The organism is Deinococcus hopiensis KR-140 (assembly GCF_900176165.1).
In the GTDB taxonomy this organism is placed as follows: domain Bacteria; phylum Deinococcota; class Deinococci; order Deinococcales; family Deinococcaceae; genus Deinococcus; species Deinococcus hopiensis.
In genome coordinates, this window is sequence record NZ_FWWU01000009.1 from 2,826,179 (window position 1) to 2,937,748 (window position 111,570).

Sequence of the window (111,570 nt, forward strand, 5' to 3'; positions counted from 1 at the left end):
GGGCCGCGCCGGCGAGAAGCAGAGAGCTGAGCAGAGCGAATTTCTTCATTGTGCCTCCTGGGCAGGTGATACGCCGCATCAGACAACCTGAGTTGCATAGCGGGCGCATCGTGTGTGGATAGACAACCGGCATCATAGCGTAGGCAAAGCGGCGGATGTGAGAATTCCCGGAGAGCGAAAAGGAGTCTGCGCCGCACTTTTCAATACGTTTCATACTGTTTATGAGGCTGTCCAGCGTGTTGAGTGGCATACTGCCCCCCGTGAAGAAGCGCATCCTGCTGCTGGCGGGCGGTCAGTCCGGAGAACACGAAGTGAGCCTGCGAAGTGCCCGCAGCGTCCTGGCGGCACTGCCCCGCGACCAGTTCGACGTGACGCCCGTGGTGATCAGCAAACAGGGACGCTGGCTGCCCCCCAGCGACACCCAGCGTGCTCTGGATACTGGCGAGGCCCAGGGCGGAGGCGACCTGGTGCTGCACCGCGCGGCGAGTGCCGAGGGCTACGACGCCGTATTTCCGCTGCTGCACGGCCCGATGGGTGAGGACGGCACCATCCAGGGCCTGCTCACGCTGGCTGGGATTCCCTTCGTGGGCTCGGGAGTGCTGGGCTCGGCAGTCAGCATGGACAAGGTGATGACCAAGCAGGTGCTGGCCTCGGCGGGCGTGCCGCAGGTGGCGTGGCGGCTGGCCCTGCGGCGTGAGTGGCAGCAGCGCCCTGGAGAGGTCCTGACGCGCGCCGCCGAGCTGGGCTTTCCCCTGTTCGTCAAACCCGCCAACCTGGGCTCGAGCGTGGGCATCAGCAAGGTCCGGCGCGCCGAGGAGTTGCAATCGGCCCTAGACCTCGCCTTTCGGCTGGACCGCCGCGTGATTCTGGAAGCCATGACGCCGCACAAACCGCGCGAGGTGGAAATCGGCATCCTGGGCAACGACGCCCCCATCGCCAGCCCGGTGGGCGAGTTGCGCTTCGACGCCGAGTTCTACGACTACGAGACGAAGTACACCGAAGGCCGCGCCGACATGCACATTCCCGCACCGCTGCCGCGGGAGATCGCCGAGAGCGTGAAGACGCTGGCCCTCACCGCTTTCCGGGCGCTGGACTGTGCGGGGCTGGCCCGTATCGATTTCTTCTACGTCGAAGAGACTGGCGACCTCTTCCTGAACGAGGTAAACACCATGCCCGGCTTTACGACCACCAGCATGTACCCCAAGCTGTTCGAGGCAGCCGGCCTGAGCTACAGCGAACTGGTCACGCGCCTGGTGGGACTGGCCCTGGAAGAGCGGTAAGGGCAGCGCTCGCCCGTCGGCGGGACCATGGGGGAAGTGTGCTGCCCCCTACATCTTCATCCTGCATTAACGAGTACATACTCACTTATGGCCCGCCCCCGCACCATCAGCGACACGCAGATTCTGGCGGCGGCCCGCGAGGTGTTTTTGGAGCAGGGCTTCTCGGCGACCACGGCGGAGATCGCCCGGCGCGCGGGCATCTCGGAAGGCACGCTGTTCAAGCGCTTTCCCACCAAGGAGGACCTGTTTGCCGAAGCCATCGGCCTGAGCGACTTTACCTCCTGGCGCGAGGAACTCTCGGGCCTGGCAGGTCAGGGGGACGTGCGGCGCAACCTGGAACGTGCGGCCCTGCACTTTCTGGACCACGCGGCGCGGGTGGTGCCCCACCTGATGTTGGTGTTCTCACGCGGGCACGACCCCTCCCACAATCCCCTGCTGGAGACGCTCAATCACCCCGTTCAGCAAGACACCCGGGCTGTGGCCGACTACCTGCGCGCCGAGTCGGGGCGCGGACGGCTACGCCCACTCGACGCCGACGTGACGGCCCTGCTGCTGATGGGTGCCCTGACCCAGTACGTGCATCTGGAAATGCTGCCCTGTTCCGCGCGGGAGCATATCGACCCAGGACGCTTCGTGCGCGGCCTGCTGGATGTGGTGTGGCCTGGCCTGGAGCCCTGAGTGCCCGCGGCCTTCCCCTCCTTTAGGCGGATGCGCGAAGGGGAGGCGCACCCCACACTGTGGGTGAGATGGGTCGAAAAGTGCCTTTTTCACCAAAGCGTTCTCAAGAAGTCCTCCCGCCACCGCCACAACAGAAACCAGACATGGCGAGAAGAATAAGTGAGTGACGGCTCTCTAATCTTTTTTCCACCCCTGGTGCCCACCGAGGTCTTTATGCGTTCTCCTCCCCTTGTTCTTCTGCTCTCGCTGGCCCTGGCTGGTGGAAGCGCGCTGGCGCAGACGGAGCTGTCCAGCCCTGCTCCGCTTCCCGCTGCCGCATCGCCGGGCCCCAGCTCAGCGCTATCGCTCGGTCAGGTGCTGACGCAGCTGCGCGGCTCTCCAGGGTGGCGCAGTGCGGAGTTGCGCTACCGCAGTGCCGAGCTCGCCCTCGCCGCGGCCCAGGCCCGCGCCGGATTCAACCTCTCCGTTGGGGCCGAGGCGAACGCCGTCAAGCTTCCCGCCGCTTCCGGCGAGACCCAGTTGAGCGCCACCCTCACCGCCCAGGCTTCCATCGCCGTTCTTCCCTGGTCCCCTCCCCTTGAAGCCGTGCGTCAGGCCCAGCGGTCCCTCCTGCGCGCCGCCGCCGAACGCCGCGCCGCCCAGGCCACGCTCACCCTGAATACCGTGCAGGCCTACTGGGCCGCGCGGAATGCCCAGGAGGCCCGCCTCCTCGCAGATGCCCAGGCCACCCTCGCCGGACGGCAGCTGCAGGTGGCGCAGGCCCAGCGGCAGGCCGGCGTGTTGCCCCTCTCCGGCCTGCTCGCCCGCGAGCAGGCGCTGTCCGATGCCCAGGCCCGGCAACGCGAGGCCGGGGGAGACGCAGACCTCGCCGCCCGGCAGCTCGTCAACCTGCTGGGCCAACCCGTTTTCCTGCCCACCGATCCCGCCGCCTACGGTGCGCTGCCCACCGAGCCCCAGCTCCCCACGGCGGTGGACGCCGTGATCGCCCGCGCGCTGTCCGGACGGGCCGAGGTCACGGGAGCCCAGAACGACCTGCTGGACGCCCAGGCGGGGTTGCAAGCTGCCCGGCTGGACGCCGGGTTGCCCGAGCTGAACGCCAGCGTGCAGTACGGACAACTGGGTGCGGGGCAAAGTCCCGCGGGCTGGACGGTGGGGGCGAGCCTCAATGCCAAGACCGGCGTGCTGGCCGGACAGGCGCGGGTGCCCGTCCGGACCCCGGGAGAGCAGCCCACCGGGGTGACCCTGGCCCTGACGGCGAGCGTGCCGCTGGTGGGGGGAGACAAGCGCGTCTCCGTCCGCAGCGCGGAGGTGGCGGTGCAGGGCACTGAACTGGCCCTGGCCACGGCGCGGCAGAGCGTGGAACTGGAGGTGCGGCAACGGCAGGCGGACCTGCTGACCGCCCTGGACACGCTCGCGTCGCGCCGCGGAGCCCTGCGGCAGGCCCAGGAAGCGCAGGGGACCGCTCGCGCCCGTCTGGCGGCTGGACTGGTCACGGCGCTGGACGTGGAGGACGCAAACCTGCAGCTTCGCCAGGCCGCGTTGGGAGAAGAAAACGCCCGCGTCCAGGCCTTCCTCGCGTCGCTGCGGCTGGCGCAGAGCAGCGCCGAACTCGACCTCACGCTGCTGACTGCCGCTCCGGCAACTCCATCCACCCAAACCGCACCCACTCCGGAGGCCCGCCCATGAAACACCTGCCCCTCACCCTTGCCCTGACACTCCTCTCGCCCCTGGCCGCCGCTCAGACCCTCAGCCTGTCGCTGCCCGACGCCGTGACCCGCGCCCTGGGCAGTGGGCCCGACGTCACCACCGCCCGCGCCAACCTGCAAAAGGCACAGGCCGCCCTGCGCTCGGCCCGCGCAGACCCCACCAGCATCATCACGTCGCTGACCCAGGCCGAGCAGGCGGCGGCGGCAGGCGAGGCGACCCTCGCGGGCACCAAGCTGAGCGTGGCGCAAAGCGTGGTGTCGCAGTACCTGGCGGCCTTTGAGGCTTCGGGGAAAATCAACCTGAATACGGCCCAGGTCAGCCTCGACGAGCGCAACCTGCAGATCGCGCGGGCCCGTCTGGCCGCCCGCGTCGCCACGGCGCTGGACGTAAGCCGCGCGCAGGCCAGCCTGAACCAGAACCGTCAGGAACTCGCCGACGCCCGCGCGCAGCTGCCGGTGCTCGAAGCGCAACTCGCCCGAACGCTGGGCGTGAATACGGGGACCGACTTGCGCCTGAGCGCGCCGCCCACCCCGCCCAAACTGAGCGTCACCCTCGCCGCCCTGCAAACCGGGCTGGAAAAGCGCCTGCCCACGCTGGTGCAGGCCGCCCAGGGCGCGGACCTCGCGGCGCTGCAGGTGAGGCTTGCCGACAACGACTACACGCCGGTCCGGACCCTGCAAGACGCCCGGGTGGCGCTGGACAACGCGGGGCGCGACCTCCAGACGGCCCAGCGCGGGGCGCTGACCCAGGTGCGCGACGCCTACCGCACGGTGCAAGACGCGCAGGAGCGGGTGGACCTGGCCCGCCAGAGCCTCGCCAACGCGCAGACCACCCTGACCCAGACGCAGGCCAAGCTGAAGGCGGGGACCGCCGCTGCCGTAGAGGTGCAGCAGGCGCAGGTTCAGGCCCAGCAGGCGGCCTTTGCCCTGACCCAGGCGCAGGACAACCTGTGGCGCTCGCTGGCGGTCCTGGGCGCGGCCTCGGGCACCGACGTGACCGGACTGGTGAGGTGAGTCCATTGACCCGTTTCCCACAGCGGGCCGCGCTGCCCCTCACCCTGCTGCCCGCGACCCTGCTGTTCCTGACGGGCTGCGCGCCGGGTGGAGGCAAGGCGCAGACCACCAAAACCACCGTCAAGACCACTGGGAATGATCTGGACGCGCCACCCCCCAAGACCACCGCCCTCGCCGTGCGGACCCTGACCACCCGCACAGGCAGCCTGAACGTGGTGCGCACCGCCACCGCCACCCTGCAGGCCGAGCGCGACAGCAACGTGGCGGCGCAGACGGGCGGAACCGTCACGGCGGTGCTGACCCAGGAAGGCAAGCGCGCGGGAGCCGGGCAGGTCGTCGTGCGGCTGGACGACACCTCGGCCCGGCAGGCCCTGGAAAACGCCCGGTTGCAGGTGCAGCAGGCGCAGATCAGCCTGCAGCAGACGCAGACGAACACGGCGCAGGGCACCGCCTCGCTGCAGGCCGGCGTCCAGGCCGCCGAGGCGGGACTTGCCAAAGCGCGCCAGGACGCGGCCAGCGCCGAGCAGCTCTACGGCCTCGGGGGCATCAGTCAGGCGGACCTCAACGCCTCGCGCAGCGCCCTGGCACAGGCGCAGAGCACGCTGGCCCAGGCGCAGAACACCCTCACGCAAAACGGGCGCGGCGGCCAGAGCAGCAGCGTGGCCCTGCTGCAGGCCCAGCTGAGCACCGCCCAGGCGGGAGTGCGGCAGGCTGAGGAAAATCTGAACCGAACCCAGGTGCGCGCTCCCTTCGCGGGATTGGTTGCGAGCCTGCCGGTGGAGGTGGGCGAGTTCGTGAATCAGGGTGGCACCGTCTTCCGGCTGGTGGACGAACGGCGGCTGCGCGCCCGCTTTACCGTGCCGCCCGCCGAGGCGCGGGTGCTGCGGCCCGGGACCAAACTCAACCTGAGTTACGGCGGCGCGAACTACGTGGCGACGGTCGAGGGCGCGAGCGGCGTGGCGGGGGCGGACCGCCTCGTTCCCGTGGAGGCGCGGGTGGAGGGCGGGGGCCAGCTGCCGGTGGGAGGCACGGCCCAGATTCGCTACCGCGCCGCGCTGGGCCGGGGCGTCCTCGTGCCGACGAGCGCGATCAGCGTAGAGGGGGGTGAGAACGCCGTGTATCTGGCCGAGGACGGCGTTGCCCGGCGCGTAACCGTGCGCGTGGTGGCCGAGTCCGGGGGACAGGTCGCCGTGCAGGGACTGGAAGAGGGCGTGCGGGTGATCTCGCCCGTGCCGCCCAGCCTGCAGGACGGCGCGGGCATTCGGGCAGGCGCCCAGCTGGGCGAGGGCTCCGGGCAGGCCGCGCCGTGAGCACCCACGAGCCTCCCGAACTGAATCTGCCGCGCGGAACGTTGCCCGACGGCACGCCCGAACCCGCCGTTCATCCGGGCGTGCGCTTCAGCGTACGCAACTACGTCTTCTCGCTGGGCATCTTCCTCGTCGCCGTGCTGCTGGGGCTGATCGCCACCACGCGGCTGGGTGTGGAGCTGCTGCCCAACTTCGAGGTGCCCGTGCTGGCCGTCAGCACCTCGTGGAGCGGCGCGACGCCCGATCAGGTGGACCGCGAGGTCAGCCGCCGCATCGAGGACGCGATCAGTTCCATCAGCGGCGTGGTGGACATCAACACCACCTCGGTGAGCAACCAGTCGGCGGTGGTCATCACCTTTGCCGACGGGATCAACGTCGACTCGGCGGCCAACAGCGTGTCGCAGGCGGTGGCGTCCATTCGCGGCACCCTGCCGAGTGACAGCGACGCACCCGTCGTGCAGAAGTTCGACCCCAACGCCACCCCCATCCTGACGCTCGCACTGCTGGGCGGCCCGGCGCGGACGGCGGACGTGGTGGGCTACGCCGAAGACACCCTGGTGCCCCGGCTGCAGCGCGTAAAGGGCGTGGCCGACGTGACGGTCTCGGGGGGACCCAAACGGCAGATTCAGGTCCTGCTTGACCCGGCGCGGCTGCAGACCTACAACCTCACGCCCGCGCGGGTGACGGCGGCCCTGCAGGCCTCTGCCCTCGACCTGCCCGCCGGGGACCTGACGCAGAGCGGCAACACCGTCGGCTTTTCCACCCGCAACACGCCGACCTCGCTGGGTGATGTGGAGCGCACCCTGGTGGACGCCTCCTCCGGCCTGCGGGTGAGCGACGTGGCGAGCGTGCGCGACGCCTCGGCGAGCGCGACGAGCTACGCCCGCGTCAACGGCCAACCCGCCGTGCTGCTCGACGTGCGCAAGGGCAGCGGCACGAACAGCGTGGCCGTTTCCGACGCGGTCCGGGGAGCGATGGAAGCCCAGCCCCTTCCGGCGGGCTACCGCCTGACGCTGGCGAGCGACACCACCCAGGAAACGCGCAGCACCGTGCGCGACACCTTCAAGGAGTTCCTGATCGCCATCGGGGCCGTCGGCGTGATTGTGCTGCTGTTTCTGGGACGGCTGAACACCGTGTTCGCGGTGGTGCTCGCCATCCCGATCTCGATCAGCGCCGCGCCACTGCTGTACAACCTGATGGGCTACTCGTTCAACATCATTTCGCTGCTTGCGATTATCGTTGCCATCGGCATCGTGGTGGACGACTCCATCGTGGTGGCGGAGAACGTGCAGCGCTACCGCGACCTGGGCTACAGCCGCCTGCGGAGCGTGCTGCTGGGCGGCTCGGAGGTCTTTTCCGCCGTCACCGCCGCCTCGTTTTCGCTGCTGGCGGTCCTCATTCCCCTCTCGCTGATGCCCGGCATCCTGGGACAGTTTTTCAGCCAGTTCGGCCTGGGCCTGGCCGCGGCCATCGTGATGAGCTGGCTGGAGAGCCTGCTGTTTCTGACGGTGCGCATGGCGTACACAGCAGACCCCGAGCCGCTGACCTGGGCGGGCGTGCCCGGCGTCCTGGCACAGCTGCCCCGCTTTTTCCGGGAGGCCCTGGTCGGCGTGCGCCGCCTGCCAGGCCTGCTGCTGCTCGCGCTGTCGGGGGCCGGGGCGTGGGCAGCGCTGAGCCAGGTCACCCTCCTGCCCCGGCCTGCCGTTGCCGCGCTGTCCATCCTGCTCGCGCCCGCACTGCTGACGCTGGCGCGCTACGTTCTGACCGTCTTGCTGGCCCTGCTCGAAGCCGTGACCGGGACCCTGCACGGGATTACCAACAGGGCCGTGATGGCCGTGGCGCGGGCGTATGCCCGCAGCGTGGGCGCGGCCCTGCGCCGTCCCTGGGTGGTCATGCTGATCGCCGGGCTCTTTCTGCTCTCGGCCCCGCTGGCTCTGCGCGGCGTGGGCTTCGCCTTTACCCCCAAGAGTGACAGCGGCATCCTGACGGTGGACCTGGAATTGCCCACCGGCGCGGACCTCGCCACCACCAACGCCCTGACGGCCCGGCTGGAAAACGACCTGCTTCAGCGCCCCGAGGTCAAGCTGATCCAGACGAGCGTGGGCGCGGGCGGCGAGTTGGGCGGCACCAACGCCAATACCTCTTCCCTGACCCTGACGCTGGTGCCCAAGACGGCGCGCCCACCCATCGACACCCTGAGCGCCCGCTACGCCCGCGACCTCTCCAGACTGACGGCCAGCACGCCGGGGGCCGAAGTCCGCGTCTCCAGCGAACAGACCGGCCCGGGGGGCAGCGCCGACATCAGCCTCGCGCTGACGGCCCCCAACCAGACGCTGCTGACCGAGCGCAACCGCGCGGTGGTGCGCCTGCTCGGGCAAGACCCGAACATCACCCTGCTAAAGAGCAGCCTCAGCGCCACCCGGCAGGAGCGCACCTTCGTGCCCGACGCGGGCCGACTGGCGGGCAGCGGCCTGAGCGCCAGCGACGTGGCCCAGGCGCTGCGGACCTACAACGGCGGCACCACGGCGGGCACCCTGCGCGACGCGGACAGGAGCGTGGACATCGTGGTGCGGCTCGACCCCGCGCAGATCAGCAGTGAGCAGAGCCTGCTGTCTCAGACGGTGTACTCGCAGGCCTTGGGGAGCAACGTCACCCTCTCGGACCTGGGGGCCTTTCAGCTGCGGCAGGCCCCGGCCACCCTGCGCCGACTGAACAAGGCGTATACCGCCACCCTCGACATCAACCTGAAAAAGGGCGGCCCCAACCCCTTCAGCTACCAGGAGACGATCATCACGAAGGTTCGGGACGCGGGGTTGCTGACGGGCAACGTGACCCTGGGCAATGCGAGTTCCTTCGGCAGCGCGGGCCTGACGGGCGACCTGGTGTTTTACGGTCCGATCCTGCTGGGCATGGCGATCTTACTGACCTACCTGGTGCTGGGCTCACAGTTCAACTCGTTCCGCTATCCCGTCTACCTGCTGCTGCCGGTGCCGCTCGCCATCGTGGGGGCGCTGTGGACGCTGCACCTGTTTCGGGTGGACCTCGACGTGATCACGGTGCTGGGCATGGTGATCTTGCTGGGGCTATCGACCAAGAACTCGATCCTGTACCTGGAATTCGTGACCGAGCGCATGGGGTCGCTGCCCCTGCGCGAAGCCCTCATTGAGGCCGCCGAACTGCGTTTTCGCCCCATCCTGATGACCACCCTGACGGTGCTGGTGATCAGCATTCCGCTCGTGCTTGGGCAGGGGGACGGGGCCGAGTTCCGCCGGGGCCTCGGCATCGTGATTCTGGGCGGCGTGATCACCTCCACCCTGCTGACCTTCTTCGTGGTCCCCAGCGTCTTTTACCAGTTCGAGCGCCGCCGTCAGACGCCGCCCGCGCCCCGACCCATCCCGGAGCTGGCACCCGCCACCGACTGAACCTTCGCCCACCCGCTGCGCCTGCGCGCTTAAAACATACGTGGAGGCGCAGCTTTTCGTTGGCTATTGGTGCAGCTTTGGCTAAGGCCGCGTCAGGCAAGCAGAACTAAAATGGCCACCACAGCATCGGGGAGCCGGGCCGCCGTTTGAGGCGTGGACCGGCCCCCAGCGGACGGAGGAGCGAACACGATGGACTGGAAAAACCTGCCCAGCAGCGGTGGCGGCGTTCAGGACAACCGGGGGGGCGGCGGCCTACCGGGAGGCGGCCTTGCCGTTGGCGGCGGCATTGGCGGCCTGATTATCGCGCTGATCGCCATGTTCTTTGGAATCGACCCCAGCTCCATCACGGGTGGAGGCCCGTCGCAACCGACGCAGACCGGCGGACAAACCCAGACCGGGCAGACGCAAACCGGACCGGGTCAGACCGGAGGAACACAGGCGGGCGCAGGCGACGAGACCTACGATTTCGTCGACCGCATTCTGGGGAGCACCAACCAGGTCTGGAGCGGCATCTTTCAGAAGGCGGGGCGCACCTACACGCCGCCCGTGCTGGAGCTGTTCTCCCAGTCCACCCGCAGCGGCTGCGGCAGTGCCACGAGCGCGACCGGCCCCTTCTACTGCCCGGCGGACCAGAAGGTGTACCTCGACACCTCCTTTTTCAGTCAAATGGACCGGCAGCTCGGCGGCGGGGGCGACTTCGCGTACGCCTACGTGATCGCGCACGAGGTCGGGCACCACGTCCAGAACGAGCTTGGCATCGCCGACAAGATCACCCGCGCCCAGCAGCAGGCGAACACCGAGGCCGAGGCCAACCGCTACAGCGTGGCAATGGAGTTGCAGGCCGACTGCTTCGCGGGCGTGTGGGGCAACCACGTGCAGAGCCTCGCCAAAATCACCCAGGCCGACGTGCAGGAAGCCGTCAGCACCGCCGAGGCCATCGGGGACGACACCCTGCAACGCCAGTCGCGCGGCCGGGTGGTGCCCGATTCGTTTACCCACGGCAGCAGCCAGCAGCGCGTCTCGTGGTTCATGCGCGGCTACAAGGGCGGCGATCCCAACACCTGCGACACCTTCAGCCAGCTTTGAGTCCGCCATACTGAGGGGCAATGTCCCCCTCGCCCACGCGCCCCCCACGCTCCACCGAATGGACCGTCGGGGGCGTTCCCGTGGTTCTCAAACGCAGTGCCCGGCGGCACACGCTGGCCCTGCAGGTGCGGACAGGTACGGTGACGGTCTTCGCTCCAGCGTCGCTGCCCCTGCGCCAGATTGAGGCTTTCGTCGAGAGCAAGCGGGCCTGGGCCGAGGGCCACCTCTCCGAGGGGGTAGAGCGCTCGCAGCACGCACGTCCCCTGACGGACGGCTCTCCCCTCCCCTTCATGGGCGAGACACTGACGCTGCGGTTGGTTCCCGGCCTCACCGCTCCAGAGCGGCAGGGAGGTGACGTCCGGGTGGCGCCGGGAACGTCCCGGGAACTCCGCGCCCAGGTGGAGACCTGGTACGGGGAAGCGGGCCTACCCGCGCTGCGGGCCCTGGTCGAGGCCTACGCGCAGGCGCTCGGCGCAGGGGACCGGCTGCGCCAGGTTCGGCTCAGCCGTGCCCGGAGCCGCTGGGGCAGTTGCACGGCGCGGGGTGACATCCGGGTGCACTGGGCCCTGTGCCGCGCACCCCGCGAGGTGGCCGCCTACGTCGCGCTGCACGAGGCGGCCCATCTCCTCGAACTCAACCATTCGCCCCGTTACTGGACGCACGTCGAGCGCCTGATGCCAGATCACCGGCAGTGGCGGACCTGGCTGCGCACCAACGGGTGGACCCTGGCAGAAACCCCACCATCCTAAAAACGAAAGACCACCTTGTTGGGGGTCTTTCGTCTGCCGTTGCCGCTGTCTATGCTGAACGTGGCTTTTTTCTCATATCGCCGGCATGAGGTGGGAAGGGGAAGCCCCGGGGACCTGGGTTCTGCGTGAAATTGGGCTCGGGCATTCCCGGTAGGTCAGGGTTGACGGGGGGATCCACCAGTGGTCCGGCGTCGTTTCGTCCCGGCATCGGGTCCAGTTATGGCGCACTCCCTGGGGCAGAGGTAGTGTTGCTACTCAACATGGGAAAAGAGAGAAATTGGTTACATATAGAATTTGGGCAAGTCCCAATTTTACACCACAAGAAAAAAAGAATTAAGAATTCTTATTATACAGCTCATGACTGTTTATAAAACTGGCCAGATTGCAACGACGAGGAGCCACAAGGCAGCTCGAATGATATCAAATGGGAAGACTGCAAGCCCACCATCAACGCTCGCCTCTCCATCTTCTTAAACGCCAAGGAGGAATCAACTTGCCCATGACCGCCGAAAGAAGTGCCAACACTCTTATACATGGATTTAGAAGTTCGGGATTTACCCTTCTCGAGCTCTTAATTGTAATTGCTGTAATTGCAATTCTTGCTTCAGTGGGTTTCTTTAGCTATGCAAATTTTAAAAACCCGGCCCGAGATGCTTCTCAAGTGGTTTACGGCATACTCTCAGGCACACGTAGTGAGTCTACATCGAATACCGTGTCACAAAGATTGCTACTGGGCAGCAGTGGGAACTTATTAATACAGCAGGCGAAGAATTGCTCCACGGCTTCACCTTCATCCTGGACGAATATAAAAACAATTTCTTATGGCGAATTAACTGGAGGAACAGTACCTAGTACATTTGTAATAAGTACTCCCACTACAGCGCCCGATGCTTCTTTGCCCGCTAACTACAAACTTGTCGTTTGCTTCAACTCCAGAGGCCTTGCATATATCCCATCAGATGCAACCGTAGGCTCCGTTAGAGTGTCAGATGGCAAGCATTCTTACGTCGTTGAAGTTGCCCTGGGTGGCGCAGTGAGGGTATATGGAATATAATTTGAACAAGTCTTCGGGTTTTACTCTTATTGAAGTTCTAGTGGCGATGTCGGTCCTTAGTGTTGTAATGGCAGTCTTAGTATCAAATCTTCTTGCCAACGCTTCTCTCAACAGAAATGTCGAACTTAAAAATGATGCCGTAAGATTATCAGAAAAATATATGGAGGATTATAGAAGGCAGGGAGGGTATGGAGCACTAAGGACAAGCAGTAGCAGTTCCGTTGTTGTTAATAACTACACGCTCACAGTAAACTCCACATTCTGTCCCTCGGATATGCCATCAGATCTGCAGTGCGACTCCAATTCCGTCTACATTAGACTTGAGGTTAAGTATGGAAGCAAACTCCTACAGAAGACAGAAACCTTCTTTACTTCCCTGTAGAACCTCCAACCTCCCTTTCGCAGAAAAGGGGTTTACTCTTCTCGAGATTCTTGTAGCTACATCAATAGGCGCTATGGTCCTTGGTTTGGCTTTCACATACTATATAAATATTTCAAAACTTTCTTCAAATGATTCCTCAAGAGTGGCTGCAAGTCAAAATGCCCAAGGGGCAATAGATATGCTGTCTAACGATCTAAGACAAGCTGGGGAAAACTTAGACTTTGGTCTTGGAATATCTGGAGTTGAAATAGATAATGCATTGCAACAAATAATAGTCAGAAGCAACATATCTATTGCCAGTCGAACTCTCATTCCGAGATTACCGCTATGCAGCGTAAGCGGCAACACTATACAGGTCAATGGTCCCCCACCCACATCTACAGTATCTACGGCCGCCTGCACCTACAGCGATGGCGATTCCAACAATGACGATGACAACGTTCAGCGGTGGCGAAGCTATTTTGATTCGAAGAGTAATCAGCCTCAGGCTGCCATACTCTACAGACCAGCATCTTCTACCCTACCTTCAGCCGTAGCAAAGGCTGTGGTCTTATCTGTAAACCCTAGACTGACAACCACAACTTCCGCAGGAAGCTTTTATAGAACGTCCATAACCTTAAACTCAATTGTCTCATCAGATTTCTCCGCAGCCAACAATAGTCAAATTATTCTTGTTGATGAGCGAAGATACAAAAAATTGGGTGATACGCTTATACTTGCACTGGGTGGACAAACGGACTCTCAGGCACAGGTTGTTGCATTTAACGTACAGACGCTCAATGCCTCGGCTGATTTATTAAATCCCACCGCCAACGTTACGTCCATCGGTCTCAACGGTCCATGGTCAAGAATAAAGAATATCAACATCACATTGGGCTCTAAATCTCCAAACTCTACTATTCTAGGGTCAGCCCAAAAATCATACACAGCAAGCATTTATCCGCGTAACGTTGCCTCTAGTCCCACCAACCTTACTACGCCCTGAGGAGATCTTGTGAGTCACAAAGACAAAGGCTATATATTGGTCACCGTCGTTACTTTGATAGCCCTTCTACTCGTATCACTTGCCATCTATACAACGTTCTCAATTTCTAATTCTAGGACTTCTACCAACAGCAACAATGCCAGTGCTGGATTTTATGCATCGGAGGGCGGTCTTAATGCAAGAGCCGCGAAAACAAGAAGGATTTTTGAGAATCAACAGACACCTTCAGGTACATCCCCAAGCCTCGACAGTCCCTGTGTAGGATCGACAAATCAGGGGGCTGGAGACTTCAGTTGTCAGACTTCCGTCATTAATGGTCGTCAAGTAAAGACATTTATCTCAGTAGGAACTTCAAGTCCGGGACGTATTCCACCAGGAGACAATTTTGAGAATTTGACAGCTATCGAAACGCCCTACACAGTGTACAGTCAGTCCTATAACTCCAAGGGGAACCCAGAGGCAATTACCAACCTCATCTTCAGAAGCAGGCTTGTTCCCCTATTTCAATTTGCCGTCTTTTTTGATAAAGATCTTGAATTTTCAAACACTGCTCCTTTAAATCTATATGGACCGGTACACACCAATGGCAACCTATTCCTGGATTCTAATCTGGCACTACATGGACAAACTTCCTCTGGAGGCGCCATTTATGACGGCTGGAAGAGCCTTGATTATTGTAAGTCAGGAACAACTATCGATGATGCTGGAGGCAATGCTAATAATATTAGCTGTGGGGGTGCTAGGTCAGTCCTACTCAATGCCGTCACATCCGGTAGTAGCCAGCTGTATGGAGGCAGACTAAAAGCCACGACGCCTGTTCAGGTACCTACAATTGGACAACTGCAGCCAAATGGAGATGCACTCTATTGGCAGAAGGCAGACGCAAGAGTGGTTCTTAAGAAAAGTGGCACCACCTGGTACCCTATTTTTGTGGCCGCAAACGGCTCCGCACTCCTCAATCCCGTTCTGGCAGGCGGCGTTTGCAACACTGCAGTCTCTTTCTCAACAGGTTTCCGGGACAATCGAGAAGGCTCCAACTGGGACTCTCCAGCATATTCTCCCAGTTCTTCTTATGGCAGTTCAGTTGTACCTACTCCCAGTGCACGCTCTAACAAGGTTCTTCTGGATTTAGATATTCCGAATTTATTTGCCTGCATACAGCTACAAAAAACAGTACTGGGAATCGATGATGGCTTGGCGAATAACAGCGACAACGGTCTTGTAATCTACGCTACTGTTGACGACAGCCCAGGAGCAGGCATTCTGACAAATGCGATTAATGGTGCCCTGACCCCCGCCACTTCAACTTCCATTTCACAATCCAATCCTCCTGTACCAAATAACTATGGCATTCGATTGAAAAATGGAGGTACTCTCAGATCTTCTAATCCTCTAGATCCGATTCCAATGGGCATTACATTTGTCACGGATCAGGCAGCGTTTGTCCAAGGTAATTACAACACACCGACAACAAGAACTGCTGGATGGCGTCCCTCTGCTATTCTCGCAGACTCTATGAACATCCTTTCGAGCAGCTGGTCACAGCCAGGTACGTGCCGACTTGGAAGCTCGCTGTATATGAGTCAAGCAAATGTTACCGGCAAACAAAACTTTGATGACCCAGAGGCATCAAACTCTAGTACAATTTCATCATTTACTTTTACTTCTGGTCAAACCTGGAATGCTTACAGTAGCGCAGGTACTACAGGCTCAGCTCAGCAGCTGCAGGGGTCAATTTCTGCAGGCCAACTGTCTACCACTCCAGATCTTAAATCTCAATACCCGCTATTTTGCCGCCTTGTCACCTCAGCAACTACTATTCAGACAGCAATGTTGGCTGGAACAGCCTCAACAGGTGATGAAAAAGCAGTGTATAACGATGCCAACATGACTATTAGCGGGGGAGTACATAACATGATGCGGTTCCATGAAGAGTGGGGTTCAAACGGAGACAATCCCTCTGGCTCACAACAGTTCGTTTACAGAGGTTCGTTGGTAAGCCTAGCGAAACCACAGCACTCTTCGGGAACTTTCTATCTAAACAAGTACAGATTCTATAACCCGCCCAGCCGCAACTGGAGCTTCGAGACCAACTTCCAAAATGCTGGCGACCTCCCGCCTCTCACTCCAAGATTTGTCACCATCAAGCAGGAAAACTTCACTCGCTCTTTTGAGCAGCAATAGATAACAAACAGCGGTAGGATTTATACAACCATTCCAATATTTTATTATAAACATTATTAATACTAGGCAACTTCATTTAAAGTATTATGTCCGCATGCTCGTCTCCCCCCACTTTCAGGCCCTCCTCTCGCGTGAGCGCACGCTCCTCGCGGACCTTCAGGCCTTTCTGGAGGTCCAGGGCGCCCCGCCCGAGGCGGCCGAGCACGCCCGCCAGGCAATCAAGGGGCTGGACGAGAGTTTCCTGCTGGTGGTGGTGGGCGAGTTCAATGCAGGCAAGAGCAGCTTTGTCAATGCCCTGCTGGGCGCGGCCGTACTGGCCGAGGGCGTCACGCCAACCACGGACCGCATCTATGTCCTGGTGCACGGCGAGAAGCCGGGCGAGATGGAACCCACGCGCGATCCCTTCGTCAGTCGCCTGACCTATCCCCTGCCCAGCCTGGAAGGGGTGGCGCTGGTGGACACGCCCGGCACCAACGCGATCATCCGGCAGCACCAGACGCTGACCGAGGGCTTCTTGCCCCGGGCAGACCTGGTGCTGTTTCTGACAAGCGCGGACCGTCCCTTTACCGAGACCGAACGGCAATTCCTGACATTGGCCGCGCGTTGGGGACGCAGCGTGGTGATGGTGGTCAACAAAGCAGACCTGCTGGAGACGGCCGAACAGCAGGAGCAGATACGGGCGTTTGTGGAAACAGGCGCGCGCGGGGTACTGGGCCTGACGCCGCCCGTGTTTCTGATCAGCGCGCGGCGGGAGCAGCGGGGCGGCGACGCGGGTTTCGGGGCCTTGCGAGACGCCCTCCGGGCGCGGCTCTCGGAAAATGAACGGGTCCGCCTGAAACTGCGAAGTCCCCTCGGAACAGCCAGAGAACTGCTGGCAGCGGAGGAGTCCCGGGCGCAGGCTGCACGCGCGGTCCTGACTCAGGACCTGCAGGTGCTGCGCGATCTGGAAGGTCAGGGCGAGCGGCACAGGGAGGCGATGCTGGGTGAACTGGACGGCCAGCTCAACCGGGTGGGCCGGCTATTGGGCGAGTTCGAGTTGCGGGCGGACCGCTTTATCGACAGCAAACTGCGCTTCGGCAATCTGCGCAGCCTGGTCAACGGCCGCGAACTCGAGGACAGCTTCCGGCGCGAGGCCGTGTCGGACCTCCCCGAAGCCGTCGACCGGCAGTTCGGCTCGATGATCGACCGTTTCGTAGAGGCCAACCTTCACTTCTGGGAGGACGTGCAGGCGTTCCTGATCCGCCGCCAGCCTTCCGGAGAAGTGGCCCGCACCCGATTTTCCTACGACCGGGGCACCCTGCTGGAGGGCATCGCCGGCAGCGCCCGCGACCACCTGGAACGGACGACCGAGCAGGAACTCGCCCGGCAGCTGTCGCGCGACGCTGAGGACGCGGTGAAGGGCGGTGTCGGCGGCCTGGCGGGTGGGATCGGGCTGGGCGCCCTGCTGGGCCTGGCGGTGGGGGCCACGGCCCTGGACTTTACCGGCGGCATCCTGGCGGGCCTCACGCTGGGGAGCCTGGGCCTGTTCGTGCTGCCCAACAAGCGGCTGCAGGCGCAGCGGCAACTGCGGCAGCAGGTGGCAGTGTTGCGTGAAGCGTTGGAACGCATCATCCGCCGCGAGTATGAACGCGAGCAGGAACGCGCCGACAGCCGCCTGCAAGACGCCATCCGCCCCTATACCCACTTTACCCAGGGCGAGGAAGTGCGCCTTGCCGAGGCCGAGCGGCGCACCACCGACCTGCGGGGGTCTCTGGAGGCGCTGGAGGCGGAGGTGCGGGCACTGGCGTAGGAACGCCGGCGGCATTCCGCACTTCTCCCTACTTATCCCTCCCGCGCCTCGCGCAGCAGCTCGGACAGGCGGCTGAGGCAGCGGCTGTATTTCTTGGCATACGCGCCGTGGCGGTAGGTCTCGCTGAAGAGGCTGCCCAGCGGCGCGCCGGTAAAAGCGGCCCGCAGGCCAAAATCATACAGCTTGTCTACGAAATGCACGAAGCGCAGGGCGATGTTCTGGTCCGGCATGGGGGCGAGGTCCGTGACGGCCAGCGCCTCTACGCCCGCGAGCATCCGGGCAAAGCGGCTGGGATGAACGTCGAGCAGATGCCGGTTGAGGTTGCGGTGAGGCAGCACAGCGAGCGTGGCTTCGGGCTGCCGGGCCAGCCAGGCGCGGAACTCGTCTGGGGTGAGGGGCTGGGCCGGCGTGGTGCCGCGCTGGCGGTAGTCGGGGCCGTCCACCCGGCGCGTCTCAAAGCGGCTGGCGATGCCCTGAATCTGGCGCTGAAAGTCCGAGGCGTTGAAGCGGCCCTGCCCCAGCGCGCCGGGTTCGGTATTGCTGGTGGCCACCACGCCCGTGCCGCCCGGCATCAATTGACCCAGGAACGTGTTTGCCATGTGGGTATTGCCGGGGTCATCCAGCTCGAACTCGTCGATCAGGAGCAGGTCATGGGTGCGGAAGGTCTCCACGGCCCGGTTCATGCCCAGCGCGCCGATCAGGTGCATCAGGTCCTGAAAGCCCATCAGGGCCCGCTTGCCCTGGGCAGCGTGGTAGGTGCTGGCGAGCAGGTGCGTCTTACCCACGCCGAACCCACCGTCGAGGTACAGCCCCCGGCCCTCTGGACGCGCGCTGCGCCGAAACAGGCGAAAGCCGCCGGGCCGCACCTGCGCGCCCTGCAAGAAGGCCTGGAGGCTGGCCCGCGCCTCCTCCTGGCTGGGAAAGTCGGGATTGGGGCGGTAGTTCTCGAAGCGCACGTTCCGGAAGCGGGCGCTCGGCTTCAGGTCCGCCGTGAGTTCTTCGGGCGTGACCTGGGGATTGCGAGCGGTGAGATCGATCATGGAGGGGAAGCCGTCAGCCGGAAGCGGTCAGCCGGCAGGCGGAGGAACGCCCCGGCCTTCACCGGTGGACGTCCAGCTCGACCTTGAAGTTACCCCGTCGCGTCTCGTTGACCACCCGCTTAAAGTCGATGCGGCCCAGGCCGTCGGCGCTGAGGGAGTCGCCCTCACGGATCTCGGAGCTGGCACGGGCGGCCTGACCGTTGAGGCGCACCTTGCCGCCGTCGATGCCCTGCTGAAAGTACGCCCGGCTTACACCGAAGCCCTTGGCTCCCACCACGTCCACGCGCATGGAGGGCACAACGACCTCGCGGGTCTTGGAGCCCCGGCCCGCGCTTTCCCCAACTTCCTCGACCTCCACCTCGCGCCCGCCGAGTTCGGTCAGCGCTTCAAGGGTGCCCACGGCCTTGCCGGTGGCTGCGATCAGGAAAGCCCCGCTGCGCTCCTCACGCACGTCGCCGAGCTGGTCTTCGGGCAGGTTCAGGCGGCGCAGCTGCACCGCGAAGTCCTGCACGTCCCAGGGAGGACCGCCCGCGCCCGGGGTTACCCGCAGCACCGTCACGCCGCTGTCTACCTCGGGGATATGCGCCGGGTGGAGGGTCAGCACCACCCGGCGGGCATCGGGAAAGCCGCCCGCGATGACGTGACGGATGTCGTCGCCCGCCAGCAATCGGCGGTCCAGATCGTCGCCCGCAAGAAAGGCGCTCCGCACCACGCGGCCGCCGCGTGCCTGCGCCACCATGGTTTTCAGCGTCTGCGTCATGCGGGCAGGATAGCGTTCCAGAACCGGAGGGGCCTCCACAACCGGCCAGACCGTCCGCGCCTCTCCCCCTGGGTGAACGGACCCTCTACACTGGGCCCCATGCATGTCGCTGACCCGTTCGGGGTGCCCGGAGCACCGCTGCAGACGCTGCACGCCGTTCTGACGTACCTCGAAGGCCAGCCGGACAGCCGGGCGGCGGGCGCGGCCGAGGGGCACGGACGGATCATCCTGATCACCGACCGGCAGGAGGAACGCCCCGACCGGCGCTACGCCGCCCTGCTGACCCTGGGAGGCGAGGCGCTGATTACAGCCCCCGCCTTTGGCCCAGCCTTCGGGGAGGCGGGCGGACTGGCCCTCAAGGAACTGGTGGACTGGGCGCAGGGCCGGGGCTGGGGGGTGCGCGAAACGGTACTGAATGCCTCCGACTTCACCCGCGTGCTGGCCGAACCCAGCGAGGGCGAGGTGCGCCACCTCATCGCGGCGAGCAATCCCAGCGATCCGGCGATCTACACCACCCTGCCCAAACCGGGCAAACGCGACGACTGGGCCGAATAGGACCGGGGTGAGCCGGGAAAGCGGTTTGACGGTCAGCCGATCTGACCCTTAAGCGTGCCCTTGCGGAGGGCACGGCGTTACACTGCCCCCATGTTGTTGTACGGACGAAACCCGGTGCTGGAAGCCCTCCGAGACGGGCGCGTGACGGAGGTGCTCGTCGCGCGCGGAGTCGAAGAGGCGTTCGTGCGCGACCTCAAGGCCTTTGACATTCAGGTGAGATTTGCGCCGCGCATTGAGCTCGATCAGCTCGCGGGCACCACCCAGCACCAGGGTGTGCTCGCGGAAGTCGAGGACCTCGCCTGGGCCACGGTGGACGACATCCTGGACCGCGCCGAGGCCAGGGGCGAAGACCTGCTCGTCATGCTGCTCGACGGCATCACCGACCCGCGCAACTTCGGGGCGATCATCCGCTCGGCGGAGGTGCTGGGCGCGCACGGAGTGATTGTGGAGGAGCGCCGCAGCGCGCCGCTCTCGCCCGTGGTGGCGAAGACGGCGGCGGGCGCGACGAGCCACCTGCCCGTCGCACAGACGAAAAACCTGCCCCGCCTCATCGACCAGCTCAAGGCTGAGGGCGTGTGGGTCTACGGCGCGGCGGGGGAGGCAGCGCAGGACGTGGCCCGCACGGACCTCAGCGGCAAACTGGCCCTGGTCATCGGCGCGGAGGGCGAGGGCATGCGCCGCCTGGTGCGCGAGAAGTGCGACGGCCTCATCCAGATCCCCACCCGGGGGCAGGTACAGAGCCTGAACGCCTCGGTGGCAGCAGGCATCCTGCTGTATGAGGCCGCCCGCGCCCGGAGAAAACCATGACGCTGCAAATCGAGACGGTGAGCAGCGAACACCTCACGCTGGAGATCGTGCCTGAGGTGGGCGCGAGCATCCTGAACCTGCGTTCACGCTCTGGACGGCCGGTGCTGCGGCGCGTTGATCTGAAAAACGTGAAGGCGAGCAGCCAGTGCGCCAGCTTCACGCTGCTGCCCTTTTCCAACCGTATCGCGGGGGCACGTTTCCCCTTTCGGGGGGAGCAGGTGCAGCTGCGCCCGACGACGCCGGATGGCCTGACCCAGCACGGCGACGTGCGCAACCGGTCCTGGCGGGTCACGCACGTGTCGGAAAAGCACCTGCTCTGCGACTTTGACAGCCGTGACTTTGGCGACGTGAACTGGCCCTGGGCCTTCACGGGCCGGGTGGAGTACATCCTGCACGGGCCGCATCTGGATACCAGCGTCACGCTGACCAACGTCGATACCCGCGAGATGCCAGCTGGGCTGGGCCTGCACCCCTACTTTACCCGCGAGCAAGACGGGCAGGACGCCCGCCTCTCCTTCCACGCGCCCCTCACCTATGACACCGACGCGCGGCACCTGCCCACAGGTGGGGCACGTCCCCTTCAGCCGGAAGAGGATTACGAACGGGCCACCGGGGTGGGTGGACGGAACATCGACCAGACCTACGCCGCGTGGGACGGGGTGGCGCGGCTGGACTGGGGAGAAAGGGCGCTCGTGCTGACCGCCGACGCGGTCTACTCGCACCTCGTCGTTTTTACGGCTCCCGACGGCAGCCTGGCCCTGGAACCCGTGACCCACGCCACCGACGCCTTTAACCTCACGGCGCGCGGCATCGGCGGCACCGATATGCGCACCCTCGCGCCCGGCCAGAGCCTGGCGGGCACGGCCCGCATCACCTTGGAAGGGGAATGGTAGCGAGGAGCGTTACGCCGCCAGCAGCGCGAGCAGGGTCCCAAAATGGTCCCGCAGTTCGAAACCCGGGCGGTCCCGTTCTCGCAGCCAGTGGAGCGCCAGCACCAGATCGTCCGTCTCGTGGACGGTCTCGGGACCCTGCGGACCGGTCCAGACCAGGCGGTAGGCGCGGGACGGCGTGGGTGGGGTCCAGCGCTCCGCGCCGTCTTCGCGAACGAAAGCGCGTGACATGCCCCCAGCTTGCCCGCCTGCGGTGAGGCCCGGCTGGGGAGAGACCCAGGTCACCTTGAGAAGGGGCGGGGGCACATCGGGGAGACGTCCGGGTAAACGTCAGGGCTCGTCCAGGTTCGGCACGCTGCGCCGCCCCACCAGCTGAATCTGGGCTTCCCGTTCCTCACCGTTGCGCACGTATCCGAGTCGTACCGTATCGCCCACCTTCGCCTGACGAATAGCCCCGATGACCTCGTTCGCGTCGCGCGTCCGGCGGCCGTCCACCCGCACGATCACATCGCCGAGCGCCGCCAACCTCCCCTCGCGGTCCAGTGTGGCGCCGCGTAGTCCGGCCCGTTCCGCTGGGCTGCCCCGAGCCACGCGGCGCACCACAGCGCCCGGGGGATCGGTCATGCCGCTGTGCACCACGTCGAAAATGAGACCTACCACCGGCACATCCCGCTGTGCCCCGGTCCGCAGCGCTGCGATCAGCGCGTTGCCCTCCGTCACGGGCACGGCGTAACTCGCACGGGTCTGACCGCTGTCGTCCACCCGGATATAACTCACCACGCCGATGGCCTGCCCGTTCCCGTCGATGATCGGCCCACCGCTGTCGCCGGGCGCGAGGGGGGCCGTCATTTCCAGCGTGCCCTGCGGAAAGTCGGCCCGGCCCGCCTCGGCGCTCAGCCGCAGGACCTGGCCCCGGCGTGGTTGCAGAAAGTCCCCCCCACTGTTGCCGATGGCCAGCACCGTTTCCCCAGCACGTGGAGGCCGGGTGGCGAGGTTGAGCGCTGGAAAGGGGCCACGGCCCTCCACCTGCAGCAGGGCCACGTCCGCCCCCGCATCGTAGGCCGTCACCCGCGCCCCCATCGCCCTTCCCGAGAGGGTCTGCACCCGAAACAGCTTGCCCGTTGCCACGACGTGGTAGGCCGTCAGCACCTGCCCCTGCGCCGAGATGAAAAAGCCGGTGCCCAGTCCACCCTCCTGCGTCCGGGGGTTCAGACTCTGGACCTGCACCACGGCGGGGCGCGAGCGGACGAACACCTTCTGGGCCCCCTCGGGCAGCGCTCCGGGCAGGGTGCGGGTGGTGGCCGGCGGGGCCAGGCCCTCCGCCCCGCGCCCCCCCGGCAAACGGTCCGGCAGCAGGTACGCTGCCAAGGCGAGCAGCAGCAGCACGGGAAGCCAGGGCAGGAGACGCACGGCCCAGAGTGTAGAGCGGTCCGGGCAGACACAGCGTGCCCGAAGGTACGGAGACGTTACCCTCTTGCCCATGTCCTTTCCCCCGCCCCAGTTGTGGCTCCTCAAATCCGAGCCTGACGTGTTCGGCTACCCGGACCTCGCCCGGCTGGGGCGCGAGCGCTGGAACGGGGTCCGCAACTACCAGGCCCGCAATTTCTTGCGGGAGATGCGGGTGGGGGACCTCGGGCTCTTCTACCACTCGAACGCCAAACCGGCGGGCGTGGCGGGCGTGTTGCGGGTGGTGCGGGAGGCGTACCCGGACGACCTGCAGTTCGATCCGGCGAGCGAGTACCACGACCTGCGCAGCGCAGCTGAGAATCCCCGCTGGAGCATGGTGGATGTGGAAGCGGTCCTCGCCTTTCCCACCATACTGACCCTGGACGCCCTCCGCGCGCTGCCCGAGTGGGCGAACTCACCCCTGACCCGTCGGGGCACGCGCCTGAGCGTGATGCCCCTCACGCCCGAGCAGTTTTGCTCGGCCCTGGCAGCGGTGGGCCTGCGGTTGGAGGACCTCGTTGCAAATCACCTTTGAGCTCCTCACGCCCCGGGCACCTGCCGCTGCTCCAGACCTGGCTTCAGGCTCCCACGTCCGCACCTTCTGTGACGGCGGCAAGCGGAGGGTGGAGGCGGTACGGGCGCATGACTTTCGTCCACGCTTCGCCCCGGACGGCTTCCTCCTTCTGGGTGGACGGGCGGCCTGTGGGTGATGTCCTGCGGGCACAAGTGGCGCCGGAGCCTCCCTGTGTCGGCTGGCGGGATGCGGAGCGTGGAGCTGCTGACTGGGAAAGTGGAGGGACGGAGCGGGGCCTCATACGGTTTCCGGATCATCCGCTTCGCTTCGGTGGTTCCATACCTCCCCGTCACCGTTTTTCCTGCCTGCTGCGCTCGGGTTGGCCCGCGATTTCATCACTGATGAACCGGAATCCTTATCCCTCCCCAGGTGGTCCCTGCCTTTCTGGATCAGTTGCGGGCCTCTGCCTGGGCTGAACGCCGGGGAAGGCGAGGTGTTGCCCGTGGCGCCGGACCTCCAGGAAGCTTAAAGCCCGTGTCACGAAGCTGTCAGACGCCATTTGCCACACTGACGTATGGAACTTCTGCTCGCCGCGCTGGCCATCGTCCTCTCGCTGCTGCTGGCCACGCGTCAGGAGCGTCCCGCCTACCAACCCGTTCGCGTGCGTTCGCGTCACCGCTAAGCCCCCCTTCCCCTGCCCCTCCACTTCGGATGGACCGAGTGCCTCCCTCTTCCGTCCGTTCCCCCATGGCGTCCGCCTGCTCCTGTCTCCGGGGCAGGCGGTCAACTGTGGGTGGGTAGACTGTGGGCCGATGACCGCCAATGCTTCCGCTCCCCTGACCCTCTTTCCCCTGAGCGACGGCCTGGGCAGCGTCTCGCTCGTGCAGCACGTGGGGGACGACAAGATGATCACGAACGCCGCCAGGGTAAGTTTCGGCGGTGACAACCTCGCGCCCCTCAGTGCCCGAGACGAGAAACTGATCCGCTACTTGCTGCGGCATGGGCACGGCAGCCCCTTCGAGCACAACCTGATCACGTTCAAGGTGGTGTGCCCCATTTTCGTGGACCGGCAGGTGGTGCGCCACAGGGTGGGCGTGTCAAAAAACGAAATTTCCGGCCGGTACGTCGAGCTGGAGGAACGCAACTTCACTCCGCCCACCTTTCGCAAACAGGCCCCCTCCAACCGGCAGGCCAGCGTAGAGGACGACGGCACGCTCGATCAGGAAGGGGCCGCGCGGGTCTGGGAGGAGGCGTGGCGCGGCGCGTTCGGGGCCTATGGGCGTCTGCTGGCCCTGGGCGTGACGCGCGAGCAGGCGCGCGGTGTGCTGCCCCTGAGCCTGTATACCGAGTCGTATTACACCTTCAATGTGCGCTCGCTGCTGCACTTCCTGGAACTGCGTGACCACGAGGGGGCGCAGTGGGAAACCCGGCTTTTCGCGCGCGCGATGGGAGAGCTCGCCGAACCGCTGTTTCCCGTCACTTTTCGGGAGTGGAGGGCGCTGCATACCGGCGAGGCACCCCAGGGCGCTTGAACGCTGTTCAGAACGAACGGAAAAAGTCGGCCTCACGCCTACACTGCACCTGTGTCCGTCACTTGGATGAACCGCCCGCACACCCTGGGATCGCGCCTGGCGACGCTGGCCCTGCGTCTGACGGGCTGGAAACCGGTGCTCGCCCCCCCACCCGGGCCGAAGTTCGTGGCCGCCGTCGCCCCGCACACCAGCAACGCGGACTTCTGGCCGGGGATCGCCTGGCGCTGGGCGACGCGCGCGCCCGTGCACTGGGTAGCGAAACGCGAGCTGTTCCGCCCTCCGCTGGGCCCCCTGCTGCGCGCCTGGGGCGGGCTGCCGGTGGACCGGGCGCGGGTGGGCGGCAACTTCGTGGACGCGGTGGTCGCCGTCATTCAGCGTGAGCGGGAAATCGTGCTCGCCGTCGCGCCGGAAGGCACCCGGGCGCGGGGCGAACACTGGAAGACGGGCTTTTACCACATGGCGGTGGACGCGGGCGTGCCCATCGGCGTCACGGTCTTCGACTGGAAACGCAAGCAGGTGGGCGTCATCGGTTACGTGGAGCCCTCGGGCGACATTGAGGCCGACTTTGCGCGTATCCGTGAACTGCTTCAGGATGTTCGCGGCCACACCCCCGCCAACGAGACACCCGCTTGGCCCCGCCCGGCGGGAGAACCTACGGCAGGCCGCCTTCCTCCCCGTCGGTGAGGCCCCGGATTTCCTCGATAAAGCGCTCCAGGCTGTCAAAATCGCGGTACACGCTGGCAAAGCGGATGTAGGCCACGGCGTCCAGGGGCCGCAGGAAGGTCATGGCGCGGCGGCCGATCTCCGCCGCCGCGAGTTCGGCGACCTGCACCTCGTCTTCGAAGCCGTAAGCGAAGGCACGCAGGCGCTCGGGGTCCACTGGGCGCTTCTCGGTGGCGAGGGTCAGGCCGCGCAGCAGCTTGTCGGGGTTGAAGGCCTCACGCTGGCCGCCGCGTTTGAGGACCATCAGCGGTTCGAGCTGCGCGCGCTCGTAGGTGGTAAAGCGCCGGGCACAGCCCAGGCACTCGCGGCGGCGGCGAATGCTGGCCCCGTCATCGCTGGGGCGCGAGTTGACCACCTTGGAGTCGGGCGCGGAACAGTAGGGGCACCTCACCGCAAGTTCACTTCCGCCGCGCGGACCTTCGGTACGGGGGGCAGCGGCACCTCCAGCACCGTGCCGCGCAGGTGGGAGAGGCCCGGCAGCGCCAGCGTGAGCACCGCGTCGGCCAGGGGGCGGTCCAGCGCTTCCTCCCCGCTGCTGGCGCGCCCCGGCAACACCATGTTGACGCGCAGATCCTCATCGTGGGCGTGTTCCACCAGTCCGCGCAGCGCGCCGCGCTGGGGATGGGCGTGCAGCCCCGTCTCGTCGAGGTGAGGACCGATCAGGGTCAGCCAGGCGCCCGGTTGGCGGCGGCGCAGGATCTGGGCGATGGCCACGCTGCTTTTCACGTTGCAGTTGAAAAGATCCATCCACTCATTCTCGCTGAGCAGGGTGAAGTTGGTGTGCGCGCGCTTGTCAGAGAGGTGGACCACCCCATGCAGGGCCCCAAAAATCTCCAGCACGCGGTTTTGCGCGCTCAGCCAGTCAAGCGGTACGCCCACGTCCGCCTGAATGGGAATGGCAGTACCCCCGGCGAGTTCCAGGCTGCTCGCGGCGGCGGCCAGCGTCTCGCTGTTGCCGCCCAGCAACACGACGCTCGCGCCCGCGTGGGCCAGCGCCAGACTCACCACCCGGCCGTACCCCTGGTCCGCGCCCGTCACCGCGACGACCTGGCCGGCCAGCAGCGTACCAGCAGAGGAAAAAGCAGAGGCGAGCGTCATGCCGCTTAGCATAACGCCCCTGCCCGGCAGGCGGGCAGGGGCGTTATGCTTGCGAAGGGATGGCCCCGCGTGAATTAGCCCGCCTGGGGCAGGGGACGCAGGGCTCCTGCCGGAAGATCGCCTGCACGGTGGCCCTGGTCGCAAGGCAGGCACCAGTACGCCTGATCACCGTCACGCAGGTCAAACAGCGCCAGCGGCTGACCACAGGAGGGACAGACGTGGGCGTAACCGCGCCCGCTGTCCGGCAGGACCTCCTCTCCCTGCCGGGCCGAAGAAGTACGTAATGCCCGCTTCATATTCTGATGATAGCAGAAAACGCCACTGGAAGGAGGGTGGTGCGGGAACTACAGGTCCGCCTCGTCGGTGGGGTCGTCCTGAACAGGCTGTGTGCCCGGCATTCCGCCCACCCGGCGGCGCTTTCGCAGCATGGCGGGTTCCTTGTCGAGGTTGAAGACGAAATGGCGGGGGCGGCGGTCACGCAGCCAGGTTTCCAGCGCCACCAGCCGGGGCCGAAAGCGGATGAACTCGCGCAGCTGCCGCAACGGCACGAAGCGGGCCTCCTGCACGTCGCGGTCCGGATCGCGCGGCGCGAGGGTGCCGCCCACCTCCCGGCCGGTGTAGAAGAACTGAAGGTGGTGGCCCCAGGTCTGGGCCTGAAACTCGACGATAAAGGCCAGATCGCGCAGTTCCACCACCAGACCCGTCTCCTCGTACGTCTCGCGGCGCGCGCCCTCCTGCACGAGTTCCCCAGCTTCGAGTCCGCCCTTGGGCAGCGACCAGCGGCCCCGCTCGCGCACGAGCAGAATCTCCTCACCCCGCAGCACGATGCAGCCCACACCGATTCGCGGCTCGGCGAGTGGGCGCTTTTGCCCGCGCTTGGTGGGGGCGGCGGGCACAGGCACGCTGGTCGCGCCCGACACCTGCCCCGGCAGTGGGGGCTGTCCGCTCCCCTGACCTGGCCCCCGTACACCCCGCCGCCGCCTGCGCCGCCGCTGCGCGCCCGCTCCGCCGGGCGCCACCTTGGCGTCTTCCGGCATCAGACCCCCTCCGGCGCGAGGTCATTGAAGCGCACGTGCGCGGAGTGGAACTGCAGCTTCACGGTACCGACCGGCCCGTTGCGCTGTTTGCCTATGATGATCTCGGCAATTCCCTGTTGATCTGTCTCTTTATTGTAATACTCGTCTCTATAGATAAACATTACGATGTCTGCGTCCTGTTCGATCGCTCCGGACTCGCGAAGGTCCGACAGCATTGGCCTATGGTTCGGCCGCTGTTCCACCGCGCGGCTCAGCTGGCTTAAAACAATGATCGGCACTTCCAGTTCGCGCGCCAATCCCTTAAGTCCACGCGAGATGGTGCTGATCTCCTGCTGCCTGTTGTCGCTGCCACCGCTGCTCTTGCCGCCGGACATCAGCTGCAGGTAGTCGATGACCACCAGCCCGAGCTGCCCATGCTGAGCGGCGATGCGGCGCAACTTGCTGCGCAGGGCATTGAGGGTCAGGTCCGGCTCGTCGTCGATGACCATCGGAGCCTCCGCCAGCCGCCCCGCTGCATGCGCCAACCGCTCAAAGTCGCGCTCATTGAGCTGCCCGCTGCGAATGCGGTTCATGTCCACCCGGGCCTCGCTGCATAGCATGCGCAGGGCAAGCTGCACGGAAGGCATCTCAAGGCTGAACACGGCCACGGTCTTCTCGCCGCGCAGGGCGACGTTCTGGGCGATGGAGAGGGCGAAGGCCGTCTTTCCCATACTCGGCCGCGCCGCCAGTACATTCAGACTCCCCTTCTGCAACCCTGAGATCTGCTCGTCCAGATCACGAAAGCCGCTGCTTACGCCGTCGGGGATGCCCTTGTTCTGATGCAGCAGCGTGATGTACTCGAAGGTGTCGTGGACGATCTCGCCCATCGCCTGAAACGCCTCGCCCTTCTTCTTCTGTTCAGCCACCTCGAAAATCATCTTCTCGGCGCGGTCAAGCAGGTCTTCGAGGGGCAACTGCGCGTCGTAAGCGAGTTGCATCGCCTTGCCCGACGCGCTGATCAGCTGGCGCAGGGTGTGCTTTTCCTGCACGATGCGCGCGTAGTGCTCCGCGTAGGCGGCGGTGGGCACCTGGTCCGACAAACCGATCAGGTAGGTCAGGCCGCCCACCTCGTCGAGCTGCCCCTTGACGCGCAGGTCCTCGCTGAGCGTCACGAGGTCCACGGGTTCGCCGCGCTCCTGCAGGGAGCGCATGGCCGTAAAAATCTTGCGGTGGCCTTCCCGGTAAAACATCTCCGGGCCAACCGTGTCGCCGAGCGCCGCCAGGGTGTCGTTGTCGAGCAAGACGCTGCCCAGCACACTGATTTCCGCGTCGTTGCTGTGCGGGGGAACGCGGGGGGTCAGTTCCATGCAAACCTTTCGCGCACGGGGCTGCCAGCGCTCGCCCGAAGGGAGGAGCCCGCCACAGCCGCACGTGCAGGGAGTGAAATGGGGGTGGAGCCAGTGGCCCCATTCGCCCAGGCCTCCTCTTCAACGGGAAGAGACCGGGCAGAACTGCCGCGCATCATACCACCGCGCCCCTGGCCCTGGCTTACCCCCAGTACCCCCGCCTGCAGGGAGTGGCGTAAGAGTCCTGTTAGAGAGTTCTGATTACTCTGATCTCAGCAAGGACGGGAGACACCCGGACCTGCAAGCCATAAAAAGGCCTGAGGGACCATCCTTCTATCCCTTATCCCGCAGGGCCACCCAGGAGAACACCATGAAGAACACCACCCAGGGCTTTACCCTCATCGAGCTGCTGATCGTTATCGCCATCATCGGAATCCTGGCGGCCGTGCTGATCCCCAACCTGCTGAACGCCCGTAAGGCGGCGAACAACACCGCCGCGAGCAGCATGCTGCGCAACGCGGTCACGGCAGCCGAAGCCTACCGCTCGGCCAGCGGAACCACCCTGACCGCCTCTACCGAGTGTAAGGACCCCAACGTCCTGAACCTGACGGCCCTGCCCGCCAGCGTGACCGCCTGCCAGATTCAGCAGAACGCCAACGGTACGGTCGGGTACTCCACCTCCAGCAACAACGTGAGCTACCAGTGGGACGGCAAGACCATGAAGGGCCCGGCCGAAAGCGCCACCGCTGCTATGCCCTCCCTCCCCTCCTAAGTATAACCACCCTATAACTACACTAAAACGCCCCGAAAACGGGGCGTTTTAACATTACAGAGCTGAGGTCTACAAATGAGGGCTTACAAGTTCGCCCTGGTCCTGTTCGTCATCCTCGCAATTTTTCTTGTTGTTCCATTCGGTGGAACGAATGTGCTTAATTCTCTGTATCGGCCACATATCATACTAATGTATAGCTTTGCAGCTACATTTCCTTTTGTTGGCCTGGCTATGGCCACCAGGGGGCAATCCTTGGTGGAGGTTTTGCAAAAAAAGCAGTTCAAACCTTGGGCCTTGCTTCTTTTTATTTATAGCGCTTGGATTATTTTTACAAGTGCGCAGTCTCCGATGCCGGGTTTTGCTTTTCTTGGTACCTCCTATCTGGGGTTTGGAAGCATTGCTATCATCTCAAATATCCTAATTCTCTTGGTTTTTTCTAAATATGCACCCGTTTCAAGGCTGATACAGGTTTTCATAATCAGTACAGTTATTATGTTGTTTATCTCCATCATTGAGGCTATAGGTTGGCGACCATTGCATTTTATAATGCAGGGTCGAAACATAGCATATCCAGCCGCCACTGTCGGCCTAAGACAGCACCTTGCCGGATGGTTTACCATGATGGCCCTTGCTCCTATTTTTTTCTGGCGTGGAAAAAGTTTAGATCGTAGTTTTTGGATCTGGATGGGAAGCGGTCTAATCGGGGTTGCTATATGCAAGAACAGTGCGGCTTCAATAGCCACGCTCCTTAGCTTAATAATTTGGTCAATATACGGGCAAGGCACCAGAAGGGTTCCAGCAATAAGAACAACAATCATATTTATATGCCTGGCCCTTGCGTTACCACCAGCGATCAAATCAGTAAATCATGCTCTGGGCTTCGAAGACTATGAGCAAAAAAATTATGCCTCAGGGCTAACGCTTTCTACACGCATCATTTTATGGAAAGCCGCGGCAAGAGCTACTAAGGAGCGGCCCATTCTGGGATGGGGAGATGAAACCTTTGCCTGGCAGGTATTTCAACATTTAACCCCCTCCGAATCCGAACGTCTCATTAGAATGGAAGCCGGGATTCCTGAAGACAATTTGGTTATTCATTCTGATGGTAATTACTCTTATTATTCACCCAATAAACCGCAAGACGTTAAAAAGGGTATTCTTTTATACATAAGGCCTCACAATATCATTTTTGATGAAGCATATAGTCACGGAATCATAGGCCTTGTATTATTGTCTCTATCACTGTTTTATATTTTTACCTCCATAAGAAGGAGTGACCGAATGCCACTTCTAATTGCCCTTATCCCATACCCAGTTTCCCTGCTAGCGCTTTTTTATGTTCCTACAGTTACCCCTCTATTCTTTATTTTATTGGGTACTGCTATATTTGACTCAAATAGTCCCACATCAACGTCCGACAGAGATTCCAGCACAGGACAGAAGGACCCAATTTATCCTAACAACAAGTCCAGATATAATTCCGGATTTACTATTATAGAGATGCTATTCGTAATACTAATTTTAGGTATATTGACCTCTCTTCTCGTTCCACAGCTTCTTAAGTCCAGAGCTCTAGCCAATAACTCCGCTGCTCAGTCTCTGGCAAGAAATATGGTCACTATGGTCGAGATAGCCAAATCAACGTCTGGTTCGGGCAACTTGTACACCACTGCTACCGACTGCACCCCCGATTTAATACCGTCTCTGCCATCAAATATATTACTGTGCCAAGTTAAGCAAGATGCCAACGGCACCTACAGCCTGGTTCGGTCCTCCACCAACGCCTACTTCCACTTTAATGGCAAGGCGACGGAAGGACCTCTAAGCTCTCCTCCTTCAGCTTGGTAAAGGGTCTTTCAGCTACGGAAGCAGTAAAATGAACAAATGGTCTTTTCAATCAAAGAATGGGACGCCCAGTGCCAGGCCCTTACCACCGCCCGCACCGCCCTCCTGATCCGTAAGGGCGGCATTATGGAAACGCACGGTGGCTTTGAGGTAGAGCACAGGCAATTCCTCCTCTACCCCACCTTTCTCCACCAAAACCCAGCAGAGCTGCGCCCGGAGTTCATCTCCATGCTGCGCGACGATCCACAGCCTGGTCAGATCGTCCTGACCGCCCTCGCCGAAGTCGTGGCAGTCCACAAGGTTGAGACGTTGGAGCAGGCCCTCGCTCTTGAGCCGTACCAGGCCCTGACCGCCGGAGCCATTGAGCGGCGTTTTCACTACCGCAACCGGCCCTGGGTCCACGCCCTGCTGCTGCGGGTGCGCCCAGTGGCCCAGCCGCTGGTACTGGAGGAGACGCCCGAGATGCTGGGCTGCGTCAGCTGGGTGCCCCTTCCCGAAATAAGGATTGAGGCCCAAGAATCCGTGCTGCGCGAAGAGGCGCTGACGCAACTTCAGGAAGAAGTCGGGGGCATTCTTCGACCCCAGGCCTGAACCGTCCCACAAAGGGCCCCGCCAATAGACGGGGCCTTTTCGTTTGCAGGGCTGAGAGCAGTTGTCAAAGTGCGGACTTCTTTTTGACCGGGCCCAGCGGGTGACCTTGAGTGGGCCCTGGGGAGAATGGGGCCGTGAGGGCTGCTCTTCCTCTCGCGGCGCAATCCGGACAAATGCGCTAGGGCGTGGCCGCTTCCAGATCGTAGTTGTTCAGAATCTCGGTCTGGATGTCGGACGTGCCGTTGTAGATGTTCCAGCCGTATTTGGTGCCTGCAAAAAACTGACCGTCGCGCTGGGAGTACACGAGCAGCTTGCCGCTGTCACGGCTGAGCACAGTATCTCCAGCGTTGAAGCGCCCGTTGTTGTCGGCGTCACGGAAGACGATGACCCGGTAGGTGCCGTAGGGAACGTTGCGCGGCAGGGTCAGGGTGTAGCCGCCGGTCAGAAACTTGTCAATCACCTGCGCCTGGTTGCTGTCGAAGACGTACTGGCCCTTGTTGTAGCCGACGATGGCGAGGCCCAGATTCTGATTGGGACTGAAACCCTTCAGTTGACCGGAGACGGCGGCGCTGCGGGTGCCGAAAATGCTGCAGGAGCTGAGGGTGACCAGGGCAACGGCGGACAGGGCGAGGAGCTTTTGCATGGCGTGAAACCTCCTTGGGTGATGCCTGTACCGTACGGGGCCAGGGGGCGGAGTGGCTACGGGAGAACCCTTCCCGCTTGGCTCAGCGGACACTCATTGGAGGGCTTTTGTGGGCGCCAGAGCTGACGTGGGGTTTAGACAGTCCCTGACGGCGGCTATAGTGGCGGGTATGCACGAACGCCCGTTCACTGCACTGGCCGCGGTCTATGACGCGATCATGGCCGATGTGGAGTATGACCACTGGGCCGACTTTGTGTTGACCTACGCGCGCGATGGAGAACTGGAGGCGGACCTGGCGCTGGACCTGGCCTGCGGTACGGGCGGCTTCACGCGCGAACTGCTGAACGCTGGCCTGCGGGTTCACGGCCTGGACGGCAGCACGGAAATGCTGAAGGTGGCCCGGCAGCGACTTCCCGCCGAGGTCACGCTGAGTCAGGGTGACCTGCGAACCTTCAATCTGGGCATGACCTTCGATCTGGTGACCTGCGTTTTCGACAGCCTGAACAACCTGCTGACGCTGGAGGACCTGGGCATGGCCCTGAGGCGAACGGCAGCCCACCTGCGTCCCGGCGGCCTCCTCGCCTGCGACCTGAACACCCAGCTGGGCGTGCGCGAGTTGTGGGAGGAAAACGCCATCGAAGGGCTGGCCCACACGCCCGAGGGCCGGGAAGTGCATTACCACTGGTCCCACCACTACGACGCCGCGACTGAAACTGGGGTGGTCCAGGCCTTTTGCCGGGTGGAGGACGGCGCGGGAGGCTGGGACGAATTTACCGAGCTTCACCGCGAGCGCGGCTATGACCCGGCAGACCTCAAACCCCTTCTCGACTCGGCGGGATTTACGCGCTGGGAGACCGTGGAGTATCCCGACTACGCGCCGCCCACACCGGAAACCCCACGCATCTGGGTGTTCGCATGGAAGTGAAGGGAGCCGTCCCCGTTCTCGGGGCTGGTGGCTGGGGCACTGCGCTCGCCGTGGCCCTCGTGCGCGCCGGGCATTCGGCCCGGTTGTGGGCCCGCCGCACGGACGTGGCCGCCCGGTTGGCCGAAGTCCGGGAGAACCGGGAATACCTCCCTGGAGTGACGCTGCCGAAAGGGATGGAGGTCACGGCAGACTTGGGCAAAGCTGTGGGGACAGCCTCCTTCGTCCTTGCCGCTGTGCCCAGCATCGGTCTACCTGACCTGCTGGCCGAGTTGCCCCCACACCTCGGCCTCGTGATCTGCGCGAAGGGCCTGGCCCCCGATGGCGGAAGGCTGACCGACCTGGCGCGCGAGCAGGGCTTTACCCGGGTGGCGGTCCTGAGCGGACCCAACCACGCCGAGGAAGTCGGGCGTGGCCTGCCCGCCGCAACGGTGGTGGCAAGTACGGACCGCACGCTGGCGAAAGAGGTGCAGGCGGCCCTCCTCTCGCCTGCCCTGCGCGTGTATACCAGCACGGACGAGGTGGGCGTAGAACTCGGCGGCGTGCTGAAAAACGTGATTGCCCTGGCGGCTGGAATGGGTGACGGCCTGAACCTCGGCGACAACGCCAAGGCGGCCCTGATGACCAGGGGCCTGCGTGAGATGGGCCGTTACCTCGTCTCGCAGGGCGCGCACGAGGACACGGTGTACGGCCTGAGCGGTCTGGGTGACCTGATCGCCACGTCCACCAGCCGCCACAGCCGCAACCGCGCCGCTGGGGAAGCATTGGCACGTGGAGAGAATCCACAGCAGGGTGGCAAGGTGGTGGAGGGACTGCGCACAGCAGGCCTGCTCGAAGCGTGGGCCACCGCGCACGGCCATGACCTGCCCATCGTGCAGGCGGTGGCCCGGGTGGCGCGGGGCGAGTGGACTCCGACGGAGGGCATCGCGGAGCTGATGGGCCGGGGCGCCAAGGCGGAACTCGGTGAATGAGGCAGCGCTCGTGAAGGCGGCAGAGCGCTTCGCCCAGCCCTTCTACGGCGAACCACACCGCGCCTACCACAACGTCGCGCATGTGGCGTCGATGCTGGCTGCCCTCGCGTCACGCGGCGTCCTGACCTCCACCCTGGCCCTCGCCGCCTGGGGACACGACCTGATCTATGACCCCCGCGCAGGGGACAACGAGGAGCAGAGCGCGGAGGTGTTCGGGGAATGGCTGACGGCGCAGGGAGCTGATGCCCGGCTGGCGCAAGGGGTAAGGGGGCTGATTCTCGCCACCAAGCACAGCGCACCTCCGGCAACCCGGGGGGAGGCGCTGCTCGTGGACGCTGATCTCAGCATTCTTGGGGCAGCGCCGGAAGCGTTCGCCGCCTATGACCGGGCCATCCGGCAGGAATACCGTCACGTCCCTACGCTGCGCTACAGCACCGGGCGCAAGAAGGTGCTGCAGGGTTTTCTGGAGCGGAAACGAATTTACACGGCGCCGGAGTTCGCCGGGTTGGAGGATCAGGCCCGGACCAATCTTGAAGCGGCCATCCGTGAATTGAAATAACAGACCGCCCCTGGAGGGGCGGGTCTGTTCGTTGCCGTCGCGCTCAGTCCGCGGCGGTGCCGTGCTGGCCACCCTGGGGGGCCTTCTCGGCCTCTTCCTTCTCGCGTTCGAGCTTGGCCTTGATCTTTTTCAGGCGGAAGCTCTCCTCACGCTCGCGCTGGTCCAAAACGCCGCGAATAAAGCGGATGTCGTCCTGAATGCCGGGGATCACGACCTGCTCCAGCGCGTTTACGCGGCGGCTGGTCTTCTTGATCTCCTCGCCGATCCGGCGCAGCTTGGTTTCCGTCGCTGCGACCTTCACGATGGCCTCGAGCACGCCGCCGAAATCGGTGGCCGCCTGGATGGTCCGTGCGCCGACGTTGATCGGGCTGAAGTTGGCCTGCGCCGCCCGCTCGGGGATGTTGATGCGGGGCACCTTTACGCCGTAGATGCTCTCGATCTGCATATCGATGGCGTAGTCACCGCTGCCCGCGAGGCTGAGGCTCTCGACGGCTTCAGGGCTGTCCCACGCTTTCGCGCCGAACAGACTGGTGTATGCGCCCTTGCTCACGCCCGCGAGTTGCTCGCGCGCCGCAAGGGCGTCTTTGACCAGCGCGAAGAACTCCCCGATCAGCGCGTCACGCTTGCGCTTGAGGAGGTCCGCGCCGCCGCTCGCCGTCTTGAGGCTGGCCTTGCTCGCCAGCAGGGCCGAGCGGGTGGGGCTGATCTGTCCTGCCATAATTCACCTCCCTTGTAGGTGGAGTGTTCCGCACGGCGAGGAGGGGAATCAACCCCTCCCCACACGTTTAGATGCGGTTGCCCTTCCACATCTCGTCGATCTTGGCGCCATAGAACTTGTCGATGGCGTCCTTGGACAGACGGGTCAGCTGGCTCTGAGGCAACTTGGAGAGGATGGCCCAACCCACGGTGAGGCTGTCCTCGATGGAACGGTCCTGCCCGCCCTGACCGATGAAATAGTTCTCGAAGTCGTCGGCAAAGCGCAGGTACAGCTTGTCGGTCTCGGTCAGCGCGTCCTCACCGGTGATGGCGACGAGCTTACGCAGGTCGAGGCCGTTGGCGTAGGCGGCAAACAGCTGGTCGGACACGTTCTTGTGGTCCGCGCGCGTCTTGCCCTTGCCGATGCCGTTGCCCTGAAGGCGGGACAGCGAAGGCAGGGGGTTGATGGGCGGAAAGATGCCCTTGGCGTTCAGGCCGCGGTCGACCACGATCTGACCCTCGGTGATGTAACCGGTCAGGTCGGGGATGGGGTGGGTGATGTCGTCGTCGGGCATGGAGAGGATCGGCACCTGCGTGACCGAGCCGGGTTTGCCCTCTACCACACCGGCACGCTCGTAGAGGGACGCCAAGTCAGTGTACATGTAGCCGGGGAAGCCGCGGCGTCCGGGAATCTCTTCGCGCGCGCCGCCGATTTCGCGCAGCGCCTCGCAGTAGTTCGTGAGGTCGGTCAGGATGACCAGCACGTGGTATCCGTGCTCGAACGCGAGGTACTCGGCGGTGGTGAGGGCCATGCGGGGCGTCAGCAGACGTTCGACGGCGGGGTCGTCGGCGCGGTTGAGGAACAGCACCGAACGGGCCAGCGCGCCGGTCCGCTCGAACTCCTGCGTGAAGAACGAGACTTCGCGCTGGGTCAGGCCCATCGCGGCGAACACCACCGCGAAGTCGCCCTCGTGCCCGGGCACCTTCGCCTGGCGGGCGATCTGGGCGGCCAGTTCGTTGTGCGGAAGGCCTGAGCCCGAGAAGATCGGGAGCTTCTGCCCACGGATCAGGCTGGTCTGCACGTCGATGGTGCTGATGCCGGTCTGGATGAACTCCTCGGGCTTGGCGCGCGCGGCGGGGTTCATGGGCTGGCCGTTGATGGAAAGACGCTTCTCCGCCACCACCTGCGGCAGCCCGTCGATGGGACGGCCCAGGCCGTCAAAGCGGCGGCCAATCATTTCCTTGCTGACGCCCAGGCGGGCCACGTCTTCGACGAGGCTCACGGAAGCGGTGGCGAGGTCCAGGCCGCGCGTTTCCTCGAACACCTGGATGACGGCATTCTGGTCCGACACGGAGATGACCTGACCGCCGCGCGTGCGGCCGTTGCCGTCGCGGATGTCCACGATGGCTCCGTAGGCGAGGTCAGAGGCCGCGTTCACGAACAGCAGCGGTCCGGAGATGTACGCGACGTCGTTGTATTCCTTCTTGAGCAGGGTCACGCTTTGACTCCCTTGAAGGTGGTGTCGAGCTCGTCCATGACGCCCTCGCCGTAGGCCATAAACTCGGCTTCAGGCACGTAGCGGGCGCGCGACAGCTTCTCGATCACGGGGTTCTGAATGATCTCGTCGATGGTGGCCCCGTTGCGGAGCGCCACTTCGGCCTCGTCGTAGAACTTCAGCATCATCTTCATCAGGCCGTAGTTCTTGGGCATGGAGGCGCTGGCGTCCACGGGGTCAAAGCCGTTCTGCTGCAAGAAGTCCTGGCGCAGCATGCGGCCCGCCTCGATCACCAGGCGCTCCTGGTCCTGCAGCGCGTCAGGGCCGACGAGCTGCACGACTTCCTGGAGGCTGGCTTCCTGCTGGAGGATGTTGCCGATACGCTGGCGCAGCTCGGGGAAGTCGCGGCCCACGTTCTCGCGGTACCAGCTGTCGAGGATCGGCGTGAACAGGCTGTAACTGCCGTTCCAGTTGATCGCCGGGAAGTGGCGGCGGCGGGCGAGGCCCGCGTCCAGACGCCAGAACGCGCCCGTGATCCGGAGGGTGGCCTGGGTGACCGGCTCGGACATGTCGCCGCCGGCAGGCGACACCGCGCCGATAACCGACACGGCTCCGTCTTCACCAGCGAGGGTCTTGACCGCACCCGCGCGCTCGTAGAACGCGGCGAGCTTCGCGCCGAGGTAGGGGGGGTAGCCCTCTTCGGCGGGCATTTCTTCCAGCCGGGAGGAAATCTCGCGCAGCGCCTCGGCCCAGCGGCTGGTGGAGTCGGCCATCAGCGAGACCGAGTAGCCCTGGTCGCGGAAGTACTCGGCCAGCGTCACACCCGTATACACGGACGCCTCACGGGCCGCCACCGGCATGTTGGAGGTGTTGGCAATCAGGATGGTGCGGTGCATCAGGGGCCCGCCGGTCTTGGGGTCTTCCAGTTCCGGGAACTCCACGAGCACGTCCGTCATCTCGTTGCCGCGCTCGCCGCACCCCACGTACACCACGATGTCCGCGTTGCCGTACTTCGCCACCGACTGCTGCGTCACCGTCTTGCCCGAGCCGAAGGGACCGGGAATCGCCGCCGCGCCGCCCATCACGAGGGGGAACAGCACGTCGAGGATGCGCATGCCGGTAAGGAACGGCAGGCTGGGGTCCAGCTTGCGGGCCACCGGACGGGGCGCACGCACGGGCCAGTAGTGGGCCATGCGCAGCTTGGTGCCGTCTTCGAGTTCGGCGATGGTGTCGTCGATGGTGTACTCGCCCGCATCGGCCACCCAGCGCAGGCGGCCCTGCACTTCCGGCGGCACGAGGATCTTGTGCGTAAAGGAGAACTCCGGCACGGTGCCCATAATCGAGCTGCCCGTGACGGTGTCGCCCACCTGCACTGCGGGCGTGAAGGCCCACTTCTGGGTACGGTTGAGGGAAGAAACCTCAATGCCGCGCGCGATAAAGTCGCCCGAGGCCTCACGGATCTTGTCGAGTGGGCGCTGGATGCCGTCGTAGATCCCGTTGAGCATGCCCGGCCCGAGTTCGACCGAGAGGGGCAGGCCAGTGGTCACCACTGGCTCGCCCACGGTCAGGCCGCTGGTGTCTTCGTACACCTGCACGAAGGCCGTGTCGCCGTCAAGGCGAATGATCTCGCCCACGAGGCGCTCCTGGCCCACGCGCACAATGTCGTACATCTTCGCGCCGTACATGCCGTTGGCGATCACGGCGGGTCCGGCGATGTTCTGCACGACGCCCTGCTTGTTCTGCGTCATTGTTGCTCCTTCGGAAAGAGGGGTTAGGGTTAGGCATCAGGGATTAGGAAAAGATGTTCCTAACGCCTAAAACCTAGTCCCTAACACCTTAGAGTTTGATATCGAACCCGATGGTGTCCCGCACCAGCTTGCCCATGTACGCCTTGGCGTCCACCGTATCCGGAGAAAAGGCGTCACGCAGGCTGGGGATTGGCAGCAGGATGGGGAGGTCTCTGCCACGCATCACGCGGGCCGTGGCAGTGGCTGGATCGGGAATCAGGCTGGTGTCCACGGCGATGAGGCCGTAACGCCCTTCCTGAATGACCCGTTCGAGTTCGGCGACCGCGTTCTCGGGCGTCGTCTCGATGACCTCGGCCCCCGCGAGGCGGTAGCCCGTGGCGGTTTCGGCGTCGGACAGAACGGCGACGCGTTGGGTGGTGCTCGCTTGCGTCATGCCTGCACCTCGCGGCGAATCTGTTCGGTAGGCAGGTCGTAGAACTTGCCGCGTCCGATGAGGCGGAGTTTGGCGACCTCGATTTCCTTCCGGCGCAGGAAGTCGAGGATGATGCCCACGCCCTCGGGGTCGCTCATGGCGACGTTGCGGGCCGCCGTGTCGAGCGCCGAGCGCGCCGCCACCTCAGCGTCTTCGAGGGTGGGCGCGTCGAGGATGGCCGCCACTTCCGGCACCCCGCTCGCGTCCCCGCCCGCCAGGCGGCTGTAGCCGGAAGCGTCGAGGTGCCCGCCCTGCACGAACAGGTTGGGATCGAGCGCCTGTCCGCGCGAGCCCCGGGCGATCAGCGCGTTCGTCACGTCGATCTCGCGGCCCAGATAGCGGCGCAGACTGGTGTTGCGGGCCACGCCCAGCGCGTGCCGGTAATAACCCTGGTCCAGCGCCACTTCGAGGTCCAGCAGGCGGCTCCCCGTGTTGAAGGCCGCCACGCCGTTGCGAAACGCTGCCGTGAGGGGATGCCCACTGACGGCCAGGGCCGCCGCCGCACTCGCCAGATCCGTGCTCTGGGCCGCCGTCTGGAGGGTGGCGGGCTTGATGGTCCCACCGGGCACGAGGTTGGCGAGGATGGTTTCGCCGCCGCGGCCCGAGACGATCCCGCGGGCGATGGTCCGCAGGTTCAGCAGGTCCCAGCGCATCAGCAGCACCTGGATCTCGCGTTTGGCCTCGCCATCGGCCAGCCCCAGCACCTTCTGGGAGGTGGCGAAGAGGTTGCGCGACAGGGCACGGTCGAGTTCGGGGAGTCCTGCGCCCTCGGAGGTGGTCTCGCGCAACTCGGCGGCAAAGCCGGTTTCCGCGAGGACGCGCAGGAATTCCTGGTAGCTGCCCGCCGCGAGCGCCGAGTCAAGGGCGCGCCCGTCGAGCAGTTTGGTCCGCATCACGCGGACGCGCGTGTTGATGTAAGCGTAGTCGTCGGGCATGGGGCCTTTCTTACTCGCTCAGAATGCGGCTGACCTGGGGCGCGAGTTCGCCCCGCAGCCGGTCCAGACGTCCGGAGAGCGTGTTCGTGATGCCGCTCTTGCCACCGCGCGCCACCACGCGCACCCCGCCTGAGATGGCCGGGTTCTCACGCACGGGGATGTCGGTGACGAGTTCGCGGGCGACAGCCATTTCCGCCGGGTTGACCTCTACGGCTTCCGCGTCGGGAATCGCCTCGCGGGCCTGCCACAGCAGCCGGGCCAGGATCTCGCGGTACTCGGGCAGCGAGGCGATGTCGCGCAGCTGGCCTTCCACGAGGTCATACACGGCCTTCATGCCCTGCTCGCCCGCATTGAGGCGGGCAGCGCTGAGTTCGAGGTCCGCGGCGGAGCGGGCGCGCACGAGGCCCGCCTGGCGCTGGGTTTCCAGCGCACGCTGGCGGCTCTCGATCAGCGCCTGGGCGCGCTCGCGGGCGTCCGCGAGAATCCGGGCGGCGCGGTCACGGGCTTCGGCGCGGATGCGCTCGATTTCCGTCTGCGCCTCGTTTTCGAGAAGCTTGTCGAGGGCCATATCAGCGGAGGATGAACAGCGCGAGGAAGCCGAAGATCACGAGCGTTTCGGGAATCAGGAAGTACAGCAGCAGGGAGCCGGCCTTGCTGGGGTCTTCCGCGACGGCACCCACGAGGCTGGAACCGATGCGCGCCTGGGCGATGCCCGTGCCCACCGCGCCGAGGCCGAGGGCGAGGCCCGCACCGATGGCGCGCAGACCGTTGTAGGTGTTGTCGGCGTTGCCGCTGGCCGCTTCCTGCGCCAGACCGCTGGTGGCGAGGGCGAGAACGAGGGACGCGAGGACGATCTTGTTGTACTTGGTCATGTGCAGGCTCCTTGAAAGTTTATTTCCCCTGCCCACTGACCGCGCTCGCGGTGGGGCTAAGGCGACGAAGGGGGTTGTAGGCTGGGCTGGTCTCGCTGTTAAAGCCGGTGGGGTTGAGGAACTCCACCATATGCAGACGCAGCGGTTGAACGATGTGGCCGATGAGGGTCAGCGCCAGCACGAAGAAGTGCAGCAGCGCGCCCAGCACGAGACCGATGATGATGCCCAGGAAGCCGATCTTGGTGAACATGGCCCAGCCCACGTCCGAGCAGAGCTTGGCGAGGATGGCCGACACCAGGCCGACGGCGAAGATACGGGCGTAGCTCATGACGGCCCCGCCCTGCGAGAGCAGTTCGATGGGCAGCATGGGGAAGTGCTTGATCACGCGCAGGTAGCCGACGATAAAGGCGATGAACCCGGCGTACATCACGAGAACGCGCCAGTCGCCGAAGTTTCCGAACGCTCCGAAATCCTTGCCCGCACGGGTCGCGAAGGCCATCATCACGAGGGCGAGCACGCCGCCGAAGAGGGCGATGCCCTCCCAGGTATGCGTGGCGTCCTTGTGCTTGATGCCCTGCTGAATGCGGATACCCCAGCCCCAGAGGACCTGCAGGATGCCGAACAGCAGCGAGAACACCAGCGCCACGTTGGAGAAGTACTCGGTTTCCAGACGCGGAAACAAGGTGGGGATCAGGCCGGAGTGGGCCACCGCTCCCGCACCCTCGGCAGCGTGGGCCTCGGCGCGAATGCCGGTCCAGCCCCACAGGTTGTTGACGAGGTTGGGATCGACGAAGAAGAGGTGGAGGTGCTCGCCCAGCGTTCCAAAGAGCTCGCCGGTCAGCACGCCCCAGAGGATGCTCCAGGCGGCCATCACGTTGGTGACGAAGCCCAGGTCCTTCAGCGAGGCGGGAGGCACGTACGCCCCAAAGAAACTCAGGTCCCAGCCCTCGTTGCGCCGCGCCTTGCCCAGCAGCCACATCCCGAACGCGAGGAACAGCAGGCCGTAGCCCACATCCGCGATGATGATGCCGAAGAACAGCGGGAAGAACACCGCGATCACCCAGGTGGGATCGAAGGTGCCGTAACGCGGCAGGCTCATCAGGCCCATCACAACCTGGAAGGGCCGAACGTAGCCATTGTTCTTGAGTTGCACGGGCACCGCGAGGTCGTGGTGCTCGTCCACAGGGTGAAGCTCGTAGGCCACCGCGTCGCCGAACTTGCCCAGGGCCGCCGTCAGGGCGGAGACGCGCTCGGCGGGAACGTACCCCTGCATCGCCATGGAGTATTTGCCGCGGGCAGACACGGCGCGCACGTCGTGGACGGCCACCCGGTCTTTCAGGGCGTCGCGCACGGCGTACAGCGCCGGGGTGTGGGTGCGGGCCAGGGCGTCGCGCTCGGCGGTCAGCGCACGCTGACGCTCGGAGCCGCCCTGCCGCACGCGGTCCAGCTCAGCGGCGGCGTCGGCCAGCGGGATACCGTCGAAACGGCCCGGCAGACGCAGCTCGCCCAGTCGTACGCGGCCCAGCGCCGAACGGGCCAGATCACGCTCGCTGCGCAGGGTGGCGATCAATCCGACGCGGTTGTTGCCCACCGTTTCCGCCGTCAGCGCGTAGCGGTCCGGCAACGCGGCCCGGAGCGCTGCTTCCAGCTCGCCGAGGTTATCGGTGGGCTGGAGGACGAAGGGCACCAGGGCGAGGCGGCGGCTGCGGTCCAGCCCACCGGCGAGGCGGGCGAGCGCGCGAACGGCGTCACCGTAGGCAGCCTCCGCGTCGAGATCCGCCTGCAGCTCCTGCCGCTGGCGGGCGATGGCCGACACCGGCACGGCGGCGTCTTCCACCACGCGCTCCCACTCGTCCTGCGGGCGCAGGGGCGCGGGAGCGGGGCGGTAGCCCCCAAGTTCAGCGATGGTGCTCTCGGCGCGGGCGAGCAGGCGCTCGTCCTCGCGGCGGGACTGGGCGTCTTGCCCGGAAAGAGAACCGGTGGAAAGCGGGCCGCCCGTGATGGGCCGCAGGTGCAGGACCCCGGCGTCTTGCAGGGCCGCGATCACCTCTTCGCTGTCGCGCTTGCGAACGGCGATCACGACCTGCTGCATGGGGTTGATCACGGCAGCACCGCCCTCAGGATGTGCTCGGCGGCCTGCGCGACGCGCTCCTGCGCCCGGCTGTGGGTGGCCTGGGTGCCCTCGGCGGCCCTGGTGCGGGCCTCATCGCGGATGCGCTGGGTTTCGGCTTCGAGCTCGGCCTCGCTCTGGGTCTGCATGGCCTGGGCCTGCGCCTGGGCCTGCGCCAGAACGCGGGCGGCTTCGGCCTCGGCAGCCTCCACCTCGCGCCTGGCTTCCTCGCGTGCCGTCTCGATTTGCGCGTCCAGCGCAGCCTCGCGGCTTGCCAGTTCACTTAGCACTCGACTTGAGACGTCCAAAATCCCTCCTCCTTTCTACAGTCCGTTCGTGACTCAAGGCACCCCTCTGTAACGCCGCGTCCATACGGGCGTGGTGACGGGGGGGTGCGAGAGCAGCTGTGATGGCCCGACCCGATGTTGGTATGCGTCAGACTCGTGCAGCATCCTAACACAGCCTTTATTCAGCCTCTGGAGGGCAAGCGTCCCGCTGTCTGTGGGGGAGGCACCGATCAGGAGGACTGGGGAGCTGCTGCCCGTTCGGCCAGCCACGTCCGGGCCTCCTCCCCGGACGGCAGGACCGGGAGGTGCCCACCCTCTGGCTTCGTCCAGAGGGTGGCCGAGCAAATGCGCGCCGCAAGCCACCGGCCGTGCGAACTGGGAACCACCCGGTCCTGCCCGCCATGCACGAGGAGGACGGTCAGTGTGATTCGCCGGGGGTCAAAGCCCCAGGGCGCGGCGCAGGCCAGGTCACCGTCGATCAGCTCCCCTGCGCCGCGCCATGGCCGGTCCGACAACGCTGTTCAGCCAGGACCAGGGGCCTCAGAGGGCCGCATGACCGGTGGGGGTAAACAGCTCGGGACCGAGGGACGGGTCCGGGGCCACGTACTGCGCCTTGGCGCCGCGTCCTTTTAGAGCGGCAGTGAGGGACGCCTCGCCCGAGGGGTTTATTTCGGCGAACCGCTCCAGATCTTCCGCGCCGTAGGGAGCCCGCCCTGCCGCGCTGACCGCCGCCCGCACCCGGTCCGGCAGGAGTGCGGCACAGGCGAGGGCGTGGGGTCCGCCTCCCGAATGGCCCAGCCACGGCGAACTCTTCTGTGCCGAGGGCGTCCGCGACCCGGGCGGTGTCCTCTGCGGCGGAGGCAACGCTGCGCCCTGGCTGGGGAGACGCGCCGCCGCTGCAAACAGAGGCGCGCGCGGCGTACCGATGTTGGGCGTACCGTGGTGCCAGAACGCGGCCAGGCGCTGACTGGCCTCCCCCATGCCCGTGTCATAGACGCGAAGGGTGCGTCCACCGCCCAGCGTCAGACCGGTTTCGGTCACCACCCTTCCAGCGGAAGGACAGCGGAAGGCGGCCCCTTTGCAACCGCGAGGAGCCGCCGCGCTGGGGCCGGGCTTCAATCGTGCCCGACGAACACCGGCGCGCCGAGCGGACTTTCCGTCTCATAGCCTTCCTCCTGGTGGGAGGACAGGTCGATGCCGCGCACCTCCTGCTTCTCGGTCATGCGCAGGGGCGTGAGGAGCGCGACGAGTTTAAGGCTCAGGAAAGTGCCGCCGCCCGCCAGTGCCGCCGCCGCCAGGACACCGACGAGCTGAACGAGGACCTGCCGCCCATTTCCAGCAACCAGGCCGTGCCCCAACGCATTGACCGCGGGCACGGCCAGCACCCCGGTAAGCAGCGTTCCGACGATTCCGGCAACCCCGTGGCAGGCAAAGACGTCCAGCGCGTCATCGGGAAACAGGCGGTGCTTGTTGGCAACGAGGAAGTAGGACACGGTACTCGCCACCGCGCCCACAAGGAGTGCACCCCCCGGCGTGACGAAGCCGCAGGCGGGCGTGATCGCCACCAGGCCCACCACTGCGCCCGTCGCCGCACCCACCGCCGTGGGTTTGCCGTTCCGCGCCGTCTCCCACAGCATCCAGACGAGGAGGGCGGCGGCCGCGGCAGAATTGGTGTTGAGCAGGGCGGTGGCAGCGACGCCGTTGGCCGCAAGCGCAGATCCGGCGTTGAAGCCCAGCCAGCCGAACCACAGCAGGCCCGTGCCCAGCAGCACGAGGGGCACGTTGTGCGGAATGCTCACGTAGCGGGGAAAGCCGAAGCGCGGCCCCAGCACGAGCGCGGCGACAAGGCCGCTGACCCCACTCGCCACCTCCACCACCGTGCCGCCCGCAAAGTCCAGCAGCCCGAGGTGGTTGAGCCATCCGTCCGGGCTCCAGACCCAGTGGGCCAGCGGAGCGTATACGAACAGAACCCACAGCGTGCCGAACAGCACGAAGGCGAGAAACCGCATCCGTTCCACCACACTGCCGCTCACCACGGCCAGCGTAATGACCGCAAACAGAATCTGGAAGATGGCGAAGAGGGGGGTGGGGAGGGTGCCCGTCACGCCGCCGATGGTGTTGGACAGGCCGGCTTGTGACAGGCCGCCGAACAGCGCATTGCCGCCCGGCCCGAACGCGAGGGTGTACCCCACGGCCACCCACGCCACGCCCGCGATGCCCATCGCCGCAAAGCTCATCATCATGGTGTTCAGCACGCTGCTCGCGCGCACCAGACCGCCGTAGAAGATCGCCAGCCCCGGCGTCATCAGCATCACGAGGGCGCACGCGACGAGGATGAAGGCGGTGTCGGCCCCGTTGATTTGATGCGTCTGGGCCGAAGCTGTTCCCGCCAGCAGCGCGAGGAGGGGCAGCAGGCGCTTCACGCTCCACCCCCCGGCGCAAGGCGCGTCTCGTTCACCGGAGTGAGCGCGGCGTTGTCTTCCTCACCGGTGCGGATGCGCACCACGCGGTCGAGCGGCTGCACAAAGATCTTGCCGTCACCCACCTCGCCCGTCCTTGCGCCGCGCAAGATGGCCTGCACCGCCGCCTCCACAAAGGGATCGGAGACGGCCATACGGAACTCCACCTTGTCGCGGAACTCCACCATCACCCGCGTGCCGCGGTAGTGCTCCACGATTTCCTGCTCGCCGCCATGCCCGGACACCCGGCTGAGGGTAATGCCACTGATGCCCGCCTGGAACAGCGCTTCTTTGACCTGCTGGACCCGTTCCGGCCTCACCACTGCCGTGATCAGCTTCATGGGTTCACCGTAACGAAGTGTCAAGGCCAAAGTGCATCGTTGTCCAGAAGTGGTCTATCAAATCGCAGGAAGAAGTGGGAGCAAAGGCCAGTAGGGCCAGATAAGCACGCGAGACGTAAGCCAAAAAGCAAACGCCCCACTGCCGGGGATGCATTCGGCAGCGGGACAGGACGCGGAAGTTCTAGAGAAGAGGAGGAGGAGCGGGGTAAGCCGGGAGGAGAAGGTCAGTCGCCGCCGACGAACACCGGGGCACCGAGGCCGGTCTCGCTCTCGCTGTAGCCCTGCTCGCTGTGGGCACTAACGTCGATACCGCTGATTTCCTGGCTGGCGGGAATCCGCAGGGGCATGAGCAGACCCACCAGCTTGAGCAAGACGAAGCTGCCGAGGCCCGTGAACACCACCGAGGCGAGGACGCCGATAATCTGCACGAGCATCTGCTCGCCGAAGGGCTTGCCGCTGCCGGTGGTCCAGGCGAGCGCCCCGGTGAGCAGCGCGCCCACGATTCCGGCGACGCCGTGGCAGGCGAACACGTCCAGCGCGTCATCGGCCCGCAGCGCGTGCTTGGCCTGCACGGCGGTAAAGCTCGCCACCGCGCCCACCACGCCCACCACGATGGCGGCCCAGGGCGAGACGAAGGCGCAGGCGGGGGTAATGGCGACCAGGCCGACAACGAGGCCGGTGGCAGCCCCCACAGCGGTGGGCTTGCCGTTGCGCGAGCTTTCCAGGGTCAGCCAGGTCAGCATGGCGGCGGCGGGAGCGATCAGCGTGGTGAGAAAAGCGAGGCCCGCCGTGTGGCCCGCGGTGAGGGCGCTGCCCGCATTGAAGCCCATCCATCCGAACCACAAGAGCCCCGCCCCCAGCAGCACGAAGGGCACGTTGTGCGGCACGTGCGCCGACTTGGGAAAGCCGATACGGGGACCCACCAGGGAGGCCGCCACGAGCGCGGACACGCCCGCTGCAATGTGAATTACGGTGCCGCCCGCGAAGTCCAGCGCACCCATCTTGAACAGCCAGCCGTCCGCGCCCCAGACCCAGTGGGCGAGCGGCGCGTAGATCAGCAGGCTCCACAGTCCGCCGAACAGCACGAAGGCCCCGAAGCGCATCCGTTCCACCACGGCCCCGCTGATCAGCGCAAGCGCGATGATGGCGAACATCGCCTGGAACGCAGCGAATACATATGCGGGGATGGTGCCGCTGAGCTGGTCCTTCAGGCCGTCCAGGCCCACGTGCCCCAGCCCACCGATCAGCGCGTTGCCGCCCTCACCGAAGGCCAGGGTGTAACCCAGCAGCGTCCAGATGATGCCGACGATGCCCATACTGACCACGCTCATCATCATGGTGTTGAGCACGCTCTGGGCGCGGGTCAGGCCGCCGTAGAAAAAGGCCAGGCCGGGCGTCATCAGCAGCACGAGGGCGGCCGACACGAGCATCCAGGCGGTATCGCCGCTGTTGAGCACCGGCTTGGCGTCCTGGGCAAAGGCCACGCTGCCGAGCAGCAGGGCCAGGGGAAGCACTTTCTTCATCGCATACCCTCCTTTAACCCGGCAGCCCGGGGGCGAGTTTGGTTTCGTTCACCGGAGTGAGCGCGGCGCTGTCTTCCTCACCGGTGCGGATGCGCACCACGCGGTCGAGCGACTGCACAAAGATCTTGCCGTCACCCACCTCGCCCGTCCTTGCGCCGCGCAAGATGGCCTGCACCGCCGCCTCCACAAAGGGATCGGAGACGGCCATACGGAACTCCACCTTGTCGCGGAACTCCACCATCACCCGCGTGCCGCGGTAGTGCTCCACGATTTCCTGCTCGCCGCCATGCCCGGACACCCGGCTGAGGGTAATGCCACTGATGCCCGCCTGGAACAGCGCTTCTTTGACCTGCTGGACCCGTTCCGGCCTCACCACTGCCGTGATCAGCTTCATGGTGTCTCCTTTTCCCCGTGCGATTTGCAGCGTTTGCATCCCTGCATAGGTTCAGTCTGGGCCTATGGGTGCAGGATGTCAACGCGTAAATTGCTTCTTGTACAGATTTGCGACTTCATTCTGCAAATCAAGAGCTGGGGAGGAGGAAACGAACAGTTCCAGCTTGCAAAAAGGCAGGAAAAGGCAAACAGAATGCAAAAAGAGGGACGTTCCCCGACGTCCCCCTCTTCAGCCACTTTCCGGTGGGCTACGTCATCCGGCGCCTGCGCACCCTGACCCACAACCGGTACGCCAGCCCCAGCAGTCCTGCCAACCCCAGCGCGGCGAACACCGGCGCAAACACCGCGAGCAGGCTGAGCGTCAGGCTCGCGCCGTCTTCGGCGGTGCTGAGGACCGGATTGCCCAGGCCGCCCGTCGTGGCCGTCGCCACTGGGCGTACTGCGGCGCGGGTGGCGTGGACGCCGCCCGCCACGAGGAGCCCCAGCGCGAGGCTAAGAGATGGGGGCACGTGGGCGATCCCCGACTGCGCGGCGAACAGGACTGCGCCTGCCGCCGCGTTCACCACGCCGCCGAACACGTGCAGCGCGTGGTCCACCCCCGGCACCTTGTCCCCCACAAAGTCGAGCGCGCCGATGACCGTGACGCCCAGCAGTGCCCACTCGCTCCCCAGCAGGTCATAGGGAGCAGCGAGGTGAACGACCCCAAAGCGCGAGAGCAGCCCCACCACAAGCAGCGGAATATAGGCGTTGAGCCCCGCCGCACCCGACAGTCCCAGCGAGGACAGCAGACCGGAAAGGAGTTCCATCAGGGCTCAGGTACGCGGTTTCGGGGCGAAGGGTTCCCGTTTCGGTCGGCGCTGGGCGCAGTGGGCCTGCTTGGGTGCGGGGGCGATGTTGCCTCTCGCCCCGCTCCGCTCCCCACCCTGGCTGCGCGAGGCCCGCTCCCTCAGGGAGAGAGGGAAACTCTGCCTCAGCGCAAATACGCCAGGAGCAGCTCCACACCTGCGCGCAGATCGTCCTCATGGACGGCCTCGATCACCGTGTGGATGTAACGGGTGGGCAGGCTGAGGGTGAGGCTGGGCACGCCCGCCCGGCTGCGCTGAATGGCCCCGCCGTCGGTGCCGCCGAGGGGCAGGACTTCGAGCTGGTACCTGATCTCCTCGCGCTCGGCGAGGTCCACGAACTGGTCCACCAGCCAGCGGGTGGAGATCATGGAAGAGTCGAAGACCTTGATGCCGATGCCCTCGCCCATGCGCGTGACGGCCTGGTCCGGGCCGACGCCGGGGGTATCCACCGCGAGCGTCACGTCCAGGCCAATGCCGATGGTGGGCTCCACTCCGTAGGCCGCCGTGATGGCCCCGCGCAGGCCGACTTCCTCCTGCACGGAAAAGACGGCCACGACGTCGTGCTGTGGGCGCGTGTCACGCAGGGCGCGCAGAACTTCGAGCAGCACAAACACGCTGGCGCGGTCATCCATCGCCTTGCCCACGGTCAGCTTGCCCACCTGCCGGGCCACCTGGTCCAGCGTCACCATGTCACCGATGCGGACCTTCCCCTTGACTTCCTCGGCGTCGAGGCCGAGGTCCACCACGAATTCGGCCACCTCAGGGATCTTCTTGCGCTCCTCGGGACTGGCGATGTGGACGGGCTTGCCACCGGGGTGCATCACGCCAGGGAGGGTGCCAGTGCGGGTATGGACGGTCACGTTGCGCGCGAAGAGGTTGCGGGTGTCGAAGCCGCCGAGCGCCTGCACGCGCAAAAAGCCCTTGTCGTCGACGAAACGCACGAGGAAGCCGATCTCGTCCATGTGGGCGCTGATCATGACGCGCTCGCCCTTCTTGGCCCCGTCCTGTCCCCGCTTGAGGGCAATGACGTTGCCCAGCGCGTCCACCCGCACCTCGTCGGTCAGTCCGTGCAGCTCACGCAGCACGAAGTCGCGCACCGCGTCCTCATTGCCGGGTACACCGTTGATATCGGATAGGGCGCGCAGCAGGCCCAGCCGCAGTTCGGTTGTGGTCATGCGGGGCAGAATACGGGGTTCAGGACGGGGAATTCGGCAGCTCACCCGGGCTGTCCGGCGTCTCGGGACTGTCCACTGCGGGACTGGTGGCAGGGGGCGGCTTGGGGCGCAGGTCCGTTCCGTTGAAGCGGCCCTGTCCTTCCGCCAGCCCGTGCGTGGCCCAGACCTCCACCGCGTTTGCTCCCAGCCGCACGAGTTCTTCGAGCGTCGCCGCTTCCGCCTCGCGCCAGCGGCTGAGCACCCAGTCCGCGGGATCCCACCCTGTGGGCGGGCGGGAAATGCCGATCTTGAGGCGGGGAAAGTCGGGGGTACCCAGCACGCGGATGATGTCGCGCACCCCGTTCTGCCCTCCGTGCCGCCCGCCCTGCCGAAACTTCAACAGGCCGAAAGGACTGTCGAGGTCATCCTGTACGGCGAGTAAGGCGTCTGGCTCCAGCTTGTAGAAGGCGGCGAGCGGTCCGACCGCCTTGCCAGACGAGTTCATAAAGGTCTGCGGCTTGACGAGCAACACCTTCGTTCCAGGGGCCGGGCCGACGCGAATTTCGGCCAGCTCCGCGTCCCTTTCCTTGCGCCAGACCGCGCTCCAGCGCCGCGCCACCTCGTCCACGACGAGCCAACCAACGTTGTGGCGGGTACGGGCGTACTGACTGCCCGGATTGCCCAGGCCAATCACCAGTTTCACGGCGCCTCAGGCCTCCAGACTGTTCAGCACTTCACGCCAGCGGGCCTCGGTTTCGCGGACACGGGCGTCTCCCTTCGCGCGGGCGTATCCGGCGCGGAAGTCGGCAAAGCGGGTATCTGTCTCCGCGAACAGCAGGCCGAGCGCCTGCCGCACGTCCGAGAGGTTGCGGTCGGTGAGGGCCGTATCCTTGGCGTCCAGCACCTCGTCGAGCGTCGCCATCAGGCCCGAGAGGGGGCGCAGCCACTGAAAGCCGGGATCGTTCATGACGAGGGAATACAGGGCGAAGGGTCCCCCCACCGGGCCGTGCAGAAATTCGTACTCGCCCTTGGCGAAGTCCAGCAGCGCGGAGTGAAAGTGCCTCAAGGCCTTGGCGAGGGCGTCCAGCCGGGTGCGAACGGCAGAGTCAGCGGGCGTCATGAAGAAAGGGTAGCAAGCGCGGCGGGGAGCCGCCGGGTTCTTTTCTCTTAACGCCCCGACCGTGAAGACCCGAGTTACCACCCCCATGTCCCCCGCTCGCCCTTGAACGGCCCCACCACATCCGGCGTGATCCAGCCACCGTAGAAGCCTCCCGGTTGAGGCCTCACCCGCACGCCGTCCACCCGGCATTCGTCTACCCGTCCCGCGTATACAGCGGCGTGCCCGGCAAGAGGGGCGAAGGCGGGGGTGGGCCGCTCGTAGCTCCAGGCAGCTTCCCCCACCGCACGTCCCCCGGCCTGCAACGCCCAGTACGACGCCTCGCCCTTCCACTCACAGACGCTGCCGCCACCTGCGGGCTGAAGAACACCGGGCACGAAGGCTGCGCGCGGCAGATAGTAGGTGGGCGGATGGCTGGTTTCGAGAACCCGGTAAGCATGGGTGGTGTCCGCGATCTTCACGCCCCCAAGCCAGACCTCAATACGCTTGGAAGTGCGTTCCAGCCGGGGTGGACGGGGATATTCCCACACGCTTTCCTGACCGGGGCCGGGGGGAATGGGCTGGGGACGGGGCATGGGAGCAGCATGACCCAGAGGGCGAAGCGAAGCTGTCAGGAAACACGCCGTCTCGGTTAGGCTGACCCATGACCACCATCAACCTGCCTGAGGCGGGCGAGCCGGGCCTGGAGGGCACCGTCAACCTCGCAGACATCGAGACCCTGGGAAGGCTGCGCCTGGACCGCAACGCGCTGGAATATTACGCGAGCGGCGCGAACGACGAGGTGACGCTGCGGGAAAACCGCGAGGGCTTTCGCCGGTTGCGCCTGCGGCCACGGATGCTGGTGGACGTGTCGCACGTGAATACGCACACCGAGGTGCTGGGCCTGCCCCTCGGCTTTCCAGTGGGCATCGCCCCCAGCGCCTTTCACGGCCTCGCGGACCCCGAGGCCGAACTGGCGACGGCGCGGGCGGCGGCCGCGGCGGGCAGCGTAATGACCCTCTCGACCTTCAGCAACACGCCCATCGAGGACGTCGCGGTGGCCGCGGCGGGCCGCTTCTGGTTTCAGCTCTACCTGTATACGGACCGCGAAGTGAGCGCCGACGTGGTACGCCGGGCCGAGGCCGCCGGAGCGCGGGCGCTGGTGCTGACGGTGGACGCGCCCTTTCTGGGCCGCCGGGAACCCAACGAACGCCACCGCTTCACGCTGCCCCCACATCTGAGCGTGCCCAACGCGGGGACCCGCGAGCAACTGGCACAGCTCGAATCCGAGCGTGGTTCGCAGCTCGTGAACTATTTCCAGACGCTGGTGGACAAGACGCTGAGTTGGAGTGACCTGGCCTGGCTGCGTTCCGTCACCACCCTCCCCATCGTCTTGAAGGGCATCCTGACGGCGGAAGACGCCCTGCTGGCCGCACAACACGGCTGCCACGTGTGGGTGAGCAACCACGGGGGACGGCAGCTGGACACGGCCGTCAGCTCGGTCGAGGCCCTGTCCGAAGTGGTCGACGCCGTGGCCGGACGCACCGAGGTTTACCTCGACGGCGGGGTGACGCGGGGCACGGACGTGGTGAAGGCCGTCGCGCTCGGCGCACGCTGCGTCTTTCTGGGCCGCGCGGCCCTGTGGGGTCTGGCGGCCGGGGGCGAAGCCGGGGTACGCCGCACGCTCGACCTGCTGCACGGGGAAGTCCGGCTGGCAATGGCCCTGTGCGGTAAGCAGAACGTGGGGCAACTGGGGCGGGACCTCCTCAGGAGCTGAGGGGCCGTACTTCTGCCGAACCAACTGGCCCAAGTTGAGCTCTCCGCCCCGGCTCATCTCGGGGGGGCGGGCGTCTCCCAGGTGCGGGTTGTGCGCCCAGACCACCACGTCTGCCCCTGATCCCAGGTGGGACCAGGTGGCCTCCAGCATCCCGAACATGTGCCGGTCGCGCACGTTCCAGGAGGTGCCCCCGAAAGGGTCAAGGCTGACCTGCCCGTAAGTCAGCGCGTTTTTGACCACCCGCGCGTCCGCGTTCTGCTCCAGGTCGAACAGGGCCTCATAAGGATTCCGGTTCATCCGTTATGAAATAGCGGGCCAACCCGAACCGAGCGAACGGGGAAAACGGTGAAGGACAGGCGTGAAATCACCAAAGCGGAGCGGAAGGGATGTACCGGATGGTCCGGGAACCGTAGCAGACAGCACGCTGGAACCCTCCCGCCGTGCGGCCACCGGACAGCCACTGTTCAGTCCGGTACCCAGGCGGCTCAGGCAGACGTGGCGTTTGCGAACGGCGCCGAGCTGGCCTGGAGCCGCCGTTTCCAACAGGCGCAGGACCTCCTGCCGGGGCTGAACAGCGCTGTAGAGGTCCATGCCGTAGAACGCGGCCCGGTTGGCGTGGGCCTGCGTCCGGTTGCGCTCGCGCAGCCAACCCACAACGTCGCGCACCACCGTGTTGCGCCGCATCGAGGTGGGAAAACGCGTGAAGTTCAACAGCGCCTGCACGGGCGAGTTGCCGGAGCCTGTCCCACGCACGAAACCGGTCGACCCGCCCGGTATCCGGCCAGGCGCCCCCGGTGACGGCCGCGTCAGGGCCCTGCTCGGTGATGAGCCGTCTCGTGATCTCGTCGCGGGTCCGGGAGAACCCGTGGGGGCCGTGGGTGGCCTCTCCGATCCGCACGACGGACCGGTTCTGTAGCGCGTTCAGCAGGAGAGCGTGGCTCTGGGCGTCGCCCGTCGGGGGCAGCGACCCGCCTGAACGGGGGAAGCGGTGGTGGAGCGCAGCGCCGGAAGCACGCCAACAGAGGAACCCACAACCTGTTCTTCCTTTTCTTGAGTCGTCTCCAGACCGCAGGGGGCGTGGCCAGTTCCCCCTGCGGCAGGTCTGGGGCAGGAGCACCGACCGGGCGGGGAGCCTCACCCCTCTGGCCGGTTCCGCCGCTTGCCTGCCGGAGCATTCAACCTACCGGTCCCCGCCGGGCACCACCCGGCCGGGCAAAGGCCACTTGGGTTTCTTCTTGGACAGCCACAGCTGCCGGTCCAGCCTTCCTTAGAAACGGCCTCTGTTCCGGCGGCCTCGTCTGCCTGCCCCTCCCCCCGGCCTCCATTTGCCATTTGCGCTGGTCTGGGTTGCGCTGGTCTGGGTTGCCCTGGTCTGGGCGGCGCGGCCCCGGCCACCTCCCGGTACACCACAGCGCCCACAGCACCAGCAGTGGCTGAAAGATGAGCCGGGTCAGCCGCGCCCCATCGGTGTTCAGCCCAAAAGCGTCCGTGCGGGTGAGGTACTGGGACACGTTGCCGGGAAAGACGGCGACGAAAAAGGCGGCCACCATCCACCCCACGGCTCTGCGCTGGCGGGGCAGCGCGATCAAAGCGGCCCCGAGTCCAATCTCGGCGGCGCCGGACGCCACCACCACGAAGTCCGGGTCCAGCGGCAGCCAACCGGGCACCTGCGCCTGAAACTCACGCCGTAGGGAGGTCAGGTGGCCCACGCCCGCGCCAGCCAGGGCCAGCCCCAGCGCCCAGCGGGCGAGGTGACGCGGCCAGCTCAAGCGGCCTTCTTCCGGGTTCGCCTCGTCCGGAGCGCCTTTTCGCTCTCCAACATCCGCTTCAGCGCGGCCTCGCTGCGCGTCAGACCCTCCAACTCCGGCTCGGGGCGGCCTGCGCGGGGTTCGTAGTCGTCCAGCACCTTGCCGTCCTGATAGCGGTCAAAGATCACCGGGCAGATATAGCTACCGCGCGTAACGGTGGGGGTGTTGCCCAGGTCGTCCGCCACAAACTTCACGCACTCCACCAGCGTCTTGCGGGCCTGCTTCTCGGATTCGGGCGCTCCGGCTTCCGCCAGGAACTCGGCGGCCACGAGCGTGCCGCCCCAGGTGCGGAAGTCCTTGGCGGTAAAGGGACCGATCACCTCGCGCAGGTAGGCGTTGAGGTCAGGAGCGCGCACGCGCGTCCGCACCTCGTCGTCCACGCTCTGAAAGAGCCAGGGGCCGGGCAGTTCCAGCAGCCGTTCCACATTGGCGGCCAGCGTCCGGTCCCGCACCGTCTTGTGCTGCTCGACGGCGTGCTTGCCCCGAAAGTGGAAGGTGATCGCCGTGCCCTTTACCCCGACGTGTTTCTGGCGCAGGGTGGACAGACCGTAGGTCTTGTGCGCCCGCGCGTACGCGTCGCTGCCCACGCGGAAGTGCGCGACGTGCAGCAGCCGGGCCATCACGGCCAGGACCTTGCGCCGGGGCAGACCGGACGAGCGCAGGTCCACCGCTGTCACCGCGCGCAGGGTGGGCAGGGCGTCCGCGAACCGCGCCAGCCGTTGCCACTTTTTCAGCGCCCCCGCCTCCATGAAGTCGGGGTGATAGCGGTACTGGAGCCGCCCCGCCGCGTCGCGCCCGAAGGCCTGAAGCTCGGCGCCTTCATCCGGGGAGACAAACACGTTCTCGTAGGCGGGCGGTACGGCCAGCGAGGCGATGCGGGCGATGCCCTCGGCGTCGGTGTACTCCTCGCCGTCCGGCCAGAAGTAGCGAAACTCCTCGGGCTTCTTTCCCTCACGGCGCAGGTACCCGTCTTGCAGCAGGGTGGTGCGGCCCGTCATTCCTCCACCTCTAGGGGCAGTTGCCAGTTGATGGGCGTCTCCTCCGCTTCCTCCAGGGCAGCGTTGACGCGGGAAAAGGGTTTGGTTCCCATGAACTTGGTCACGCTGAGGGGACTGGGGTGCGCGGACTCGATAATCACGTGCTGCTTGCCGGTGATGAGCCGCGCCTTCTTGCGGGCGTAGGCCCCCCACAGCACGAAGACCACCCTCGTCTCCTTGGCGTTCACGGCGCGGATCACGGCGTCGGTAATCTGCTCCCAGCCCTTGTTCGCGTGGCTGTTCGGTTCGGCCTGACGCACGGTGAGCACGGCGTTCAGCAACAGCACGCCCTGCTCGGCCCAGTGCCTCAGGTAGCCGTGTTTGGGAATCTGGAAGCCCACGTCATCCCGCAGTTCCTTGTAGATGTTCTGCAAACTCGGCGGTGGCCGCACGCCGGGCCGCACGGAGAAGCTCAGGCCGTGCGCCTGCTCCGGGCCGTGGTAGGGGTCCTGACCCAGGATGAGAACCTTCACGTCTTCCAGGGGGGTAAAGCGCAGGGCATTGAACACGTCGGGCGCGGGTGGGAAGACGTTGTGCGTCCGGCGTTCCTCCACCAGAAAGTCCTTGAGCGCGTGGAAGGAAGGTGAGGCGAATTCGGGCGCGAGCACCCGCTGCCACGAATTGGGAAGGCCAGCGGGCATCAGGGGTTTGGGGACTTCGGGGCTGGCTTGGGTGGGCGTCGAGCCGAACAGGTCCGGTTGGTCACTCATGGCTGGGGGTCTCCGTTTCGGGGCGGCGCGGGTCGGTTTCTCGGACCGGGGCGGCAGGCCACGGGCCACCCGCTCGGCGCGTATCACGGCCTTTTTACGGCTGCCGTGGCGCTCGTATATGCGGCGGGCCTCGGCCTCAAAGGCGGCACTCTCCCGCGCAGCATAAATTCTGGCCCGCGCGGCGGCCCCGGCTTTTCCTTCATCCACGACGGGTGATGGGTAATTCAGGCGGCCGGCTCCCGTCCACTCCCAGGGCGTGCGCAGCAAGTGGAGCGGCACGTCCGCCAGCTCAGGCACCCAGCGGCGGATGAACACGCCCTCAGGGTCCTGCTCGCGCGCTTGCCGGGTGGGCGAGTAGATGCGGACGCGGTTGATGCCCACGGTGCTGCTCTGCATCTGCATCTGGGACCAGTGGATGCCAGGTTCGTTGTCGAGCCACTGCCGGGCCAGGAACAGACCGGTGGGCCGCCAGTGCAGCCACAGGTGCTGCGAGGCGAAGGAAACGAGCAGCGCCCGCATGCGGAAATTGAGCCAGCCAGTGGCCCGCAGCATCCGCACACAGGCGTCCACGAGGGGATACCCGGTTTGCCCGTGCGCCCAGCGGTCAAAATGCTCGGCGTTCCAGTGAGGCTCGCGCAGACCGTCAAAAGCCCGGTTGAGATTGCGGAACTCCGTCTCCGGCTCGGATTCCAGGCGTTGGAGGAAGTGGCAGTGCCAGTGCAGGCGGCTCTCATACGACCGCAGGGACCGCACCCAGCGGGGATCGGCCTCTGGGTCCCCCTTCACGGCGGCGAGGCGCTGGCGGGTGGCCTGAACCACTTCGCGCAGCGCAACGGTGCCGAAAGCGAGCGGGGCCGAGAGGCGCGAGCAAGCCTCTTCAGCGCTCAGGGGACTGCCCACCTCGCGCATATAGTTCACGCCGCGCACGTTTAGGAACGACTCGAGGGTGGCGCGCGCGGCCGCCGTCCCGCCTGCTGGGATCACCTTGGCTTCCGGTGCGACGCCCAGTTCAGCGTGGCTTCGCAGGCCCTCGGGATCGAGGTCCGTTCCCCGAAGCGCTGCAGGCGGAAGGAGAGGCGACGCGCCCAGCCGTTCTTCCCATATGTCCGCCCAGCCGTTGCGGTCGTGCAGGCGGCGCACCACCCCGTTTTGCGGCACCTCGGTAAAGGAAACGCCCCGCTCCCGTGCCCAGGCCCGCACACGCCTGTCTCTCGCGTAACTCACCCCGTTGCCCGTCTCCTCGTGCGCCCACAGGCCGCCGATGGAAACGAGTTCGGAGAGCTCTTCCAGCACGGCCATTGCCTCGCCCCGGCGCACGACGAGCGGGGTACCGAGCGCCCGCAGCTGTTCGCCGAGTTCCGCCAGACATTCATTCAGGTACGTCAGATGATGCCCGGCGAACTCCTCATGCCCAAGTTGCTCGGGTTCGTAGACATAGAGGGGCAGCACCGGACCCACCGAAGCCGCTCGGGCCAGCGGGGCATGGTCCGAGACGCGCAGGTCCTTCTTGAACCAGACGACCTGAACGGGCGGACCGCTGGGTGGACGGGGCATCTCGCCCAGTCTCCCTCGCCCGGCTCACCCCGTCGGTACGAAGGACCGCAAAAAGCGGGGTGAAGGGCTCTTCACCCCGCGCCCCGCTGTCATCTGGAACCTTCCTACACGCCCAAGCGGCCCGTCACGGCCTTCACCACGGGCGAACCGTTCGCGCCGTCAAAGGCGTCAATCTCCTCGATAAAGCGGTCAAAGAGGTAGCGGCTGTCGTGCGGTCCCGGCGACGCTTCCGGGTGGTACTGCACGGAGAAGACGGGGTAGCGGCTGTGCGCCATGCCCTCCAGGGTGCCGTCGTTGAGATTGACGTGCGTGGCGACGAAGGCCCCGTTGGGGATCGAGTCGATGTCCACCGCGTAGCCGTGGTTCTGGGAGGTGATCTCCACGTTGCCGGTCAGCAGGTTCTTGACGGGCTGGTTGCCGCCCCGGTGGCCAAACTTCATCTTGAAGGTGCGCCCGCCTGCCGCGAGGCCCAGAATCTGGTGTCCCAGGCAGATGCCGAAGGTGGGCAGCAGGCCCATCAGTTCCCAGGCCGTCTTGTGGGCGTACTCCAACGGCGCGGGATCGCCGGGGCCGTTGGACAGAAAGAGGCCGTGCGGTTGCAGCGCCATGATCTGCGCGGGCGTGGTGTGGGCGGGCACGACGATGGGCTCAATGCCCACTTCGGCCAGCCGCTCGATGATGGTGTGCTTGATGCCAAAGTCCATCAGCACCACGCGCTTGCCTTGGCGCAGCGTGGGAAAGGCGTAGGGCAGCGCCGTCGTGACTTCCTTCGTCATGTCGTGGCCGTCGATGTCCTGGTGGTCCCGGGCCCGCTGCACATAGACCTGCTCCTCGGCGGGGGTGAACTCGCCGTAAGCGTCTTCCGGGTGCGTGAAGGAGCGGTGGGCGATCACACCCTTGACCACCCCGCCCGTCCGCAGCCGCCGCACGAGGGCACGGGTGTCGATGCCCTGGATGGATACGACGCCGTACTGCTGCATGAACGCTTCGAGCGACTGCTGGGCGCGGTGGTTGGAGTACTCGCCGGAGAACTCGCGGGAGATGAAGCCACGCACATACGGCTTGTTGCTCTCCATGTCGTAGATCGCCACACCGTAATTGCCGACGTGCGGATAGGTGATGGTAACGATCTGCCCGTTGTACGAGGGATCGGTCATGATCTCCTGGTAACCGGTCATGGAGGTGTTGAACACCACTTCGCCGGTGGTTTCGCCCCGGTGCCCGAAGGCGTAGCCCCGGTACACGGTGCCGTCTTCGAGGGCCAGGATGGCGCGTTCTTTTCTGATCATAGGAGCCTCCATTCGCGCCTCACGGGACGCGTTTTATGGTCGCCAGTCGCCAGCAGCCAGTCGCCAGTGTAGGGTATGTACGCTGCGTCCGAATGCGTGACTGTCGGGAGTTGATCGTGTGGCAAAAGGCCCACCGCCTCACGCTGGAAGTCGACGGAGCCACCAAATCTTTTCCACGTCAAGGGGATTCGCGCCGACCATTCCACTGCGGCGGGCCGCCGCACCTTTCAGCATTGCCGAGGGTGCTGGCAGACGGAGCAGCACCGACTTCGCGAGATTTCCCGGTATCGCTGCCAGACCGTGGAATAACGTCGAGGACCTGCTTCCGCTGCGCTTTGGTCTCGGCCACCTGGGCGCGGCTGAATCCACGCCCCTCACGGCGCAACGGATTGGAATTCGCCGGATGCTTCCCCGCCTGTCCCAGAAGATGCGCGGCTCCTGACCGCAGGTTCTGGCAACTGGCGACTGGCCGCCGGCCACTCAATCCAACTCCTTGAGCATCGCAATCTCATTGCAATTTTCAAAAAACGCACACCGCTGGCACTCACTCCAGACTTTGGGGTGAAGGTGGGTCTTGTCGATGCGGGTAAAGCCGCACTTCTCGAAGAAGGTCTGCTGGTAGGTCCAGGCGAAGAGGGCGGGCAGATCTATGTCGCGCGCTTCCTGCTCGCAAGCGGCGACGAGCTGTTTGCCCAGGCCGCGCCCCTGCATGTGGGGATGGATGGCCAGGCCCCGCACCTCCGCGAGATCAGGAGCAAGCATGTGCAGGCCGCAGACGCCCGCGAGACCGCCCGGCTGGCCCTCGTGCGGCTCGGCCAGGATCAGGTGGAAGTCGCGGATGGTCTCGGCGAGCAGGGCGCGGGAGCGCACGAGCATCTGCCCGCGCGCCGCCCAGTGACCGATCAGTTCGTGGATGGCGCCGATGTCCGACAGCCGGGCCTTGCGCGTTAGAAGCGGGGCCTGGGGGTGGATGTCGGGAACAGCGATGGAATCGAGGGACAGCAGCGTCATGGGCTCTCCCCAGGAACGCGAGCGGGCTTGCCAGGCACCGGGTAGGTCAAACCCACGGGCGGTGCCGGGCAGCTCCGCTGCTTTTCGCTCAGGCCTTGCTTGCCCCGACGCTGAGGTTGCGCATCCAGGTGGTGCCGCCGGGGCGCTCGCTGCGGGCCTGATAGGCACGAATCTGGGGTGCGTTCGGCACCTCGCCCATCACGACGGCCAGGGGCACCTGCTGAAAGCCGAAGTTGCTCCAGTCGCCGCCCTTGCTGAACATGTAGATGGCCCGGTCGCCCCGGCCCTGCGCGTACTGGATGGCGCTCATGATGAGCTGCCGCCCCAGTCCCTTGCCGCGCACCGAGGGCAGCACGGCCGCGCCGCGCAGCAGCGAGGCTCCGTCGCCATGCTCCAGGCCGATGGCCCCCACGGGCTTCCCGCCCTGCTCCAGCACCCAGTACGTGGTGCCGTCGGCCAGCGCGGCTTCCGTTTCCAGTCCGGCCTCCTGCATGACGCGGGTAACGGCTTCTTTGTCCTGGGGGGTGGCGAGGCGAATCTGCGTGTTGGAATCGGTCATGGGGGTGCCCTCCAGCGTGGTTGATGTGGGGAGTGTCCGCCTGGGCAGGCACTCCGGGGGAGTTGTGCGTGGGGGCAGAATAGCGCAACAGGGGCGGATGACAGAAGGCAGGAAGCAGCGGGCGAAAGGCTGACGGTTGACGGCGCTCAGACACTTCCCGCCGCCTCCACCGGTTGTCCTCCGCTCGGCAACACTTCCCGCTTCCACGCCACCTCGTCCCGAATCCAGCCCCGGCACTGTCCGCTGACCACCTGGGGCGCGCTGGGGAGGGCGGCTTCCAGTTCCTCCATGGGCACGGGCGCAAAGCCGAAAGTCTGCCAGAACGGCCCCGCGTCGCTGGAAAAGAGGTACACGGCCCGGTCACCCCGCAGCGTGGCGTGGGTCAGGGCGCTCGTGGCGAGGGCGCGGCCCAGGCCCTGGCGGCGGGCCCCGGGGAGCACGCTGGCCGAGCGCAGCAGGCTCACCCCCTCGCCGTGCTCCAGGCCGATGCACCCGGCGGGCACGCCGTCAAGTTCGGCCACCCAGTAGGTGCAGCCCTCGAGGGTGGCGGTGATGGCGCTGCGCTCGGTACTCAGGCCCACGGCCAGAATCAGATCGTGCAGGGTGTCGAGGTCCGTGTCCGTGGCCTGACGCAGCTTGATATGGGGGGCGTGCAGGGGCCGGGAGGCAGAAACGGGGGTGAGGGTCATGTCAGGTCTCCTTCTGAGGAATTCAGGGCAGATCGGGGGGCGGTGAGGAGGGCGGGCCACGTCGTCGCTCGGCTGCTCTGGCCGCCGCCTTGAGGAAATAGCGCAGCCCCGCTCCAGCGCTGGCGTCCGCGTTCCAGCGGGGAATGACATGCAGGTGAACGTGCGGGATGTGCGCCCCGCCTGCCGGAAAGACGTTCCAGCCCACGGTGTAGCCGTCGGGCCGGACGGTGGCGTCCAGATGTGCCCGGACTTGGGCGAGCAGCGCGTGGGTGGCGGCGGCTTCCTCGGGAGTGAGGTCAAAGACGGTCTCGCACGGGCGTTTGGTCACGATCAGGCCGGAAAAGGGCAGGCCCCCGAAGTGGCGCAAATCCTGGGTATAGACGCAGAGGTCGTTTTCGAGCGTCACCTCACCGCCGGAGAACCCGGCGCGGGTGGACAGCGGATTTTCCGCCGCATGCTCGAGCCAGTGTGCCCACTCCTCCTCGCGCTTGGCCAGCAGGGTGCCGTCCAGGTCCGCCGTCACCTTCACGAGAGGGCCGTTCTGGCCGCCTCCGCCTGCGCCCGCACCTGTTCGGGCGCGGTGCCCCCGTAGCTCTGCCGGGCCTTCACGCTCTCTTCCACAGTCATGGCGCGGGTAATCTCAGCGCTGAGTTGCGGGTGTGCGGCGCGGACCTCCTCGTCCGTCAGGTCCCACAGTTGCCGCCCGGTGCGGCTGGCAAGACCGACAAGGCCGCCCACCACCTCGTGCGCCTCGCGGAAGGGCACGCCAGAACGGGCGAGGTGGTCTGCCAGGTCCGTCGCGGTGGAAAAGCCGCGCGCCGCCGCCGCTTTCGTGACGGCCGCATGCCAGGTGCTTTTGGGCAGCATGTCGCCGTACAGGCGCAAGACGATGCTCAGGGTGTCGTAGGAGTCGAACACGCCCTCTTTGTCCTCCTGCAAGTCCTTGTTGTACGCGAGCGGCGTGCCCTTGACCACCGTCAGCAGGCCCATCAGGTTACCAAACACCCGGCCCGCCTTGCCCCGCGCGAGTTCGGACACGTCGGGATTTTTCTTCTGGGGCATGATGCTGGAGCCCGTGGTGTGCGAGTCGGGCAGCGTCAGGAAGCCGAACTCAAAGGTGGAGTACAGAATCAGCTCTTCGGAGAGGCGCGAGAGGTGCGCCGAGAGAATCGCGCAGGCCGACAAAAACTCCAGCGCGAAGTCGCGGCTGCCCACGCCGTCCAGGCTGTTGGCGGTCGGACGGGCAAAGCCGAGCGCCTGAGCGGTGGCGTGGCGATCAATCGGCCAAGGCGTCCCGGCCAGCGCCGAGGAGCCCAGCGGTGACTCGTCCATCCGCTCGGCGGCGTCGCGGAAGCGGCCCTCGTCACGCTCCAGCATGGCAGCGTAGGCCATGAACCAGTGGGACAGGAGGATGGGCTGCGCCACCTGAAGGTGGGTGTATCCGGGAAGGATGACGGGTTCGCCCGCACCGGAACTGAGGTGCTTTTCCGCCTCTCCCACCATCACGGCGCGGAGCGCCCGGGTCTTGGCCGCCAGGTCCAGCGCCGCTTCCTTCGTGAACAGGCGGAAATCCACAGCCACCTGATCGTTGCGGCTGCGCGCGGTGTGCAGCTTACCTGCCACCGGACCGATGCGGTCCCGCAGGGCTGCTTCCACGTTCATATGCACGTCTTCGCGGTCCAGCCGCCACTCGAAGTCTCCAGCGCGAACGTCCTCGAGGATGGCCTCCAAACCCTCCTCGATTTGTCCGACTTCCTCGCCCGAGAGGATGCCCACCTGCCCCAGCATCGCCACATGCGCCAGCGAGCCGCGAATGTCCTGCTCGGCGAGGCGCTGGTCAAAGGGCACGGAGGCGTTGAAGAGCTCGACGAGTCCGTCGGTGGCTTCGGCAAAGCGGCCACCCCAGAGCTTGGTTTCTTGTCTTTGGGTCATGGGTCCCTCAATCCAGCGTGAACTTGTCCAGCGCCTGCCAGAGGGCTTGGCGCAGTACGGCGTCGAGCAGGGCGGCGATCAGGAAAGCGAGGGGAAACACCGCGAAGCCCAGGAGAACGAGAAACGACAGGGGTGTGAACACGTTCATTCACGGCCTTACCTCCTTCACCAGCACCACCGGCTTTGGACTGCGCGGACTGGAAAAGGCGTACACCGCTTTTCCATCGACGCGGTAGCCCAGGCGTTCGTAAAAGGGTTGCACCCCAAGGTTGTACTGGCTGACGGCCAGCAATACACGGTCATACCCGCCCCGCACCGCCACTTCCTCCACGCTGCGCACCAGCGCCGCGCCAAGACCCTGCCCCCGCACTTCCGGCAGGGTAGCGAGCTTGTTGAGGGTCAGGGTGTGGGCGCCGTCCGGGCGATGGCCGACGCAGCCCACCACCCTCTCCCCCACCAGGGCCAGAAAACCGCCGCTGTCTGGCAATCCGAGGGAACGCCGCACATCCTCCACCGTGGTGCGGCTCCAGCTGCTGCGGGGGTCCATGCCCGCCGCCATCATCAGTGCGTGGAACGTGGGGGCGTCGGCCAGGGTGGTGGGGCGGAGGGTAAGGCTCACGCCCCCGCCTCCAGGGTCAGGCGCATCTCGTTGGTGGGGACGAAGCCGAGCTTCTCGTAGATGGGGCGGCCCGCTTCCGAGGCATGCAGCGACAGGACGCGGATGTTTCGCCGCTGCGTCTCGGCGATGGCCGCCTGGGTCAGTGCCCGCGCGAGGCCCTTTCCCCGGTGAGGAGGGTGGGTATAGACGTTGAGCAGGTAGGCGCGCAACGGCTGAAGGTCCATAAAGTGCGGGGGCCAGTCGAGCAGGAGGAGCCCCGCACCCGCAACGACTTCCCCCTCCTGCTCTATGAACAGACCCAGGTAGCTGCCTGAGCGCAACCGCTCCTCCACCCATGGGGTGAACTGGGCGACTTCCTCGCGGTATTCCACGCCCATGTCGGAGAACATGGCGGCACGGTGCGCCGATATGATCGGCGCGTCGTCGGCAGTGGCCCACCGCAAGATGTACTCCTCGGGCAAGATCACGCGCCGGCCCGTTCCCACACCTGCGCGAGGTGATGGAGTTGGTGCGCCGCGTAGTCCTCCACCACAAAACCCAGCGTGACGGGCCCGCTCCCGCCGATGCGGAGGGTATGACCCAGGCTCTCCTGCGGCAGACGACCGATCACCTGCGCCATATGCATTTGATACGCCTGCCACAGCGCCAGCACTTCCGCCCAGGGGCGCTCCTGCCAGCCGCTCACACGAACCCAGGCGTTCTGGTCATAGCCGGGCAATTCCAGGCCGTCTTCCATGCTGGCGCGCACGAAACGGACGTGGTTGTTGACGCCGCTGTCAATCAGGTGACCCAGGATTTCCTTCGCGCTCCAGACTTCGGGCGCGGGCTTACGGCTCGCCTGCGCTTGCGTAAGGGCTTTCAGGCGGGGCAGGGCAGCGGCGACAACCTCCAAGAGCGTGGACATCGGCCCTAAACCTGCGCCGTTTCCTTCTCCTGCCCGGCCTGTGCCTTCGCCTCCACCCGCGCCTGTACGCGCATCCGCAGCGCATTGAGCTTGATAAAGGCCCCGGCGTCGTGCTGGTTGTAGTCGCCGCCCGCCTCAAAGGACACGAGGTCTTTGTCGTACAGGCTGCGCTCGGCCTTGCGGCCCACGACGATGCAGTTGCCCTTGTACAGCTTCAGGCGGGCGGTGCCCGTAACCGTCTGGGCCACGTGGTCGAAGTACACCTGCAGCGCCTCGCGCTCCGGGGCGAACCAGAAACCGTTGTAGACGAGTTCCGCGTATTTAGGGGCCAGCGCGTCACGCTGGTGCAGCACCTCGCGGTCCAGGGTCAGGCTTTCCACCGCGCGGCGGGCGTGGTACAGCAGCGTGCCCCCGGGCGTCTCGTACACCCCGCGCGACTTCATGCCCACGAAGCGGTTTTCCACCAGGTCAATCCGGCCCACGCCGTGCCGTCCGCCGATCTCGTTGGCCTTCTCCAGCAGGGCAGCGGGGGTCAGGCGCGCCCCGTTGATGGCGACGGGATCGCCGTTCTCAAACTCCACCTCCACGTATTCGGGCTCGTTCGGGGCCTCCTCGGGGCTGACCGTCAGCTTGAACATGTGGGCGGGCGGCTCGGCCCAGGGGTCTTCGAGAATGCCGCCCTCGTAGGAGATATGCAGCATATTCGCGTCGGTGGACCAGGGGTCTTTCTTGGTGGTGGGCACCGGGATGCCGTGCTCGTGCGCGAAGGCTTCGAGGTCCGCGCGGCCCTGAAATTCCCAGTCGCGCCACGGAGCGACGGTCACGATGTCAGGCTTGAGGGCATACGCCGTCATCTCGAAGCGCACCTGATCGTTGCCCTTGCCGGTGGCTCCGTGGGACACGGCAACGGCTCCCTCCTGACCCGCGATCTCCACCATCTTCTTGGCGATCAGGGGCCGGGCGATGGACGTGCCCAGCAGGTAGTAGCCCTCATACAGCGCCGCCGAGCGGAACATGGGAAACACGTAGTCGCGGATGAATTCCTCGCGCAGGTCGAGCGCGTAGGCGGCCACCGCACCTGTGTTCAGCGCCTTGACGCGCGCCTGCTCCACCTCATCGCCCTGGCCGAGGTCCGCGGTGAAGCACACCACGTCGTACCCACGCTCGGTCTGGAGCCACTTGAGGATGATGGACGTATCCAACCCGCCGCTGTAAGCGAGGACGATCTTGGGCCGGTTCTGGGGCTGTGTCTGCGTCATGGGTCTATTCTCTCCACTTTTGTGTAAGGGGACAGCAAAGCACCTCCAGACGTGAAGCGCCAAGCCTTTGCGTAAACAGGAAGGCCGGGGGCATCAGCGTCGGGAGGTCAGTGTCTGCATCGGCATGTATGGATATACGGAATACCGTATAGCTATGCAGAAGGGTAGCAGTCAGGCCCAGGGGGGTCAAGGCAGGTGTCCAGCCTGGTGGAATGACGAAAACCCCAGCCGCAGAGGCTGGGGCAGTCGGAGCGCACAGGCTCAGCGCAGGCGGTAGTTCAGCCCGATGCGGACGCCGACCCTGGGCGCGATGCCCGAGCCGGCGTTGGAGAAGCCCACGTTCACCCCGGCGTTCCCCTCCACAAAGACGCTGAGGGGCCCAGTCACGTTGTAGCTCAGGCCAGCCAGCGCGTGCGGGTAGGCGGTGATGCCGGTGTAGGCCCCCAGCGAGACCCCGATCCCGAGTCCGAAGCCGTAATAGGGGTTGAGCCCACCGAAGTTGTCCCCTCCCGCGTTGCGGAGATACGCCACCTCGCCGCCCAGACCCACCGAGCCACCCCGGAACAGGTTGACGGCATCAAGGTTCAGTCCGTAGCGCACCGCCGAATCCGCCGACACGTCACTCTGGTAGTGGATCCCCGCTGAAGTTCCGATGTGACCGCCCACCGAATCGGCGGCGGCAACAGGAAAGGTGGTCAGGGTCAGCAGGCCGAGGCCAAGCAGCGTCTTCTTCATGAGGAAAAGCATAGGGAACGCGGCCCACCCCAGAAAGGTGACTCCCTTTACAACTCCTGCCCCGAGCTTTGACCGTTCTTTTAGGGTTGATGCCGGGCCAGGGGGCGCCGTTCCCCGGTGGTGAAGCGTTCCAGCCGCCCCAAGGCCTCCTTCAATTCGGCCTCCGACTTGCAGAAGGCCAGCCGAAACAGCCCTTCCGGCGCAGGCTGAGCGGCCATAAAAGCGGAGCCCGGGATCACCGCTACCCCCGCTTCCACCACCAACGCCTCGGCATCCCAGCCCGGACGGCGGGCGATCAGGAAATAGGTACCGCCCGGCTCATGAACCTGGGCACCCAGTTCACGCAGTCCATGCGCGAGGAGACGCAACCGGGCCGCGTAGCCCTCCCGCAGGTCCTCATAAAAACCTGTTTCCCGCGCCACGGGCAGCGCCGAGGCCACTGCCACCTGAAACGGCGTGGGGGCGCAGAAAGAGGCGATCTGCCGCAGCGCCGCGATTTTTCCCGATAGCCCCGCCGGGCACGCCACCCAGCCGATGCGCCACCCCGTCACCTCCAGCCGCTTGCCCGCGCTGCCCACGGTAAAGGTCCGTTCCGGAGCCAGAGTTCGCACGTTGACCGGGCGCTGCCCGAAATACAGCTCGTCGTACACCTCGTCGCTGATGATCCACAGGTCGTGCTGCCGGGCAAGCAGGGCGATCGCTTCCAGCTCAGCCCGGGAAAAGACGCGCCCGGTGGGATTGTGGGGGCTGTTAAGCAGCAGCGCCCGCGTCCGGGGCGTGACGGCGGCGCGCAACTCCGCGAGGTCCAGCGTCCAGCCCTCGCCTTCCTTCAGGTGCAGGGGAACGGTAACGGGCGTGGCTCCCGCCAACCGGGCCTGAGGCAGGTAGATGTCGAACACCGGATCGAACATCACCACCTCGTCACCGGGGCCGTAGAGGGCCTGGGCGAGCAGGCCCATCGCCTCGGTCGCGCCCGTCGTGACCACCACATCATCGCCGTCCACTCCCAGGTCCGTGCCCAGCGCGCCGCGCAACGTGGACAGTCCTGCCGGAGGGGCATACTGGTCCGCCGTACCGATGGCCCGCCGCGCCGCTTCCAGCAGGAAGGCGGGCGGCGAACCGGACGGAAAGCCCTGCCCCAGATTGACCGCTCCATGCTGCGCCGCAAGGCGGCTCATCTTGGCAAAGACGCTTTCCTGGGAGGACCGGGCACGCGGCAAAAGGTCGGGCATAGGGGCAGTGTGGGCTTCAACAGGCGTGGGGAAGTTGCAGCGGACCAGACAGGGCCGTGCCCTATCCTCTCCCCCGTGCCTCCCTTCCTGCGCGGCCTGACGCTGGGCCTGTCTCTCATCGTCGCCATCGGGCCGCAAAACGCCTTTGTGCTGCGCCAGGGGCTGACGCGGCAATACGCTTTCCTCGCCGCGCTGGTCTGCTCGCTGGCCGACTCGCTGCTTATCACCTTCGGGGTGCTGGGCGTGGGGGCGCTACTGGCGAGGCATTCGGCGCTCACGGTCCTGGGCACCCTCGCCGGGGCCTCTTTCCTGCTGTGGTACGGATGGCGCGCATTTCAGGCGGCGCGCACGCCGGGCGCGCTAGAGGCCGAGGGGCAGAGCGTCACCACGCCCAGCACCCTCGTCGCCACCGCTGCAGCCTTCAGCCTGCTCAATCCCCACGCGCTGCTGGACACGGTGGTGCTGATCGGCGGTGCGAGCGCCAGCCTGGACGCGGTCGGACGGCAAGCCTTCTTGGTGGGCACCATCCTCGCCTCCTGGCTGTGGTTCTTCGGGCTGGCCCTCGCCGGGCGGCAACTCGCGCCGCTGATGCGCAACCCACGCGCTTGGCAGGTGCTGGACGTGTTGATCGGGGTGATGATGTGGGCGATTGCGGCGGGGCTGGTGCTCAATGGCCTCAGAACTTGACACGGTGATGGTTCGCGGAGCACTTTGACAAGCCCGTTGCTCAACGGCCTGTTCCCAGCGGCGCAGCGCGTCCCACGCCCCCGAGAGGTACCCGCCCCGATGCTGGCGGTTCAGGCCGGTACGGTCGCCCCTGCGCTTGGAGAGCGGAACAATTCAATGATGGTGCCGGCGTTGCGCAGCTGGACCAGGCGGGCAACCCCAGGACCTCAGCCCTCCTCGTCCGCCGCCACCTTTCGGCGTACTCCGCATAAGGATTGCGGTTCATCCGCAATGAAACAACGGGCCAACCCGAGCGGAGCGGGAAGGAAAAACGGTGATGGAGAGGCGTGAAAGCGCCGAAGCGGAGGGGATAGAACGGATGATCCGGAGGCCGTATCAGCTCCACTCAGCGCCGATTCGGCCGGGCCCGTACAGATCAGTCATCCCAAGCGCCAGATGCCAGGAGCCGGCGTCCACAGGGCTGGGCGGGTACGCCTTGCGGTCTTTGGGAGCGACAGACCGATACAACTCCGTGGCCTGGCCGCCCTTGCTCAGCAGGGCGAATTTGCTGCGGATACCGGGCACACCCGTCCCCGGGAAGTGGTCCGCCCTCTCCTGTTTGAACCCCGGCCCCTGCTGCCGGCAGTCGATCTGGTGCGGCAGCTCGACCACAGCAACGGCGGCGTGAACGGTGGCCCGAACGCGCCGAGATTCTCCGTTCTCTTCCGGTATAGGAGCCAGGACAGGCCCACGCCCCTCCTTCCAGATCCAGCGTTCCCCGCCGCCCCTGCAGCAAAATCCCAGCTTGCATACTCATACATCCAACCCCCTCACCTTCCGCCCCCATCCGTGCCATACTCAGGACTCGGAATGCCCAAGCGTACCGACCTTCAGACGATCCTTATTCTCGGCAGTGGCCCCATCCAGATCGGGCAGGCCGCCGAGTTCGACTATTCGGGCACCCAGGCCCTCAAGGCGCTGAAAGGTGAGGGGTACCGCGTCGTGTTGGTGAATTCCAACCCAGCGACGATCATGACCGACCCCGACCTCGCGGACGCCACCTACCTGGAGCCGCTGACGCCGGAGTTCGTGCGCCGCGTGATCGAGAAAGAGCGCCCCGATGCCCTGCTGCCCACCCTGGGCGGTCAGACGGCCCTGAACCTGGCGATGGATCTCAACGCCAACGGGACACTGGCCGAGTTCGGGGTGGAACTTATCGGCGCGAATGCGGAAGCCATTCACAAGGGCGAGGACCGCGAAGCCTTCCAGGCCGCCATGAAGAAGATCGGCGTGGAAACGGCGCGCGGCCAGATGGTCCACTCCATGGAAGAGGCCACCGAGTACCAGAAACAGATCGGCCTCCCCATTGTCATCCGGCCCTCCTTCACCCTCGGCGGCACGGGCGGCGGGATCGCGCACACCTACGAGGAATTCCTGACCATCACGGAAGGCGGCCTGCGCGACAGCCCCGTGACGAGCGTGCTGCTGGAAGAGAGCATTCTCGGCTGGAAGGAATACGAGCTCGAAGTGATGCGCGACCACGCCGACACGGTGGTCATCATCACGAGCATCGAGAACTTCGACCCGATGGGCGTGCATACCGGAGATTCGATCACGGTGGCCCCGGCGCAGACCCTCAGCGACGTGGAGTACCAGCGCCTGCGCGACCAGAGCCTCGCCATCATTCGGGAAATCGGTGTGGACACGGGCGGCTCGAACATCCAGTTTGCGGTGGACCCCAGCAATGGGCGCGTGATCGTGATCGAGATGAATCCGCGCGTCAGCCGCTCCTCGGCGCTGGCAAGCAAGGCGACGGGCTTTCCCATCGCCAAGATTGCCGCCCTGCTTGCCGTGGGCTACCACCTCGACGAGCTGAGCAACGACATCACCCGCTCCACGCCCGCCTCCTTTGAACCGAGCATTGACTACGTGGTGACGAAGATTCCGCGCTTTGCCTTCGAGAAGTTCCCCGGCACACCCGACGCCCTGGGCACCCAGATGCGCAGCGTGGGCGAAGTGATGGCGATTGGCCGCACCTTCAAGGAAAGCGTGCAGAAAGCCCTGCGCTCGGTGGAGTCGGACGTGCGTGGCGCGTTCACAACAATGCGTGATGAGGAACTGCGCGGCCTGCTGTACGGCAACCCCCGCCGTATCGAAGCGGTGATCGAACTGCTGCGCCGGGGCGAGGGCGTGCGGACCCTGCACGACGCGACGAAAATTGACCACTGGTTCCTGTCGCAGCTTCAGGAGATCGTGGACGCCGAAAAGGAGATCGCCGAACTCGGTCCCATTGGGGAGTGGAAGTACGAGATCTGGCGCGAGGTCAAACGGCTGGGGTTCAGTGACGCGCGGATAGGCGAACTGGTGGGCCTCTCGGAACTGGAAGTGCGCGGGCTCCGCAAAGCGGCGAAGGCCACGCCCGTGTACAAGACCGTGGACACCTGCGCCGCCGAGTTCGAGGCGTACACGCCCTACCACTACTCCACCTACGAGTGGGAGGACGAGGTCAGCGAGACCGACAAGCCCAAGGTGGTCATCCTGGGCAGCGGCCCCAACCGCATCGGTCAGGGCGTGGAGTTCGACTACGCCACCGTTCACGCGGTGTGGGCGCTTCAGGAGGCCGGTTTTGAAACCATCATGGTGAACTCAAACCCCGAGACGGTCTCCACCGACTACGACACGGCGGACCGCCTGTACTTCGAGCCGCTGACCTTCGAGGACGTGATGAACATCGTCGATCACGAGAAGCCCGTGGGCGTCGTGGTGCAACTCGGCGGGCAGACGCCGCTCAAGCTGGCAAAACGCCTCGCCGACGCGGGGGCGCCCATCATCGGCACCTCGCCCGAGACGATTCACGAGGCGGAGGACCGCGCTTCGTTCAACGCCCTGTGTGAACGCCTGGGCCTGCCGCAGCCGAAGGGCAAGGTGGCGCAGACGCCCGAGCAGGCGGAGCAACTCGCCGCTGAACTGGGCTTCCCGCTGATGGCCCGCCCCTCCTACGTGCTGGGGGGCCGCGCGATGCGGACAGTGCGCAGCATGGAGGAACTGACCACCTACCTCAATGAGGTGTACGCCGCCGTGGAAGGGCAGCCCTCCATCCTGCTTGATCAGTTCTTGGAAGGGGCGCTGGAACTGGACGTGGACACGCTGTGCGACGGACAGACCGCCGTGGTGGCCGGAATCATGGAACACGTCGAGGCGGCCGGGGTCCACTCGGGCGACAGCGCGTGCATCCTGCCGCCGGTCAGCCTCTCGCCCGAACTGCTGGCGCGGGTGAAGGCCGACACCGAACGCCTCGCGCTGGAACTCGGCGTGAAGGGCTTGATGAACGTGCAGTGGGCGGTAAAGGACGGGGTGGCGTACATCCTGGAGGCCAACCCCCGCGCCAGCCGAACGGTGCCGTTCGTGTCCAAGGCGGTGAACCACCCGCTCGCCAAGAGTGCCGCCCGCATCGCCGTGGGGCATACCCTGGCGCAGATCGGCCTGACGGAGACGCCCACGCCCGCCATGTACTCCGTAAAGGAGGTCCACCTGCCCTTCCTGAAGTTCAAGGGCGTGCTGCCCATCCTGGGACCGGAGATGAAAAGCACCGGCGAGAGCATGGGCATCGACGCAGACCCTTACCTCGCCTTCTACCGGGCGCAGATCGGCGCGAAGAACTACCTGCCTACAGAGGGCACCGCCCTCCTGCTGGGAGACGGTCTGGACGGCGTGGCCGCTACGCTGGAAGGTGCGGGGCTGAGTGTGATTCGGGAGCAGAGCGGCGGCGAATTACCAGACCTGCTGATCGATGTGACTGGCTCGCCGCTGCTGCGGACCGCCCTGGAACGTGGCAAGGCCATCGTCAGCACCCGCGAGGGAGCCGAGTGGACGGCGAAGGCCATTGCAGCGGTGAAGGGGCAGAGGTTGGGGGTTCGGAGCCTGCAGGAGTGGCAGAAGCTGGAGCCAAACCCAGCGTAGGTTAAGGTGTGCAAGAAGTAGACGGGGACATGATCGGCTCCGCCTCCGAACTCAAGGACCTCCTTGACGAAGAGGCGGAGCCGCCCGTTGCGTTTGACAGCGAGGACGCGCTGCCCCAGTCTCGCCGGTTGATTCCCCTTGCCCGTGTCTGGGGCAGAGGAAATGACCCCCTGCGGGACAACAGGGTGGAGGCCGCCTCACTGAAAACGGCAGCACTTGATTCAGCGTTTGGACGCCCTCTATTCCAAAGAGAACGGCGAAGCTCCAGCTCAACCCGGAGCGTGCCCCCACCGCACCAGGCGCGCGAGGGTGAACGGGGCGCCTCCGCCCCTGCGAGCAGCGTCAGGCTTCAGCGCTGCTGGGCACCCAGGGACAGCGCGGAAGCGGTGCGGGCGCAGCGGAAGCGCCGCTGCGTGGGTCATCAGGACTGGGGTTGACCAGTTATTTCACCACTGGTCAACCCGAGCGGAGCAAGCAGGAAAAAACGGTGATGGCTGGGAGGGGAATTACCGAAGCGGAAGGGAGGGGATGCAGCGGATGATCCGGAAGCCGTGTCGGTCCTCGTGAAGAGCGCTGTCGGGTTGGAGGCGACAAGCGCGTGGGGCGCCCGCTGCCAAATGCTTGACTTCCGGCAGAACGCGCAGATGACTTCCACGCCGACATTGAGATGCAGTGACGAGGAGGCGTCGCGGAGCGCGCCACCCGTTCGTAAACTTGAGGAGTTTTTTCAATAGAGAGCATTGAAACATGCTTGGCAGCCCATCTCGCTTATCGTAGAGCCGTGGCCGCACCGTCCCCGTCGCCTACCGGCCCAGCGCCTCAGTGAGTGTCTCCAAGCCATCACGGAAACCCTTGCGGCAGCCACCACCCAGGAGGCGGTGTTCGAGGTGATCTTGCATCCGGCGCTGGAGGCCCTGCTGGCCAGCAGGGCCACAGTGCTGCTGGCACATCCAGACGGGCAGCGACTGGAACGGGTGGCCTTGGTGGGCTACCAGGAGGCTGCCGCCTCTATCTGGCTCGGCGCCCTCGTGGAGGACGGCGGTCCCGCATCGGACGCCCTCGCTGGGGGCGCGGCCCTGTTCTTTCCAGAGGTGCAGGACCTGGCGCGAAAGTACCCGGGCCTGGAAGCCCGTATGGGAGCGTCCATTCCTGTAGCCGCCACGGCGGTCTTGCCCATGTACCTCGACGGGCGCCCTCTGGGCGCCGTGGTGCTTGATTTCCAGGTCCCCCACCACTTCACGCCTGAGGAGCAGCGGTTTTTACGCATTCTCACCGCACAGTGCGCGATTGCTTTTGGAAGGGCGCGTCTCCTCCGGGACCTGGAAGAACAAGTCAGGGCCAGAACCCAGCAGCTCGGAGCGCAGAAGAACGCTCTGGAAACGCAGCAAGCTGTGCTGACTGAGCAGGCGCAGGCACTTCGGGATGCCAACACGGAATTGGACGTGTTTACGGTATCCGTCGCGCATGATTTGCGAACGCCTGTGCGGCACATCCGGGGCTTTCTCGGCCTTCTCAAGCGGGAACTGGAAGGGCAGTTGACCGGGAGAGCCGCCCGGTACTTTCAGGTGGTGGACGAGGCTGCCGCACGGATGGACACCCTGATTGAGGCTCTGCTGGAGCTGTCTCGCACGGCCCACCGCCCCCTGCGACTTGGACCCGTCAGCGTAGAACAGCTGGTTGAGGGTCTGAAAACAGAGTTGCTGCCAGAGACCGCCGGCCGCAACGTGACCTGGACAGTTCGCCCTCTGCCTGTGGTCACGGCAGACGAGGAGCTGCTGCGGCAGGTGATGATGAACCTGCTGTCAAACGCCGTGAAATACACCCGGCACAGGGAGGTCGCGCACATCGAGGTGAGGGGCGAGCAGCGGCCCAGCGCGTGGGTGGTGGAGGTGCAGGACAATGGGGCCGGCTTTGACGAGCGATACGCGGGGATGTTGTTCGGCGTCTTCCAGCGCCTGCACCGTCCCGAGGTGTTCGAGGGCAACGGTATCGGGCTGGCAAATGTGCGGCGAATCGTCCTGCGGCACGGAGGAGAAGTGTGGGCAAGCGGCCGGCAAGATGAGGGAGCGACATTCGGCTTTTCACTTCCTCGCCCGCCCGCCCAGACGGACGAATAGCACAGTTTCGGACTCGTCCGTTCCATCCCTCCGCTTCGGCAATTCCACGCCTCTCCACCCCCGTTTTTCCCGCCCGCTCCGGTGAATCGGCGACTTCATAACTGACCCACCGGAATCCTTATTCATCCGGGCCCCTGCCTCATCGCTAACGGAGTGATGGGGTTCAGCAACCCGGCAGTTTCCCAGGTTGTCAGCACAACAGATTTCAGTTCATACCAGGGCCGAGCGCCGAAGTCCTTCAACGCTCTGAGCTTGCAGCTCTTCGTGCACACCGCCCCCCGCCTTCTCCCCGTGTTTCGGCCCTTCGGGGCGTGGTCAGGTCCAGGGTTGCAACTGGCGGATGAGAACGCGTGAATGCCTTTTTCGCTCGGCGGTTTCACCCCGGGTTCCACGGGGAAAGCGGGAGCCTGCGCCGAAAGACGGAGGTCCGCCCCCCCCTACCCCAGGTCGTCCAGCCACCCCAGCGCCCGCCCTACCAGTTCGCCCGGCACGGTGTGGCCGCCTTCAAATTCCAGGTACTCGACGCCGTACCCGCTCCGCCGAAGCTGGGGCACGATGACGCGGCTGCAGCGGTCAATGGGCAGCACGCGGTCCCCGGTGCCGTGCATCACAAATACACGGGGCAGGCCCAGGGTGGCAGCAGGAGCGATAAAGCCGGGGGCAAAGGCCAGCACATGCGTAAACAGGTCCCCATTGCCCAGCCCCAGCGAGAGGGCATACGAGGCCCCGTCTGAAAAGCCCTCCAGCACGACGCGTCGCGCGTCCACCGGGTAGCGTCCGAAGACCTGCGCGAGGGCACGGTCTATGAAAGCCACGTCGGGGCCGTAGACGCCTTCAATCAAGTCCCAGGTGGCCGCACCGGACTCGGGGGCCAAGAGCAGCAGCCCGCGGGCCTCGGCGTGGGGCAGCAGGGGGGCCAGCGCCCCCAGGGCGTCGCCCCCTGCGCCGTGCAGGGCCACGATCAGGGGCAGGGGTTGCGCGGGGTGGGCGGTGGCCGGGGCGTACAGCAGCCCGTCGCGGCGTTCGCTCAGGCCGAGGGGATGCAGGCCACGCGCTCCAGTTTCGGGTGGGTCTGAGAGTGGCCTCGCCGTCAGGCGGCCCTCGGCGGCGGCCCGGCGTTCTCGTTCGGTCATGGATGCACCCTCCTTTCGGGTGGCGTCCCCTTTATTGTCCGGGCCGCCTTTTGGCCGTCAAGCCAAAGATGGGTGAAGGTCGCCTTGACCCCCCCCACACGTCCCCCTCCTGCGCCATGCCTACGCTCAGCCCATGACCGACAACCGGAACGACCGCAGCGGCAACGAGGCCGAGCAGATGCAGGAAGCCTACGCCCAGCGTCAGGAACACGAGGCGCAGACGGGCAAGACGGGCGCAGGTGGTGCGGGCAGCACTGGAACGCCCGGCAACTCGGAAACCGGGGGCGAAACCACAGATGCGGCGGACGGCGGCGAGCGCTCGGGCACGCAGGAGAGCTAGGCGCCCAGCATCTCCCCCAGCCGCAGCACGGTCTGCCAGTTGCGGACCGTGGCGGTCTGGCGCAGTGGCGCGAGGCTGAGCTGGCTCTGACCCAGACCCCTTGGAGCGTAGAGGTAAAGTTCACGGCCAACGTGCTCCCAGGTGTCGTCCCCGGCGGAGCGGGCGCGCAGGGCGATCAGGGCCGCCTCATCGGGCACATGGCGCAAGAAGGCCACATGCACTTTGGTTCCGCCGGCCTCCGCCTGCGCAGGGTAGGGGTTACGTTCGGCGAGCCGCGCCCACTCTTCCTGAGTCCGCAGCATCACGTCCACCGGAAAGCCGAAGTCCCGCGCCATCGCGGCTTCGAGGGCGGCCTCACCCGTCTCCTGCGCCCCGAAGACCACATTGCCGCTTTGAATATAGGTCTGGACGTTTTCCAGGCCCAACCCCTCGAAGGTGATCCTCAGGTCTTTCATGGGCACCCGGCGGTGTCCCCCGACATTGATGCCGCGCAGCAGGGCGATGTAACGCATGCCTTCTATTCTTGGGCAAATCCTTAGGAAACGAGGAAGGCGGTCACCTTGCCCCCGCTGCTATCCTCGCGCGATGCGCCACCTCCTGCGAATGCTGGCCCTCTCGGCTGCGCTGCTCGGTGTGTCCGAGGCCGCCACCGCCCTGACCACCACCGCCGCCAACCTGCGCCGCCAGCCCGACACCACCTCACGGATTCTGGGCGTGGTGCCCGGCAACACCCTGCTGCTCGTGGCCTGCAGGGGCGAGTGGTGCCGCGCGACGCACCGAGGTCAGGCCGGGTATATCGCCCGTTCACTGCTGCGCCAGGCCACCGGCAGCGCGCGGCTGAACGGCCAGGGCACGGTGTACTACCGCTCGTGCGCGGCCATGCGTGCCGCCGGGGCCGCCCCCATCCGCCTTGGCAAGCCCGGCTACCGCACTGCGCTGGACCGCAACCACAACAGCGTGGCCTGCGACAGCGGAGAGTGAGGCAAGCGGCCCACCGCCAGCAAAGAGAGGAGCCGCGCCAGGCCCCTCTTTTTATTCCTCGCCGAAGTGTGCCAGGTATTCGCCGTAGCCCTGGGCTTCCAGGTTGGACACGGGCACGAAGCGCAGCGCCGCCGAGTTGATGCAGTAGCGCAGGCCGCCCTCTTGCCGCGGACCGTCGGGAAATACGTGGCCGAGGTGCGAATCGGCCAGGGGCGAACGGACTTCCGTGCGGGCGTAGCCGATCTTGTAATCGGTGTTCTCCCTCAGGGGAACGTTTCCGATGGGCCGGGTGAAAGAGGGCCAGCCGCAGCCCGCGTCGTACTTGTCGCGTGAGCTGAACAGCGGCTCCCCCGACACCACGTCCACGTAGATCCCCTCTTCCTCATGGTCCCAGTATTCGCCGGTAAAGGCCCGCTCGGTGCCCTCGTGCTGGGTCACGCGGTACTGTGTGGGCGTCAGCGAGGCACGCAGTTCGTCGTCGCTGGGCTTCTGGAAGGTGGCCGAATCAGGACGGGTCATGCGGCGAGTGTACGGGGGGAGGGCGTCACAGATGGTGTCACCCTCCCTTGCTTTGTTTTTTAAAGCGGCGCAAAATGGAGGCATGACGCCTTTCGCTTCCTCTTCTCCGGACAAGCTGCGCGTGGACATCTGGTCTGACATCGCATGCCCGTGGTGCTATGTGGGCAAACGCCGCTTTGAGGCGGCCCTGGCTCAGTTTCCTCAGCGTGACCGGGTGGAGGTGGTCTGGCATTCCTTTGAGCTGGACCCCTCGGCTCCGGCCCGCAGTGACCGGGGAATGCGCGACATTCTGGCGGACAAGTATGGCCGCAGCGCCGCGCAGGCCCAGGACATGCTCGACTCCATGACGCAGACCGCCGCCGCCGAGGGGCTGGACTACCATTTTGAGCGCCTGAAGCCCGTGAACACCTTCCTGGCCCACCAGGTGATCCACTTCGCGGCGGAGCAGGGCAGGCAAGACGCGGCCAAGGAGCGCCTGCTCGCCGCCTTCTTCACCGAAGGGGCCGATCTGAGTGACCTGGACACCCTCGCGGGCCTGGGCGCCGAGGCGGGACTGGACGGGAGCGGGGTGCGCGCGGCGCTGCAGGCGGGCAAGTACGCCCAGGAGGTCCGCGAGGACGAGGCGCAGGCCGGGGCGCTGGGCATCAGCGGCGTGCCCTTTTTCGTGCTGGGCGGCAAGTACGGGGTCAGCGGCGCGCAGTCGCCTGAGGTCTTGCGGGGAGCACTGGAACAGGTCTGGACCGAGACCCACCCCGCGCCCCTGACCCTGCTGGGCACGAACACACCAGCGGAGGGCTGCGAGGACGGCTCCTGCGCCGTGCCCGAACGGGAAACGGCCCGCCTGGGCTGAACCTCCCCGCGCCTTACCGCTTCCAGAGATCGCAGCGGTGCTCTGTGCGGAAGTCGGTGCTCACGGCGACACGCCCCGGGGCGAAGGTCAGCAGGTTGTCCCGGGTGGGATCGAAGCGGGGCCACTCGGGCAGGGTTTCTCCATTGGGGTTTCCCGTGCGGGCAAAGTTGGTCCAGTAGGCGCGCAGGGTGCGGGCCAGTTGCGCCTGGGCCGGGGTAAAGGCCGCCGGGTCCGCGAGGTTGCTCAGGGGCGTACCGAAGATGCTGACGATCTCGCCGGCGTGGTAGGCCCCGTAGCTGGGCACGCTGCCGGTGGGCCTCAGCACAGTGGGGGCCGATCGGTCCCCGAACTCGTAGGCGTACACGGGTGTCACGCGGGCGAAGTCGCGCGTCATGTCATTCACGGGGCAGGCGAACAGACCGTCGGTCACGAGGGATGCAGCGGCCAGACCCACCGTCTCGTACTGGCGACTGGGATAGGCGGCCAGCAGCCGGGGCGCGTTCCAACGCTCCAGCACGGCCACCAGGCCCCAGTACTTCCAGACCGGCAGGTCCTTGCCGCCCTTCTCGATGTTCGCCACGAACAGCGTGCCCTCGTCGCGGTTGCCGCCCACGAGCAGGGGCACGCGGGGAATGGTCCCCGACGCGAAGACCTCTTTGGGCGCGCGGGGGACCACGCTTTCCCCGTACACGGGCGGCAACGCCACCGAGCCGGGGCTCCGCACGCCGGGCACATCGGTGGTCAGGAAGCGGTCGACCGGCACAGCGCGCAGGCAGGTTGCGTCGCTGTCGGGGCAGCCGAGTGCCCGGGTATAGGCGGCTCCGCTTTTCAAGGCGTCGGCCACAGGGGACATGTTGATGCTCGGTGTACAGGGTCCGCTCTGGAGGACCGCCTTGTCGAACAGCCCCGCTGCCCCCGGCGAGGCGAGTTGCGCGCAAATGCTCATGCCGCCCGCCGACTCGCCGAAGGCGGTGACGTTGGCCGGATCTCCCCCGAACGCGCCGATGTTCTCGCGCACCCATCTGAGCGCCGCCTGCTGATCGAGCAGGCCGTAGTTGCCCACGCTCCGCCCCTCCAGTAACCCCGGCGCGGCCAGAAAGCCCAGCGCGCCCAAGCGGTAGTTCAGGGTGACCACCACGACGCCCCGCTCCTGCGCGAGCACCCGGCCGTCGTAGTCGCTGCCCGCGCCGGTGCGGAAGGAACCGCCGTGAATCCAGACCATCACGGGCGCGTGGACAGCGTTTGCAGGCGCGTAAACGTTGAGAAACAGGCAGTCTTCAGCGCCGCGCACGCTCTTGTCGGCGCGCAGTTGCGGGCAGACGGGCCCAGGCTGCGAGGCGTCGCGCTCGCCCACCCACAGGGGCGCGGCCTGGGGGACCTTCCAGCGGCGCTCGCCCACAGGCGCGGCAGCGTAGGGAACGCCCTGCCACACCCGCACGCCGCCTGCCTCACGCCCCACCAAGACGCCGGACCGGACATTGGCGCGCGCAGGAACACCCGGCGCCGAGGTGGGGGCCGACTGCTCGGTGGGCGGTGTGGCCGGCGTCTGGGTGTCCTGGGCGGCAGCGAGGCAGGCGGCGAACAGGAGCGCGGCGGACAGCCGGGAAAGCGCGCGGATCATGCGCTCCAGAGTACGAGAATACAGAGCGGCCTGGATGGAAGGGGGTTCACAGGGAGGGCGATCAAACCGGAAGGCCACCCGAGAGGTGCGCTGGACAAGGAAGGTGGCCCCAGCAACCGCCAGGGCCACCTCCCTTCACGCCGACGGTTTTCAGGCTGGATTGGGCGTCAGCGTCGGCTGCGGCGCAGGGCCTTCCTCGTCGGGCTTGCTGGCCGCACCGTCCTCCAGGGTTGCCCCGGACAGCGCCACCTGCACGTCCTCACCCGTTAAAAACTCGCGGGCGACGAGGGCGTCGGTCAGGCGGTGCAGCACGTGTGCGTGTTCGTTGAGGAGCGTGACCGCCCGCTCGTACTGCGCGCCTATGATTCGCGCCACCTCGGAGTCAATGCGGCTCGCCGTGTGGTCGCTGTAGACCTCCTGCTGGGGGCCGTAGCCCAGGTAGCCTCCGCTTTCCTGCGCCAGGGCAGTCATTCCCACGTCGCTCATGCCCCACTCGGTGACCATTCGCCGGGCGATGGACGTGGCCTGCTGAAAGTCGTTGGCCGCCCCCGTGGTGATCTGCCCGGTGGCGACTTCCTCGGCGGCGTGCCCGGCCAGCGCCACGCAGATGCGGTCCAGCAGTGCGGCCCGGGTGTGGTGCATCCGGTCTTCCGGCGTGTACAGCGCCGAGCCCAAGGAACGTCCACGGGGCACGATGGTCAGCTTGTGCGCCTTGTCGGCGTGGGGCAAGAGCTGAGCGGCGAGGGCGTGGCCGACTTCGTGGTAGGCGGTGACCTTGCGGTCCGCTTCCCGCACCACCATGCTGCGCCGTTCGGGGCCCATAAGCACGCGGTCCCGGGCTTCTTCGACATCGCGCATCACGATTCTGGACCGTCCGGCTCTGGCCGCGCCGAGCGCGGCCTCGTTGAGCAGGTTCTCCAGATCTGCCCCGACCATCCCGGCTGTCCTGCGGGCGATCACCGCCAGGTCCACACTGGGATCAAGGGGCTTTTTGCGGGCGTGGATGCGGAGGATCATTTCCCGCCCCCGCACGTCGGGGGCGTCCACCACCACCTGGCGGTCAAAGCGTCCGGGACGCAGCAGCGCTGCGTCCAGCACATCGGGCCTGTTCGTCGCCGCGAGGATAATCACCTCCTGCCCACTCTGAAAGCCGTCCATCTCCACGAGCAATTGATTCAAAGTCTGCTCGCGCTCATCATTCCCGCCTTGCAGGTTGACGCCGCGCTTTCTTCCCACGGCGTCAATCTCGTCGATAAAGACGATGCAGGGAGCGGACTTGCGGGCCTGCTCGAACAGGTCGCGGACGCGGGCGGCGCCCACACCCACGAACATCTCCACAAAGTCCGAGCCGCTGATGGAGAAATACGGCACCTTGGCTTCTCCCGCCACGGCCTTGGCGAGGAGGGTCTTGCCACTCCCGGGAGGACCCACCAACAAGACCCCGTGGGGAATCCGGGCCCCCAGCTGGTGGTAGCGCTCAGGATGGCGCAGAAAGTCCACGACTTCCTGCAGGTCGCTCTTGGCCTCGTCGCATCCCGCCACATCGCTGAACGCCAGCTTGATCTGCCCCTCGCTGATCACCGCCGCCTTCGATTTCCCGAAGGTGCTGGCAGCGTCGGTGCCTCCACCCTGACGGCTGCGCAGCAGGAGCACAATCAGCCCCAGGATCAGCAGGCCTGAGAGCAGACCGCCCAGCAACGAAAAGGCGTTGAGACGCGAGGGTTGCTCGTAGGTGACCTGCACCCCGCGGGCCTGCAGCTGATCCAGGGTAATGGCCGGGTCCGAGGCCAGGGTCCGGGTGCGGTACTGGCCGCGCCCCCCGTCCAGCTGCCCGCTGAGCAGGGCGGTGTTGTTCTGGTACTGCACCCGCGCCGTCTGGATCTGCCTGCCCTGTAAGGCCGCTGTGAAGTCGGTCAACGTCAGTTCACCCGCTCTGGGACGCGGACTCAATACCCCAATCAGGACCACCAGCAGCAGGGCGGCAGCGGCCAGGCCCCATCCCCACGCAGCGCGCTTCATGCGGCGGACCCTCCCGACACGGCGCGCGGCTTTACGCCCGCCCGTTTCCCACCTTCCCCGAACAGCCCCCTGATTGGCGTCATGGCTCAGTCTATGCCGCGCCCGTCCCACAACTCTGGAAGCGGAGTGGCGTTGTGACCAGGGCAGGAGAGCGCTCCTTGACCCAACCTTGAACTTGAGTCACTTGCACTCAAGTCTATTGACTGTTTAAAACTGTGGCCTTATGCTATGTGCAGTTTCAGAACTGCTCCCCCCTGGGGCGCAGCATCCCCTCTATCCAAGGAGTCAACATGCCCAAAGCTGTCGGAATCGACCTCGGAACCACCAATAGCGTCATTGCCGTGATGGAAGGCGGACGCCCCGAAGTGATTGTCAACGCCGAAGGCGCGCGCACCACGCCGTCCGTCGTTGCCTACAAGGGCGACGAGCGGCTCGTCGGTCAAATTGCCCGCCGTCAGGCCGCGCTCAACCCCAAGGCCACCCTGTTTGAAGTCAAGCGCTTTATCGGCCGCCGATGGGACGAGATCAAGGAGGAGGCGGGCCGCGCTCCCTTCGTTGTGAAGGAAGGCCCCGGCGGGTCCGTGCGCATCGAGGTGAACGGCCAAGACCTCGCCCCCGAGCAGGTCAGCGCTGAAGTGCTGCGCAAGCTGGTCAACGACGCTTCCTCGAAGCTCGGCGAAAAGATCCGCGACGTGGTGATCACGGTCCCCGCGTACTTTGACAACTCGCAGCGCGAGGCCACCAAGCAGGCCGGTGAAATTGCGGGTCTGAACGTGCTGCGCGTCATCAACGAGCCGACGGCCGCCGCGCTCGCCTACGGGCTGGAGCGTAAGGGCAACGAGACGGTCCTCGTGTTCGACCTTGGGGGCGGCACCTTCGACGTGACCATCCTGGAGCTGGGTGACGGCGTGTTCGAGGTGAAATCCACCTCCGGCGACACGCACCTTGGCGGCGCGGACTTCGACCAGCGCCTCGTGGGCTGGCTGGCGGGCGAATTCCAGAAGGAACACAACTTTGACCTTCGCAAAGACCCCCAGGCCCTCCAGCGCCTGATCGAGGCCGCCGAGAAGGCCAAGATCGAGTTGTCCAACGCTTCCGAGACCACCATCAGCCTACCCTTTATCACCTTTGACCCCGAGACGCGCACGCCGCTGCATCTCGAGCGCGCCCTGACCCGCGCCAAGTTCGAGGAACTGACCGCCGATCTGCTGCGCCGCGTGCGTCAGCCCGTCGAGCAGGCCCTCGCAGACGCCAAGCTCAGCGCCTCGCAGATCGACGAGGTGATTCTGGTGGGTGGCTCCACCCGCATCCCCGCGGTCAAGCGCATCGTGCAGGACATCATCGGTAAGACGCCCAACGAGTCGGTCAACCCCGACGAGGCCGTCGCGCTCGGTGCGGCCGTGCAGGCGGGCATCATTCAAGGCGACTCCAGCCTCGGCGACATCGTGCTCGTGGACGTGACCCCGCTGACCATGGGCGTGGAGGTCAAGGGCGGCATGATCGCCCCGATGATCACCCGCAACACCACGGTCCCCGCCAAGAAGACCGAGATCTACACCACTGCCGAGAACAACCAGCCCGGCGTGGAGATCAACGTGCTGCAGGGTGAGCGTCCGATGGCCGCCGACAACAAGAGCCTGGGCCGCTTCAAGCTTGAAGGCATCCCCCCGATGCCCGCTGGCCGCCCCCAGATCGAAGTAACCTTCGACATCGACGCCAACGGCATTCTGCACGTGACGGCGAAGGAGAAGACCAGCGGCAAGGAAGCCTCCATCCGGATCGAGAACACCACCACGCTCGACAAGAGCGACGTGGAGCGCATGGTCAAGGAAGCCGAGCAGAACGCGGCAGCCGACAAGCAGCGCCGTGAGAAGGTGGAGAAGCGCAACAGCCTCGATTCGCTGCGCGTGCAGGCCCTCGGTCAGATTGACGAGAACGCCTCCGCTTCCCAGGACGCGAAGGACAAGCTCAAGGCCGCCGCCGACGAGGCTGAGGAAGCCGTGCGCCTCGACGACGACGCCCGCATTGAGGCTGCCCAGAAGCGCCTGGAAGAGGAACTGCGGACCTTCATGACGGCTGCCCAGCAGAGCGGTGGCGCGCAGGACGCAGGCGCCCAGGCCGGAGGACAGAAGCAGGACGACGACGTGATCGACGCGGACTTCAAGCCCGCCGAGTAACGTCCGGAAAGCACCCACATCCAGGGGGAGAGGACGGCGAATAAGCCCCCTCTCCCCTATCTTCAAGCCATGTTTCGCAGACGAGGAACACCCATGACCCAAGACGACCAGAACAAGACGCAGCACGAGCAGGCCACCCCCGAGGACGAGACCACCGTCACCGCCAGCCCGGCCACCGAAACCGACAATATGGACGAGGACGCCGAGTTGGAGGGCATGGACGGTTTCCCCGGAATGGACGAAAATATGTTCGGCCAGGTGCAGGAGATGATGGCGAAGCTGGAACGGGCCGACGAACTGGAAAAGGAGAACGCGGAGCTGAAAGGCAAACTCGGCCGCCTCGCCGCCGATTTCGAAAACTACCGCCGCCGCACCCAAGAGGACGTTGATGCCGCCAAAGGGCAGGGCGTCGCGAAGGCTGCCGAGGCCCTGATGCCCGTGTACGATGACCTCGACCGCGCCGTCACGATGGGCAGCGGCGACCCTGCCAAGCTGATTCCGGGCATGCAGGCCGTTCAGAGCAAGGTGCTGACCGTCTTTGGCGGCCTGGGCCTGGAAGCCACAGGTAAGGAAGGCGAGGCGTTTGACCCCCGCTGGCACGAGGCCATTCAGGTGGTGCCCGGCGACGCCGACGACACCATTGTGCAGGTCTACCAGCTCGGCTTCCGCATGGGCGAGCGCCTGGTCCGGCCCGCGCGGGTGGTGGTGAGCAAGAAGGACTGAGGCGTGAGGGATAAGGGGTGAGGGGTAAGGAGTTAGGACAGAACCTAATTCCCAGCCCCTCACGCCTCATAGGGATTCGGTCGGTTTCGTTGCCACGCCGGAACCCCCACCGGTGTGCCGATTCCACGCCCGGAACCCGCTTTCCCCCTGCCCGCTCTGCTGCAAGGCTTTGCAAGTTCGCTCGGATTGAAGCACTCCGCAAACGCTGAGGCAGGAGTTTGTACACCACCTTTCGAGGAGCAGCCATGGCATACAAGGACTACTACGACCTGCTCGGCGTGTCCCGGGGCGCGTCCGACGCGGACATCAAGAGCGCGTACCGCAAGCTCGCCAAGCAGTACCACCCGGATAAGAACCAGGGCGACGAGAAGGCCGCCGAGCGCTTCAAGGAAATCGGGGAGGCCTACGCGGTGCTCAGCGACCCGGAGAAGCGCAAGCTGTACGACCAGTACGGACACACTGGGCAGATGCCACCTGGGTACGACGGGGGCAACTTTCAGGGCGGGGACTTCGGGGGCTTTGACCCCTCGCAGTTCAGTGACTTTTTCCAGGGCCTGTTTGGGATGGGTGGGCGCAGGGGAGGCGGCTTTCAGGGCGGAGGCTTCGGCGGCGGCCAGGTGAACCTGGAAGACCTGCTCGGCAATGGTGGCATCGGCGGCACGCAGGGCCGCCGCTTCGTGCAGAACGTGGAGGGCGAGCTGCAGGTGACTTTGCAGGAAGCCTTCACGGGCTCAGACGAGGTCATCAACATCGACGGCAAGCGGCTCTCGCTGCGGGTGCCTGCCGGAACGCGGGACGGCGCTCGGTTGCGCCTCGCCGGACAGGGACCGGGCGGCGGCGACGTGCTGCTCACCATCCGCGTGCTCGAAGACCCGCGCTTTGACCTGGAGGGTGACGACTTAACCACCACGGTGGACGTCCCCGCACCCGTCGCGGCGCTGGGCGGGACGGTCACGGTGCAGACGATGGGTGGCAGCGGCAACCTTAGCGTGCCGGTGGGCAGCAGCGGCGGGCGCCGGATGCGCCTGCGTGGACAGGGCTGGCCAAAGAAGGACGGCACCCGGGGAGACCTGTACGTGCGCCTCAACCTGACGGTGCCCCGCGACCTGACAGACGAGGAAAAGGAGCTGTACCGTCAGCTCCGCGAGTTGCGCCCCTGACAGGAAGGGACACAGAGGCCCGCCTGACTTGAAGTCGGGCGGGCCTCGCACCTTTTGGTGCGGATCAGGAGTTGTTGGGAATGCTCACGCCCTTCAAGGCTTCTTCATCCGCGTCGCCAAGCGCGCGGACAGCAAGGTCTCCCAGACTGACAATCCCAATCACGCGCCCACCATCGGTCACGGGGAGACGGCGCAGCTGCTTGCGGCCCATCTCCTCAGCAGCCTCCTCCACAGTGGTGTTCGCGTCCATCGTGAACACGTCGCCAGTGGTGTAGTCGGTGACGGCGGTCCCGTAGTCGTGGCCATAGGCGACGGCCCGAATCACGATATCCCGGTCGGTGATGATGCCGGTGGGGCGGTCGCCGTTCATCACCAACACCGCGCCGATGTCCTGCTCCAGCATCAGCGTGGCGACTTCCTTGAGGGTGGCCTGCCCATCGACGGTGACGGGGCCTGGAGTCATGATGTCTCGTAAGGTTGCCATAGCTGCACCGTACTCCGCGCCAGCAGGCAAGCTGTGGGAGGCGCATAAAGGGAAATAGAGACAGGGGGAAGACGCTTCTTGCGGGCCTCCCCCTTCCCCGGACGGCTGAACGCTTACTTCATCAGCCAGTCGAACGCCGTCTTCATCAACAGATTGCGGCTGTTCGGCGTCAGGCCTTCCATCCCGAAGCCCATCGTGACGGTGCTGTACTTGCCCACATCGTTGATCACGATGGCTCCAGCATTCTCGCCCGCGTTCTGGGCGGTGACGCGGGGGCGCTGGGTCTGCTTCTGTCCGCCAAACACCTGCCCCAGGATGCCCTTGATCACGTTTGTGGCGAGCTCCTCGACCAGGCCGCGCGGGTCTTGTACCTTCTGCTGGGCGCGCTTCTTGTTGGGGTCTACCCGAATGCTCTGGGCAGAGATGGTACCCGCCGTGGCGTTCGCGCTGCCCCAGGAGGCCACCACCTGCGAGCCGTTCAGATCGGCGATCACGTCGGGGTAGAGCTGGTTGCCCGCACTGCCCTCGGCGTTGAGGGTAAAGGCAGTGTTGCCGAATTGCCCCCGTGTCACGAACTTGGGTGTGCCGCTGGAATCTGCCACGAAGCGGACCTTGAGGATCTCACGGTAAAAAGCGCTCTGCCCAATGTCGTAGCCGATGTCCTGCCCGGTCACGAGGAGGCGGCCTCCACCCGACAGGTACTGGCGCAGGGTGCTCTGGTCCTGCGCGGTAAGGGTGTTCTGGTACTGCTCCCCCGTCGCCCACACCACAATGTCGGCCTTCTGCATCTCGGCCAGCGTAACTGGGCCGTTGGCCTGCACGTTCCACACGAAGGCCCCGCCCGCAGCGGCGTTGGCCTTGATCGCGTCTCTCAGGGCCGCCGTCACGTCCTTGCCCTGACCCATGTCGTCGTCCACAAGCAGCACCTTGGGCTTCTTGCCCGTGCTGGGCGCAGGGGCAGGCTTGGGGGCAGGGGCAGGCTTGGGGGCAGGGGCAGGTTGACCAGCGACGGGCTTGATAAAGCAGCCTTTCCTGAGACCCGGTGCGGGGTCACGTCCCCACTCCTGCACGGTGCAGTTGAAACCGTTGGTACCCACGCCGGTCAGGTACTTGCCCGCCGTCCCAAAGGCCGCGTCACGCTTGCCCGTGAAGTTACAGGCTTGACCCTCCACGGCGCACAACTCGTACCCAGCTGGGCCTGTGGGCTGCGCTGGAGCGGGCTGCGGAGCGGGCTGGGGCTGCGGAGCGGGTTGGGGCTGCGGAGCGGGCTGGGGCTGCGGAGCGGGCTGGGGCTGCGGAGCGGGCTGGGGCTGCGGAGCGGGCTGGGGCTGCGGAGCGGGCTGGGGCTGCGGAGCGGGTTGGGGCTGCGGAGCGGGTTGGGGCTGCGGAGCAGGCTGCGCGCCGCCGACATTGACGCCCAGCTTGCCCAGGGCACCCGGCACGCTGATCAGGCCGTAACCGACGTTGTTGTTCTTGCTGCCCGCATTGCTCGCGCTGCTAAAAAGCGCGTTTTTGATCGCGTCTACGCCCGTGCCCGGCTTGGCCGAGAGCAGCAGGGCCACCGCGCCCGCCGCGATGGGACTGGCCTGCGAGCTGCCGCTCAGCGCTCCGTAGCCGCCGTTGGGGAAGGTACTCGTGATCTCCACGCCCGGCGCGGCAATGTCCGGCTTCACAAACACGCCGTTGATCTTGCCCTGCCAGGCCACGGGGCCACGGCTGGAGAACGGCGCCACCTGGCCGTTCTGGTCCACCGCGCCGACTCCGATCGCGTCGGGCAGGTTGCCGGGACTGCCCGTCGTCGACGGGCCTGGGCCAAAGTTGCCAATCGCGAACACAGGCACCACGCCCGCCTTGAGCATGTTCTGCACCGGCACGATGAATTCGTCGTAGGTGCCCGCAATCCCCAGGCTCATGTTCACCACGTCCGCGCCGTCGTCGGTGTCAGCGTTGTTGTCGGGGTCCAGCACGTACTGCATCCCCGCGATCACCTGCGCGAAGGTGCCCTCGTTGTTGGGCAGCACCAGGGCGCTGATCAGCTTGGCCTGCGGGGCCACGCCCACCTTGTCGCCCACAAGCAGGCCCGCCGTGTGGGTGCCGTGCTGCACGGTGTCGTGCGGCTGGCTCTGCACCCGGTCGCCGTCCGCGTTGAACTCGGCAAAGGCCGCGAGCTTGCCCGCGAGTTCCGGGTGGTTGGGGTCAATGCCGGTGTCGAGGTGACCGATGCGCACGTTCTGTCCCTTGAATCCGGCTGCCCAGGCCTGGGGCGCGCCGACTTTCTGCAGGTGCCAGGGCGTGCCGGCGGGCGCGGAAGCCGCACTCAGGGCCACCGCCCGGGGCACCTGCACCCGGAAGTTCTCGAACACCGCGTCCACGAAGGGCAGCGTGGCGAGCGCGCGCGCCTGCACCGGCGTCATGGGCAAAAAGATGCTCTGGTCGAGCCACAGTTGCGTCACCTTGCCCGAGTTCACCGCCTGGTTGATAAACCCCGCGGCAGGGCCGAGCTGCTGAATACGCGACTGCAGCTGGGCGCGGGCGGACTTGAACAGGCCCCGTCCACGCGCGTCGTTGGCAAACTTGAAGCGCACAATCACCCCAACGGCGCTCTGGTCGTTGCGCTTGGCCCGCTCGAGCAGTGTCGGCGACACCGTTCCCGCACTCCCCTGGCTGGCGCTGGCCAGCGTCAGCGCCGCCCCGAGCAGCAGCATTGCTCTGGTCTTCATCATGCTCGCAGCCTAGCCGCCTGCCCGTGACGCCCCCTGAAGGACTCGTGAGGAAGCCTTGAGGTGGGGTCAGGGCGAGGTCAGACTGCCGCGCTACCCGGTATGGCCGTCTGCCAGCAACGACCTCACGGGCTGTGGGGAGCGCCTCTCTGCCCGCGCCTATGGAGATGCTCCGCGCCCCCTGGGCAAGCAGATCAGCGGGTGTACCCCAGGATGACGGTACCGTTGGAGGTGGTGCCGCGCAGCATGCTGAACCGGGTGTAGATCAGCACCACCTTATCGGGCAGTTGCAGCAGTTGGAGCTGGCCGTTAATCCCGTTTTGCGTGACTGGGTCGTTGCCGCGCACGTTCCACTCGAAGCCGCCCCGGATGTCGATGGAACGGTCCGGGGCGTTGCTGCCGTCCACAGCCCTGGGGCGGGCCCCGAAGCCCTCTGGGGTGCGGAGTTCACCGCTGCCCAGATCGAGCGTCACGTCCCGGAGGAGACCGGGCAACCCAGCAGCATTGCCAAACCGCAGCACATTGCCGCTGCGCGTGAGGCTGAGTTTGACCAGTTTGCCGGTCGAGACCAGGATGGGCTGAAACACCATGTAGCTGCCGAACTCCTCCCGGGAAATCTTGAGGCGCTCGTCGTACTTGGGCAGCTCGCCCCGGGCCACGCTGGAGAAGAGCTCGTACAGGGCCTCGCGGCTGCCCCCTACCGTCATCACGCGCTGCTGCAACCGGGGAAAGGCCACCCGCGAACTGCGCTCCAGCAGCTGTGCGCTCTGCCCCGGCAGCGGCACCAGGGCGGCGAGCTTGCCCGTCCAGCCGGACGGCAGGGGGGGCCGCGCCGGAGCCGAGGCGGCAGAGGTAGGAGAAAATCCGCCCCCGCTCGTCAGGGTCAGCAGGGTGAGGAGGGGCGCACGCAGGGCCTTCATGGCGAACGTGAGCATACGGCGCGTGGGTGAGAATTCTCCCGGCCCAGACTGACGTGAAGCTGAGCGGCGGGGGACCAGACAGCGTAACGGCCCTGACCCTCTCCACATAAAAATGCGCCCCCGAGGCAGGCCGGGGCCGGGCGCTCCACCTCCGAGTTCCGTTGCCTCAACCGCAAAGGAAAAGTAAGAAGAGGCACATTGGTCTCTGGTCCATGCAGATCCGTCTTTTCGGCATCTCCGCACTCCTTCTCGGCGTCCTGATGGCCTGCCCCGTGGAGTTGGCCATCCCAGTCGGCCTGGCCGTTTTCAGAAGCGTCGACAGCCAGGCCGTTGGAGTTACGTGCCTGCGCCGACATCAAGGAACCGGTCAAGGGCCGTGCGCAAGACCTCGGTATGGAGATCGTCGCCATCAACCCGATGTTTCCAACCGCGTCAGATGAACCGAGGGGGTAACCACTGGGCACAGCAGTAGTCCTTGCGCCCAGTGGTTACCCGCCAAGGATCAAAAGCCCGCAACGCGACGCCCCCCTCGTTCAGCAGCTCGGGCAAAACCTACTTGCAACTGCTCAACGCGAGACCTCTCTTCGTCTGCAAGACGAATCTTATTCTTCCTGCCGAGCAAGAAATCTCCTCGAGTGCTCAATGCTGCCACGAAGAAGCATATCAACCATTTCGTCGACCATATGCAAAGCGCCCCTTCATCATCTGAAGTGATTGAGAGAAGCGTACCCAATCCGAAATAGCAATTACTTATGGAAAATCCAACTGCTATTGTACCAAAAATAATTATAATGTCCTGCCTGGTATTTATAAAACACGGCCATAAAGAAATTGTGGCCGCTCAGCATAGAACCGACATCCTGTCAAACAATCAAGGTGAGTATTCAGCAGCAAACAAAACTCCGTGCTGAGTAGCCACTCGAAGGGAAGGATAAAATTCAGAACCAAGTTCAATCAGAAGGATCTGTCCCTCCCCCAGATCTCTTCTCCCACAAGGGCGGGAATGACCGCCACCCTCCCTGGCGGTGGCCCGATCTACACATGCGGCTGCCAATTCCAGTCACCCTCTGCCCTGTCGGTCAGCATCCGTGATGTCCCACCGCAACGTCTCGCGGTGCGCTGAACAGGAACGGACCGTTCAGCCACCGGGTGGTCATCCGGCAGTGGAACGGTCCGTCCTTTAAACGCTTTGGTCCCTGTTTACGCCTTGCCGACGCTCCCAAGCACGCGCAGCTTGTGCTCGATGACCTGGGCCATCACGTCGCGGGCAGGACCAAAGATCTTGCGGGGATCAAATTCCTTGGGGCTGGCCTTGAGGACCTCGCGCACGCCCACCGTCATGGCGAGGCGCAGGTCCGTATCCACGTTGACCTTGGCGATGCCGTGCCCCGTCGCGCGCTGGAGGTCCTCGTCCGCGATACCCGCCGCGTCGCCGATCTCGCCGCCGGAGTCGCGGAAGCGCTGCACGATTTCGGCGGGTACGCCGCTGGAACCGTGGGCAACGAGGGGAATGGAGGTGAGAGACGCGATCTTCTCGATGCGCTCGTGGTCGATGTAGGGGCGGCCCTTGCCCTTGTACGCGCCGTGGCTGGTGCCGATGGCGATGGCGAGGTAATCGGTGCCGGTCTGCTCGATAAACCGCACCGCTTCCTCGGGATCGGTCAGGAAGGCGTCCTTCTCGTCCACGACGATGTGCTCCTCGATACCGCCCAGACGTCCGAGTTCGGACTCCACCGAGATGCCCATCGCGTGCGCCGCTTCCACCACACGCCGCGTTTCGTGGACGTTTTCCTCAAAGGGGTGGTGCGACGCATCGATCATGATGGAGGTGAAGCCCATCTTGATGGCCTTCAGCGCCGAGGCATAGGACGAGCCGTGGTCTAGGTGCAGGGCGACGGGCACAGTGGCCCGCTCGGCGATGTCCTTGACGATGTTGGCGAGGTCCTGACCACCGTACTTGATGGCCCCCTCGCTCATCTGCACCATGACGGGCGAGCGCAGCTTTTCCGCCGTATGGATGATCGCCTGCGTGATCTCCATGTTGTTGGTGTTGAACGAGCCAACGCCGTACTTGCCCGCGCGGGCGGGAACCAGAATGTCGTTACCTGTGACGAGCATGGGTGAAGCCTCCTTTGACGGCCCCTACTCTACCCAAAGCGCGCGCCATCACAGTCCGACTTCTCTGGACGGGAGGCAGTCATCTGGAGCGGGCGCGGATACAGGGGTCAAACGGGCGTTAGGATGGTTGCATGACCGTCTCTGCCCCCTCCGTCGGTGATAGGGCCGCCGTGGACTTCGCCTCGCTGCTCTCCACCCGGGCGAGCCGCATGAACGCGAGCGCCATTCGCGAGATCCTCAAGATCACCCAGCAGCCCGACGTGATCTCGTTTGCGGGGGGCCTGCCCGCCCCCGAGCTGTTTCCACTGGAGGACGTGCGCCGGGCGGCGGACACGGTGCTGACCAAGTACGGCCCTTCGGCACTGCAATACTCCACCACCGAGGGGCACCTCCCACTGCGCGAATGGATCGCGAACCGCGCGGGCATCACCCCAGGGCACGTGCAGATCGTGACGGGCAGCCAGCAGGGGCTGGACCTGCTGGGCAAAATCTTGATCAACGAGGGCGACGTGGTGCTGGTGGAAGCGCCGACGTACCTGGGCGCGCTGCAATCCTTCCAGCCCTACGGCCCGCAGTACGTGGAGGTACCCACCGACGAGCACGGCATCGACACGGACGCACTGGAGGGGGTGCTGAGGGCGAATCAGGCCAAGTTCCTGTACGCCATTCCCAATTTCCAGAACCCCACGGGCCGCACCCTCAGCCTGGAGCGCCGCCGCCGCCTGCTGGAACTGACCGCGCAGTACGGCGTGCTCGTGCTGGAAGACGACCCCTACGGCAAGCTGCGCTTCACGGGCGAGGAGCTGCCCAACCTGTACGAGTTGGGTCTGGAGATGGTGGGCGGGGACCCGGACCGCAACCACGTGATCTACTCCAGCTCGTTTTCCAAGACGCTGGTTCCCGGCCTGCGCGACGCCTGGGTGCAGGCGGCGAAGCCCATCATCGAGAAGCTGGTGCAGGCCAAGCAGGGCGCGGACCTGCACACGCCGACGCTGAACCAGATGATCATCGCCGAACTCGTCGAGGACGTGCTGCCCCGGCAGATCAAGACGGTGAAGCAGGCGTATGGCGTTCGGGCGCGGGACATGGTGGCGCGCATCCGCGAGTTCCTGCCCGCGGAGGTGGAGCACACCACCCCGGAAGGTGGCATGTTTTTGTGGATGACGCTCCCTGGCGAAATCGACACCCAGCCGCTGCTGGCGCAGGCTGTCGAGCGCAAGGTGGCCTTTGTGCCTGGCAGCCCCTTCTACGCGCTGGGCGGTGGGCACAACACCATGCGCCTGAGTTATTCCAGCGCCACGCCTACGCAGATCGAGACCGGCATCCGCGCACTTGGCGAGACGATCCGGGCGGCGATGGAGTAGGCGTGCGGTAAAGCGGCGGGCAGAGGCGGTCATCCACCCTCTGCCCGCCGCTTTACCGCTCTGCTTCCTGAAGCAGGGTCAGGGCGAGGGCGGCCCGTCCGGTGGGGTCCTGGAGGTCCAGTTCACCCCGTTCCATGCGGGCCTCATCCGCAGAGGCCCGCATGGCGGCGAGCCCTGCAGACTTCCAGATCGGCGGCGTGGAGGGCCGTTCCCTTCAACTGCGCGAGCAGCACCGAGGTGGAGGGTTGCGGCAGGGGCACAAAGGTCGCGACCGTCCCCAGACCGTAATTTGGGTGGTTGAGGGCGCACACGTCCCAGTCCACCAGCCAGACTTCCCCCGTCCCACAGCAGCGTGCCGGGGTTGAGGTCATTGTGGCCCGGCACGCGGTGGGGATCAGAGGCCAGCACCCGGGCCGCGGCCTCCAGCCCCGTGCCCAGAGGCTGTGTGCCCAGAGGCTGTGGCCCGGCAGGAAAGCCAGGCCGCGCGTCCTGCCCGGACCACAACGTGCGGGCCACCCCTACCGGGTCCCCCTTGGGCAGGTCCCCGGCAGGCAACTCCCGCCGGGGCCGCAGCTCCTCCACCAGCTTTCCCAGAACGTGATTCCGCAAGGCGGCGTGAACCGGGAAGCTGGAGATGGCGGCGGTCACCGTGGTCAAGAGCATTTGCCGGAATGGGGCGCCGCGCGTGGAAGGGCACCCCTCACGGCTTCATCCTCCATGCGCATTCAGCATTCGGGCCCGCTCGCCGGACTCGGTCAAAAAGAGGCCTTCTTTTTGACAAATGCTCTGGGTAGCCGGCTTGGCCACATGAAGCGCTGGCGTGATGCCCCGCTGAAGTGGCGGCGGCACCTCCCGGTCTGCTGTCCGGACCGCGGGGACCTTCGCCACGGAGCTTCCCTGGGGGCGTCACCGCAGGGACGCAGGCCCCGAAAAGACCCTGACGCAGGGACAGCACCCACACGGCAGTTGCAAAACGGTTCTCGGGCAAAACGGGAATTGGATCAGGCGCAACGGTTCCTCTCCTTCCAGGCCTTAATTTTTATCTGGACAGAAGAGGCGGTGAAGAGTATCCGGGGAAAATAGGCCAGTCGCCCTACCTCAGCGGAGGTCCAGACCTATGCTGGTTTTCGTGACGCACACCCGGGCCGTAATTTTTGATCTCGACGACACCCTGTTCGACGATAACGCCTCTATGCGCGCGGGCCTCCTGGGCGTGGCAAGACCCCACACCCACCTCGCTGGGCGCCACCCCGACGAGCTGCTGGGCGAGTACAAGCGTGTGCTGGGGGAGTTCTATCCAGCTTTTGTGGCCGGGCAGCTGAGCCTGGCCGAGTACCGCGCCCGGCGTTTCGAACGGCTGCACGGACTGTGGGGCATCGAGGGCGTGCCCGGCGACGTGTCCTTTGAGGCGTTCCGCACGGCGTACCAGGCGGCGAGGCAGGCAGTGCCGGGCGGGCTGGAACTGCTCCGGGCATTGAGGGAGCGTGGAGTCAAGGTGGGCATCCTGACCAACTTCATCCGCCCTGAGCAGCAGGCCAAGCTGGACGCCTGCGGCCTGACGCCCTGGGTGGACGCGCTCGTGACCACCAGCGAGGCCCCGCCCAAACCTGATCCAGGGTCCTACGCGGCCATTCTCACGGCCCTGGAGGTGCAGCCGAATGAGGCCGTGATGGTGGGCGACTCCTGGGAGAACGACGTGGTAGGCGCGCGGGCCGCCGGGATGCGCGCCGTTTGGTTCGAGCGCTGGGGCGGGGAGGTGGCGGAGGCGGACGTACCGGTGGTACGGGACTTTGCGCCGCTGGAGGCAGCGCTGAGAGCGCTGCTGGAGGAGAGCGCTTCGGCCCCCTAGGGGGACGCCGAACGCCTCCGGCCCTCTGCACCCTCCACGCTCTATCATCTGCCCGATGAACCAAGGCGCACCCCTCGGCGTGTACGACTCCGGCATGGGCGGTCTGAGCGTGTTGGCCGAGTTGCGGCGCGCCCTGCCGCACGAGAACTTCCTGTACCTGGGCGACACGGCCCACGTACCGATCGGTGCGCGGCCCGAAGACGAGATTCGGGACCTGACCGCCCAGGCGGTGGCGGCGCTGCACGCCCGGGGAGCCAAAGGGGTGGTGGTGGCCTGCAACACGGCCTCGGCCTTCAGCCTGACGCACCTGCGGGAGAAGTACCCGGCGTTGCCGATCATCGGGCTGGTGCCTGCCGTCAAGCCCGCCGTGGCCGCCACCCGTACGGGCGTGGTGGGCGTGCTGGCAACGCCGGGGACGCTGCGGGGGACGCTGCTCGCCGACGTGATTCGCCAGTTTGCCGAACCCGCTGGAGTACGGGTACTGACTGCCGTGAGCGCCGAACTCGTGCCGCTGGTGGAAGCGGGGCAGGCGGAGAGCGGGCGGACGCGCGAGGTGCTGCGGGGAGCGCTGACACCCCTGGCGGAGGCGGGCGCGGATCAGCTTGTGCTGGGCTGCACCCACTACCCCTTTCTGGCGGCAGGCATCCACTCGGAATTCGGAGACACCTTCACCCTGGTGGACAGCGGCGCGGCGGTGGCGCGGCACACGCGGCGGGTGCTCGAGGAGCGCGACCTGCGGTCCAGAGTCCAGGAGCCGGGCGAGGTGACGTACCTCGTGACGGGCGACGCGCACGTGTCGGCTCCCGTTATCGCCACATTGACGGGTCAGGCAGGGCAGAATGTGACGGTGCAGCAGGTGACCACTTGATTCTTCCCACCCGAACCGGGCGCGACGCCCACACCCCGCGGCCCCTCACGGTGAAGCGCGGGGTCAACCCTCACGCCTCGGGCAGCGCGCACCTGTGTCTGGGCCGCACCGAGATTCTGGCGACGGTGAGCGTGGAAGACAAACCCGCGCCGCATATGCGCGGCAAGAAAGAGGGCTGGCTGACCGCCGAGTACGCCATGCTGCCGCGCGCCACAACAGACCGCCAGGCCCGGGAGCGCAACCTGCAAAACGGCCGCCGCCACGAGATTCAGCGCCTGCTGGGCCGGGCACTGCGGGCGAGCATCGACCTCAAGCATTTTCGCAACCAGACGCTGTATGTGGACTGCGACGTGCTGGTGGCCGACGGCGGCACCCGGGTGGCGAGCGTGCTGGCCGGGTACGCTGCCCTCCACGACTTCGCGGACCGCCTGATTCAGACGGGCAGGTTGAGCGAGTGGCCGCTGCGGCACGCGGTGGGGGCCGTGAGCGTGGGCCTGGTGGGTGAGGAGCTGCGGGTGGACCTCGACTACGCCGAGGACAAGGTGGCGCGGGCGGACCTGAACGTGGTGGCGACCGACGCGGGCCTGGTGCTGGAGGCGCAGGGCGGAGCCGAGGACGGTCCCATCGCCCCAGAAGAGTACATCCGCCTGCTGATGACGGGCGTAGAAGCGGTGGGGGGCCTGCTGCGCGACCTGCACCGGCAGGTCTAGCGGGCGGGCGACTCTCATCCCAGGTGCGTTACACTTCCCCCACATCAAGGAGGCAGAACATGGGCATGACTGGATTCATCGGGCGGGCGATGCTCGCGAGTGTTTTTATCAAGAGTGGCCTGGATCACCTACAAAACCCTGAACCCATCGTGCGCGCGGCGCGGGGCGCGGAGATTCCGCAACCCGAACTGGCCGTCAAGATCAACAGCGGCGTAATGGTGGGGGCCGGAACCCTGCTGGCCCTGGGGCTCGCGCCACGCCTGACGACCACCGCCCTGGCGGTGGGCCTGGTCCCCACCACGGTGATTGGCCACCCCTTCTGGGACAAGGAAGGCAAGGAACGCCAGCACCAGCAGACGCACTTCATGAAAAACCTCGCCCTGTTCGGCGCGCTGCTGGCGCTGGGGAGCCGTCGGAAATAGCAACGCGGTTTGCCCCAGCAAGCTCCCCCCGTGGGGGCTTTTTTCTTTTCCGACGGTAAAGGTGGGTCGCTTCCCCGCTTCACGCGCCGCCGGGAAGATGGGGCATGACCAAGGACACGGACCTCAGCGACAACGCGCACACCGCCATCGACCAACAGGAAGTGATCGAGGAGGGCATGCAGGGCGCGGACGGCAACGTGGACGCCAACGGGCTGGAACGGGGGGCGGACCGGCAAGAAAAGCTGGAGGAACTGCGGGAAAACGTGCAGGGCCTGACAACCGCCGGACAGCAGGACGAAGAAGCGGGCCTGGGGCGCTCCTGAGCGAGCCGAGCGCGACTGAAACGGCCTTCTTCCCCCTGCCTTCGCTTCAGATCACAATTCCAGGTCCGTTGGGGTCGTCACGCCCGAGGGAATGGCCGTTACCAGCACCTCATATTTTCCCGTCACAAAGACCTTGAAGCCCTGCTTTTGCAAGCCTCGCCGGGCCTGGGTCACGTCGGCGGCGAGGAGACTAAGGTCTGGGCGGGCGAAGTTTCGCAGGCGCGCTCCGTAACTCAGCAGGCCATCCCGGTAACGGGCGTTGGGAAAGCCCAGGACCAGCCCTCCACCCGGCGTCAGGTGGTGGCGGCGCAGGGCCGCCAGCACGACGTCTTGCCGCACCGCTGGGCTTTGCAGCAGGCTGAGGGCCAGCACGAGGTCGAAGCGTCCAAGGTCCGGCGCGGGCAGGGCGTTGACGTCCAGCGCGAGGAAGGCGGCGGCAGGATACCGTGAGGCCGCCGTAGCGAGGGCCGTGACGTCCCGGTCCACGCCCACCACCTCGAAGGCGCGCTCCGAAAAGGCGAGGGCCAGCGCGCCGAGTTCACGGCCCGCGTTGACTCCGAGGGCCAGCACACGCCCTCCCGCCGGGGGGTTCACCCGCCGCAGCGCCTCGACCAGCGTGAACAGGAATACCGGGTCTTCCAGCTTGTCCACCCGGCTCCAGTCACTCCCCGCGCCGTAACCGTTCGCGTCAGGCTCAGGTGCATTTGCGTAGAGTCGCAGCCGCACGCGCACCCGGCCCTCCCCCACAGATTCGGGGGTGAGCAGGTGCGCGCCCAGCAGGTCCGCCAGGTCTGCCCAGGTCTGCCAGGGGCGGTGAAGTCCGGCGGCCGTCGCCTCTCCTGCGTAGCGGCCCACCCCCTCGTCGGGGTCTGGCACGGTGAAGCTCACCTGCCCGACCGCCGTGAGAGTCGCACGGACGGCGGGCAGCAGGACGCTCAGGGGTTCGCGGGTGAAGTGGAGTTCGGGCTGGGACATGGACGGTGTGGTGGGCGGCCCGCTGAGGCTGGGCGCTTCCTCAATAGCCCCGGTGCCGGACCTGCGCGCCCTGGCCCTCCAGCCAGACCGTGACCGTGCCCACCGCCGCCTTGACCCCCGGCGTGATGATGGGTCCGCCAAAGCGGGCGAGGCGCGCGAGAAAGGTGCCGTCCTCCCGCCCGGTGATGCCGATCAGGACTTCCTGGGTCAGTTCACCCTCCACGACGTGGGCCAGCGCAACCCAGCCGTCTTTCTTGAGGCTCCGGTACACGTCGAGCAGCACCACCGTCCAGCCCGACGGATCTTCCCGGGTCTGTCCGCCCCGGGCGGTGTGTTTGCGAAACTCGGAGGGATCGAATGTCTCGGGCAGGGTCAGGACAGCGTGGGGCACGGTGGGGTCTTCCTCATGGTCTGGAAAGCGAAGGATGGTGCCGTGAGGCACAGCGGGATGTGCGGTGGGAATGAAGCGGGCGTGGTGCGCCCCCAGGCCCAGGTCACGCCACTTCAGCGCGTATTTGGTTTCCAGCGCGGCGGCCGGAGGCTGGGTCAGCTCGGCGCGCATGACGCCACTCGCTTCCGCCTCCGCCAAGGCGAACTCGAAATACTCATCGTGATCGGTGGTGAGCAGCACCGCGCCGCCCGGCTTGAGTCGGCTGGCGGCCAGCTGAAAAAAGGGCGCGCGCAGCAGGCGGTGTTCGGTGTGCCCCGCCTTGGGCCACGGATCGGGAAAGTTGACCACGATGGCGGCCAGCGCTCCTTGCGGCACCACCTCGCGGACGAGGGGCAGGGCGGGCAGCTTGGTCAGGACCGCGTTGGTCAGGCCCGCTTGGCGCAGCCGCCGATTGGCCTTTAGGAGCGATACGCCGCTGATCTCCACCCCCAGGTAATTGGGAGCCTCCGGAAAGGTCGCGGCGAAATGCGGCCAGAAGCGGCCATCGCCAAACCCCACTTCCAGAACCCAGGGCCGCCCGGGCGTGTCCGGGTACAGTCGGGAAGCCGCGTCGGGAAAGCGGAAGTCCGAAAGGCGCGAGATCACGCCTCCACCGCCAGCAGTTCGGAAGCGAGGCGGGCAGCGCCCTCCAGCACGCCCGCATACGTCTGCTCGCCGGGCAGGCAGCGGCCCACTCCATACACCCGGTCAAAACGGGTGAGGCGGAAGCCGTCCAACTCGCCAGGAGCTGGCGTCAGGAAGCGCACGCTGTAGGGCGGCGCGCCTTCCACGCCTGCGGCCGTCTGTTCCGCCCCAATCAGCCATACCCCCGAGCGGGCCAGATCGTCGGCCAGAAAATCGTAGGCCACTTCCGAGAGCCGTCCGGCTTCCTCCATCGTGTCGCCGATAAGGAGGCGGCCCTTGAGGAATGCGCCCACCGCCAGCACCGCCCGGCGGGCGCGGAGCTTCGGACCTTCCCAGGTGGAGAGGGTCACGCCCTCGCCCTCTTCTTCCAGCGCAGTCACGGTGCTTTGCAGCAGGTGAATGCCTGCCGTGGCCTCGATCTCTGCCTTGAGCCACCGGTGGAAGGTCCAGCCGTCGGTCTCGGGAGCGATGCGGGCGGCAATCTGGGCAAACACACTGTCTCCGGGAAATCCTGCATCCCGAATGTCCGGCTGGTACAGGTTTCCGATGTGGTCCAGCGCCTGCGACACCAGCACCACGTCGCGCCCGGCCTGGGCCAGCCGCCAGGCAAGTTCGGTGCCCGCAAGGCCCGCCCCCACCACCGCCACGTCGTACAGGTGACCCGGCTGCGGCTGGCTGCGGGGCATGGTGGGTGTGTGATCGGGGGCGTGGGGGCGGAACATCAAGGGGGCAGTGTAACGCAGGCAGGTGCGGGAGGAGAACGCCCTGGGGTCGGATACGCTCTCCTCAACCTTATGCGCAGCGGGCAGGGCGCGGCGGGAGTCGCCCCCAACGCCGCGCCCTGCCGTTTTCCCCTTACTCCACCGTCACGCTCTTTGCCAGATTGCGCGGCTTGTCTACGTCCTTGCCCAGCGCCGTGGCCGTGTAGTAGCTCAGCAGTTGCAGCGCCACCACGTTGACCACCGGGCTGACCATCTCGTGCGCGTGGGGCACGTACAGCACGTCGTCGGCGTGCTGGGCATTCTCGGTGTCGCCGTCGCTCAGCAGCGCGATTACCTTGCCGGAGCGGGCGCGGACCTCCTGCACGTTGGAGATGGTCTTTTCCAGCAGGAAGCTCTCGGTCGCCACCACCACCACGGGCAGGTGGGCGTCGATGAGGGCGATGGGACCGTGCTTCATCTCCCCGGCGGCGTAGCCTTCGGCGTGGATGTAGCTGATCTCCTTGAGCTTCAGCGCGCCCTCAAAGGCGGTGGGTGCGTTCACGCCGCGCCCCAGGAAGAGGTAGTCGCGGGCGTGGGCATACTTCTCGGCCACCGCCTTGATCTTCTCGACGCGCTCGGGGCTCAGGGCCTCTTCCACCAGGCGGGGCAGCTCGCGGGCAGCGTGCAGCAGTTCCTGGGCCCGGGCCTCGTCCAGCGTGCCGCGCGCGCGGGCCAGCCACAGGGAGAGCAGCAGGAAGGCGCTGACCATGCTGGTATACGCCTTGGTGCTCGCCACGCCGATCTCGGGTCCCGCGTGGATATAGAGCGTGTCGTCCAGCTCGCGGGTCATGGAGGAGCCCTTCGCGTTGATCACGCCGAGGGTCTTTGCGCCGCCCTTCTTCGCCTCACGCAGGGCTTCGAGGGTGTCGATGGTCTCGCCCGACTGGCTCACCACGATGGCGAGGGTGTTCTCGCTGACCAGCGGTGAACGGTAGCGGTACTCGGAGGCCACGTCCACCTCCACCGGAATGCGCGCGAGTTGCTCGATCAGGTACTCGCCCACCAGCCCGGCGTAGAAGGCGGTGCCGCAGGCAATGATGGAGATGCGCTTGAAGGAGGCGGGGTCAAGGTTGATGTCGAGGTTCACCTCACCCGTCTCGTCGTGCAGGCGGCCAATCAGGGTGTTGGCAAGGGCCTGGGGCTGCTCGTAGATTTCCTTGAGCATGTAGGTATCAAAACCGCCCTTTTCCGCCGCCTCGGCGTCCCAGTCGATGTGGTCCACCGCGCGCTCGACGGGATTGCCCGCCAGGTCAGTCACCCGGTAGCCGTCGTCGTGCAGCACCACCATGTCGCCGTCGTGCAGGAAGACCATCCTGCGGGTGTAGGCGAGCAGGGCGGGCACGTCCGAGGCCAGGAACATCTCGCCCTCGCCCACGCCCATCACGAGGGGGCTGACGGTCCGGGCCGCCACGATCTCGCGGTGGTCCACATGGGTGACGACGATGCCGTAGGCTCCGCGCACTTGTCCCAGCGCCGTCCGCACCGCCTCATACAGGTCGCCCGCGTAGGCTTCCTCGATCAGGTGGGCCAGCACTTCCGAGTCGGTCTCGGATTTGAAGCTGTGGCCGCGCTTGATCAGCCCCGCCTTGAGCGAAAGGTAATTCTCAATGATCCCGTTGTGGATGATGACGATCTTGCCGTCCTCGGTGGCGTGGGGGTGGGCGTTCGTATCGTTGGGCAGGCCGTGGGTGGCCCAGCGCGTGTGACCAATACCGAGGGTACCGGCCAGGGGCGCGCCCTCCAGCTCACCGCTGAGGTTGGCGAGCTTCCCGGCCTTCTTGCGAACGGCGAGGCAGGCTCCGTCGCCCACCGCCACGCCCGCACTGTCGTAACCGCGATATTCCAGCTTGGCGAGGCCCGAGATCAGAACGTCCTGCGCCTGACGCATACCGATGTATCCCACGATTCCGCACATAAGTCCTCCAGGGTGCTCCGCGCGGAGCACCTGGCGGAAGCGGTCCCACGCTTGTTCCCAGTCCAGACGCCTGCGGCTCCGCTCCAAAAGGCGGCCATCACGTCAGCCCTGGGAAAAAGCGTGCGCTCCCACCCCCCCCCGGCACAGCGCCAAGCAGCAGGGCCGAGGGAGGCGGTGTCTTTGATTTGAAGTCACTGCGCGGCCTTATCTCCACGTCGCCGTGGGGCTTATCGCCGCGCTTCACCCCTCGCTGCTCCTGTGAAGCCGGGGGGTCGGGTAGGCCCGTGCCGGGGCCTGGAGGCATCCGCAGAAACTCGCTCACCTCCACCTCGTCTTCTGCCCACCTGTCGGAACGCGACCGCTTCTCGCTCCGTCCGGAACTTCGGGGTGGCCCCGAGTCCGCAGCGAACAGACCTTGCGCTGCCCTGTTTGTGTGAACCGGACACCTCTCGGTTCGTGCACGAGCATAGCACCGCACGCAGGAGTGGGATGTGTAAGAAGCTCACAAGGGCGCTGAGGGCACAGAACCTGTTTGGCCCTCTGCCCTCAGCGTCCCGCGCCCACCGGAACCCGGTCCAGCGCCCTCAGCACATCGCAGATCAGGTCCTCGGCGTCCTCTATACCTACGGAGAGGCGCACCAGACCGGGCGTGACGCCCTGACGGGCGAGCGTTGCCTCACCAAGCAGATGATGGGTGGTGCTCGCGGGGTGGCACGACAGGCTCTCCACGTCGCCCAGGCTGACCGCCTGCGTGAACAGCTTGAGGTTGTCGAGGAAGGCGAAGGCCGCCTCCTGCGACTCCAGTTCGATGCTCAGCAGACCCCCGAACGCGCGCATCTGCCGGGCCGCCACCTCGTGCCCGGGGTGGGAAGACAGGCCGGGGTAGTGCAGGGCCTTGAGGGCAGGATGGCCCTGCAACGCCTCAGCGAGCGCCTGAGCGTTGGCGCAGTGCGCCTCCATCCGCAGCGGCAGGGTCTTGACGCCGCGCAGGAGCAGGTACGCCTCGAACGGCCCCAGCACCGAACCCACGTGGCGCAGGCCGTGCAGGCGTAACTCGGTCACCAGTTCCGCGCCGCCCGCTACCACGCCGGCCACGACGTCGCCGTGTCCGCCGAGATACTTGGTGGCGGAGTGCATGACCAGATCGGCACCGTGCTCCAGAGGACGGGTGAGGTAGGGCGTGGAAAAGGTGTTGTCCACCACGACGAGCGCTCCCGCCGCGTGGGCAACCGTGGAGGCTGCCTCCAGGTCCACGATCTGCACAGTGGGGTTGGTGGGCGTTTCCAGCCAGACGAGCCGCGTCTTGCCGGACACCACGCCGCGCAGCTCCTCCACATTCCTCACGTCGTGGACCGTCACGCCGAAGCGGCCCAGGATGTCGCGCAGCAGGCCCTCGGTGCCGCCGTAGAGGGGGCCGACGAAGGCCACCTCATCGCCCGTTTTCAGGAAGGTCAGGGCGATGGCGCTCGCCGCGCCCATACCGCTGCCGAAGGCCACGGTCCCCTCCGCGCCCTCCAGGCTGGCGAGCTTTTCCTCAAAGGCCCGCACGGTGGGGTTGGACAGCCGCGAGTAGAAATAGCCCTGTTCCTCGCCGGCAAACAGCCTCGCCCCGCGTTCAGCGCTGCCGTAGCCGAAGGTGGAGGTGGCGTAGATGGGCACGGCGTGGGCTCCCGTTACGGGGTCAAGGCCGTGGCCGGCATGAACGGCACGGGTACAGAAGCCCTCTGGGCGCTGCTCTTGTTTAGACATGTTGCGCGCAGTGTAACGCAGAGGTTGAAAACGGAGCCGCGGAAGTGCCGAGGCCGTCCAGCCCTGAGAAACGGCAAGGTCCGCTCCTCGGCTGGAACGGTGGACGTTGAGCCCTTCCTGAAACGGACGCCTACCCCACCGTTGTAAAAAGATCCGACCCGAGCAGACTTGCTAAGCAGGGCGAGCAGGAGGAAAACGGAGCGGACGGAATCGGTTTCAGCCGTCCTCCGGCAAGCGCCGCACGGGCAGCCGCGCCCAGCCCCGGCGCGAGAGGTAGCGCAGCAGCACCACCATGCCCGCACCGCCGAGCTGCGCCTGAAAGGGCGTGACGAGCCCATGCAGCAGGTAGACGGTCAGGGCTCCCGCCGCCGCTGCCGTGGCGTACAGCTGATCGTGTCGGTACATGATTTCGGGCACTTCATTGGCGATCAGGTCGCGGATCACGCCCCCGCCCACGCCGCTAAGCATTCCCGCAAAGGCCACCCCCAACGGCCCCAGCCCAAAGGTGATGGCCCCGAGCGCACCCGACGCGGCGAACAGGCCCAGCCCCACGGTGTCGAAGAGGCGCAGGGTCCGCTCGAAGCGGGCGAGTCGCTCTCCAAACGCGAAGGCCAGTACGCCGCCCAGCAGGGCCACCCACAGGTAGGTCTCGTCGCGCAGAAAGAGGGGCGGGGTCTGTCCGGTCAGGGTATCGCGGATGGCCCCGCCTCCCACCGCCGTGACGCAGCCCAGCACGAGCACGCCGAACAGGTCAAATCTCTTGCGCACCGCCAGCAGCGCTCCCGACATGCTGAAGGCGAGGACGCCCAGCAGGTCCAGGGCGTGCAGTCCCTGTTCCAGGGTCACGGTCGGCAAGATGGCGTCGGGCATTGCCCGCCATGCTAGCCCCCTTCCCGCCCTACGGGAGCGCGTGCTATACTCCCGGCTGTTGTCTCGCCCGCCCCGCGGCCTGTTCCTGCTCGCAGGGGACCCGGCCCGGAGGGTGAAGAAAGCGCGCCCCGGCACCCAAACCCGCTCTGGACGGTCCACACCGTTCCCGAAGAATACAGGGCGCCGCGCGGCCCCGAGGAGAGAAATCATGGCGAAGCACCCCGTTCCCAAGAAGAAGACCAGCAAGAGCAAGCGCGACATGCGCCGCAGCCACCACGCCCTCGTGGTCCCCAACCTCAGCGCGTGCCCCCACTGCCACGCCAAGAAGCTCAGCCACCACATCTGCCCCAGCTGCGGCTACTACAACGGCCGTCAGGTGCTCGCGGTCTGAGACCCACACAAGTCAGAGAGGCTCCCGCTCCCGGGGGCCTTTTTTGTTGTCCTCGCTCCACTTCAGGGAAACGCAGGCGCGGGGAGCGCTCCCGTCCCCCGGGCACCAGCCATCCGGCGGCCTGAAGCTCGCGCAGGTGGTGGTAGAGCTTGCCCGCCCCGGCCAGTTCGGAGTTGGTCTGAAAGGCGGCGGTGGTGTCCTGCCCGCGGAACACGGCGCGCAGCAGCGTCAGCCGCAGCGGATGGCCCAGGGCGGCGAGCACGGGGGCGGCCTCCTGCCAGTCGGCGGCAAGGAGGTCCGGGGCCGCTGCACTCCGGGGCCGCTGCACCCTGCTGCCAGCCATAGGCCGCGCCCGTGGGCAGCGAGACGTGCCCGGCAAACACCACCGCGCCCGCCGGAAACCCCCAGTACGGTAGGGACATGGGGGCAGCGTAACGGGCGGGACTCAGGGCCCCGGCGCGGCATTCAGCACGTCGGCCAGCCGCTGCGCCTGTCCAGGTACAAGGGCCAGATAGACCATGGCGTCATTCATGGACGCTTCCAGCAGGCCGTACTGTTCCTCGGGAATTCGGCGCAGGAAGAGGCTGACCACCAGCTTCTCACCCTTGTGGGGGCCGACTTTGGGCGCCAGGGCGTAAGTGTTTGTCAGTACGCCGGGCAGGCTGCCGCCCTTCGCATAGACCTCGCTGAAGGCCTGGGCATTGGCGGGGTTAAGCCGCATGGGCCAGCCCAAATGCCGGGCCATGACCTCACGTTCAGCGGGCTTCAGGCCTGCTCCCGTCAGCACCTGCGCCATCAGGCCCGCGTAATCACTCACGGTGCCGTGCGCGTCAGTGGCGTCCACGAGGGCCGCCTGATCCTCGCGAGTGGGGAGACCCTGGCGGACCGTCTCCGGGTCACGCAGGGCGGGGGTGCGGCTGAGCTGCGCCGTTCGGCTCCAAGCGTCCGACACCCGCCGGAGCATGGGCCACCTGGAGTAATCCGCCCGCGCCGCCGGGTCCTGCCAAGCGCTGAACAGCCCGCTGAAGGGGCCGAATTCTTCCTGTCCGCTCAGCTTCAGGTCGCGGCGGATCTCGGCGACGGCGTCCCTGCCCAGCCGCGTCAGCACGAGGTCGGCGGCGGCGTTGTCGCTCGTCTCGATCATGAAGCGGACCACGGTATCGAGGGGCACAGCGCGGCTTCCGTCCTGCGCGCGGCCCTGGGAGTCGGCGGGAAGGTTTAAGGCCGCCAGGCTCTTCGCGTGCGCGCCTCCGTCGGTGCCCGGGAGGTAGAACTCTTCCCATTCGGAGAGCTTTACCAGGACCTGTGGGTTTAGCTTGCCCGCTGCCACCGCCCGCGCGTAGGCCGACAGCACCACGATCTTGCGGCTGCTTGCCAGCGGCATGGAGGCAGTGGGGTTCCACACGAGCGCGGGCCTTGCCGAATCGGGTGAGCCGTCTGGGCGCACCGAGGCGACGAACACCGCGAGGTCCCCCGGCTGCTGTTTGGCAAACTCCAGCAGGGGTGCGAGGGGATCTGCCCCCTGGGCCTGCGCAGCGGGCAGCAACGCGAGCACCACGGGCAGGAGCTTCCTCATGCCTTTATTCTAGAATTTTAGAGAAGGCTACCGCTTGTCCCCCACGTGAATCGCCGCGATGCCGAAGGTCAGCAGGCGGTAGCGGGTGCGAAAGCCCGTGGCGTGCATCATCGCCGCGAGGCGCTCAGGGTCTGGAAAGGCCAGCACACTCTCCGGGAGGTAGGTGTAGGCTCCGGCGTTGCCGCTGACCAGGGCGCCGATACGCGGCAGCACCTGGCGGAAGTAGAAGCGGAACAGCGGGCCGAACAGGCCCGGGCGGGGCGGTGGAAATTCCAGTACGACCAGGCGGCCCCCGGGCGACAGCACCCGCCACATCTCGGCCAGGCCGCGCCCGTAATCCGCAAAATTGCGAAAGCCGAAGGCGCAGGTCACGGCGCTGAAGGCGTGGTCAGGGTACGGCAGATTCAGGGCGTCGCCCTCTTCCAGCCGCACTTCCAGGTGACGGACATGGGCCTTCTGGCGAGCAATCGAGAGCATTTCCGGCACGAAATCGCTGCCCACCACCTCGGCCTCCGGCGCGCGGGCTTTCAGTTCCAGCGCAAAGTCGCCGGTTCCCGTCGCCACGTCCAGCACGCGGGTGGGCCCCAGGGCCAGGGCCTCGCGCGCCGCCTCCCGCCGCCAGCCCCGGTCCACCCCGAGGCTCAGCACCCGGTTGAGCAGGTCGTAGCGCGGCGCGATAGAGGCGAACATGGCCTGCACCTCGCGGCCCTTGTCTTGCTTGTCGCCTACGGGGGGGCGCGGTGTCGGCGGGCGCTGGGTCATGGGGGGATGATAGGCGGGGAGCGGGGAGCTTTTGGCCCTGAGCCGTTGGCCCTTCGGAAACTATGCCAGGCGCAGCAGTCCGGCATCCGTAGAACGAAAGCCGCAGGCCACGTAAAAGTCGCGCAGGTGCGGCTCGAAGTCCACGTGTAGCCAGTAGGCCCCCCCCTGCCGGGCGCTCCCTGCCGCCGCCCGCACCAACCGCAGGCCCACACCCCGGCGCCGCACGTCCGGGTGAACGGTGGTATCCAGTAGAAAGGCGTGCGCGCCGCCATCCCAGGCGACGTTGACGAAACCTACCAACCTCTCGCCCTCGTGCGCCGTCACCCAGGTAAGGCTGCGCGCGAGGACGGCGGGCCAGCTCTGCCCATCGTCCGGCCCGTTCCAGGCGGCGGTTCGGAGCTGGCCGAGGGCGGTAAAGTCGGGGACGGTGCGGACGCGGTACTCAATCATTCGGCTTCACAGGCACCCGGAGCCAGTAGCGCTCGCCCACCCCGTCCTCCTCCCAATCTGGAAGCCCTTGCGTTCCAGCCGCCGCAGGTTGGGCCGGGCGCAGTGGACGGCGTAAACGCGCCACTCGACGAAATGGAGGTCCCTGCCCACGGCATACCGCGGGACGAGGGCGGCGGGCCCTCTTTCCACTCCCGATCTGTGCCCGTTCCAGCATGGGGCTGTGTTCCACGGCCTGAAACTTGCCGAGCACTTCCGCCGTGCCCACGCGCAGCACCAGCGCTTCATCGGTCAGGAGCAGTTCACACAGATGCTCGCCTCCGAGGGCCAGCCCCTCGCCCGCCGTTGGGCCCCCGAAGAGGAGGAGCGAAGATGCCGCGCGCAGCCTCCCCCGCCTTACCAACTCGGCCCCGGGTCCCGGAGGTGCCCCGCCCCCTCCAGCGCTTCCGGGCGGGGCACCTCGGGATCGGCGCGCAGCGCGCCGTGTCCTGCCAGAAACTGCGGGTCGCCCAGGACGGCGAAACCGCTCGGCAACCGGGCCGCGATGGGGTGGGACCCTCTTCCCGGCGCGGGGCCTCCAGGCAGCCTGGGATGCCCCCGCGCCGGATTCCTCCCGGCCCGTCACCCTAGCCCCCGATCACGCCCATCTCGCGGCCCACCCGCTCGTAGGCGGCGAGGGCCTGGTCCAGATCGTCGCGGGTGTGCTCGGCGGTCACGATGTTGCGGATGCGGGCCAGGCCGCGCGGCACGGTGGGAAAGCCCAGACCAACGGCAAAGACGCCCTGATGCAGCAGGCGCTGGCTGGCCTCGAAGGCCGCACCCGTCTCGCCAAACAGCACGGGCGTGATGGGCGTCTCGCTGCCCATCGTGTCGAAGCCCAGCCGGGCGAGTTCCGCCTTGAAAAAGCGGGTGTTGGCCCACAGCCGCTCCATAAACTCGGGCTCCTGCTGCACGAGGTCCAGCGCCGCCGAGAGGGCGCCCACCACGGCGGGCGGGTGCCCCGTGGAAAAGAGGTAGGGCCTTGCACGGTTGATCAGCAGTTCGCGCAGGTCCGCGTGCCCCGCCGCGTAGCCGCCCACCACGCCCCACGCCTTGCTCAGGGTACCCACCTGAATCACGTCTTCCGAATCCTGGAGGCCGAAGTGGTGAACGGTACCGCGCCCGGCCTCGCCCAGCACACCCGAGCCGTGGGCGTCATCTACGTAGGTGACGGCCCCGTACTTGCGGGCCACCTCCACCAGCCGGTCCAGCGGGGCAATGTCTCCGTCCATGGAAAACACGCCGTCGGTCACGACGAGTTTCAGGCCGTCCGTCTCGTTTTCCGACAGCACCCGTCCCAGATCCGCCGGGTCCGCGTGCTTGAAGATCTTCTTGGTGGCCTTGGTGAGCCGCAGGCCGTCAATGATGGAGGCGTGGTTCAGCTCGTCGCTGACCACCAGGTCGCCGGGTTGCAGCAGGGTGCCCAGCACGCCCTGGTTGGTGGTGAAGCCGCTTTGCAGCACCAGGGCGCTCCCCGTGTGCTTGAAGGCCGCGAGCTGTTCCTCGAAGTCCTCGTGGATGCGCAGGGTGCCCGCAATCGTCCGCACCGCGCCCGCCCCGGCCCCCCACTCCCGCAGGTAGGCGGCGGCCTTCTCCTTCAGGGCTGGGTGGTCGGCAAAACCCAGGTAGTTGTTGGAGGCGAGGTTGATCACGTCCACGCCGCCGACGTGGGTGCGGGCGCGCTGGGGGGCCTCCAGCACGCGCGGGCGGATCAGGAGGCCGCTGTCACGCAGGCCAGCGAGTTCGGCCGACAGGCGC

At 66.0% G+C, this 111,570-nt stretch carries 112 protein-coding genes and 1 pseudogene (2 of these 113 only partly in view); 42 read left to right on the plus strand and 71 right to left on the minus strand.

Annotation, left to right across the window (positions count from 1 at the left end):
- Window positions 1-49, minus strand: the start of a protein-coding gene (locus tag B9A95_RS27135) for an ABC transporter substrate-binding protein (RefSeq protein WP_084050207.1). 1,673 nt of this gene lie to the left of the window's left edge; only the first 49 of its 1,722 coding nucleotides appear in the window; the start codon lies at window positions 47-49; its stop codon lies off the left edge, out of view.
- 211 nt (window positions 50-260) lie between these two features.
- Between B9A95_RS27135 and B9A95_RS27140 the strand changes: the two genes are divergently transcribed.
- The 13 genes from B9A95_RS27140 to B9A95_RS27195 all read left to right on the plus strand — a co-directional run bounded on the left by B9A95_RS27140 (window position 261) and on the right by B9A95_RS27195 (window position 17,636).
- Window positions 261-1,280, plus strand: a complete 1,020-nt coding sequence (locus B9A95_RS27140) for a D-alanine--D-alanine ligase family protein (protein WP_084050210.1) — start codon at window positions 261-263, stop codon at window positions 1,278-1,280.
- An 87-nt stretch (window positions 1,281-1,367) separates the two neighbouring features.
- Window positions 1,368-1,958: a TetR/AcrR family transcriptional regulator gene (locus B9A95_RS27145; RefSeq protein WP_084050213.1), complete on the plus strand. Its 591-nt coding sequence runs from the start codon at window positions 1,368-1,370 to the stop codon at window positions 1,956-1,958.
- Window positions 1,959-2,117: 159 nt separating this feature from the next.
- Window positions 2,118-3,644, plus strand: a complete 1,527-nt coding sequence (locus B9A95_RS27150) for a TolC family protein (RefSeq protein WP_245808513.1) — start codon at window positions 2,118-2,120, stop codon at window positions 3,642-3,644.
- Window positions 3,641-4,678: a TolC family protein gene (locus B9A95_RS27155; RefSeq protein ID WP_084050215.1), complete on the plus strand. Its 1,038-nt coding sequence runs from the start codon at window positions 3,641-3,643 to the stop codon at window positions 4,676-4,678. Before B9A95_RS27150 ends, B9A95_RS27155 begins: the two co-directional genes overlap by 4 nt.
- Window positions 4,675-5,988, plus strand: coding sequence for an HlyD family secretion protein (locus tag B9A95_RS27160; RefSeq protein ID WP_245808514.1), 1,314 nt, complete (start codon window positions 4,675-4,677; stop codon window positions 5,986-5,988). Before B9A95_RS27155 ends, B9A95_RS27160 begins: the two co-directional genes overlap by 4 nt.
- Entirely contained in the window at window positions 5,985-9,407 is a 3,423-nt protein-coding gene (locus tag B9A95_RS27165; protein WP_084050218.1) for an efflux RND transporter permease subunit, read from the plus strand. The genes B9A95_RS27160 and B9A95_RS27165 overlap by 4 nt, the downstream gene beginning before the upstream one ends.
- A gap of 189 nt (window positions 9,408-9,596) precedes the next feature.
- Entirely contained in the window at window positions 9,597-10,493 is an 897-nt protein-coding gene (ypfJ, locus tag B9A95_RS27170) for a KPN_02809 family neutral zinc metallopeptidase (protein ID WP_084050220.1), read from the plus strand.
- A gap of 20 nt (window positions 10,494-10,513) precedes the next feature.
- Window positions 10,514-11,242 (plus strand): M48 family metallopeptidase, encoded by a 729-nt coding sequence (locus B9A95_RS27175; RefSeq protein ID WP_084050223.1) that lies wholly within the window; start codon window positions 10,514-10,516, stop codon window positions 11,240-11,242.
- A gap of 499 nt (window positions 11,243-11,741) precedes the next feature.
- Window positions 11,742-12,296: a pilus assembly FimT family protein gene (locus tag B9A95_RS27180; protein ID WP_170928785.1), complete on the plus strand. Its 555-nt coding sequence runs from the start codon at window positions 11,742-11,744 to the stop codon at window positions 12,294-12,296.
- The gene (locus B9A95_RS37320) at window positions 12,286-12,678 is read left to right on the plus strand and encodes a type II secretion system protein (protein ID WP_084050230.1); all 393 of its coding nucleotides are present in this window, start codon (window positions 12,286-12,288) and stop codon (window positions 12,676-12,678) included. Before B9A95_RS27180 ends, B9A95_RS37320 begins: the two co-directional genes overlap by 11 nt.
- Entirely contained in the window at window positions 12,629-13,663 is a 1,035-nt protein-coding gene (locus tag B9A95_RS27190; protein WP_084050233.1) for a PilW family protein, read from the plus strand. The genes B9A95_RS37320 and B9A95_RS27190 overlap by 50 nt, the downstream gene beginning before the upstream one ends.
- 9 nt (window positions 13,664-13,672) lie before the next feature.
- Complete coding sequence (locus tag B9A95_RS32755; protein ID WP_139807003.1) at window positions 13,673-15,847, plus strand: hypothetical protein; 2,175 nt, start codon at window positions 13,673-13,675, stop codon at window positions 15,845-15,847.
- A 94-nt stretch (window positions 15,848-15,941) separates the two neighbouring features.
- Window positions 15,942-17,636 carry a dynamin family protein gene (locus B9A95_RS27195; protein WP_084050235.1) on the plus strand — a complete coding sequence of 565 codons (1,695 nt, stop codon included), beginning with the start codon at window positions 15,942-15,944 and terminating at the stop codon, window positions 17,634-17,636.
- Window positions 17,637-17,668: 32 nt separating this feature from the next.
- Here the strand turns inward: B9A95_RS27195 and zapE are convergent, their stop codons facing one another.
- Complete coding sequence (gene zapE / locus B9A95_RS27200) at window positions 17,669-18,676, minus strand: cell division protein ZapE (protein ID WP_084050238.1); 1,008 nt, start codon at window positions 18,674-18,676, stop codon at window positions 17,669-17,671.
- 58 nt (window positions 18,677-18,734) lie between these two features.
- On the minus strand, window positions 18,735-19,436 hold the full coding sequence (locus tag B9A95_RS27205) for a S4 domain-containing protein (protein ID WP_084050241.1): 702 nt from the start codon (window positions 19,434-19,436) through the stop codon (window positions 18,735-18,737).
- 99 nt (window positions 19,437-19,535) lie between these two features.
- Here B9A95_RS27205 and B9A95_RS27210 point away from each other — a divergent pair, with 99 nt between their 5' ends.
- The 3 genes from B9A95_RS27210 to B9A95_RS27220 all read left to right on the plus strand — a co-directional run bounded on the left by B9A95_RS27210 (window position 19,536) and on the right by B9A95_RS27220 (window position 21,691).
- Complete coding sequence (locus tag B9A95_RS27210; RefSeq protein WP_084050244.1) at window positions 19,536-19,991, plus strand: DUF3197 domain-containing protein; 456 nt, start codon at window positions 19,536-19,538, stop codon at window positions 19,989-19,991.
- A gap of 90 nt (window positions 19,992-20,081) precedes the next feature.
- Entirely contained in the window at window positions 20,082-20,798 is a 717-nt protein-coding gene (rlmB, locus tag B9A95_RS27215) for a 23S rRNA (guanosine(2251)-2'-O)-methyltransferase RlmB (protein WP_084050247.1), read from the plus strand.
- Window positions 20,795-21,691 carry an aldose 1-epimerase gene (locus B9A95_RS27220; RefSeq protein WP_084050250.1) on the plus strand — a complete coding sequence of 299 codons (897 nt, stop codon included), beginning with the start codon at window positions 20,795-20,797 and terminating at the stop codon, window positions 21,689-21,691. The genes rlmB and B9A95_RS27220 overlap by 4 nt, the downstream gene beginning before the upstream one ends.
- 9 nt (window positions 21,692-21,700) lie before the next feature.
- On the opposite strand, the gene B9A95_RS27225 is transcribed toward B9A95_RS27220, so the two are convergent.
- Together B9A95_RS27225 and B9A95_RS27230 are read right to left on the minus strand one after the other, a co-directional pair.
- Window positions 21,701-21,919, minus strand: coding sequence for a hypothetical protein (locus tag B9A95_RS27225; RefSeq protein ID WP_084051016.1), 219 nt, complete (start codon window positions 21,917-21,919; stop codon window positions 21,701-21,703).
- Window positions 21,920-22,018: 99 nt separating this feature from the next.
- The gene (locus tag B9A95_RS27230; protein WP_084050252.1) at window positions 22,019-23,098 is read right to left on the minus strand and encodes a S1C family serine protease; all 1,080 of its coding nucleotides are present in this window, start codon (window positions 23,096-23,098) and stop codon (window positions 22,019-22,021) included.
- A gap of 70 nt (window positions 23,099-23,168) precedes the next feature.
- Between B9A95_RS27230 and B9A95_RS27235 the strand changes: the two genes are divergently transcribed.
- The 3 genes from B9A95_RS27235 to B9A95_RS27245 all read left to right on the plus strand — a co-directional run bounded on the left by B9A95_RS27235 (window position 23,169) and on the right by B9A95_RS27245 (window position 25,864).
- Entirely contained in the window at window positions 23,169-23,669 is a 501-nt protein-coding gene (locus B9A95_RS27235; RefSeq protein WP_084050255.1) for an EVE domain-containing protein, read from the plus strand.
- A gap of 791 nt (window positions 23,670-24,460) precedes the next feature.
- A complete protein-coding gene (thyX, locus tag B9A95_RS27240; protein ID WP_084050258.1) occupies window positions 24,461-25,180 on the plus strand; it encodes an FAD-dependent thymidylate synthase in 720 nt (239 codons plus the stop codon).
- Window positions 25,181-25,231: 51 nt separating this feature from the next.
- A complete protein-coding gene (locus B9A95_RS27245; protein WP_342744617.1) occupies window positions 25,232-25,864 on the plus strand; it encodes a lysophospholipid acyltransferase family protein in 633 nt (210 codons plus the stop codon).
- Here the strand turns inward: B9A95_RS27245 and nrdR are convergent.
- From nrdR to dnaB, 5 genes are all read right to left on the minus strand, one after another.
- Window positions 25,833-26,294, minus strand: a complete 462-nt coding sequence (nrdR, locus tag B9A95_RS27250; protein ID WP_084050261.1) for a transcriptional regulator NrdR — start codon at window positions 26,292-26,294, stop codon at window positions 25,833-25,835. The two genes, B9A95_RS27245 and nrdR, sit on opposite strands and share 32 nt — an antisense overlap.
- The gene (locus B9A95_RS27255) at window positions 26,291-27,001 is read right to left on the minus strand and encodes an SDR family NAD(P)-dependent oxidoreductase (RefSeq protein WP_084051018.1); all 711 of its coding nucleotides are present in this window, start codon (window positions 26,999-27,001) and stop codon (window positions 26,291-26,293) included. The genes nrdR and B9A95_RS27255 overlap by 4 nt, the downstream gene beginning before the upstream one ends.
- A 74-nt stretch (window positions 27,002-27,075) precedes the next feature.
- Entirely contained in the window at window positions 27,076-27,297 is a 222-nt protein-coding gene (locus B9A95_RS27260) for a hypothetical protein (RefSeq protein WP_084050264.1), read from the minus strand.
- Between the two features lie 48 nt (window positions 27,298-27,345).
- The gene (locus tag B9A95_RS27265; protein ID WP_084050265.1) at window positions 27,346-28,038 is read right to left on the minus strand and encodes an NUDIX hydrolase; all 693 of its coding nucleotides are present in this window, start codon (window positions 28,036-28,038) and stop codon (window positions 27,346-27,348) included.
- Window positions 28,038-29,384 carry a replicative DNA helicase gene (dnaB, locus tag B9A95_RS27270; RefSeq protein ID WP_084050268.1) on the minus strand — a complete coding sequence of 449 codons (1,347 nt, stop codon included), beginning with the start codon at window positions 29,382-29,384 and terminating at the stop codon, window positions 28,038-28,040. The genes B9A95_RS27265 and dnaB overlap by 1 nt, the downstream gene beginning before the upstream one ends.
- A 349-nt stretch (window positions 29,385-29,733) precedes the next feature.
- On the opposite strand from dnaB, the gene B9A95_RS27275 reads away from it, so the two are divergent.
- From B9A95_RS27275 to B9A95_RS27285, 3 genes are all read left to right on the plus strand, one after another.
- Window positions 29,734-30,135 (plus strand): type II secretion system protein, encoded by a 402-nt coding sequence (locus B9A95_RS27275; protein WP_084050271.1) that lies wholly within the window; start codon window positions 29,734-29,736, stop codon window positions 30,133-30,135.
- Window positions 30,136-30,210: 75 nt separating this feature from the next.
- Window positions 30,211-31,983 carry an O-antigen ligase family protein gene (locus B9A95_RS32760; RefSeq protein ID WP_139807005.1) on the plus strand — a complete coding sequence of 591 codons (1,773 nt, stop codon included), beginning with the start codon at window positions 30,211-30,213 and terminating at the stop codon, window positions 31,981-31,983.
- A gap of 36 nt (window positions 31,984-32,019) precedes the next feature.
- Window positions 32,020-32,571: a DUF1802 family protein gene (locus B9A95_RS27285; RefSeq protein ID WP_084050277.1), complete on the plus strand. Its 552-nt coding sequence runs from the start codon at window positions 32,020-32,022 to the stop codon at window positions 32,569-32,571.
- A gap of 178 nt (window positions 32,572-32,749) precedes the next feature.
- Here the strand turns inward: B9A95_RS27285 and B9A95_RS27290 are convergent, their stop codons facing one another.
- Window positions 32,750-33,214: a hypothetical protein gene (locus tag B9A95_RS27290; protein WP_084050280.1), complete on the minus strand. Its 465-nt coding sequence runs from the start codon at window positions 33,212-33,214 to the stop codon at window positions 32,750-32,752.
- 169 nt (window positions 33,215-33,383) lie between these two features.
- Between B9A95_RS27290 and B9A95_RS27295 the strand changes: the two genes are divergently transcribed.
- The 3 genes from B9A95_RS27295 to B9A95_RS27305 are packed head-to-tail and all read left to right on the plus strand — an operon-like array spanning window position 33,384 to window position 35,666.
- Window positions 33,384-34,139 carry a class I SAM-dependent DNA methyltransferase gene (locus B9A95_RS27295; protein ID WP_084050283.1) on the plus strand — a complete coding sequence of 252 codons (756 nt, stop codon included), beginning with the start codon at window positions 33,384-33,386 and terminating at the stop codon, window positions 34,137-34,139.
- A complete protein-coding gene (locus tag B9A95_RS27300) occupies window positions 34,130-35,107 on the plus strand; it encodes an NAD(P)H-dependent glycerol-3-phosphate dehydrogenase (RefSeq protein ID WP_084050286.1) in 978 nt (325 codons plus the stop codon). The genes B9A95_RS27295 and B9A95_RS27300 overlap by 10 nt, the downstream gene beginning before the upstream one ends.
- Window positions 35,100-35,666: an HD domain-containing protein gene (locus B9A95_RS27305; protein WP_084050288.1), complete on the plus strand. Its 567-nt coding sequence runs from the start codon at window positions 35,100-35,102 to the stop codon at window positions 35,664-35,666. Before B9A95_RS27300 ends, B9A95_RS27305 begins: the two co-directional genes overlap by 8 nt.
- A 43-nt stretch (window positions 35,667-35,709) precedes the next feature.
- Here the strand turns inward: B9A95_RS27305 and B9A95_RS27310 are convergent, their stop codons facing one another.
- The 20 genes from B9A95_RS27310 to B9A95_RS27400 form a co-directional block, all read right to left on the minus strand.
- Complete coding sequence (locus B9A95_RS27310) at window positions 35,710-36,384, minus strand: V-type ATP synthase subunit D (RefSeq protein WP_084050291.1); 675 nt, start codon at window positions 36,382-36,384, stop codon at window positions 35,710-35,712.
- 67 nt (window positions 36,385-36,451) lie between these two features.
- Window positions 36,452-37,861 carry a V-type ATP synthase subunit B gene (locus B9A95_RS27315; RefSeq protein ID WP_084050293.1) on the minus strand — a complete coding sequence of 470 codons (1,410 nt, stop codon included), beginning with the start codon at window positions 37,859-37,861 and terminating at the stop codon, window positions 36,452-36,454.
- Window positions 37,858-39,606 (minus strand): V-type ATP synthase subunit A, encoded by a 1,749-nt coding sequence (locus tag B9A95_RS27320; protein WP_084050294.1) that lies wholly within the window; start codon window positions 39,604-39,606, stop codon window positions 37,858-37,860. The genes B9A95_RS27315 and B9A95_RS27320 overlap by 4 nt, the downstream gene beginning before the upstream one ends.
- An 88-nt stretch (window positions 39,607-39,694) precedes the next feature.
- The gene (locus B9A95_RS27325) at window positions 39,695-40,039 is read right to left on the minus strand and encodes a V-type ATP synthase subunit F (RefSeq protein ID WP_084050297.1); all 345 of its coding nucleotides are present in this window, start codon (window positions 40,037-40,039) and stop codon (window positions 39,695-39,697) included.
- Window positions 40,036-41,013 carry a V0D/AC39 family V-type ATPase subunit gene (locus tag B9A95_RS27330; RefSeq protein ID WP_084050299.1) on the minus strand — a complete coding sequence of 326 codons (978 nt, stop codon included), beginning with the start codon at window positions 41,011-41,013 and terminating at the stop codon, window positions 40,036-40,038. Before B9A95_RS27330 ends, B9A95_RS27325 begins: the two co-directional genes overlap by 4 nt.
- Window positions 41,014-41,023: 10 nt before the next feature.
- Window positions 41,024-41,581: a V-type ATP synthase subunit E gene (locus tag B9A95_RS27335; RefSeq protein WP_084050302.1), complete on the minus strand. Its 558-nt coding sequence runs from the start codon at window positions 41,579-41,581 to the stop codon at window positions 41,024-41,026.
- A 1-nt stretch (window position 41,582) separates the two neighbouring features.
- Window positions 41,583-41,885 (minus strand): V-type ATP synthase subunit K, encoded by a 303-nt coding sequence (locus B9A95_RS27340; RefSeq protein ID WP_084050305.1) that lies wholly within the window; start codon window positions 41,883-41,885, stop codon window positions 41,583-41,585.
- 19 nt (window positions 41,886-41,904) lie between these two features.
- Window positions 41,905-43,989: a V-type ATP synthase subunit I gene (locus B9A95_RS27345; protein WP_084050307.1), complete on the minus strand. Its 2,085-nt coding sequence runs from the start codon at window positions 43,987-43,989 to the stop codon at window positions 41,905-41,907.
- A complete protein-coding gene (locus B9A95_RS27350) occupies window positions 43,986-44,303 on the minus strand; it encodes a V-type ATPase subunit subunit G family protein (RefSeq protein ID WP_084050310.1) in 318 nt (105 codons plus the stop codon). The genes B9A95_RS27345 and B9A95_RS27350 overlap by 4 nt, the downstream gene beginning before the upstream one ends.
- 209 nt (window positions 44,304-44,512) lie before the next feature.
- Window positions 44,513-44,797 carry an alpha/beta fold hydrolase gene (locus B9A95_RS34800; protein WP_212648389.1) on the minus strand — a complete coding sequence of 95 codons (285 nt, stop codon included), beginning with the start codon at window positions 44,795-44,797 and terminating at the stop codon, window positions 44,513-44,515.
- Window positions 44,798-44,822: 25 nt separating this feature from the next.
- Window positions 44,823-45,323, minus strand: coding sequence for an alpha/beta hydrolase family protein (locus tag B9A95_RS34805; RefSeq protein ID WP_212648390.1), 501 nt, complete (start codon window positions 45,321-45,323; stop codon window positions 44,823-44,825).
- A 74-nt stretch (window positions 45,324-45,397) separates the two neighbouring features.
- A complete protein-coding gene (locus B9A95_RS27360) occupies window positions 45,398-46,705 on the minus strand; it encodes an ammonium transporter (protein WP_084050313.1) in 1,308 nt (435 codons plus the stop codon).
- On the minus strand, window positions 46,702-47,082 hold the full coding sequence (locus B9A95_RS27365) for a P-II family nitrogen regulator (protein ID WP_084050315.1): 381 nt from the start codon (window positions 47,080-47,082) through the stop codon (window positions 46,702-46,704). The genes B9A95_RS27360 and B9A95_RS27365 overlap by 4 nt, the downstream gene beginning before the upstream one ends.
- Window positions 47,083-47,306: 224 nt before the next feature.
- Complete coding sequence (locus B9A95_RS27370; protein WP_084050318.1) at window positions 47,307-48,605, minus strand: ammonium transporter; 1,299 nt, start codon at window positions 48,603-48,605, stop codon at window positions 47,307-47,309.
- A 13-nt stretch (window positions 48,606-48,618) separates the two neighbouring features.
- Window positions 48,619-48,999: a P-II family nitrogen regulator gene (locus tag B9A95_RS27375; protein ID WP_084050321.1), complete on the minus strand. Its 381-nt coding sequence runs from the start codon at window positions 48,997-48,999 to the stop codon at window positions 48,619-48,621.
- A 247-nt stretch (window positions 49,000-49,246) separates the two neighbouring features.
- Window positions 49,247-49,804, minus strand: coding sequence for a DUF4126 domain-containing protein (locus B9A95_RS27380; protein ID WP_084050324.1), 558 nt, complete (start codon window positions 49,802-49,804; stop codon window positions 49,247-49,249).
- A gap of 164 nt (window positions 49,805-49,968) precedes the next feature.
- A complete protein-coding gene (locus tag B9A95_RS27385) occupies window positions 49,969-51,018 on the minus strand; it encodes a M42 family metallopeptidase (protein ID WP_084050327.1) in 1,050 nt (349 codons plus the stop codon).
- 19 nt (window positions 51,019-51,037) lie between these two features.
- On the minus strand, window positions 51,038-51,700 hold the full coding sequence (pth, locus tag B9A95_RS27390; protein WP_084050330.1) for an aminoacyl-tRNA hydrolase: 663 nt from the start codon (window positions 51,698-51,700) through the stop codon (window positions 51,038-51,040).
- 6 nt (window positions 51,701-51,706) lie between these two features.
- Window positions 51,707-52,117: a hypothetical protein gene (locus tag B9A95_RS27395; RefSeq protein ID WP_084050333.1), complete on the minus strand. Its 411-nt coding sequence runs from the start codon at window positions 52,115-52,117 to the stop codon at window positions 51,707-51,709.
- Between the two features lie 74 nt (window positions 52,118-52,191).
- Complete coding sequence (locus B9A95_RS27400) at window positions 52,192-52,689, minus strand: DUF427 domain-containing protein (RefSeq protein WP_084050335.1); 498 nt, start codon at window positions 52,687-52,689, stop codon at window positions 52,192-52,194.
- A gap of 68 nt (window positions 52,690-52,757) precedes the next feature.
- On the opposite strand from B9A95_RS27400, the gene B9A95_RS27405 reads away from it, so the two are divergent.
- The gene (locus B9A95_RS27405; RefSeq protein ID WP_084050338.1) at window positions 52,758-53,870 is read left to right on the plus strand and encodes an alpha-hydroxy acid oxidase; all 1,113 of its coding nucleotides are present in this window, start codon (window positions 52,758-52,760) and stop codon (window positions 53,868-53,870) included.
- 12 nt (window positions 53,871-53,882) lie between these two features.
- On the opposite strand, the pseudogene B9A95_RS37325 reads toward B9A95_RS27405, so the two are convergent.
- From B9A95_RS37325 to B9A95_RS27490, 18 genes and pseudogenes are all read right to left on the minus strand, one after another.
- A pseudogene (locus B9A95_RS37325) lies at window positions 53,883-54,167 on the minus strand (erythromycin esterase family protein); the annotation flags it as partial.
- A gap of 3 nt (window positions 54,168-54,170) precedes the next feature.
- The gene (locus B9A95_RS27415) at window positions 54,171-54,623 is read right to left on the minus strand and encodes an erythromycin esterase family protein (protein WP_170928786.1); all 453 of its coding nucleotides are present in this window, start codon (window positions 54,621-54,623) and stop codon (window positions 54,171-54,173) included.
- A gap of 422 nt (window positions 54,624-55,045) precedes the next feature.
- On the minus strand, window positions 55,046-55,639 hold the full coding sequence (locus tag B9A95_RS35825; protein ID WP_245808515.1) for a DoxX family protein: 594 nt from the start codon (window positions 55,637-55,639) through the stop codon (window positions 55,046-55,048).
- Window positions 55,636-56,676 carry a DNA topoisomerase IB gene (locus B9A95_RS27425; protein ID WP_084050343.1) on the minus strand — a complete coding sequence of 347 codons (1,041 nt, stop codon included), beginning with the start codon at window positions 56,674-56,676 and terminating at the stop codon, window positions 55,636-55,638. The genes B9A95_RS35825 and B9A95_RS27425 overlap by 4 nt, the downstream gene beginning before the upstream one ends.
- Complete coding sequence (locus B9A95_RS27430; RefSeq protein ID WP_084050346.1) at window positions 56,673-58,979, minus strand: uracil-DNA glycosylase; 2,307 nt, start codon at window positions 58,977-58,979, stop codon at window positions 56,673-56,675. Before B9A95_RS27430 ends, B9A95_RS27425 begins: the two co-directional genes overlap by 4 nt.
- Window positions 58,980-59,083: 104 nt before the next feature.
- Window positions 59,084-60,268 (minus strand): glutamine-hydrolyzing carbamoyl-phosphate synthase small subunit, encoded by a 1,185-nt coding sequence (gene carA, locus B9A95_RS27435; protein ID WP_084050348.1) that lies wholly within the window; start codon window positions 60,266-60,268, stop codon window positions 59,084-59,086.
- Between the two features lie 480 nt (window positions 60,269-60,748).
- Window positions 60,749-61,279 (minus strand): N-acetyltransferase, encoded by a 531-nt coding sequence (locus tag B9A95_RS27440; RefSeq protein ID WP_084050351.1) that lies wholly within the window; start codon window positions 61,277-61,279, stop codon window positions 60,749-60,751.
- Between the two features lie 88 nt (window positions 61,280-61,367).
- Window positions 61,368-61,838 carry a GNAT family N-acetyltransferase gene (locus B9A95_RS27445; RefSeq protein ID WP_084050354.1) on the minus strand — a complete coding sequence of 157 codons (471 nt, stop codon included), beginning with the start codon at window positions 61,836-61,838 and terminating at the stop codon, window positions 61,368-61,370.
- 146 nt (window positions 61,839-61,984) lie between these two features.
- Window positions 61,985-62,527, minus strand: a complete 543-nt coding sequence (locus tag B9A95_RS27450) for a GNAT family N-acetyltransferase (RefSeq protein WP_084050356.1) — start codon at window positions 62,525-62,527, stop codon at window positions 61,985-61,987.
- A 22-nt stretch (window positions 62,528-62,549) separates the two neighbouring features.
- Window positions 62,550-63,050 carry an HIT family protein gene (locus tag B9A95_RS27455; RefSeq protein WP_245808516.1) on the minus strand — a complete coding sequence of 167 codons (501 nt, stop codon included), beginning with the start codon at window positions 63,048-63,050 and terminating at the stop codon, window positions 62,550-62,552.
- A gap of 2 nt (window positions 63,051-63,052) precedes the next feature.
- Entirely contained in the window at window positions 63,053-64,459 is a 1,407-nt protein-coding gene (argH, locus tag B9A95_RS27460) for an argininosuccinate lyase (RefSeq protein WP_084050361.1), read from the minus strand.
- Window positions 64,460-64,466: 7 nt separating this feature from the next.
- Window positions 64,467-64,607: a hypothetical protein gene (locus tag B9A95_RS35830; RefSeq protein ID WP_245808517.1), complete on the minus strand. Its 141-nt coding sequence runs from the start codon at window positions 64,605-64,607 to the stop codon at window positions 64,467-64,469.
- Entirely contained in the window at window positions 64,608-65,078 is a 471-nt protein-coding gene (locus B9A95_RS27465; protein ID WP_084050363.1) for a GNAT family N-acetyltransferase, read from the minus strand.
- On the minus strand, window positions 65,075-65,545 hold the full coding sequence (locus tag B9A95_RS27470) for a GNAT family N-acetyltransferase (RefSeq protein ID WP_084051019.1): 471 nt from the start codon (window positions 65,543-65,545) through the stop codon (window positions 65,075-65,077). The genes B9A95_RS27465 and B9A95_RS27470 overlap by 4 nt, the downstream gene beginning before the upstream one ends.
- A complete protein-coding gene (locus tag B9A95_RS27475) occupies window positions 65,542-65,982 on the minus strand; it encodes a DinB family protein (protein WP_084050366.1) in 441 nt (146 codons plus the stop codon). The genes B9A95_RS27470 and B9A95_RS27475 overlap by 4 nt, the downstream gene beginning before the upstream one ends.
- A gap of 5 nt (window positions 65,983-65,987) precedes the next feature.
- Window positions 65,988-67,241: an argininosuccinate synthase gene (locus B9A95_RS27480; protein ID WP_084050369.1), complete on the minus strand. Its 1,254-nt coding sequence runs from the start codon at window positions 67,239-67,241 to the stop codon at window positions 65,988-65,990.
- A gap of 261 nt (window positions 67,242-67,502) precedes the next feature.
- On the minus strand, window positions 67,503-67,976 hold the full coding sequence (locus tag B9A95_RS27485; protein WP_084051020.1) for a hypothetical protein: 474 nt from the start codon (window positions 67,974-67,976) through the stop codon (window positions 67,503-67,505).
- A gap of 80 nt (window positions 67,977-68,056) precedes the next feature.
- A complete protein-coding gene (locus B9A95_RS27490; RefSeq protein ID WP_084050371.1) occupies window positions 68,057-69,208 on the minus strand; it encodes a pyridoxal phosphate-dependent aminotransferase in 1,152 nt (383 codons plus the stop codon).
- Window positions 69,209-69,283: 75 nt separating this feature from the next.
- On the opposite strand from B9A95_RS27490, the gene B9A95_RS27495 reads away from it, so the two are divergent.
- Window positions 69,284-69,895, plus strand: coding sequence for a LysE/ArgO family amino acid transporter (locus B9A95_RS27495; RefSeq protein ID WP_245808518.1), 612 nt, complete (start codon window positions 69,284-69,286; stop codon window positions 69,893-69,895).
- 375 nt (window positions 69,896-70,270) lie between these two features.
- On the opposite strand, the gene B9A95_RS27500 is transcribed toward B9A95_RS27495, so the two are convergent.
- Entirely contained in the window at window positions 70,271-70,546 is a 276-nt protein-coding gene (locus B9A95_RS27500; RefSeq protein ID WP_084050374.1) for a hypothetical protein, read from the minus strand.
- 198 nt (window positions 70,547-70,744) lie between these two features.
- On the opposite strand from B9A95_RS27500, the gene carB reads away from it, so the two are divergent.
- Both carB and B9A95_RS27520 read left to right on the plus strand, forming a co-directional pair.
- Complete coding sequence (gene carB / locus B9A95_RS27505; RefSeq protein WP_084050377.1) at window positions 70,745-73,834, plus strand: carbamoyl-phosphate synthase large subunit; 3,090 nt, start codon at window positions 70,745-70,747, stop codon at window positions 73,832-73,834.
- A 740-nt stretch (window positions 73,835-74,574) separates the two neighbouring features.
- Window positions 74,575-75,951 (plus strand): sensor histidine kinase, encoded by a 1,377-nt coding sequence (locus tag B9A95_RS27520; protein WP_245808519.1) that lies wholly within the window; start codon window positions 74,575-74,577, stop codon window positions 75,949-75,951.
- A 437-nt stretch (window positions 75,952-76,388) separates the two neighbouring features.
- On the opposite strand, the gene B9A95_RS27525 is transcribed toward B9A95_RS27520, so the two are convergent.
- Window positions 76,389-77,084, minus strand: a complete 696-nt coding sequence (locus B9A95_RS27525) for an alpha/beta hydrolase (protein ID WP_084050384.1) — start codon at window positions 77,082-77,084, stop codon at window positions 76,389-76,391.
- 133 nt (window positions 77,085-77,217) lie between these two features.
- On the opposite strand from B9A95_RS27525, the gene B9A95_RS27530 reads away from it, so the two are divergent.
- A complete protein-coding gene (locus tag B9A95_RS27530) occupies window positions 77,218-77,424 on the plus strand; it encodes a hypothetical protein (RefSeq protein WP_084050387.1) in 207 nt (68 codons plus the stop codon).
- Here the strand turns inward: B9A95_RS27530 and B9A95_RS27535 are convergent.
- Entirely contained in the window at window positions 77,421-77,936 is a 516-nt protein-coding gene (locus tag B9A95_RS27535) for a DUF1697 domain-containing protein (RefSeq protein ID WP_084050390.1), read from the minus strand. The genes B9A95_RS27530 and B9A95_RS27535 overlap by 4 nt on opposite strands.
- 73 nt (window positions 77,937-78,009) lie before the next feature.
- On the opposite strand from B9A95_RS27535, the gene B9A95_RS27540 reads away from it, so the two are divergent.
- On the plus strand, window positions 78,010-78,405 hold the full coding sequence (locus B9A95_RS27540; RefSeq protein WP_084050393.1) for an excalibur calcium-binding domain-containing protein: 396 nt from the start codon (window positions 78,010-78,012) through the stop codon (window positions 78,403-78,405).
- 51 nt (window positions 78,406-78,456) lie between these two features.
- Here the strand turns inward: B9A95_RS27540 and msrB are convergent, their stop codons facing one another.
- Window positions 78,457-78,924 carry a peptide-methionine (R)-S-oxide reductase MsrB gene (gene msrB, locus B9A95_RS27545; RefSeq protein ID WP_084050396.1) on the minus strand — a complete coding sequence of 156 codons (468 nt, stop codon included), beginning with the start codon at window positions 78,922-78,924 and terminating at the stop codon, window positions 78,457-78,459.
- Window positions 78,925-79,006: 82 nt separating this feature from the next.
- Between msrB and B9A95_RS27550 the strand changes: the two genes are divergently transcribed.
- On the plus strand, window positions 79,007-79,774 hold the full coding sequence (locus tag B9A95_RS27550; RefSeq protein ID WP_084050399.1) for a DsbA family oxidoreductase: 768 nt from the start codon (window positions 79,007-79,009) through the stop codon (window positions 79,772-79,774).
- Window positions 79,775-79,787: 13 nt separating this feature from the next.
- Here the strand turns inward: B9A95_RS27550 and B9A95_RS27555 are convergent, their stop codons facing one another.
- Both B9A95_RS27555 and ftsH read right to left on the minus strand, forming a co-directional pair.
- Window positions 79,788-81,395, minus strand: a complete 1,608-nt coding sequence (locus tag B9A95_RS27555; RefSeq protein WP_084050402.1) for a carboxylesterase/lipase family protein — start codon at window positions 81,393-81,395, stop codon at window positions 79,788-79,790.
- Between the two features lie 150 nt (window positions 81,396-81,545).
- On the minus strand, window positions 81,546-83,414 hold the full coding sequence (ftsH, locus tag B9A95_RS27560) for an ATP-dependent zinc metalloprotease FtsH (protein ID WP_084050405.1): 1,869 nt from the start codon (window positions 83,412-83,414) through the stop codon (window positions 81,546-81,548).
- A gap of 290 nt (window positions 83,415-83,704) precedes the next feature.
- Here ftsH and dnaK point away from each other — a divergent pair, with 290 nt between their 5' ends.
- The 3 genes from dnaK (at window position 83,705) to B9A95_RS27575 (ending at window position 87,474) form a co-directional block, all read left to right on the plus strand.
- Entirely contained in the window at window positions 83,705-85,591 is a 1,887-nt protein-coding gene (gene dnaK / locus B9A95_RS27565) for a molecular chaperone DnaK (RefSeq protein ID WP_084050408.1), read from the plus strand.
- Between the two features lie 93 nt (window positions 85,592-85,684).
- Window positions 85,685-86,314, plus strand: coding sequence for a nucleotide exchange factor GrpE (locus tag B9A95_RS27570; protein ID WP_084050411.1), 630 nt, complete (start codon window positions 85,685-85,687; stop codon window positions 86,312-86,314).
- Window positions 86,315-86,559: 245 nt separating this feature from the next.
- On the plus strand, window positions 86,560-87,474 hold the full coding sequence (locus B9A95_RS27575) for a DnaJ C-terminal domain-containing protein (RefSeq protein ID WP_084050414.1): 915 nt from the start codon (window positions 86,560-86,562) through the stop codon (window positions 87,472-87,474).
- 64 nt (window positions 87,475-87,538) lie between these two features.
- Here B9A95_RS27575 and B9A95_RS27580 read toward each other — a convergent pair whose 3' ends face one another.
- The 4 genes from B9A95_RS27580 to fba all read right to left on the minus strand — a co-directional run bounded on the left by B9A95_RS27580 (window position 87,539) and on the right by fba (window position 93,716).
- On the minus strand, window positions 87,539-87,958 hold the full coding sequence (locus B9A95_RS27580; RefSeq protein WP_084050417.1) for a CBS domain-containing protein: 420 nt from the start codon (window positions 87,956-87,958) through the stop codon (window positions 87,539-87,541).
- Between the two features lie 113 nt (window positions 87,959-88,071).
- On the minus strand, window positions 88,072-90,681 hold the full coding sequence (locus B9A95_RS27585) for a S8 family peptidase (RefSeq protein ID WP_084050420.1): 2,610 nt from the start codon (window positions 90,679-90,681) through the stop codon (window positions 88,072-88,074).
- Window positions 90,682-90,872: 191 nt separating this feature from the next.
- A complete protein-coding gene (locus tag B9A95_RS27590; protein WP_245808520.1) occupies window positions 90,873-91,598 on the minus strand; it encodes a hypothetical protein in 726 nt (241 codons plus the stop codon).
- A gap of 1,200 nt (window positions 91,599-92,798) precedes the next feature.
- Window positions 92,799-93,716 (minus strand): class II fructose-1,6-bisphosphate aldolase, encoded by a 918-nt coding sequence (gene fba, locus B9A95_RS27595; protein ID WP_084050424.1) that lies wholly within the window; start codon window positions 93,714-93,716, stop codon window positions 92,799-92,801.
- A 131-nt stretch (window positions 93,717-93,847) separates the two neighbouring features.
- Here fba and B9A95_RS27600 point away from each other — a divergent pair, with 131 nt between their 5' ends.
- A complete protein-coding gene (locus B9A95_RS27600; protein ID WP_084050426.1) occupies window positions 93,848-95,080 on the plus strand; it encodes an aminotransferase-like domain-containing protein in 1,233 nt (410 codons plus the stop codon).
- A gap of 143 nt (window positions 95,081-95,223) precedes the next feature.
- Here the strand turns inward: B9A95_RS27600 and B9A95_RS27605 are convergent, their stop codons facing one another.
- The gene (locus tag B9A95_RS27605; RefSeq protein ID WP_139807006.1) at window positions 95,224-95,451 is read right to left on the minus strand and encodes a hypothetical protein; all 228 of its coding nucleotides are present in this window, start codon (window positions 95,449-95,451) and stop codon (window positions 95,224-95,226) included.
- Window positions 95,452-96,209: 758 nt separating this feature from the next.
- On the opposite strand from B9A95_RS27605, the gene B9A95_RS27610 reads away from it, so the two are divergent.
- From B9A95_RS27610 to B9A95_RS27630, 5 genes are all read left to right on the plus strand, one after another.
- Window positions 96,210-96,929, plus strand: a complete 720-nt coding sequence (locus B9A95_RS27610) for an HAD family hydrolase (RefSeq protein WP_170928787.1) — start codon at window positions 96,210-96,212, stop codon at window positions 96,927-96,929.
- A gap of 55 nt (window positions 96,930-96,984) precedes the next feature.
- A complete protein-coding gene (gene murI / locus B9A95_RS27615) occupies window positions 96,985-97,797 on the plus strand; it encodes a glutamate racemase (protein WP_084050432.1) in 813 nt (270 codons plus the stop codon).
- A complete protein-coding gene (rph, locus tag B9A95_RS27620; RefSeq protein ID WP_084050433.1) occupies window positions 97,794-98,507 on the plus strand; it encodes a ribonuclease PH in 714 nt (237 codons plus the stop codon). Before murI ends, rph begins: the two co-directional genes overlap by 4 nt.
- 65 nt (window positions 98,508-98,572) lie before the next feature.
- Complete coding sequence (locus B9A95_RS27625) at window positions 98,573-98,929, plus strand: DoxX family protein (protein ID WP_245808521.1); 357 nt, start codon at window positions 98,573-98,575, stop codon at window positions 98,927-98,929.
- 104 nt (window positions 98,930-99,033) lie between these two features.
- Window positions 99,034-99,252, plus strand: a complete 219-nt coding sequence (locus B9A95_RS27630; protein ID WP_084050437.1) for a hypothetical protein — start codon at window positions 99,034-99,036, stop codon at window positions 99,250-99,252.
- Window positions 99,253-99,303: 51 nt separating this feature from the next.
- Here the strand turns inward: B9A95_RS27630 and B9A95_RS27635 are convergent, their stop codons facing one another.
- The 6 genes from B9A95_RS27635 to B9A95_RS27660 all read right to left on the minus strand — a co-directional run bounded on the left by B9A95_RS27635 (window position 99,304) and on the right by B9A95_RS27660 (window position 106,597).
- Window positions 99,304-100,227, minus strand: coding sequence for a class I SAM-dependent methyltransferase (locus B9A95_RS27635; RefSeq protein WP_084050439.1), 924 nt, complete (start codon window positions 100,225-100,227; stop codon window positions 99,304-99,306).
- Between the two features lie 40 nt (window positions 100,228-100,267).
- Complete coding sequence (trmB, locus tag B9A95_RS27640; RefSeq protein ID WP_084050441.1) at window positions 100,268-101,263, minus strand: tRNA (guanine(46)-N(7))-methyltransferase TrmB; 996 nt, start codon at window positions 101,261-101,263, stop codon at window positions 100,268-100,270.
- Entirely contained in the window at window positions 101,260-102,024 is a 765-nt protein-coding gene (locus tag B9A95_RS27645; RefSeq protein WP_084050443.1) for an FAD-dependent oxidoreductase, read from the minus strand. Before B9A95_RS27645 ends, trmB begins: the two co-directional genes overlap by 4 nt.
- A gap of 133 nt (window positions 102,025-102,157) precedes the next feature.
- Window positions 102,158-103,978 (minus strand): glutamine--fructose-6-phosphate transaminase (isomerizing), encoded by a 1,821-nt coding sequence (gene glmS, locus B9A95_RS27650; protein WP_084050445.1) that lies wholly within the window; start codon window positions 103,976-103,978, stop codon window positions 102,158-102,160.
- A gap of 546 nt (window positions 103,979-104,524) precedes the next feature.
- Window positions 104,525-105,727, minus strand: coding sequence for a trans-sulfuration enzyme family protein (locus B9A95_RS27655; protein WP_084050447.1), 1,203 nt, complete (start codon window positions 105,725-105,727; stop codon window positions 104,525-104,527).
- A 216-nt stretch (window positions 105,728-105,943) separates the two neighbouring features.
- The gene (locus B9A95_RS27660; protein WP_084050449.1) at window positions 105,944-106,597 is read right to left on the minus strand and encodes a trimeric intracellular cation channel family protein; all 654 of its coding nucleotides are present in this window, start codon (window positions 106,595-106,597) and stop codon (window positions 105,944-105,946) included.
- A 208-nt stretch (window positions 106,598-106,805) separates the two neighbouring features.
- Between B9A95_RS27660 and rpmF the strand changes: the two genes are divergently transcribed.
- Window positions 106,806-106,988: a 50S ribosomal protein L32 gene (gene rpmF, locus B9A95_RS27665; protein WP_084050450.1), complete on the plus strand. Its 183-nt coding sequence runs from the start codon at window positions 106,806-106,808 to the stop codon at window positions 106,986-106,988.
- A 445-nt stretch (window positions 106,989-107,433) separates the two neighbouring features.
- On the opposite strand, the gene B9A95_RS27670 is transcribed toward rpmF, so the two are convergent.
- The 5 genes from B9A95_RS27670 to B9A95_RS27690 all read right to left on the minus strand — a co-directional run.
- Window positions 107,434-108,564 (minus strand): serine hydrolase, encoded by a 1,131-nt coding sequence (locus B9A95_RS27670; RefSeq protein ID WP_084050452.1) that lies wholly within the window; start codon window positions 108,562-108,564, stop codon window positions 107,434-107,436.
- 27 nt (window positions 108,565-108,591) lie between these two features.
- Window positions 108,592-109,326, minus strand: coding sequence for a bifunctional demethylmenaquinone methyltransferase/2-methoxy-6-polyprenyl-1,4-benzoquinol methylase UbiE (ubiE, locus tag B9A95_RS27675; RefSeq protein ID WP_084050454.1), 735 nt, complete (start codon window positions 109,324-109,326; stop codon window positions 108,592-108,594).
- A 60-nt stretch (window positions 109,327-109,386) separates the two neighbouring features.
- On the minus strand, window positions 109,387-109,776 hold the full coding sequence (locus B9A95_RS27680) for a GNAT family N-acetyltransferase (protein WP_084050456.1): 390 nt from the start codon (window positions 109,774-109,776) through the stop codon (window positions 109,387-109,389).
- A 393-nt stretch (window positions 109,777-110,169) separates the two neighbouring features.
- Window positions 110,170-110,307 (minus strand): hypothetical protein, encoded by a 138-nt coding sequence (locus B9A95_RS34235; RefSeq protein ID WP_170928788.1) that lies wholly within the window; start codon window positions 110,305-110,307, stop codon window positions 110,170-110,172.
- Window positions 110,308-110,399: 92 nt separating this feature from the next.
- Window positions 110,400-111,570: the 3' portion of a glycine C-acetyltransferase gene (locus B9A95_RS27690; protein WP_084050460.1), read on the minus strand. The gene runs 20 nt beyond the window's last position; only the last 1,171 of its 1,191 coding nucleotides appear in the window; the start codon falls outside the window, past its right edge; the stop codon is at window positions 110,400-110,402.

What these genes read in the sequence shown, in the direction of transcription:
- B9A95_RS27145 (WP_084050213.1), top strand. Translation starts at nt 1,368, where the DNA reads ATGGCCCGCCCCCGCACCATCAGCGACACGCAGATTCTGGCGGCGGCC.
- B9A95_RS27155 (WP_084050215.1), top strand. Translation starts at nt 3,641, where the DNA reads ATGAAACACCTGCCCCTCACCCTTGCCCTGACACTCCTCTCGCCCCTG.
- ypfJ (WP_084050220.1), top strand. Translation starts at nt 9,597, where the DNA reads ATGGACTGGAAAAACCTGCCCAGCAGCGGTGGCGGCGTTCAGGACAAC.
- B9A95_RS27175 (WP_084050223.1), top strand. Translation starts at nt 10,514, where the DNA reads ATGTCCCCCTCGCCCACGCGCCCCCCACGCTCCACCGAATGGACCGTC.
- B9A95_RS27180 (WP_170928785.1), top strand. Translation starts at nt 11,742, where the DNA reads ATGACCGCCGAAAGAAGTGCCAACACTCTTATACATGGATTTAGAAGT.
- B9A95_RS37320 (WP_084050230.1), top strand. Translation starts at nt 12,286, where the DNA reads ATGGAATATAATTTGAACAAGTCTTCGGGTTTTACTCTTATTGAAGTT.
- B9A95_RS27190 (WP_084050233.1), top strand. Translation starts at nt 12,629, where the DNA reads ATGGAAGCAAACTCCTACAGAAGACAGAAACCTTCTTTACTTCCCTGT.
- B9A95_RS27195 (WP_084050235.1), top strand. Translation starts at nt 15,942, where the DNA reads ATGCTCGTCTCCCCCCACTTTCAGGCCCTCCTCTCGCGTGAGCGCACG.
- zapE (WP_084050238.1), bottom strand. Translation starts at nt 18,676, where the DNA reads ATGATCGATCTCACCGCTCGCAATCCCCAGGTCACGCCCGAAGAACTC.
- B9A95_RS27205 (WP_084050241.1), bottom strand. Translation starts at nt 19,436, where the DNA reads ATGACGCAGACGCTGAAAACCATGGTGGCGCAGGCACGCGGCGGCCGC.
- B9A95_RS27210 (WP_084050244.1), top strand. Translation starts at nt 19,536, where the DNA reads ATGCATGTCGCTGACCCGTTCGGGGTGCCCGGAGCACCGCTGCAGACG.
- rlmB (WP_084050247.1), top strand. Translation starts at nt 20,082, where the DNA reads ATGTTGTTGTACGGACGAAACCCGGTGCTGGAAGCCCTCCGAGACGGG.
- B9A95_RS27220 (WP_084050250.1), top strand. Translation starts at nt 20,795, where the DNA reads ATGACGCTGCAAATCGAGACGGTGAGCAGCGAACACCTCACGCTGGAG.
- B9A95_RS27225 (WP_084051016.1), bottom strand. Translation starts at nt 21,919, where the DNA reads ATGTCACGCGCTTTCGTTCGCGAAGACGGCGCGGAGCGCTGGACCCCA.
- B9A95_RS27235 (WP_084050255.1), top strand. Translation starts at nt 23,169, where the DNA reads ATGTCCTTTCCCCCGCCCCAGTTGTGGCTCCTCAAATCCGAGCCTGAC.
- thyX (WP_084050258.1), top strand. Translation starts at nt 24,461, where the DNA reads ATGACCGCCAATGCTTCCGCTCCCCTGACCCTCTTTCCCCTGAGCGAC.
- B9A95_RS27255 (WP_084051018.1), bottom strand. Translation starts at nt 27,001, where the DNA reads ATGACGCTCGCCTCTGCTTTTTCCTCTGCTGGTACGCTGCTGGCCGGC.
- B9A95_RS27260 (WP_084050264.1), bottom strand. Translation starts at nt 27,297, where the DNA reads ATGAAGCGGGCATTACGTACTTCTTCGGCCCGGCAGGGAGAGGAGGTC.
- B9A95_RS27265 (WP_084050265.1), bottom strand. Translation starts at nt 28,038, where the DNA reads ATGCCGGAAGACGCCAAGGTGGCGCCCGGCGGAGCGGGCGCGCAGCGG.
- dnaB (WP_084050268.1), bottom strand. Translation starts at nt 29,384, where the DNA reads ATGGAACTGACCCCCCGCGTTCCCCCGCACAGCAACGACGCGGAAATC.
- B9A95_RS27275 (WP_084050271.1), top strand. Translation starts at nt 29,734, where the DNA reads ATGAAGAACACCACCCAGGGCTTTACCCTCATCGAGCTGCTGATCGTT.
- B9A95_RS32760 (WP_139807005.1), top strand. Translation starts at nt 30,211, where the DNA reads ATGAGGGCTTACAAGTTCGCCCTGGTCCTGTTCGTCATCCTCGCAATT.
- B9A95_RS27285 (WP_084050277.1), top strand. Translation starts at nt 32,020, where the DNA reads ATGGTCTTTTCAATCAAAGAATGGGACGCCCAGTGCCAGGCCCTTACC.
- B9A95_RS27290 (WP_084050280.1), bottom strand. Translation starts at nt 33,214, where the DNA reads ATGCAAAAGCTCCTCGCCCTGTCCGCCGTTGCCCTGGTCACCCTCAGC.
- B9A95_RS27295 (WP_084050283.1), top strand. Translation starts at nt 33,384, where the DNA reads ATGCACGAACGCCCGTTCACTGCACTGGCCGCGGTCTATGACGCGATC.
- B9A95_RS27300 (WP_084050286.1), top strand. Translation starts at nt 34,130, where the DNA reads ATGGAAGTGAAGGGAGCCGTCCCCGTTCTCGGGGCTGGTGGCTGGGGC.
- B9A95_RS27310 (WP_084050291.1), bottom strand. Translation starts at nt 36,384, where the DNA reads ATGGCAGGACAGATCAGCCCCACCCGCTCGGCCCTGCTGGCGAGCAAG.
- B9A95_RS27320 (WP_084050294.1), bottom strand. Translation starts at nt 39,606, where the DNA reads ATGACGCAGAACAAGCAGGGCGTCGTGCAGAACATCGCCGGACCCGCC.
- B9A95_RS27325 (WP_084050297.1), bottom strand. Translation starts at nt 40,039, where the DNA reads ATGACGCAAGCGAGCACCACCCAACGCGTCGCCGTTCTGTCCGACGCC.
- B9A95_RS27330 (WP_084050299.1), bottom strand. Translation starts at nt 41,013, where the DNA reads ATGCCCGACGACTACGCTTACATCAACACGCGCGTCCGCGTGATGCGG.
- B9A95_RS27335 (WP_084050302.1), bottom strand. Translation starts at nt 41,581, where the DNA reads ATGGCCCTCGACAAGCTTCTCGAAAACGAGGCGCAGACGGAAATCGAG.
- B9A95_RS27340 (WP_084050305.1), bottom strand. Translation starts at nt 41,885, where the DNA reads ATGACCAAGTACAACAAGATCGTCCTCGCGTCCCTCGTTCTCGCCCTC.
- B9A95_RS27365 (WP_084050315.1), bottom strand. Translation starts at nt 47,082, where the DNA reads ATGAAGCTGATCACGGCAGTGGTGAGGCCGGAACGGGTCCAGCAGGTC.
- B9A95_RS27370 (WP_084050318.1), bottom strand. Translation starts at nt 48,605, where the DNA reads ATGAAGAAAGTGCTTCCCCTGGCCCTGCTGCTCGGCAGCGTGGCCTTT.
- B9A95_RS27375 (WP_084050321.1), bottom strand. Translation starts at nt 48,999, where the DNA reads ATGAAGCTGATCACGGCAGTGGTGAGGCCGGAACGGGTCCAGCAGGTC.
- B9A95_RS27380 (WP_084050324.1), bottom strand. Translation starts at nt 49,804, where the DNA reads ATGGAACTCCTTTCCGGTCTGCTGTCCTCGCTGGGACTGTCGGGTGCG.
- B9A95_RS27385 (WP_084050327.1), bottom strand. Translation starts at nt 51,018, where the DNA reads ATGACCACAACCGAACTGCGGCTGGGCCTGCTGCGCGCCCTATCCGAT.
- B9A95_RS27395 (WP_084050333.1), bottom strand. Translation starts at nt 52,117, where the DNA reads ATGACGCCCGCTGACTCTGCCGTTCGCACCCGGCTGGACGCCCTCGCC.
- B9A95_RS27400 (WP_084050335.1), bottom strand. Translation starts at nt 52,689, where the DNA reads ATGCCCCGTCCCCAGCCCATTCCCCCCGGCCCCGGTCAGGAAAGCGTG.
- B9A95_RS27405 (WP_084050338.1), top strand. Translation starts at nt 52,758, where the DNA reads ATGACCACCATCAACCTGCCTGAGGCGGGCGAGCCGGGCCTGGAGGGC.
- B9A95_RS27425 (WP_084050343.1), bottom strand. Translation starts at nt 56,676, where the DNA reads ATGACGGGCCGCACCACCCTGCTGCAAGACGGGTACCTGCGCCGTGAG.
- B9A95_RS27430 (WP_084050346.1), bottom strand. Translation starts at nt 58,979, where the DNA reads ATGCCCCGTCCACCCAGCGGTCCGCCCGTTCAGGTCGTCTGGTTCAAG.
- carA (WP_084050348.1), bottom strand. Translation starts at nt 60,268, where the DNA reads ATGATCAGAAAAGAACGCGCCATCCTGGCCCTCGAAGACGGCACCGTG.
- B9A95_RS27440 (WP_084050351.1), bottom strand. Translation starts at nt 61,279, where the DNA reads ATGACGCTGCTGTCCCTCGATTCCATCGCTGTTCCCGACATCCACCCC.
- B9A95_RS27445 (WP_084050354.1), bottom strand. Translation starts at nt 61,838, where the DNA reads ATGACCGATTCCAACACGCAGATTCGCCTCGCCACCCCCCAGGACAAA.
- B9A95_RS27450 (WP_084050356.1), bottom strand. Translation starts at nt 62,527, where the DNA reads ATGACCCTCACCCCCGTTTCTGCCTCCCGGCCCCTGCACGCCCCCCAT.
- argH (WP_084050361.1), bottom strand. Translation starts at nt 64,459, where the DNA reads ATGACCCAAAGACAAGAAACCAAGCTCTGGGGTGGCCGCTTTGCCGAA.
- B9A95_RS35830 (WP_245808517.1), bottom strand. Translation starts at nt 64,607, where the DNA reads ATGAACGTGTTCACACCCCTGTCGTTTCTCGTTCTCCTGGGCTTCGCG.
- B9A95_RS27475 (WP_084050366.1), bottom strand. Translation starts at nt 65,982, where the DNA reads ATGTCCACGCTCTTGGAGGTTGTCGCCGCTGCCCTGCCCCGCCTGAAA.
- B9A95_RS27480 (WP_084050369.1), bottom strand. Translation starts at nt 67,241, where the DNA reads ATGACGCAGACACAGCCCCAGAACCGGCCCAAGATCGTCCTCGCTTAC.
- B9A95_RS27485 (WP_084051020.1), bottom strand. Translation starts at nt 67,976, where the DNA reads ATGAAGAAGACGCTGCTTGGCCTCGGCCTGCTGACCCTGACCACCTTT.
- B9A95_RS27490 (WP_084050371.1), bottom strand. Translation starts at nt 69,208, where the DNA reads ATGCCCGACCTTTTGCCGCGTGCCCGGTCCTCCCAGGAAAGCGTCTTT.
- carB (WP_084050377.1), top strand. Translation starts at nt 70,745, where the DNA reads ATGCCCAAGCGTACCGACCTTCAGACGATCCTTATTCTCGGCAGTGGC.
- B9A95_RS27525 (WP_084050384.1), bottom strand. Translation starts at nt 77,084, where the DNA reads ATGACCGAACGAGAACGCCGGGCCGCCGCCGAGGGCCGCCTGACGGCG.
- B9A95_RS27530 (WP_084050387.1), top strand. Translation starts at nt 77,218, where the DNA reads ATGACCGACAACCGGAACGACCGCAGCGGCAACGAGGCCGAGCAGATG.
- B9A95_RS27535 (WP_084050390.1), bottom strand. Translation starts at nt 77,936, where the DNA reads ATGCGTTACATCGCCCTGCTGCGCGGCATCAATGTCGGGGGACACCGC.
- B9A95_RS27540 (WP_084050393.1), top strand. Translation starts at nt 78,010, where the DNA reads ATGCGCCACCTCCTGCGAATGCTGGCCCTCTCGGCTGCGCTGCTCGGT.
- msrB (WP_084050396.1), bottom strand. Translation starts at nt 78,924, where the DNA reads ATGACCCGTCCTGATTCGGCCACCTTCCAGAAGCCCAGCGACGACGAA.
- B9A95_RS27550 (WP_084050399.1), top strand. Translation starts at nt 79,007, where the DNA reads ATGACGCCTTTCGCTTCCTCTTCTCCGGACAAGCTGCGCGTGGACATC.
- B9A95_RS27555 (WP_084050402.1), bottom strand. Translation starts at nt 81,395, where the DNA reads ATGATCCGCGCGCTTTCCCGGCTGTCCGCCGCGCTCCTGTTCGCCGCC.
- ftsH (WP_084050405.1), bottom strand. Translation starts at nt 83,414, where the DNA reads ATGAAGCGCGCTGCGTGGGGATGGGGCCTGGCCGCTGCCGCCCTGCTG.
- dnaK (WP_084050408.1), top strand. Translation starts at nt 83,705, where the DNA reads ATGCCCAAAGCTGTCGGAATCGACCTCGGAACCACCAATAGCGTCATT.
- B9A95_RS27570 (WP_084050411.1), top strand. Translation starts at nt 85,685, where the DNA reads ATGACCCAAGACGACCAGAACAAGACGCAGCACGAGCAGGCCACCCCC.
- B9A95_RS27575 (WP_084050414.1), top strand. Translation starts at nt 86,560, where the DNA reads ATGGCATACAAGGACTACTACGACCTGCTCGGCGTGTCCCGGGGCGCG.
- B9A95_RS27580 (WP_084050417.1), bottom strand. Translation starts at nt 87,958, where the DNA reads ATGGCAACCTTACGAGACATCATGACTCCAGGCCCCGTCACCGTCGAT.
- B9A95_RS27585 (WP_084050420.1), bottom strand. Translation starts at nt 90,681, where the DNA reads ATGATGAAGACCAGAGCAATGCTGCTGCTCGGGGCGGCGCTGACGCTG.
- B9A95_RS27590 (WP_245808520.1), bottom strand. Translation starts at nt 91,598, where the DNA reads ATGAAGGCCCTGCGTGCGCCCCTCCTCACCCTGCTGACCCTGACGAGC.
- fba (WP_084050424.1), bottom strand. Translation starts at nt 93,716, where the DNA reads ATGCTCGTCACAGGTAACGACATTCTGGTTCCCGCCCGCGCGGGCAAG.
- B9A95_RS27600 (WP_084050426.1), top strand. Translation starts at nt 93,848, where the DNA reads ATGACCGTCTCTGCCCCCTCCGTCGGTGATAGGGCCGCCGTGGACTTC.
- B9A95_RS27605 (WP_139807006.1), bottom strand. Translation starts at nt 95,451, where the DNA reads ATGACCTCAACCCCGGCACGCTGCTGTGGGACGGGGGAAGTCTGGCTG.
- murI (WP_084050432.1), top strand. Translation starts at nt 96,985, where the DNA reads ATGAACCAAGGCGCACCCCTCGGCGTGTACGACTCCGGCATGGGCGGT.
- B9A95_RS27625 (WP_245808521.1), top strand. Translation starts at nt 98,573, where the DNA reads ATGACTGGATTCATCGGGCGGGCGATGCTCGCGAGTGTTTTTATCAAG.
- B9A95_RS27630 (WP_084050437.1), top strand. Translation starts at nt 99,034, where the DNA reads ATGACCAAGGACACGGACCTCAGCGACAACGCGCACACCGCCATCGAC.
- B9A95_RS27635 (WP_084050439.1), bottom strand. Translation starts at nt 100,227, where the DNA reads ATGTCCCAGCCCGAACTCCACTTCACCCGCGAACCCCTGAGCGTCCTG.
- B9A95_RS27645 (WP_084050443.1), bottom strand. Translation starts at nt 102,024, where the DNA reads ATGTTCCGCCCCCACGCCCCCGATCACACACCCACCATGCCCCGCAGC.
- glmS (WP_084050445.1), bottom strand. Translation starts at nt 103,978, where the DNA reads ATGTGCGGAATCGTGGGATACATCGGTATGCGTCAGGCGCAGGACGTT.
- B9A95_RS27655 (WP_084050447.1), bottom strand. Translation starts at nt 105,727, where the DNA reads ATGTCTAAACAAGAGCAGCGCCCAGAGGGCTTCTGTACCCGTGCCGTT.
- B9A95_RS27660 (WP_084050449.1), bottom strand. Translation starts at nt 106,597, where the DNA reads ATGCCCGACGCCATCTTGCCGACCGTGACCCTGGAACAGGGACTGCAC.
- rpmF (WP_084050450.1), top strand. Translation starts at nt 106,806, where the DNA reads ATGGCGAAGCACCCCGTTCCCAAGAAGAAGACCAGCAAGAGCAAGCGC.
- B9A95_RS27670 (WP_084050452.1), bottom strand. Translation starts at nt 108,564, where the DNA reads ATGAGGAAGCTCCTGCCCGTGGTGCTCGCGTTGCTGCCCGCTGCGCAG.
- ubiE (WP_084050454.1), bottom strand. Translation starts at nt 109,326, where the DNA reads ATGACCCAGCGCCCGCCGACACCGCGCCCCCCCGTAGGCGACAAGCAA.
- B9A95_RS27680 (WP_084050456.1), bottom strand. Translation starts at nt 109,776, where the DNA reads ATGATTGAGTACCGCGTCCGCACCGTCCCCGACTTTACCGCCCTCGGC.